This window comes from Rhodococcus ruber (genome assembly GCF_027270735.1).
GTDB classification, from domain to species: Bacteria; Actinomycetota; Actinomycetes; order Mycobacteriales; family Mycobacteriaceae; genus Rhodococcoides; species Rhodococcoides rubrum_A.
In genome coordinates, this window is sequence record NZ_JAPWIJ010000002.1 from 346,029 (window position 1) to 459,137 (window position 113,109).

Annotated in this window: 118 protein-coding genes and 1 pseudogene (2 of these 119 running past the window's edge); 61 read left to right on the forward strand and 58 right to left on the reverse strand. The window is 62.8% G+C overall.

Translation table 11 applies throughout. From position 1 onward, the window contains the following. Together O4220_RS05325 and O4220_RS05330 are read left to right on the forward strand one after the other, a co-directional pair. On the forward strand, positions 1-406 hold the 3' portion of the coding sequence (locus O4220_RS05325) for a universal stress protein (protein ID WP_269602601.1). It extends 473 nt beyond the left edge of the window; only the last 406 of its 879 coding nucleotides appear in the window; its start codon lies off the left edge, out of view; the stop codon is at positions 404-406. After that, positions 403-2,793, forward strand: a complete 2,391-nt coding sequence (locus tag O4220_RS05330; RefSeq protein WP_269602602.1) for a phosphoketolase — start codon at positions 403-405, stop codon at positions 2,791-2,793. The genes O4220_RS05325 and O4220_RS05330 overlap by 4 nt, the downstream gene beginning before the upstream one ends. 11 nt (positions 2,794-2,804) lie before the next feature. On the opposite strand, the gene O4220_RS05335 is transcribed toward O4220_RS05330, so the two are convergent. The 4 genes from O4220_RS05335 to O4220_RS05350 all read right to left on the reverse strand — a co-directional run bounded on the left by O4220_RS05335 (position 2,805) and on the right by O4220_RS05350 (position 7,016). After that, the gene (locus O4220_RS05335; protein ID WP_269602603.1) at positions 2,805-3,689 is read right to left on the reverse strand and encodes a universal stress protein; all 885 of its coding nucleotides are present in this window, start codon (positions 3,687-3,689) and stop codon (positions 2,805-2,807) included. Continuing rightward, positions 3,686-4,528 (reverse strand): universal stress protein, encoded by an 843-nt coding sequence (locus O4220_RS05340; protein WP_269602604.1) that lies wholly within the window; start codon positions 4,526-4,528, stop codon positions 3,686-3,688. The genes O4220_RS05335 and O4220_RS05340 overlap by 4 nt, the downstream gene beginning before the upstream one ends. A 120-nt stretch (positions 4,529-4,648) precedes the next feature. Further along, complete coding sequence (locus tag O4220_RS05345; RefSeq protein ID WP_269602605.1) at positions 4,649-6,355, reverse strand: GAF domain-containing protein; 1,707 nt, start codon at positions 6,353-6,355, stop codon at positions 4,649-4,651. Beyond that, on the reverse strand, positions 6,348-7,016 hold the full coding sequence (locus O4220_RS05350) for a response regulator (RefSeq protein WP_269602606.1): 669 nt from the start codon (positions 7,014-7,016) through the stop codon (positions 6,348-6,350). The genes O4220_RS05345 and O4220_RS05350 overlap by 8 nt, the downstream gene beginning before the upstream one ends. Before the next feature lie 196 nt (positions 7,017-7,212). Here O4220_RS05350 and O4220_RS05355 point away from each other — a divergent pair, with 196 nt between their 5' ends. Together O4220_RS05355 and O4220_RS05360 are read left to right on the forward strand one after the other, a co-directional pair. Continuing rightward, positions 7,213-8,181, forward strand: coding sequence for a universal stress protein (locus O4220_RS05355; RefSeq protein WP_269602607.1), 969 nt, complete (start codon positions 7,213-7,215; stop codon positions 8,179-8,181). Between the two features lie 83 nt (positions 8,182-8,264). After that, positions 8,265-8,792, forward strand: a complete 528-nt coding sequence (locus O4220_RS05360; RefSeq protein ID WP_269602608.1) for a flavodoxin domain-containing protein — start codon at positions 8,265-8,267, stop codon at positions 8,790-8,792. Between the two features lie 24 nt (positions 8,793-8,816). Here O4220_RS05360 and O4220_RS05365 read toward each other — a convergent pair whose 3' ends face one another. The 3 genes from O4220_RS05365 to adhP all read right to left on the reverse strand — a co-directional run bounded on the left by O4220_RS05365 (position 8,817) and on the right by adhP (position 10,961). Beyond that, complete coding sequence (locus O4220_RS05365) at positions 8,817-9,413, reverse strand: hypothetical protein (RefSeq protein WP_269602609.1); 597 nt, start codon at positions 9,411-9,413, stop codon at positions 8,817-8,819. A 150-nt stretch (positions 9,414-9,563) separates the two neighbouring features. Next, the gene (locus O4220_RS05370; protein ID WP_269602610.1) at positions 9,564-9,836 is read right to left on the reverse strand and encodes an ANTAR domain-containing protein; all 273 of its coding nucleotides are present in this window, start codon (positions 9,834-9,836) and stop codon (positions 9,564-9,566) included. Between the two features lie 114 nt (positions 9,837-9,950). Next, positions 9,951-10,961: an alcohol dehydrogenase AdhP gene (gene adhP, locus O4220_RS05375; RefSeq protein WP_269602611.1), complete on the reverse strand. Its 1,011-nt coding sequence runs from the start codon at positions 10,959-10,961 to the stop codon at positions 9,951-9,953. Positions 10,962-11,214: 253 nt separating this feature from the next. Between adhP and O4220_RS05380 the strand changes: the two genes are divergently transcribed. The 6 genes and pseudogenes from O4220_RS05380 to O4220_RS05405 form a co-directional block, all read left to right on the forward strand. Next, on the forward strand, positions 11,215-11,667 hold the full coding sequence (locus tag O4220_RS05380) for a DUF1003 domain-containing protein (RefSeq protein WP_269602612.1): 453 nt from the start codon (positions 11,215-11,217) through the stop codon (positions 11,665-11,667). Between the two features lie 302 nt (positions 11,668-11,969). Then, complete coding sequence (locus O4220_RS05385; RefSeq protein ID WP_269602613.1) at positions 11,970-12,566, forward strand: hypothetical protein; 597 nt, start codon at positions 11,970-11,972, stop codon at positions 12,564-12,566. A 64-nt stretch (positions 12,567-12,630) separates the two neighbouring features. After that, a complete protein-coding gene (locus O4220_RS05390; protein ID WP_269602614.1) occupies positions 12,631-12,831 on the forward strand; it encodes a hypothetical protein in 201 nt (66 codons plus the stop codon). A 15-nt stretch (positions 12,832-12,846) separates the two neighbouring features. After that, a complete protein-coding gene (locus tag O4220_RS05395; RefSeq protein WP_269602615.1) occupies positions 12,847-14,007 on the forward strand; it encodes a cation:proton antiporter in 1,161 nt (386 codons plus the stop codon). A 72-nt stretch (positions 14,008-14,079) separates the two neighbouring features. Next, positions 14,080-14,388: a WhiB family transcriptional regulator gene (locus O4220_RS05400; RefSeq protein ID WP_032405493.1), complete on the forward strand. Its 309-nt coding sequence runs from the start codon at positions 14,080-14,082 to the stop codon at positions 14,386-14,388. Positions 14,389-14,559: 171 nt separating this feature from the next. After that, positions 14,560-14,745, forward strand: a pseudogene (locus tag O4220_RS05405) (ANTAR domain-containing protein); the annotation flags it as partial. Positions 14,746-14,889: 144 nt separating this feature from the next. Here the strand turns inward: O4220_RS05405 and O4220_RS05410 are convergent. Further along, entirely contained in the window at positions 14,890-16,104 is a 1,215-nt protein-coding gene (locus tag O4220_RS05410; protein ID WP_269602616.1) for an EAL domain-containing protein, read from the reverse strand. Positions 16,105-16,553: 449 nt separating this feature from the next. Here O4220_RS05410 and praA point away from each other — a divergent pair, with 449 nt between their 5' ends. Beyond that, positions 16,554-17,063: an alkane oxidation protein activator PraA gene (praA, locus tag O4220_RS05415; RefSeq protein ID WP_269602617.1), complete on the forward strand. Its 510-nt coding sequence runs from the start codon at positions 16,554-16,556 to the stop codon at positions 17,061-17,063. A 47-nt stretch (positions 17,064-17,110) separates the two neighbouring features. Then, positions 17,111-17,830, forward strand: coding sequence for a hypothetical protein (locus O4220_RS05420; protein ID WP_269602618.1), 720 nt, complete (start codon positions 17,111-17,113; stop codon positions 17,828-17,830). A gap of 57 nt (positions 17,831-17,887) precedes the next feature. Here O4220_RS05420 and O4220_RS05425 read toward each other — a convergent pair whose 3' ends face one another. The 3 genes from O4220_RS05425 to O4220_RS05435 form a co-directional block, all read right to left on the reverse strand. Continuing rightward, positions 17,888-18,997 carry a GGDEF domain-containing protein gene (locus O4220_RS05425; protein ID WP_269602619.1) on the reverse strand — a complete coding sequence of 370 codons (1,110 nt, stop codon included), beginning with the start codon at positions 18,995-18,997 and terminating at the stop codon, positions 17,888-17,890. A 99-nt stretch (positions 18,998-19,096) separates the two neighbouring features. Next, positions 19,097-19,315, reverse strand: a complete 219-nt coding sequence (locus O4220_RS05430; RefSeq protein ID WP_269602620.1) for a hypothetical protein — start codon at positions 19,313-19,315, stop codon at positions 19,097-19,099. 386 nt (positions 19,316-19,701) lie between these two features. Further along, the gene (locus O4220_RS05435) at positions 19,702-20,565 is read right to left on the reverse strand and encodes a DUF559 domain-containing protein (protein WP_269602621.1); all 864 of its coding nucleotides are present in this window, start codon (positions 20,563-20,565) and stop codon (positions 19,702-19,704) included. A 563-nt stretch (positions 20,566-21,128) separates the two neighbouring features. Here O4220_RS05435 and O4220_RS05440 point away from each other — a divergent pair. Genes O4220_RS05440 through O4220_RS05460 form a run of 5 tightly spaced genes read left to right on the forward strand, consistent with a single transcriptional unit; the run spans position 21,129 to position 24,540 of the window. Next, positions 21,129-22,352, forward strand: coding sequence for an alkane 1-monooxygenase (locus tag O4220_RS05440; RefSeq protein ID WP_269602622.1), 1,224 nt, complete (start codon positions 21,129-21,131; stop codon positions 22,350-22,352). Continuing rightward, the gene (locus O4220_RS05445) at positions 22,352-22,516 is read left to right on the forward strand and encodes a rubredoxin (protein WP_269602624.1); all 165 of its coding nucleotides are present in this window, start codon (positions 22,352-22,354) and stop codon (positions 22,514-22,516) included. Before O4220_RS05440 ends, O4220_RS05445 begins: the two co-directional genes overlap by 1 nt. Next, a complete protein-coding gene (locus tag O4220_RS05450; RefSeq protein ID WP_027495558.1) occupies positions 22,513-22,686 on the forward strand; it encodes a rubredoxin in 174 nt (57 codons plus the stop codon). Before O4220_RS05445 ends, O4220_RS05450 begins: the two co-directional genes overlap by 4 nt. After that, positions 22,683-23,897 (forward strand): NAD(P)/FAD-dependent oxidoreductase, encoded by a 1,215-nt coding sequence (locus tag O4220_RS05455; RefSeq protein WP_269602625.1) that lies wholly within the window; start codon positions 22,683-22,685, stop codon positions 23,895-23,897. Before O4220_RS05450 ends, O4220_RS05455 begins: the two co-directional genes overlap by 4 nt. A 10-nt stretch (positions 23,898-23,907) precedes the next feature. Beyond that, the gene (locus O4220_RS05460; RefSeq protein ID WP_269602626.1) at positions 23,908-24,540 is read left to right on the forward strand and encodes a TetR/AcrR family transcriptional regulator; all 633 of its coding nucleotides are present in this window, start codon (positions 23,908-23,910) and stop codon (positions 24,538-24,540) included. A gap of 4 nt (positions 24,541-24,544) precedes the next feature. Here O4220_RS05460 and O4220_RS05465 read toward each other — a convergent pair whose 3' ends face one another. The 4 genes from O4220_RS05465 to O4220_RS05480 form a co-directional block, all read right to left on the reverse strand. Next, entirely contained in the window at positions 24,545-25,441 is an 897-nt protein-coding gene (locus O4220_RS05465; protein ID WP_269602627.1) for a dioxygenase, read from the reverse strand. Between the two features lie 8 nt (positions 25,442-25,449). Next, the gene (locus O4220_RS05470; RefSeq protein ID WP_269602628.1) at positions 25,450-26,526 is read right to left on the reverse strand and encodes a maleylacetate reductase; all 1,077 of its coding nucleotides are present in this window, start codon (positions 26,524-26,526) and stop codon (positions 25,450-25,452) included. Further along, positions 26,523-28,310 (reverse strand): FAD-dependent oxidoreductase, encoded by a 1,788-nt coding sequence (locus O4220_RS05475; protein ID WP_269602629.1) that lies wholly within the window; start codon positions 28,308-28,310, stop codon positions 26,523-26,525. The genes O4220_RS05470 and O4220_RS05475 overlap by 4 nt, the downstream gene beginning before the upstream one ends. Before the next feature lie 131 nt (positions 28,311-28,441). Beyond that, complete coding sequence (locus tag O4220_RS05480; protein WP_269602630.1) at positions 28,442-29,386, reverse strand: helix-turn-helix domain-containing protein; 945 nt, start codon at positions 29,384-29,386, stop codon at positions 28,442-28,444. Positions 29,387-29,697: 311 nt separating this feature from the next. Here O4220_RS05480 and O4220_RS05485 point away from each other — a divergent pair, with 311 nt between their 5' ends. Next, positions 29,698-31,161: a PLP-dependent aminotransferase family protein gene (locus tag O4220_RS05485; RefSeq protein WP_269602631.1), complete on the forward strand. Its 1,464-nt coding sequence runs from the start codon at positions 29,698-29,700 to the stop codon at positions 31,159-31,161. Positions 31,162-31,192: 31 nt separating this feature from the next. On the opposite strand, the gene O4220_RS05490 is transcribed toward O4220_RS05485, so the two are convergent. The 6 genes from O4220_RS05490 to O4220_RS05515 all read right to left on the reverse strand — a co-directional run bounded on the left by O4220_RS05490 (position 31,193) and on the right by O4220_RS05515 (position 35,410). After that, positions 31,193-31,993: an ABC transporter permease gene (locus O4220_RS05490; protein ID WP_269602632.1), complete on the reverse strand. Its 801-nt coding sequence runs from the start codon at positions 31,991-31,993 to the stop codon at positions 31,193-31,195. Continuing rightward, positions 31,990-32,931, reverse strand: coding sequence for an ATP-binding cassette domain-containing protein (locus tag O4220_RS05495; protein WP_269602633.1), 942 nt, complete (start codon positions 32,929-32,931; stop codon positions 31,990-31,992). Before O4220_RS05495 ends, O4220_RS05490 begins: the two co-directional genes overlap by 4 nt. Positions 32,932-32,947: 16 nt before the next feature. Further along, positions 32,948-33,790: a DUF4097 family beta strand repeat-containing protein gene (locus tag O4220_RS05500; protein ID WP_269602634.1), complete on the reverse strand. Its 843-nt coding sequence runs from the start codon at positions 33,788-33,790 to the stop codon at positions 32,948-32,950. Positions 33,791-33,868: 78 nt separating this feature from the next. Beyond that, positions 33,869-34,357 (reverse strand): histidine kinase, encoded by a 489-nt coding sequence (locus tag O4220_RS05505; protein ID WP_269602635.1) that lies wholly within the window; start codon positions 34,355-34,357, stop codon positions 33,869-33,871. A 108-nt stretch (positions 34,358-34,465) separates the two neighbouring features. Then, complete coding sequence (locus O4220_RS05510; protein ID WP_269602636.1) at positions 34,466-34,915, reverse strand: YdeI/OmpD-associated family protein; 450 nt, start codon at positions 34,913-34,915, stop codon at positions 34,466-34,468. A gap of 27 nt (positions 34,916-34,942) precedes the next feature. Further along, on the reverse strand, positions 34,943-35,410 hold the full coding sequence (locus O4220_RS05515) for an SRPBCC family protein (protein ID WP_269602637.1): 468 nt from the start codon (positions 35,408-35,410) through the stop codon (positions 34,943-34,945). Positions 35,411-35,509: 99 nt separating this feature from the next. Here O4220_RS05515 and O4220_RS05520 point away from each other — a divergent pair, with 99 nt between their 5' ends. Both O4220_RS05520 and O4220_RS05525 read left to right on the forward strand, forming a co-directional pair. Then, positions 35,510-36,118, forward strand: coding sequence for a ClpP family protease (locus O4220_RS05520; protein WP_269602638.1), 609 nt, complete (start codon positions 35,510-35,512; stop codon positions 36,116-36,118). Then, on the forward strand, positions 36,115-36,741 hold the full coding sequence (locus O4220_RS05525; protein WP_269602640.1) for a ClpP family protease: 627 nt from the start codon (positions 36,115-36,117) through the stop codon (positions 36,739-36,741). Before O4220_RS05520 ends, O4220_RS05525 begins: the two co-directional genes overlap by 4 nt. Here the strand turns inward: O4220_RS05525 and O4220_RS05530 are convergent. After that, positions 36,699-37,001 (reverse strand): helix-turn-helix domain-containing protein, encoded by a 303-nt coding sequence (locus O4220_RS05530; protein WP_269602642.1) that lies wholly within the window; start codon positions 36,999-37,001, stop codon positions 36,699-36,701. The genes O4220_RS05525 and O4220_RS05530 overlap by 43 nt on opposite strands. A gap of 45 nt (positions 37,002-37,046) precedes the next feature. Further along, entirely contained in the window at positions 37,047-37,484 is a 438-nt protein-coding gene (locus O4220_RS05535) for a protein-tyrosine phosphatase family protein (RefSeq protein WP_269602644.1), read from the reverse strand. A 65-nt stretch (positions 37,485-37,549) separates the two neighbouring features. On the opposite strand from O4220_RS05535, the gene O4220_RS05540 reads away from it, so the two are divergent. Then, entirely contained in the window at positions 37,550-37,825 is a 276-nt protein-coding gene (locus O4220_RS05540) for a hypothetical protein (RefSeq protein WP_269602646.1), read from the forward strand. 16 nt (positions 37,826-37,841) lie between these two features. Here O4220_RS05540 and O4220_RS05545 read toward each other — a convergent pair whose 3' ends face one another. Further along, positions 37,842-38,513, reverse strand: a complete 672-nt coding sequence (locus O4220_RS05545) for a class I SAM-dependent methyltransferase (protein WP_269602648.1) — start codon at positions 38,511-38,513, stop codon at positions 37,842-37,844. Between the two features lie 63 nt (positions 38,514-38,576). Further along, positions 38,577-39,425, reverse strand: a complete 849-nt coding sequence (locus O4220_RS05550; RefSeq protein WP_269602650.1) for an alpha/beta fold hydrolase — start codon at positions 39,423-39,425, stop codon at positions 38,577-38,579. 55 nt (positions 39,426-39,480) lie between these two features. Here O4220_RS05550 and O4220_RS05555 point away from each other — a divergent pair, with 55 nt between their 5' ends. Further along, positions 39,481-39,861 (forward strand): MerR family transcriptional regulator, encoded by a 381-nt coding sequence (locus tag O4220_RS05555; RefSeq protein ID WP_269602651.1) that lies wholly within the window; start codon positions 39,481-39,483, stop codon positions 39,859-39,861. A 12-nt stretch (positions 39,862-39,873) separates the two neighbouring features. Further along, positions 39,874-40,833, forward strand: a complete 960-nt coding sequence (locus O4220_RS05560) for a phosphotransferase family protein (protein WP_269602652.1) — start codon at positions 39,874-39,876, stop codon at positions 40,831-40,833. Here the strand turns inward: O4220_RS05560 and O4220_RS05565 are convergent. Together O4220_RS05565 and O4220_RS05570 are read right to left on the reverse strand one after the other, a co-directional pair. Further along, positions 40,827-41,237, reverse strand: coding sequence for an SRPBCC family protein (locus O4220_RS05565; protein ID WP_269602654.1), 411 nt, complete (start codon positions 41,235-41,237; stop codon positions 40,827-40,829). The genes O4220_RS05560 and O4220_RS05565 overlap by 7 nt on opposite strands. Before the next feature lie 104 nt (positions 41,238-41,341). Then, a complete protein-coding gene (locus tag O4220_RS05570) occupies positions 41,342-41,887 on the reverse strand; it encodes a PadR family transcriptional regulator (RefSeq protein WP_269602655.1) in 546 nt (181 codons plus the stop codon). A 75-nt stretch (positions 41,888-41,962) separates the two neighbouring features. Between O4220_RS05570 and O4220_RS05575 the strand changes: the two genes are divergently transcribed. Beyond that, on the forward strand, positions 41,963-42,901 hold the full coding sequence (locus O4220_RS05575; protein ID WP_269602656.1) for a hypothetical protein: 939 nt from the start codon (positions 41,963-41,965) through the stop codon (positions 42,899-42,901). 66 nt (positions 42,902-42,967) lie between these two features. Here O4220_RS05575 and O4220_RS05580 read toward each other — a convergent pair whose 3' ends face one another. Continuing rightward, entirely contained in the window at positions 42,968-43,912 is a 945-nt protein-coding gene (locus tag O4220_RS05580; protein WP_269602657.1) for an SMI1/KNR4 family protein, read from the reverse strand. 158 nt (positions 43,913-44,070) lie between these two features. Here O4220_RS05580 and O4220_RS05585 point away from each other — a divergent pair, with 158 nt between their 5' ends. Together O4220_RS05585 and O4220_RS05590 are read left to right on the forward strand one after the other, a co-directional pair. Then, on the forward strand, positions 44,071-44,742 hold the full coding sequence (locus O4220_RS05585) for a TetR/AcrR family transcriptional regulator (protein WP_269602659.1): 672 nt from the start codon (positions 44,071-44,073) through the stop codon (positions 44,740-44,742). Next, positions 44,739-45,671 carry a TIGR01777 family oxidoreductase gene (locus O4220_RS05590; RefSeq protein ID WP_269602661.1) on the forward strand — a complete coding sequence of 311 codons (933 nt, stop codon included), beginning with the start codon at positions 44,739-44,741 and terminating at the stop codon, positions 45,669-45,671. Before O4220_RS05585 ends, O4220_RS05590 begins: the two co-directional genes overlap by 4 nt. Positions 45,672-45,689: 18 nt before the next feature. Here O4220_RS05590 and O4220_RS05595 read toward each other — a convergent pair whose 3' ends face one another. The 3 genes from O4220_RS05595 to O4220_RS05605 are packed head-to-tail and all read right to left on the reverse strand — an operon-like array spanning position 45,690 to position 49,134. Next, complete coding sequence (locus O4220_RS05595; RefSeq protein ID WP_269602662.1) at positions 45,690-46,445, reverse strand: SDR family NAD(P)-dependent oxidoreductase; 756 nt, start codon at positions 46,443-46,445, stop codon at positions 45,690-45,692. Then, positions 46,442-47,998, reverse strand: a complete 1,557-nt coding sequence (locus O4220_RS05600) for an acyl-CoA synthetase (protein WP_269602663.1) — start codon at positions 47,996-47,998, stop codon at positions 46,442-46,444. Before O4220_RS05600 ends, O4220_RS05595 begins: the two co-directional genes overlap by 4 nt. Positions 47,999-48,009: 11 nt before the next feature. Next, positions 48,010-49,134, reverse strand: a complete 1,125-nt coding sequence (locus tag O4220_RS05605) for a DUF5938 domain-containing protein (RefSeq protein ID WP_037172954.1) — start codon at positions 49,132-49,134, stop codon at positions 48,010-48,012. Positions 49,135-49,376: 242 nt separating this feature from the next. Here O4220_RS05605 and O4220_RS05610 point away from each other — a divergent pair, with 242 nt between their 5' ends. Continuing rightward, entirely contained in the window at positions 49,377-50,015 is a 639-nt protein-coding gene (locus O4220_RS05610) for a TetR/AcrR family transcriptional regulator (protein ID WP_269602664.1), read from the forward strand. Here O4220_RS05610 and O4220_RS05615 read toward each other — a convergent pair. After that, positions 50,009-51,193: a citrate synthase gene (locus O4220_RS05615; protein ID WP_269602665.1), complete on the reverse strand. Its 1,185-nt coding sequence runs from the start codon at positions 51,191-51,193 to the stop codon at positions 50,009-50,011. The two genes, O4220_RS05610 and O4220_RS05615, sit on opposite strands and share 7 nt — an antisense overlap. A 113-nt stretch (positions 51,194-51,306) precedes the next feature. Here O4220_RS05615 and O4220_RS05620 point away from each other — a divergent pair, with 113 nt between their 5' ends. From O4220_RS05620 to crcB (O4220_RS05630), 3 genes are all read left to right on the forward strand, one after another. Continuing rightward, on the forward strand, positions 51,307-52,452 hold the full coding sequence (locus O4220_RS05620) for a citrate/2-methylcitrate synthase (protein WP_269602666.1): 1,146 nt from the start codon (positions 51,307-51,309) through the stop codon (positions 52,450-52,452). 158 nt (positions 52,453-52,610) lie between these two features. After that, positions 52,611-53,120, forward strand: coding sequence for a fluoride efflux transporter CrcB (gene crcB, locus O4220_RS05625; protein WP_269602668.1), 510 nt, complete (start codon positions 52,611-52,613; stop codon positions 53,118-53,120). After that, positions 53,117-53,485 carry a fluoride efflux transporter CrcB gene (crcB, locus tag O4220_RS05630; protein ID WP_269602669.1) on the forward strand — a complete coding sequence of 123 codons (369 nt, stop codon included), beginning with the start codon at positions 53,117-53,119 and terminating at the stop codon, positions 53,483-53,485. Before crcB (O4220_RS05625) ends, crcB (O4220_RS05630) begins: the two co-directional genes overlap by 4 nt. Positions 53,486-53,535: 50 nt before the next feature. On the opposite strand, the gene O4220_RS05635 is transcribed toward crcB (O4220_RS05630), so the two are convergent. Both O4220_RS05635 and O4220_RS05640 read right to left on the reverse strand, forming a co-directional pair. Further along, positions 53,536-54,309 (reverse strand): class I SAM-dependent methyltransferase, encoded by a 774-nt coding sequence (locus tag O4220_RS05635; RefSeq protein ID WP_269602671.1) that lies wholly within the window; start codon positions 54,307-54,309, stop codon positions 53,536-53,538. A 68-nt stretch (positions 54,310-54,377) separates the two neighbouring features. Beyond that, positions 54,378-54,713: a hypothetical protein gene (locus tag O4220_RS05640; protein ID WP_269602672.1), complete on the reverse strand. Its 336-nt coding sequence runs from the start codon at positions 54,711-54,713 to the stop codon at positions 54,378-54,380. Positions 54,714-55,057: 344 nt separating this feature from the next. On the opposite strand from O4220_RS05640, the gene O4220_RS05645 reads away from it, so the two are divergent. Then, positions 55,058-55,558, forward strand: a complete 501-nt coding sequence (locus O4220_RS05645; RefSeq protein WP_269602673.1) for a hypothetical protein — start codon at positions 55,058-55,060, stop codon at positions 55,556-55,558. 163 nt (positions 55,559-55,721) lie between these two features. Here the strand turns inward: O4220_RS05645 and O4220_RS05650 are convergent, their stop codons facing one another. The 4 genes from O4220_RS05650 to O4220_RS05665 all read right to left on the reverse strand — a co-directional run bounded on the left by O4220_RS05650 (position 55,722) and on the right by O4220_RS05665 (position 58,488). Beyond that, on the reverse strand, positions 55,722-56,042 hold the full coding sequence (locus tag O4220_RS05650; RefSeq protein WP_269602674.1) for a hypothetical protein: 321 nt from the start codon (positions 56,040-56,042) through the stop codon (positions 55,722-55,724). Positions 56,043-56,118: 76 nt separating this feature from the next. Beyond that, on the reverse strand, positions 56,119-56,688 hold the full coding sequence (locus tag O4220_RS05655) for a cysteine hydrolase family protein (RefSeq protein ID WP_269602676.1): 570 nt from the start codon (positions 56,686-56,688) through the stop codon (positions 56,119-56,121). 269 nt (positions 56,689-56,957) lie between these two features. Beyond that, complete coding sequence (locus tag O4220_RS05660; protein ID WP_269602677.1) at positions 56,958-57,968, reverse strand: methyltransferase; 1,011 nt, start codon at positions 57,966-57,968, stop codon at positions 56,958-56,960. A 22-nt stretch (positions 57,969-57,990) separates the two neighbouring features. Further along, complete coding sequence (locus O4220_RS05665) at positions 57,991-58,488, reverse strand: MarR family winged helix-turn-helix transcriptional regulator (protein ID WP_269602678.1); 498 nt, start codon at positions 58,486-58,488, stop codon at positions 57,991-57,993. 141 nt (positions 58,489-58,629) lie between these two features. Between O4220_RS05665 and O4220_RS05670 the strand changes: the two genes are divergently transcribed. From O4220_RS05670 to O4220_RS05685, 4 genes are all read left to right on the forward strand, one after another. Then, the gene (locus tag O4220_RS05670; RefSeq protein WP_269602679.1) at positions 58,630-59,619 is read left to right on the forward strand and encodes an EamA family transporter; all 990 of its coding nucleotides are present in this window, start codon (positions 58,630-58,632) and stop codon (positions 59,617-59,619) included. A gap of 125 nt (positions 59,620-59,744) precedes the next feature. After that, complete coding sequence (locus O4220_RS05675) at positions 59,745-61,079, forward strand: glycosyltransferase 87 family protein (RefSeq protein ID WP_269602680.1); 1,335 nt, start codon at positions 59,745-59,747, stop codon at positions 61,077-61,079. Next, positions 61,076-61,834, forward strand: a complete 759-nt coding sequence (locus O4220_RS05680) for a hypothetical protein (protein WP_269602681.1) — start codon at positions 61,076-61,078, stop codon at positions 61,832-61,834. Before O4220_RS05675 ends, O4220_RS05680 begins: the two co-directional genes overlap by 4 nt. A 200-nt stretch (positions 61,835-62,034) precedes the next feature. Continuing rightward, entirely contained in the window at positions 62,035-62,385 is a 351-nt protein-coding gene (locus O4220_RS05685) for a hypothetical protein (protein WP_269602682.1), read from the forward strand. A 19-nt stretch (positions 62,386-62,404) separates the two neighbouring features. On the opposite strand, the gene O4220_RS05690 is transcribed toward O4220_RS05685, so the two are convergent. Then, a complete protein-coding gene (locus tag O4220_RS05690; RefSeq protein WP_269602683.1) occupies positions 62,405-63,136 on the reverse strand; it encodes an alpha/beta hydrolase in 732 nt (243 codons plus the stop codon). A gap of 251 nt (positions 63,137-63,387) precedes the next feature. Between O4220_RS05690 and O4220_RS05695 the strand changes: the two genes are divergently transcribed. Beyond that, positions 63,388-63,765, forward strand: a complete 378-nt coding sequence (locus tag O4220_RS05695) for a PLD nuclease N-terminal domain-containing protein (RefSeq protein ID WP_269602684.1) — start codon at positions 63,388-63,390, stop codon at positions 63,763-63,765. An 11-nt stretch (positions 63,766-63,776) separates the two neighbouring features. Here O4220_RS05695 and lepB read toward each other — a convergent pair whose 3' ends face one another. After that, positions 63,777-64,526: a signal peptidase I gene (gene lepB / locus O4220_RS05700; protein WP_420030331.1), complete on the reverse strand. Its 750-nt coding sequence runs from the start codon at positions 64,524-64,526 to the stop codon at positions 63,777-63,779. Positions 64,527-64,570: 44 nt separating this feature from the next. Between lepB and O4220_RS05705 the strand changes: the two genes are divergently transcribed. Next, the gene (locus O4220_RS05705) at positions 64,571-64,912 is read left to right on the forward strand and encodes a hypothetical protein (protein ID WP_269602687.1); all 342 of its coding nucleotides are present in this window, start codon (positions 64,571-64,573) and stop codon (positions 64,910-64,912) included. Between the two features lie 14 nt (positions 64,913-64,926). Here O4220_RS05705 and O4220_RS05710 read toward each other — a convergent pair whose 3' ends face one another. Both O4220_RS05710 and O4220_RS05715 read right to left on the reverse strand, forming a co-directional pair. After that, positions 64,927-66,528, reverse strand: coding sequence for an ABC-F family ATP-binding cassette domain-containing protein (locus O4220_RS05710; RefSeq protein WP_269602689.1), 1,602 nt, complete (start codon positions 66,526-66,528; stop codon positions 64,927-64,929). A 289-nt stretch (positions 66,529-66,817) separates the two neighbouring features. Further along, the gene (locus O4220_RS05715) at positions 66,818-67,288 is read right to left on the reverse strand and encodes a nuclear transport factor 2 family protein (RefSeq protein ID WP_269602690.1); all 471 of its coding nucleotides are present in this window, start codon (positions 67,286-67,288) and stop codon (positions 66,818-66,820) included. 397 nt (positions 67,289-67,685) lie between these two features. On the opposite strand from O4220_RS05715, the gene O4220_RS05720 reads away from it, so the two are divergent. The 5 genes from O4220_RS05720 (at position 67,686) to O4220_RS05740 (ending at position 72,391) form a co-directional block, all read left to right on the forward strand. Continuing rightward, the gene (locus O4220_RS05720) at positions 67,686-67,934 is read left to right on the forward strand and encodes a hypothetical protein (protein WP_269602691.1); all 249 of its coding nucleotides are present in this window, start codon (positions 67,686-67,688) and stop codon (positions 67,932-67,934) included. 276 nt (positions 67,935-68,210) lie between these two features. Continuing rightward, a complete protein-coding gene (locus tag O4220_RS05725; RefSeq protein ID WP_269602692.1) occupies positions 68,211-68,810 on the forward strand; it encodes a GntR family transcriptional regulator in 600 nt (199 codons plus the stop codon). Positions 68,811-68,986: 176 nt separating this feature from the next. Then, positions 68,987-70,447, forward strand: a complete 1,461-nt coding sequence (locus O4220_RS05730) for an MFS transporter (protein WP_269602693.1) — start codon at positions 68,987-68,989, stop codon at positions 70,445-70,447. Positions 70,448-70,484: 37 nt separating this feature from the next. Beyond that, positions 70,485-71,405, forward strand: a complete 921-nt coding sequence (locus O4220_RS05735; protein ID WP_269602694.1) for an ABC transporter substrate-binding protein — start codon at positions 70,485-70,487, stop codon at positions 71,403-71,405. Between the two features lie 2 nt (positions 71,406-71,407). Beyond that, a complete protein-coding gene (locus O4220_RS05740) occupies positions 71,408-72,391 on the forward strand; it encodes an ornithine cyclodeaminase family protein (RefSeq protein WP_269602695.1) in 984 nt (327 codons plus the stop codon). Between the two features lie 179 nt (positions 72,392-72,570). On the opposite strand, the gene O4220_RS05745 is transcribed toward O4220_RS05740, so the two are convergent. Next, a complete protein-coding gene (locus tag O4220_RS05745; protein WP_269602696.1) occupies positions 72,571-73,797 on the reverse strand; it encodes a PAS domain S-box protein in 1,227 nt (408 codons plus the stop codon). A 111-nt stretch (positions 73,798-73,908) separates the two neighbouring features. Between O4220_RS05745 and O4220_RS05750 the strand changes: the two genes are divergently transcribed. From O4220_RS05750 to O4220_RS05765, 4 genes are read left to right on the forward strand one after another with little or no spacing between them, the layout of a single operon-like run. Continuing rightward, positions 73,909-75,114, forward strand: coding sequence for an MFS transporter (locus O4220_RS05750; RefSeq protein ID WP_269602697.1), 1,206 nt, complete (start codon positions 73,909-73,911; stop codon positions 75,112-75,114). A gap of 14 nt (positions 75,115-75,128) precedes the next feature. Beyond that, complete coding sequence (locus tag O4220_RS05755; RefSeq protein ID WP_269602699.1) at positions 75,129-75,485, forward strand: ArsR/SmtB family transcription factor; 357 nt, start codon at positions 75,129-75,131, stop codon at positions 75,483-75,485. A 20-nt stretch (positions 75,486-75,505) separates the two neighbouring features. Then, a complete protein-coding gene (locus O4220_RS05760; RefSeq protein ID WP_269602700.1) occupies positions 75,506-76,063 on the forward strand; it encodes a copper resistance CopC family protein in 558 nt (185 codons plus the stop codon). A gap of 35 nt (positions 76,064-76,098) precedes the next feature. After that, positions 76,099-76,842, forward strand: a complete 744-nt coding sequence (locus tag O4220_RS05765; RefSeq protein WP_269602701.1) for a TetR/AcrR family transcriptional regulator — start codon at positions 76,099-76,101, stop codon at positions 76,840-76,842. Here O4220_RS05765 and O4220_RS05770 read toward each other — a convergent pair. Together O4220_RS05770 and O4220_RS05775 are read right to left on the reverse strand one after the other, a co-directional pair. After that, positions 76,815-77,783: an AurF N-oxygenase family protein gene (locus O4220_RS05770; protein WP_269602702.1), complete on the reverse strand. Its 969-nt coding sequence runs from the start codon at positions 77,781-77,783 to the stop codon at positions 76,815-76,817. The two genes, O4220_RS05765 and O4220_RS05770, sit on opposite strands and share 28 nt — an antisense overlap. 194 nt (positions 77,784-77,977) lie before the next feature. Continuing rightward, positions 77,978-78,295, reverse strand: coding sequence for a hypothetical protein (locus O4220_RS05775; RefSeq protein ID WP_269602703.1), 318 nt, complete (start codon positions 78,293-78,295; stop codon positions 77,978-77,980). A 128-nt stretch (positions 78,296-78,423) separates the two neighbouring features. On the opposite strand from O4220_RS05775, the gene O4220_RS05780 reads away from it, so the two are divergent. Continuing rightward, the gene (locus tag O4220_RS05780) at positions 78,424-78,657 is read left to right on the forward strand and encodes a type II toxin-antitoxin system Phd/YefM family antitoxin (protein ID WP_269602704.1); all 234 of its coding nucleotides are present in this window, start codon (positions 78,424-78,426) and stop codon (positions 78,655-78,657) included. Further along, positions 78,654-79,052, forward strand: coding sequence for a type II toxin-antitoxin system VapC family toxin (locus O4220_RS05785; RefSeq protein WP_269602705.1), 399 nt, complete (start codon positions 78,654-78,656; stop codon positions 79,050-79,052). The genes O4220_RS05780 and O4220_RS05785 overlap by 4 nt, the downstream gene beginning before the upstream one ends. A gap of 15 nt (positions 79,053-79,067) precedes the next feature. On the opposite strand, the gene O4220_RS05790 is transcribed toward O4220_RS05785, so the two are convergent. Further along, positions 79,068-79,502, reverse strand: coding sequence for a hypothetical protein (locus tag O4220_RS05790; protein ID WP_269602706.1), 435 nt, complete (start codon positions 79,500-79,502; stop codon positions 79,068-79,070). A 164-nt stretch (positions 79,503-79,666) separates the two neighbouring features. Here O4220_RS05790 and O4220_RS05795 point away from each other — a divergent pair, with 164 nt between their 5' ends. Further along, positions 79,667-80,548, forward strand: coding sequence for a sensor domain-containing diguanylate cyclase (locus tag O4220_RS05795; RefSeq protein WP_269602707.1), 882 nt, complete (start codon positions 79,667-79,669; stop codon positions 80,546-80,548). Positions 80,549-80,650: 102 nt separating this feature from the next. Beyond that, positions 80,651-81,268 (forward strand): class I SAM-dependent methyltransferase, encoded by a 618-nt coding sequence (locus O4220_RS05800; RefSeq protein ID WP_269602708.1) that lies wholly within the window; start codon positions 80,651-80,653, stop codon positions 81,266-81,268. Between the two features lie 17 nt (positions 81,269-81,285). On the opposite strand, the gene O4220_RS05805 is transcribed toward O4220_RS05800, so the two are convergent. The 3 genes from O4220_RS05805 to O4220_RS05815 form a co-directional block, all read right to left on the reverse strand. Then, positions 81,286-81,795, reverse strand: a complete 510-nt coding sequence (locus O4220_RS05805) for a GNAT family N-acetyltransferase (protein ID WP_269602709.1) — start codon at positions 81,793-81,795, stop codon at positions 81,286-81,288. Between the two features lie 109 nt (positions 81,796-81,904). Then, the gene (locus tag O4220_RS05810) at positions 81,905-82,195 is read right to left on the reverse strand and encodes a hypothetical protein (RefSeq protein WP_269602710.1); all 291 of its coding nucleotides are present in this window, start codon (positions 82,193-82,195) and stop codon (positions 81,905-81,907) included. Positions 82,196-82,300: 105 nt separating this feature from the next. Beyond that, the gene (locus O4220_RS05815) at positions 82,301-83,329 is read right to left on the reverse strand and encodes an ABC transporter substrate-binding protein (RefSeq protein WP_269602711.1); all 1,029 of its coding nucleotides are present in this window, start codon (positions 83,327-83,329) and stop codon (positions 82,301-82,303) included. 178 nt (positions 83,330-83,507) lie between these two features. On the opposite strand from O4220_RS05815, the gene O4220_RS05820 reads away from it, so the two are divergent. From O4220_RS05820 to O4220_RS05845, 6 genes are all read left to right on the forward strand, one after another. Next, complete coding sequence (locus O4220_RS05820; RefSeq protein WP_269602713.1) at positions 83,508-84,539, forward strand: intradiol ring-cleavage dioxygenase; 1,032 nt, start codon at positions 83,508-83,510, stop codon at positions 84,537-84,539. Positions 84,540-84,564: 25 nt separating this feature from the next. After that, a complete protein-coding gene (locus tag O4220_RS05825) occupies positions 84,565-84,759 on the forward strand; it encodes a twin-arginine translocase TatA/TatE family subunit (RefSeq protein ID WP_269602715.1) in 195 nt (64 codons plus the stop codon). Further along, the gene (gene tatC / locus O4220_RS05830) at positions 84,756-85,553 is read left to right on the forward strand and encodes a twin-arginine translocase subunit TatC (protein WP_269602717.1); all 798 of its coding nucleotides are present in this window, start codon (positions 84,756-84,758) and stop codon (positions 85,551-85,553) included. Before O4220_RS05825 ends, tatC begins: the two co-directional genes overlap by 4 nt. Then, positions 85,541-85,954, forward strand: coding sequence for a twin-arginine translocase TatA/TatE family subunit (locus O4220_RS05835; protein WP_269602718.1), 414 nt, complete (start codon positions 85,541-85,543; stop codon positions 85,952-85,954). Before tatC ends, O4220_RS05835 begins: the two co-directional genes overlap by 13 nt. 11 nt (positions 85,955-85,965) lie before the next feature. Then, positions 85,966-87,351, forward strand: coding sequence for an SMI1/KNR4 family protein (locus O4220_RS05840; protein ID WP_269602719.1), 1,386 nt, complete (start codon positions 85,966-85,968; stop codon positions 87,349-87,351). 79 nt (positions 87,352-87,430) lie between these two features. Continuing rightward, positions 87,431-88,453, forward strand: coding sequence for a hypothetical protein (locus O4220_RS05845; RefSeq protein ID WP_269602721.1), 1,023 nt, complete (start codon positions 87,431-87,433; stop codon positions 88,451-88,453). A gap of 301 nt (positions 88,454-88,754) precedes the next feature. On the opposite strand, the gene O4220_RS05850 is transcribed toward O4220_RS05845, so the two are convergent. Continuing rightward, complete coding sequence (locus tag O4220_RS05850; protein ID WP_269602722.1) at positions 88,755-89,567, reverse strand: hypothetical protein; 813 nt, start codon at positions 89,565-89,567, stop codon at positions 88,755-88,757. Between the two features lie 65 nt (positions 89,568-89,632). Next, entirely contained in the window at positions 89,633-90,160 is a 528-nt protein-coding gene (locus O4220_RS05855) for a dTDP-4-dehydrorhamnose 3,5-epimerase family protein (RefSeq protein WP_269602723.1), read from the reverse strand. Between the two features lie 255 nt (positions 90,161-90,415). On the opposite strand from O4220_RS05855, the gene O4220_RS05860 reads away from it, so the two are divergent. After that, positions 90,416-90,637 (forward strand): hypothetical protein, encoded by a 222-nt coding sequence (locus O4220_RS05860; protein ID WP_269602724.1) that lies wholly within the window; start codon positions 90,416-90,418, stop codon positions 90,635-90,637. A gap of 7 nt (positions 90,638-90,644) precedes the next feature. On the opposite strand, the gene O4220_RS05865 is transcribed toward O4220_RS05860, so the two are convergent. Further along, positions 90,645-91,256: a YveK family protein gene (locus O4220_RS05865; RefSeq protein WP_269602726.1), complete on the reverse strand. Its 612-nt coding sequence runs from the start codon at positions 91,254-91,256 to the stop codon at positions 90,645-90,647. Between the two features lie 19 nt (positions 91,257-91,275). Further along, on the reverse strand, positions 91,276-91,959 hold the full coding sequence (locus O4220_RS05870) for a hypothetical protein (protein ID WP_269602727.1): 684 nt from the start codon (positions 91,957-91,959) through the stop codon (positions 91,276-91,278). 89 nt (positions 91,960-92,048) lie between these two features. Between O4220_RS05870 and O4220_RS05875 the strand changes: the two genes are divergently transcribed. Beyond that, on the forward strand, positions 92,049-92,210 hold the full coding sequence (locus O4220_RS05875; RefSeq protein ID WP_269602728.1) for a hypothetical protein: 162 nt from the start codon (positions 92,049-92,051) through the stop codon (positions 92,208-92,210). Positions 92,211-92,219: 9 nt separating this feature from the next. Here O4220_RS05875 and O4220_RS05880 read toward each other — a convergent pair whose 3' ends face one another. Together O4220_RS05880 and O4220_RS05885 are read right to left on the reverse strand one after the other, a co-directional pair. Further along, positions 92,220-93,098: a cyclopropane mycolic acid synthase family methyltransferase gene (locus O4220_RS05880; RefSeq protein ID WP_269602730.1), complete on the reverse strand. Its 879-nt coding sequence runs from the start codon at positions 93,096-93,098 to the stop codon at positions 92,220-92,222. Continuing rightward, the gene (locus tag O4220_RS05885) at positions 93,098-102,997 is read right to left on the reverse strand and encodes a non-ribosomal peptide synthetase (RefSeq protein ID WP_269602731.1); all 9,900 of its coding nucleotides are present in this window, start codon (positions 102,995-102,997) and stop codon (positions 93,098-93,100) included. The genes O4220_RS05880 and O4220_RS05885 overlap by 1 nt, the downstream gene beginning before the upstream one ends. A 270-nt stretch (positions 102,998-103,267) precedes the next feature. On the opposite strand from O4220_RS05885, the gene O4220_RS05890 reads away from it, so the two are divergent. After that, positions 103,268-104,977: a DUF4012 domain-containing protein gene (locus O4220_RS05890; protein ID WP_269602732.1), complete on the forward strand. Its 1,710-nt coding sequence runs from the start codon at positions 103,268-103,270 to the stop codon at positions 104,975-104,977. Positions 104,978-105,238: 261 nt separating this feature from the next. After that, positions 105,239-105,979, forward strand: coding sequence for an SGNH/GDSL hydrolase family protein (locus O4220_RS05895; protein WP_269602733.1), 741 nt, complete (start codon positions 105,239-105,241; stop codon positions 105,977-105,979). A gap of 612 nt (positions 105,980-106,591) precedes the next feature. Here the strand turns inward: O4220_RS05895 and O4220_RS05900 are convergent. The 3 genes from O4220_RS05900 to O4220_RS05910 all read right to left on the reverse strand — a co-directional run bounded on the left by O4220_RS05900 (position 106,592) and on the right by O4220_RS05910 (position 112,643). Further along, a complete protein-coding gene (locus O4220_RS05900) occupies positions 106,592-108,214 on the reverse strand; it encodes a polysaccharide biosynthesis tyrosine autokinase (RefSeq protein ID WP_269602734.1) in 1,623 nt (540 codons plus the stop codon). Positions 108,215-109,621: 1,407 nt separating this feature from the next. Next, positions 109,622-110,947 carry an O-antigen ligase family protein gene (locus O4220_RS05905; RefSeq protein WP_269602735.1) on the reverse strand — a complete coding sequence of 442 codons (1,326 nt, stop codon included), beginning with the start codon at positions 110,945-110,947 and terminating at the stop codon, positions 109,622-109,624. Between the two features lie 541 nt (positions 110,948-111,488). Further along, complete coding sequence (locus tag O4220_RS05910) at positions 111,489-112,643, reverse strand: acyltransferase family protein (RefSeq protein WP_269602736.1); 1,155 nt, start codon at positions 112,641-112,643, stop codon at positions 111,489-111,491. Positions 112,644-112,867: 224 nt separating this feature from the next. Between O4220_RS05910 and O4220_RS05915 the strand changes: the two genes are divergently transcribed. Beyond that, positions 112,868-113,109, forward strand: the 5' portion of a protein-coding gene (locus O4220_RS05915) for an acyltransferase family protein (protein ID WP_269602737.1). Its footprint extends 958 nt past the window's final position; only the first 242 of its 1,200 coding nucleotides appear in the window; it begins with the start codon at positions 112,868-112,870; its stop codon lies off the right edge, out of view.

The window sequence follows — 113,109 nt, forward strand, 5'->3', positions numbered from 1 at the left end:
GGATTGCACGTCCAACAGCCAGCCCGCCATCGGATTCGCCGTGCGGGAAGCGTCGATGCGAGGCGTCGACCTCGTTGCCGTGCACGCCTGGAGCGATCTCGAGCTCGGCAGTGTTCTGACGCGCGACGAGGAGGGGCCATGGGCCGATTCCGAACTCGCCGAGAAGACATCACTGGCCGAAAGCCTGGCCGGGTGGTCGGTGGACTACCCCGACGTCACCATCCACCGGGTGGTGGTTCGAGACAGACCGGTTCGCGAGCTGGTCCGGGCGTCCGAGAATGCGCAGCTGATCGTGGTCGGTAGCCGTGGCCGGGGCGGCTTCGCCTCGATGCTGCTCGGATCGACCTCGCGCGCGGTGCTGCATTCGGTCGATGTTCCCGTCGTCGTCGTTCCCACGAACCGATGACCGCGTCCACTACCGAAACCACCTACGCCTCAGATGAACTCGACGCAGATCTACGCTACTGGGCCGCTGCGAACTATCTGACGGTCGCCCAGATCTATCTGCAGGACAACGTATTGCTGCAACGCCCCCTCGAGATTGCAGATATCAAGCCGCGGCTGCTCGGGCATTGGGGCACCAGTCCCGGGCTGTCGATGATCTACACGCTGATCAATCGTCTGATTTGCCGAACCGGTTCGGATTGGCTCTACGTCACCGGTCCCGGCCACGGTGGCCCGGCATTGGTCGCGAACACGTACTTGGAAGGTACGTACACCGAGATCTATCCGGATATCTCACTCGACCACGACGGCCTGCGGCGTCTGTGTCGGCAATTCTCCACTCCTGGAGGCATTCCGAGCCATGTGAGCGTGCAGACCCCCGGCAGCATCCACGAGGGCGGCGAACTGGGCTATGCCCTGATCCACGCCGCGGGTGCGGCTTTCGACAACCCGGATCTGGTGGTCGCCTGCGTCGTCGGTGACGGCGAGGCCGAAACCGGTCCGCTGTCAGGCTCGTGGAAGATCCCGGCCTTTCTCAATCCGATTCGCGACGGCGCAGTGTTGCCGATCCTGCATCTCAACGACGCCAAGATCTCCGGCCCGACCGTGCTCGGGCGCAGCACCGACCAGTCGATTGCCGACTATCTCGGTGGTCAAGGCTGGGCACCGATCTTCGTCGAAGGCGACGACCCGCGAGAGGTGTTCCCGGCCTTGGGATTCGCTCTCACTCGCGCCCACGACGCGATCCGCAGAATTCAGCATGCGGCTCGCGGCGGCGAACCACACCACGGCATCGAATGGCCCGCGATCGTGCTGTGCACCCCGAAGGGTTGGACCGGGCCCCACGAGGTCGACGGCAAGCTGATCGAGGGAACCCACTGGGCTCACCAGGTGCCGCTGTCCGGTGTTCGTGAGAATCCGTCGCATCTGGCGCAGCTCGAGAAGTGGCTGCTCTCGTACGATCCCAGATCCCTCTTCGACGAGAACGGTGCACCGGCGGCGTCCATTCGCGAACTCACTCCCACGGGAGACGAACGCCTCGGAGCCACTCCCCATGCCAACGGCGGCCTCCTGTTGCAGCCCTTGGTCATTCGAGAGCTCGAGAACTACGCGCTCACCGTCGAGTCTCCGGGGCGCACGTCCCACGAGACGACCACTGTGCTCGGGGCAATGATGCGCGACATCTACCTCGACAACACACTCCCGCACGGCGGCGGAAACTTCCGCCTGTTCTGTCCCGACGAGACTGCGAGCAACCGCCTGCAGGCCGTGTTCGATGCCACCGACCGATGCTGGCAGCTGCCGACCACCGAGTTCGACGACAATCTCGGTCCGGACGGCCGAGTCATGGAGGTCCTGAGCGAGCATCTGTGCGAGGGCTGGCTGGAGGCTTACCTGTTGTCGGGACGGCACGGATTGTTCGCGAGCTACGAAGCGTTCGCCATGGTGAGTGTGTCGATGCTGATTCAGCAAACCAAGTGGCTGCAGCATGCGGCGACGCTCGCGTGGCGGGCGCCTGTCGCGTCGTTGAACGTTCTGCTCACCAGCACGTGTTGGCGCAACGATCACAACGGGTTCAGCCACCAGGGTCCGGGCCTGATCGACGCGGTGATCCCCTTGGCCTCCGAGGTGGTTCGCGTATGGCTTCCGCCGGACTCGAACACGCTGCTCGCGGTGGCCGACCACTGCTTCCGCAGCCGAGGTCACGTCAACGTGTTGGTGGTGGACAAGCAGAGCCATCCCCAGTATCTGACGCTTCCCGAGGCACGGGCCCATGCAGCGGCGGGCGCGTCACGGTGGGACTGGGCCGGTACCGAGAATGCCGATGCATCAGCCGATCCCGAGATAGTCCTGGCATGTGCCGGGGACGTGCCGACCGAGGAAACTCTCGCGGCCGCCGACCTGCTGCGTACGTGGACACCCGGGCTACGGGTTCGCGTGGTCAACGTCATCGACCTCATGGCACTGCTGCCCGTCGTCGATCATCCACACGGGTTCTCCGACGAGCAGTTCGCCGATCTGTTCACCGGTGCGGTCGATGTGGTTTTCGCGTTTCACGGCTACCCGCGGGCCGTGCACCAGTTGCTGCACGGACGTCCGAACGCGCAGCGATTCCACGTTCGGGGTTTCATCGAACAGGGCACCACGACAACGCCGTTCGACATGGTGGTACTCAACAAGATCAGTCGGTACCACCTGGCGCTCGAAGCTCTGGACCGCGCGACGAACCCACCCGAGGGCGCGCAGCAACTCCGGCAGTTCTGCGACAACCAACTGACCCGGCACGATGCCTACATTCGAGAACATTTCGAGGATCTCCCCGAGATTCGGCAGTGGCGGTGGTCGTGACGGATCGGCGGCTATCCGCGGGCGACGATCAACGGACAGTCGACGCGGTGGGCCAGTGATCGGACGGTGGAGCCGAGCAGTAGACCGCTGAATCCACCGCGTCCGCTCGAACCGACGACGACGGCCTGTGCGCGCGATGCCACCTCGAGTATCTTCTCGGCCACGTTGCCGCGCAACACTGTTCGTTCCACCGCCACGTCGGGATACTGCTCGCTCCAGCCGGACAGACTCTCGGCCAGCACGGTTCGGCCGTTGGAGACGATCGCGTCGGCCCTGTCCGCGGCGGACGCGTCGGGCGACGAGATCGGTTCGTCCGTCGACACGTGCACTGCAAGCAGTCCGGTACCTCGAAGCGAGGCTTCCTCGAAGGCCAACCGGACAGCCTTCTGATTGTGCGCCGACACGTCGACTCCGAGAACGACCGGTCCGCGCGACGAATGCACCTCCACGCTTCCCGGCACGATGACCACCGGGCAATGTGCTTGCACGGCCACTGCGGTGCTCACCGAGCCGAGCAGTTCGGCGAAGTACTCGCCGTTACCGCGCGAACCGACCACCATCATCGAGGCGGTCGAGGACTCATCGAGCATGGACTGGATCGTCGGTCCGACCAGCGTTTCGATCGTGATCTTCAGCCCCTCCGGATCCTCGACCGATCGCCGGGCAACCAGCGACGCCGACATCAGAATCGACTCGGCGGCTGCATGCTCCTCGGAGCCGATGTGGGACGGGAGTGCGACGAAACTCGTGTACAGCGCTGTGACCTGATACGCGGACACCAGCTTCAACGGTGCCCCGCGCAGCTCTGCCGCACGTGCAGCCCAGCCGACCGCATCGAGTGACGAACTCGAGCCGTCGACACCGACGACGATCGCTTTCGAGCCGACGGTGCTCATGCGTGCGGGACGACGAGGACGGGGCACTCGGCGTGCCGCAGGACGGTGGTCAACGTACTTCCTGGCACGCGATCGCGCTCGTGGCCGAGCACCAGCAGCTGTGCGGTGTCGGACACCGCGATCAACTCCGATCCCGAGTCTGCTTCGGCGTAGACCGACGCCACGCGCACCGACGGGTAGTCCGCACCGAACGGTTCCAACCGGACGTCCATTGCCGATTCAGGGTGTAGATGGTCGAGTGGACCGCTGATGGCGCTCACCAGAATCGATGTGATTGCCTCGGCGTGTACGGCGAGCACACTGGCCCCGCGCATCGCCGCCTCCTGAAATGCCTGTGCCACGACGACATCTGTCGCCGAGACTTCCACGTCTCCCAACGCGGCGACTACTGCGCCGGCCCGTTCGGAGTCGAAGGTACGGACGATCGCCACGGGACGGGCAGAGCATTCGACCACCGTATGCACCACGGATCCGAGAACCCATGCAGCAAGGTGGTTTTCGGTAGTCGTACCCAACACCGTCAGGCATGCCGATGCCGCTTCGGACAGCATCACCGTCTCCGGTCGGCCCTGCAGAACGATAGCCTCGACGATGACGGTCGGATCACTGGTCTTCGCCACGATCGCGGCACGGTCCAAAACGATGCGGGCGTAGTCACCGTCTACATCGGGTGCTCCGTACACCGTTTCGCGCTGCAGATGGGGTTGGATCACGTGCACCAAGCGCACTGATGTTCCGCGACCGCGAGCCTCGCGGACGGCGAAGCGCACTGCATCGAGTGCAGCCGTCGATCCGTCGATTCCGACCACAACGGGTCCGGTGGTGTGTGCGATGTTCATCGGGTTCCTCTCGGTGGTGCGACGACAAGTTCTGCACCTTCATCGAGAACGCTACGAGCGCATACCCACTCGATGCAGCGGTCGGAGGTCATCGAAAGAGGTGACGAACGGCTGCACCCGTCAGGGCAGCGGCACCGACCAGGTCACTTCGGTGCCGCTGCCCGAAGCCCCTGGGCCTATCGTCATCGATCCACCGCATTCGACGGCCCGCGCCGCGAGGTTGGACAGCCCACTCGAGGTGGTGTCCTCGGGCATTCCGATGCCGTTGTCCGACACGATGATCTGCATGTCGTCTCCCACCGACAGGGTGACGGTCACCGTGTCGCAGTGCGCATGATGGACCACGTTGCTCACCGTCTCACGGACGACGGCAACGGCATGATCAGCGAGCTTGGTGTCGACGACCGACAGTGGTCCGAACATCCGCACGACGGCACGGATATCGACGTTCTCGGTGAGTTCGAGTACCGCGCTGTTGACGCGTTGGCGCAATCGTGTTGCCGAGTGGGATGTGCTCTGCAGGTCGAAGATCGTCGTTCGGATGTCCTGCACAGTGTCCTGCAGATCGTCGATCGTTCGCGACAATCGCTGCCTGATGTCCTCGGATTCGGTGCGCTGCAAGGTGCTCTGCAACGCCAAGCCGGCAGCGAAGATTCGTTGAATCACGTGGTCGTGCAGGTCGCGGGCGATGCGATCCCGGTCGGACAGCACTTCGAGTTCGTGCATCCGACGGGTGGCGTCGGCCATCTGCATCACCAACGCGGCCTGGTTCGCGAAGTTCGAGACCATGTCGAGCTGGGTATCGTCGAACAGACCATTGCCTTCCTTGCGGAGCACCACCAGAACGCCGCTGACTCCGTCGGACACGCGAAACGGTGAAATCAGTGCGGGACCGAAGACGGCGTCCACACCGCTCACCTCGTATTCGAGGCGTCCCTTTCTCAATGCTGTTCTGCGTCGAAACGCCACTCCCGTGCTCGACCCCTCGATCGGAATGACAGCACCCACCATTCGATCCGCTCCGACTCCTTCGCTGACCGTCACGACGAGTTCGGTGACATCCTCGAACGGTTGGTCGGTGTCCTCGGGAACCGCAATGAACGCTGCATCGGAACCGGTCAGGTGCAAGGCCTTTCGAGACACCATCTGCAACACCTCGTCGAGATCGGTCCCGGCGAGGAGTTCGGTGCCGATGTCCCGAGTTGCTTCCATCCATGCCTGGCGTGTGCGTGAGTCCTCGTACAGCCGGGAATTCTCGATGGCGATGCCGGCGGCGGACGCCAACGCCTTGGTGACGACCTCGTCGTCCTCGGTGAACTGCTTGCCGTCCTTCTTCTCGGTGAGGTAGAGATTGCCGAATATCTCGTCACGAACCCGAATCGGCACGCCGAGAAAGGTTTTCATCGGAGGATGGTTCGGCGGGAATCCCACCGACTCCGGGTGCGCACTGAGATCTTCCAGGCGCAACACGTTCGGCCGGTCGACGAGCAGTCCCAGCACCCCACGGCCGGTGGGGAGCGGGCCGATCGCGACGCGGGTGTCCTCGTCCATACCGTGGTTGATGAACGCACTCAACCCGTGGCCTTCGCCCCGTACACCGAGTGCGCCGTATCGAGCGTCGACGAGTTCGACAGCCGATTCCACGATCGACCGCAAGGTCACTTCCAGATCGAGACCGGAGGTGATAACGAGCATGGCGTCGAGCAGACCGTCGGCTTGGACTCTGGCATCGGCGATTCGGCCGATGCGGTCTTGCACCTCGGCCAACAATTCACCGAGTCGCAGTTGGGGCAACGACGATCCGAAATTGCCATGACGATCATCCATCCCGCGACCCCGGCTGTCCGGCTGCCGGAGCGGTGTCGGCGAGCTTCGACGCGTACACCGCAGCTTGAGTACGACGCTCCATCCCGAGCTTGGCGAGCAACCGGGAGACGTAGTTCTTGACCGTCTTCTCCGCCAGGAACATTCGGGCGGCGATCTGCCTGTTGGTCAGGCCTTCTCCCAGTAGATCCAGCAGCGTGCGCTCCTGACTGGTCAGGTGGTCGATCGGTCCGGGGGTCGCCGTCCCGGACCGCAGTTTGTCCATCAACGCCGCAGCCGCACGATTGTCGAGCAGCGACCGACCGGAACCGACGTCCTTGATAGCTCGGGTCAGTTCCATGCCGGTGATGTCCTTGACGACATAGCCACTCGCGCCCGCAAGGATCGCGTCGAGCATGGCCTGATCCTCGGTGAACGAGGTGAGCATCATGGTCTTCAGGTTCGGCAGCCGATCGAGAAGTTCGCGGCACAGTTCGATGCCGTTGCCGTCGGGCAGTCGCACGTCGAGCACCGCGACATCGGGTTGCAGGGCCGGGATACGAGCCAGCGCCTGCGCACAGCTGCCTGCCTCGCCGATGACCTCGAGGTCGGGATCGGAGTCGATGAGGTCGATCAGACCGCGCCGCACGATCTCGTGATCGTCCACCAGGAACACCGTGACCACGTCGACACACCTCACCTGCGTCCACACTGGGCGCCTCGACTTCCGAGCCTACGGGTCACGGGTGCGTACAGCGTGACCTTTCGTCACCGAAACAGGTGACCGAAGTCCTTCGTGTCGGTGTTGTTGTCCTGCCGCGCCTGGGTCCGTGCGCGGCGTCTGATGAATGTTCCGACACCACGACCGAGGAGGTCACACGATGGGTTCACTACCGACCGTCGTCGGAGTCGACGGCTCAGCTGCGGCATTGGATGCGGTGCGCTGGGCAGTTCTCGACGCACACTTGCACCTGTCCGATCTGATTCTCGTCTCGGCGAGGTCGTTACCGAGAGCGCTGACGGGGATGGGCGTTCTTCCCGAACCCGTTGTGGAGCAATCGCGATCGGAGATCAGGACGATTCTCGACGAGGCCCGGGTACTCGTGGTGCGCGAGAGCGCGACGGCCGGTGCAATCGAAGTGAACACCGTCTCGTCCGAAAACCCCGCAGTTGCCACGCTTCTGGAACTGTCGGCTACCGCCCGCATGGTGGTCATCGCCACCCGGGGCATCGGCGGGGCCGAACAACGATCACTCGGGTCCATCGGTTTTGCCGTCACCACCCATGCTCGATGCGCCGTCACGGTCGTGCGTGGCTGGTCGGGCGACGGCGTGGACGCGACACACCCGGTGGTCGTCGGCGTGGACGGAACGAAGGCGAGCGCGGCCGCGGTGGCGCTGGCCTTCGAGGAGGCCTCAGCGCGGTCGGCTCCGCTCACGGCGGTGCACAGCTGGTCCGACGCGGATCTGTCGGTCGGGTTTCCGATTCGCGGATTGGAATGGCCGGAGAATCGCCCTGCTGCCGCCGGTCAGCTGGCCCAGATGCTCGAGCCGCACACACGTCGTCATCCGACGGTGTCGGTGCGAACCGTGGTGGTCAAGGACCGGCCGGTGCAGGCACTCCTCGATCATGCACAGGGCGCTCAACTTCTCGTCATCGGAAGTCACGGGCGCGGCGGTTACGGAGAGATGATGCTCGGCTCGACCAGCCGGTCGTTGCTGGCCCGCGCGCATTGCCCGGTCACCGTCGTCCCGTCGCCCGGTCGCCGACTCGCGCGAATCACCGGCTCCGAACTCCCCGACGGAAGCTTTCGCCATGTCGAGCAGTTCGGCGACCGGTCTGGGTCCTAAGTCCCTGTTGTCCGACGCTTCAGCACGGCAGGGTGGTGTCAGAACGTGACCGGTCCCTGGAAACTCGAGAAAGAAAGGCCACCATGCGCGTCCTGATCGCGACGGCGAGCCGTCATGGTTCCACCCGTGAACTCGGGCAATGGCTGGGCTCGTCGCTCACCGCGAAACTCGCGGACACAGACCTGTCGGCAACGGTCGATGTCCGTGACGCAGCAGATGTGGACAGCATCGCCGAGTACGACGCCGTCGTACTCGGAAGCGGTGTCTACATGGGCCGTTGGCTCGGCGATGCCCGATCACTGGTTGCCCGTGAGCAAGCCGAACTCGAGACCAGGCCTGTGTGGCTGTTCTCGAGTGGTCCGATCGGTGCCGGCCTGCAGCCCAAGACGAGATCGAAGTGGAGCGAGGCATCGTGGGCGATCGAGCACAAGATCTTCGGCGGCAAGTTGGACCGATCGACATTGTCGAGGTTCGAGCGCGTGGTGGTTCGGATGATCGAGGCCGGCGACGGAGACGACAGGTCACGCGCCGAGGTCGACGAATGGGCCGGCACCATCTGCGCAGCCTTGGCCGTCTCGCCGTCCGGCGCTGATTCGAAGCATCACCACTAGCGCGGCCGCCGTGCCGCGCGCCGGTCAGGATTCCCGCGGAGGAAACCATCCTCGCGCATCACGCAGGGTTCGCCGCGCCACTTCGGCTGTCGGCGTTCCGGATTGGACGGCCAAGCGCTGCAGTTCGGCACGGCCTTCCGCTGCGCTGCGCCCACCGGCGATGAGCACTCCGATCGCCTGGTTCACGTCACTCACGGCAGCGAGAGCATGAGTGCCCGGCTCGGTTGCCCCCGCTTTTCCACCGCCCAGGGGTCGGTCGAGCACGGCCGAGTCGACACCAAGCCCGAGTGAGCAGGTCACGTCGGCCGCGAACTCGACGAGAGCGCCTGCCGTGCCGGACACAATGAGCAGTTGCTTCTCGGCACCGGTGCTGCGCGGGTCGGTGAGCGTGAGTTTCAGCCACGAGGCGGGCGCGAGGTCGACGCTACCGCCCGTCGACGCCGAGACCTCGAAGTACTCGCCGTCGACGATCACGGTGAGAGTCAGCGAGAGAAAGCCCGATACGGCCGCGTCGATATCGGAGGTCAGTCGTTCCACCATTCGAGCGAGGTCGACGGTAGAGCTGTCGAGCGCTGCGGTCAATCGCGCCAGATCGGTGAGCAGTCGAGGCTGAAGTTTCATCGAGAATCCCATGCGGACCGGCCGCGTATTCGATTCTTCCGTAAACCTGCCACGATGGATTTCCATCGTCCGGTGCAGGTGCGAGGCCGAAAGTCGGAGTTCGTACCTCGAATGCACCCGCACAGTCGACGCTACGCGCTTTCGTCCCGCCTATGTGGTCCTGCGACGCAGGCGTGCTGCCTTCATCGCCTCGGCGACCATCGATCGTGCAACCACAGCGATCTTTTCGTGCTCGGTCCGACTGATCCCTCGAAGTTGGTCGTACCCCTCGGTACCGCTGCATCCGGTTCTACTGATCAAGATGCCGATGGCTTGATCGATCACCGCTCGACTGCCAAGTGCCTTCTCCAGCTGGTCCGTCACTTGCACTGCGCTGTCCAGCACGATCGCATTTCGAACCGAGATCGCCGCAGGAACATTCATCGCTACTCGATTCGTAGTGAGCACACGTGCTGATCGAGCACGTGTCTGCCCACTCGAACCCTACGGCCTATCGAACTACGCGGACGCGTCCCTCCGAGATCGGTCCAGTCATAGTCAGAACTCGAACACCTGACGAGCGGTGACGCGCCCACCCATGAGGTCGTCGAAGCACTCGTTCACCTCGTCCAACTTGCGCGATATTGCAGATACCGTGGTCCGTCCGGCCTCGTGCAGTGCGAACACTTCCCGTAGGTCCTTTCTCGTACCGACGATCGAACCGAGTACCGAGATTCCGCCGACCACAGTCTCGAAGATCGGGACCGGGAACACACCATGCGCGGGCATGGACACACATACCAGACGACCTCCGCGGCGCAGTGACCTGAAAGCTTGATCGAACACGCTGGGGATCACGGCCAGGACGATCGCTACGTCGACACCACCGAGAGCCTGGATGGCTTCCACCGGGTCGGTGGTCGCCGAGTTGACGGTGTGATCGGCACCGAGTTCACGAGCGAGTTCGAGCTTCTCGTCCTCGATGTCGACCGCGGTGACGAGTCCGCCGGCGATCTTGGCGTACTGCACTGCCATGTGCCCCAGTCCACCGACACCGAAGATGGCCACGCGCTGAGCCGGCGTGACGCCACCGACCTTGACCGCCTTGTACGTGGTCACTCCGGCACAGGTCAGTGGAGCAGCGTCGAAGGAGGAGACGCCGTCGGGTACGCGAACGACATACTTCGCATGTGCCACAGCGTATTCGGCGTATGCCCCGTCGACGGAGTAGCCGCTGTTCTGTTGCTTCTCGCACAGTGTCTCCCAACCGGACACACAGTGATCGCATTCGCCGCACGCCGAACCGAGCCACGCGATCGCGACCCGCTCACCGATTCGATCCGTCGACACCTGCGACCCGACCGCCTCGATCACTCCGACGCCTTCGTGTCCGGGAACGAACGGCAGGGTCGGCTTGGCCGGCCAATCCCCCTGCGCAGCATGGATATCGGTGTGACAGACCCCGCAGGTCTCCATCTTCACCAGCACCTGCTCGGGCGCGGGCTCCGGGATCGGGATGTCCTTGACGACCAGGGGTCCGCCGAACTCGGTGACAACAGCAGCTTTCATGGTGGATTTCCTCCAACTATCGGAACCAATGCCGTTCTCGACCATCGAGCAATGCACACTGTGATGGTCGGCGCTGCGGCATTCGGCATGTAGGGCCGGAAGTCACCACCGGTTCGGGACGTCTCCCAAACGTCCGAGTGGGAGCCGAAAGGACCGGGAAGCGGAGGCTTTCGACCCTGGCACTCGTCGACGACCCGGACCAGACTCGGCGCATGGCCGACGCTGCGCACTCCCGATCGAAGACCCGAAAGCAATGAACCTGTGGAGAAGACACCCGGGTGTCCGAACCGGTGACGCACTGACCACCGGTGAGCGAGCGGCGGACTACGTCCGAAACGGAATGGGCTCCTGGCCCTTCGTCTTCCTGTTTCTCGGTGTGATGGCACTGTGGGCCGCCTACAACCAGAACGACGGATTCGACCCGTACCCCTTCATCCTGCTCAACCTGTTCCTGTCGATGATCGCGGGTCTTCAGGGAGCGATTTTGCTGATTTCGGCCAAACGCGCCGACTCTGTGAGCAGTGAGGTTGCCGTACACACGCTTTCGAACACCGCCTTACTCCAGGACATGATCGAGGCCAATACCGTCTTGACCGAATCGGTGGCGCAGCTGGCGGCCGAAATACACGAACACGTCTGCCCGTCCGCTCAGCGTCTCGGTGCAGGCACGTCTCCAAAGGTCAGGAGCCCGGTGTCCCAGCCGTGAGACTGGCAAGAATTTCTCGCGCCCAGTTGCACGGGAGTACCCAGTCGCCCGAAGTATCCGGCGACGGCGCCGGAGTCGGCGTGAACCAGGGCACAAGGCCCGCTGCGCACAGGGTGGTCGAGCGAGGTCTGTCGAGCTCGAACGGTGTGGACACCGGGTGGCGCAGACGGCGTCACGGGGCCAGGCGAGTCGAAACGGTGCTACCCGAGTCGATCCGGGACCTTGTGCCCTTACGTTGCCACGGCTCGGCGTCGGAGACTCGTAGAACACAAAGACACTTCGGGCGGGAGTAGGTGGCGGCCATGTTCACGGATCTAGCTCGACGGTGGTGGCGAAGGAGTCCGTGGGTTCGCAATCCCCTGATGCGGCTGCCCGACAGGATCGAACGAACGGCGGTGGCCGTCGGTATCGCGGCACTCGTGTTGCTGATTCCCATTGCCGCGACAATCGGTTCGGTGACCTACAGTGACCTGTCGCTCCGGTCGCAACAGCAACGGGCAGAGTACGTCCGAGTCGATGCCCGTGTAGTCGACGCCGACAAATCCGCTCGGTCCGAAACCGACGGCGTCACGACGGTGGCCGGTACCGCGACCGTGCAGTGGACCGCACCGGACGGCTCCGTGCGCTCGGGAGCGACCGACGTGCCCTCGGCCCTACGAATGGGAGAGACGACTCCGATCTGGCGTGATGCAGCCGGAGACCTCGTGCGTGCCCCCGACACTGGGGCCGGTGCCGTGGTCAATGGGGTTGCCACGGCCGTGTTCGCCTGGTTTCTCGGTGCCGTTGTCATCGCTGGGCTTGTCTTGCTCATTGCGCTTGCCGGTGAACGCTCCCGAATGCAGCACTGGGACCGAGATTGGCAGCAGTTCCTCCAGGCGCGTGATCATCCCCCGCGGTAACGCCGTCGATCATTCGCTCCGACGACGACAACGCTCGAAAAGTGCCGACAGAGAAGACGATGACATGACCGATCTCGACACCGAGTTCCGCTCCGCTGGTATCGACTACGAGCGTGCGCTCATGCGTAGCCCGTTGGCTGCACAACTGCGTGTGGTCCATCGTCGAATCCAGGTGATGATGATCGAGCAGGGAGCTCTGCACCCTCGAGACCTCGTTGCGTCGGCACTGCCGTCGAGTCGATGCCCCACGCTGAACTCTGCCTGACGTCGTCGCGGTCGCATGACCTTCGAGACGCTTGCCCTGTGTGCCGCAGTGGGATTGTTCGGCCCACTGCTGGCGCTGCCGCGCGGGCTCCGGATACCCGTCGTCATCGGAGAACTCGTCGCCGGAATCGCTTTCGGCCACACCGGCTTCGGCGTCATCGATCCGAGTGAACAGACACTGAGCTTCCTGGCGCAGGTGGGGTTTGCACTGGTCATGTTCGTGGCCGGCAGCCAGGTTCCCATTCGTGACCCGCGACTGCGCATCGCTCTCGGAGTCGGTGCTGCGCGCGCGGTGACCGTCGGGCTGCTGGCAACCGCGCTCGGCTGGGTCGTCTCCGCTGCATTCGATGCACCTCACCTCGGTCTGTACGCGGTATTGATGGCGTCGTCCTCGGCCGCCGTCATCATGCCGATCGTCGAGTCCACCACTATGACCGCACCCGGCCTGATGGCCCTGCTGCCGCAGATCGCGCTCGCAGACGCGGTCTGTATCGTCGCGCTGCCCCTCGTGGTCGATCCACCGCGCGCCGTTCCCGCCGCGCTCGGATCGGCAGCGGTCATCGCCGCTGCCGCGCTGACATTCGTTGTCCTGCGACACTTCGACATCACGGGACTGCGCCGCCGAATCCACCACGTCTCTGCCCAGCGCAAGCTCGCGCTCGAATTGCGCCTCAACCTGGTTCTGCTGTTCGGCCTCGCAGCCCTCGCTGTCCACACTCATGCATCGGTGATGCTGGCCGGCTTCGGCTTCGGGCTCGCCGTCGGTGCCATCGGAGAACCGCGACGCCTCACGAAGCAACTGTTCGCCATCACCGAAGGTTTTCTGGGGCCACTGTATTTCGTCTGGCTCGGCGCGTCACTGGACTTACGCGCCCTGGGCGACCATCCGGACATGATCGTGCTGGGCCTCGCATTGGGGTTCGGTGCCATCGCGGTGCACGGTGCCATGCGCCTGACCGGCCAACCCGTCGGACTCGGGATACTCGCGGCAGCCCAACTCGGCGTTCCGGTTTCGGCCGTGACACTCGGCGCGCAGAGCGGCGTCCTGGCTCCCGGTGAGGGCCCTGCCATCGTGCTCGGAGCCCTGGTGACCATCGCGGCAGCGGCCGCCGCATCTCGGCTGGCGCTCGTCGTCCTGCGTGACCCTGCGGGCCCGAGGGCGGCGCAAGGCATTTGAGTGTTTCGAGTTACCCGAGGTGGGGAATGTGGGTCGTGGAACGATCGGCACGACGCGAAACGGATCACGACGATGACAGATGACCAGGTCTGGCGCCTCAAGGGTGCGTGCATCGACGACATGGATGCCTACGACTCGCAGCAGCTCCCCCGCCATGGACGCAAACGCGCAGAAAAGGCATGGCGCCTGTGCGCCGATTGCCCGGTGTTGCGTAATTGCGCTGAGCAAACGGCGCGCGATATCGAGTCGGGTCGCATTCCGGTCGGCGTTGTCGTCGCCGGTGCCGCGTACCACGACAATGCGAGCAACGGTCGCCGGACCGATGCGTACCGCACTCTCGAGTTCTTGATCGGTCGACCGCTCTCCAACCCTGCCGCCTGATCACGCAGTCGTTCGATAACGCTGCGGTCACGGAAAGCTGCGAATTCGGTAACGCCAACAGCTCTGTTCGACGCGAATTCGGTGTGTCTTCTCGCGCCTGACCTGCGTCGGAGCAGGGTGCGCAACAATGCTTCCATGACCGCAGCGCACGTAACCCACTTCGGGCTGCCGGACGATGTTCGGACGGCACTCTCGCAGAGGGCACCGATAGAACAGGCCAAAGGAATGCTGATGGCAATACATCGCATCACCGCCGACGCGGCGTTCGATCTGCTCGTCGACCGATCGCAAAGCACCAATCGAAAGCTTCGCGATATCGCGCAAGAATTGGTGGACAAGGCCTCGACCGAACGGTGAGTGTCAGGGCGACCCCGCACGCTGTTGTTTCAACGCACGGGGCCTGAGCAATGTGGCAGTCCGGACTACTTCATCACCTGCTGTGCCGTATGCCCTGCCATGGCCGCCCGAAACATCCCACCCGGTGACGCCATCACGTGTGTGTCAGAAACGCGCGAGAATCGCACGCGCACAACGGACTACAGTGGCTCGATCGTAGGACATGACGTAGTCGAATTCACGGTCTGCGTCGGCTTCGCCGCGGTGCAGGTCTATGGCGGCCAGCACTCCGCAGAAGTGCGGCCCGAGCACAACCACGTTCCACTCCTCGACGAGCGAATCCACCGGGTCGAGCGGTGCATGGACGATGCCGCCCTCTTGTACGTATCCCATGCCAACGCCGTACACGCCGGCGTACGAGATCTGCTCGGCCATCGACACCCAGCGCGCACGGCTGGTCGGAGTGAAGTGTTCGGCCCTCTGAAAGGTGCCGAGTACCAACGTTTCCGGTCCTGCAGATGCAGCCTGCATCTCGAGGGAGGTGCTCATCGCTACGAGAAGGCGCTTGGTACTTCGCGTGGCGATCTTGCCCGATGACGCGATGGCGTACGGCGATTCGAGAGCGACCGCGGGAGTACTCCAGGTGGGGAACGGAGGCATCACCTCGGCAGCGTCGGCCGGAAGTTCCTCGGTCGTCTGCGCGGCCGGGTACAGCTCGCCCACCCCGTACGTCGCACCGAGTCCCAGTGCGCGGCTCCGATGCAGCGGCGTGTCGACTCCGCTGGCGACGACAACCGCGCCCGTTCGTTCCACCTGAGCAGACACTGCATGGGCGGTTCGCGCGGTGGACAGATCGGGGCGGGTGGACACCATGGTTCCCGCGAGGATGATCACGTCCGGTTCGATGAGCGGGAGCAGCGTCATCGATTGAGGCCGACGACCGACATCGTCGACGGCGACCACTTTGCCGTCGCGCCGGGCCTTGTCGATCGCCGCGAGAGTGCGAGCCGGGCTGTCCACGAGCGCCGCTTCGGTGACGACGACGATATCGCGGCGGAGTTGCTCTTCGGTAGCGGAGTCGATGGCAGCGAGCGAGTCGACATCCATCGAGACGAGCATCGGCAGTCGCACCGACTGCTCCAGTCGAGCGACTCCCCATGCCAGCGCGTCGAGCTCACGCTTGGCGTCCATGGCCCTCGCCGCGCGCTTGAGTGCGTCGGCCGAGGCAAGGGGGCCGTTCTCGGGCCCGCGCAGCTGCACTTCGATCGCTGCGAGCGCGCCGTTGTCCAGCCGACAGACCGGGGCGAAATACGGCTGCACCGTCAACTCTCCCGTGTCCGTGTCGACTGCGGATCCTGCTTCGGCCAGCGCGAACGTCACACCACAGTTTGACACGAAAAATCGACCCCCGTCCGGCGGGGGTGGATCGGTATCTCAAACCTGACTTCGGTCAATTCTTTTCGCTCCTACGACAGTGGACGACGCAGGTGTCACGAACAGCGTCGCAAGTATCTCGTTTGGGTAACGTTGCATAACGTTTCAATAACAGCCACAGCGCCGGGCGTCGACGCGTCGTCGACCGCGACAACGACGAGAAACCGGGCTGAAAACCCATGACCGAGTGGACTTTCGATGCTCGCGCCCAGTTTCATTACTATGGCGTACAACAAACGTACCGACCGTATTGTGACTTGTCACAGAGTTGAAATGAAACAATTCCGACATACGTTTCGTCGCCCTAACGTCCCTCCTGGCTACCGGAGTTCCGGTGCCACCGGCCGCCCCGAGAGGGGGCTCCGGAGCCGTTTCTGGACTTGGAGGATCGATCGATGACGCTCAACCCGCCGACCCGCTCTCGTACACTCGCCGCCGTACTCGCCGCCGTTGCCATCACCGGAGCGACGGTCGGTGCCGCCAGCGCCAGTGCCGCCACCATCTCGCCTGCCGGCACCGCGTTCACTGCACCCGGAACAATCGTCGTGAGCACGCCGGCCTCGTTCGGAGTGCCGGTGAGTTGCTCCATCAACCTGATCGGTACCACCAGCGCCGACGGCTCCTCGGCTTCGATCACCGACGCCAAGATCAGCGGTTCCAATCGTCTGTGCAACCTGCCGCAGCTCAAGAACCTGCCCTGGACCCTCACCCCCACCAGCGCCACCACCGGCGAAGTGTCCAACGTGGGCTTTTCACTGGTCGGATACAACTGCGGACCGGCCACCTTGGCCGGTTCGTTCGACAACATGACCAACACTCTGACGTCGACCAACCAGCCGATGTCCGGTAATTGCACGGTCAACAGCCTGTCTGTCCAGCCGAATCCGGCTTTCACCCTGTCCTGACCGCTCGACCTCGTCCGAAAACCAACCCGTAATCCGAAGGAAACCACGTGAAGATCCGCAACAAGACTGTCGTCACCATGGCGGCACTGGCATCGTCTGTCGCTCTGGCAACGATGGTGGCCGCACCGGCCAACGCTGCCGACACACTGCCCATCACATTCCAGGCAGACACGACGACGCTCATCGCCAAAACCGGTCAGCCGGTGATATTCCCGACCACCGACCTGGTCACCGACGTCGACCTGGTCGGCGGAACCGTCACCGGTTCACTTGCCCTCCCGCAGGCATCCGCCAACCTGAAGCTCGGCCCTGCAACGCTGGCCAAGTTCACCATCTCGATCATCGACGCGACCCCGGTCTCCGGCACCCTCGTCCAGGGCGGACCCGCCGAGGCACCCACGTTGGACCTCGACGTTCAGCAGAGCTTCAAGATCCGAATCGACTCGGTGAAGCCCTTGGGCATCGACACCGGATCGGCAGGATCCTCCTCGCTCGATCTGATCCCCGCGGGTGCCAACTGCGTCACCGCCGAAACCACGGCCAACCTCACCGGTTCGCTCGATGCGATCGATCTGATCCAGAACAACCAGACCGACTCACATGTCAAGGGCACCTACACGATTCCGCAGTTCAAGAACTGTGGCGCGTTCACCTCGGTGCTCAACGCAATCATCGCCGGCCCGGGTAACACCCTCGACGTGCACCTGACCAACCCGGTCTTCGATGTCGGAACGCAGTCTGCGATCGCATCCAAGGTTGCCCGCTAGAGGTAGGCAGCACACCCACCAGACGTCGGCCGGTTCCGGGTTCGGAACCGGCCGACGTCACTGTCGTTCGTCGACGGGTCGAGTCTCCAGTGAATCGTCGACGTACAGCGCGACGCGATCGCCGCCCAGCCTTTTCGCCTGGTACATCGCCTTGTCGGCACAGCTCAGCAGATCGTTGACGTCGGCGTCGACGCCGCGCGTCCCGACAGCCGCCTCCGCGATACCCAACGAGGCGGTCAGCGGCGATCGATCCGTTGTGTCACACAGGCGAATTCGCAGCAATTCGGATCGTTGGATCACCGAGTCGAGGTCGTCCACGCAGACAACAGCGAACTCTTCGCCGCCGAGTCGAACCGTGATCGCCGGCGCTGGGAAGACCTCGAGAATTCGGGTCGCGGTCATTCGTATCACGGAGTCTCCGTGCTCGTGCCCGTACTTGTCGTTGACTGCTTTGAAGTTGTCGATGTCGATCACCACCGCGGTCACGGACGTGTAGCAACCGGATCGGAGTTCGAGGTTGCCGATTGCCGCGTCGAATCCCCGTCTGTTCTGCATTCCGGTGAGCGGGTCGTAGAACGCGCCGGTTGCGTCGCGACGAAGCAGCATGAGAAAGGTATGACAGATCAGCGGGGCCGAGAACATCACCAGAACCAGCATCACGAGGTAGAGGTTGGTCTGCAGACGCTGCCCCGGGCCGTCCGTCAGGGCCGAGACATAGAGGGCCATCGTGGTGACCAACGCGAACACGTGATGAGCGGTGAACAGTTTGGGGCCGTGAAATCCCACGACATAGCTGCCCACGACGGTGAACAGGGCCGCCATGGGCAACACCATGGACGGTTCGTCGGTGGTGAGCAGAACAGCGGCGAGCAGGATGTCGGCATACAGCACGAATGCAATCGACATCTGCCGGCTCGGCCAGCCGCCGATCACCCAGGCCAGGCCCAACGGCACCGTGGTGACAACGCTGACCCACAGGGGCCAGCGGCCGAGGCTACCCTCTGCGAGAGCCGGAATCGTCAGGGCGATCGCTGCGGCAGCGCCGTACAGCCAGCACCAGATTCCGATGAAAAACCTGGTGAGGTGCAACCCCCGCTGGGACCGCGCGTACGCGACGTTCCACCCGTAATCGACCGGAAGCGCCCACCACTGGCGAAGACTGTTCACTTGTAGAGCAGCTTTCCTCGTATCCCGACCTGGACCGACTAGTCAACCACAGACGAAACCACCTGGTCTGCGAAGTCGTGAACTTAACGACCAGCGGGGCTAGCCGCGCATACCGTCGGCCAACTCGAGCACCCGGCCCGCGTACCTGACCACGAACGCGTCGAGCGCTTGCTGGGACAGTTCGGGGCACCCGGCTCTCCGGAAGAAGTGCTCGAGATCCACCAGCCGATCCCCCAGTCCGACGCGCCGGTGATCCAGCGCCTCCAGCTCCGCGACCAGGGCCTCGAGCTCCTCGGCTTTGCGCATTACGTCGTCCATCGGATCACCGTCCACTTCGCGAGAGCTGTGCACAGATTGGTTGGCGGAGCCGGGCTTCCCTCCCAACCCCGCCGAGCGCAACACTACGCCCTATCGAACACGTGTGCGAATCGATTCGAGGTAGCTGTTTTGCACCACACATCCTGTGCACAATCCGAAGAGGTGGCCTACAGTCTGTGACGTGCTCCAGATGAGGGGTCCGAACGGGGTTCGACCGCCAGGCTCGACACATCCAATTCACTTGGCGCTCTTAGCAATCCTTACGATTGCCGTGGTCGCTCTGGTCATCCTTGCAATCCATGAGGGCCGCCTCTGATCGCGGACCTTGTTGTTCGCTATCGACGCCCTTCGGCGGGATCCCGCGTCCGACGGACGATCGTGAACCGTCAGGTCCTCGGCAACGTACGACCGGCAGCATCGATCGACCGTCGACGACGCCTGACCACCTCGATGATCTCGTCGACCACGCGTCGCGTATCCCCCAGCGCCTGCACTGCCGAGTAGCGCAACACCAACCAGCCCTGCAGCACGAGTACGTTCTGCCGTCTGCGATCGCTGTCGAACGCCTGGCTCGAGGTGTGGAATTCACGCCCGTCGATCTCCACGATCACCCGTGCCCTGAAGTCGACGAGGTCACCGAAATAGGGTCCCACCCGCGCATTTATCTCCATGAAGAAGTGCCGTGCAGACATCGCCCGTGCCACGACGCGCTCGGCCTCGGATCGCGTCTGAAGGCAGCACAGACGCAGTTGTCTGCGGACGGTCTTCATCCCGGCCATGCCGCGGGACTTCTCGCACGTCGACGCGATGCGGCGGCGCAACTCCGGTCGCGCGATGGCCGTGTCGAAGAACCGCTCCAACTCCGCACCGGTCACAGTCGCCGCGACGTCGACGAACACCTGGGCCAACGTCACCACCGGGAGTCCCTGGCACACATCCGATTCGGGGAGGCGTCGGCGATGGATCTTCACCCACTCCGGTGCACGCTGTCGGGTCGACGGCAGCACCGTCGCCGCGACCGTAGGCGGCTCCTCCTCCAGCAACCCCCACACCCAGGCCGCAGTCAGATGACTGAGAACTGCGCCCGGCTTCCACACAGTGACCGCACTGCACAGATCGAGATAGTCCGGCTTGTCCGTCGCGTAGATTCCGGGCAACACTCGAATCAGCTGCCCTGACGCAGTTCGACGAGTGATGGTGCCGCGACTCATCCCTCGGGCCATCAAGTCCCCCGCTGTACTTACACCCATCTGAATACGGTGGACGATCGACGAAGGCTGCGCCAGAGGCAGTTTCGAAACCTGTGCATAGAGCGGAGTTATCTACAGGCCGACCGCACCGGAGTGTTCACCATCGGCACCCTTCGGCGGGATCCCGCGTCCGGGGCACGATGCTGAACCTTCAGGTCCGTCGGTAACGAACCCATCGGGCAGGCTGCGCCGGTATCGCACCGGCGCAGCCCCTGTCGTCAGGAACCGAGGAAAGCGCTCACTGCGGTGGTTCCGCTCTCGGCGCTTCCGCTGCCGATGAGCCCGAGGATGACGTCGACGATGATCTTGGCGATGAATGCGTCCATAACTACTCCTGCTGTGAAGTACCCCCGACGGGATACAGACGGACCTACGAATGCCATGGCCGACTGTTACCGACCACAACGAATCGGAAGGTAGCAGCTGGATATGCCCAAAGAGTGACGCTGTGGGCGTGACCACACCACTTTGGCGTTTGTACAAATCTCGTAATTTGTCTAGCCGGCGGACAAAATCCGTGTATTGTCCAATCCATAGTGATCGGACTTACACGAGGAGTGACGATGACCGCATCGAACATCGACGATCAGGCACAGACGCCGGTCGACGAGTGGCACGACCGCAAGCGACATCTCTGGCTCATGGGGCTGATTCCGCCCACGGCAGTGTTCCTGGCCACCGGTCTGGTGTGGGCCTTCAACCAGCTCGGCTGGAATGCAGTGTCCCCGGTCTGGTGGTGGATCGGCGCGCTGCTCGTATACGGATTGCTCCCGATTCTCGACCGCTTCTTCGGTCCCGACGGCGACAACCCACCCGACGAGGTGATGAAGGCGCTCGAAGAAGACAAGTACTACCGCTACTGCACGTATGCCTACATTCCGTTCCAGCTCGCGAGCCTGGTGTTCGCCTGCTACCTCTGGTCCGCCGACAACCTCTCGTGGCTCGGCATCGACGGCGGGCTGGGGCTGGTCTCGAAGATCGGCCTGGCCATCAGCATCGGCGTCATGGGCGGCGTCGGCATCAACACCGCTCACGAACTGGGGCACAAGAAGGACGAACTCGAGCGCTGGCTGTCGAAAATCACTCTGGCACAGACGTTCTACGGCCACTTCTACATCGAGCACAATCGTGGCCACCACGTTCGCGTCGCCACTCCAGAGGATCCGGCGAGCTCGAAGTTCGGTGAGAGTTTCTGGGCCTTCCTCCCCCGTAGCGTGTGGGGAAGTCTGCAATCGTCCTGGGAGCTCGAGAAGGCTCGTATGGAGCGTCTGGGCAAGAGCACGTGGAGTATCCACAACGATGTGCTCAACGCATGGCTGATGTCCGTCGTCCTCTACGCAGTCCTCGTGGCTGTGTTCGGTCCGATCGTGCTGCCGTTCTTGGTCATTCAGGCGATCTACGGCTTCTCACTGCTGGAGACGGTCAATTACCTCGAGCACTACGGCTTGCAGCGTCAGAAGAAGGACAACGGCCGTTACGAACGGTGCACCCCCGAGCACAGCTGGAACTCCGATCACATCGTGACCAACATCTTTCTGTATCACCTTCAGCGACACAGTGATCACCATGCCAACCCCACTCGGCGCTACCAGACGCTGCGCAGCATGGACGGAGCACCGAACTTGCCGAGCGGTTACGCGAGCATGATCTCTCTGGCCTACTTCCCGCCGGTGTGGCGCAAGGTGATGGATCACCGCGTTCTCGACCACTACGACGGCGACATCACGAAGGTCAACATCCAGCCGTCCAAGCGGGAGAAGATCCTCGCCGCGTACGGAGCGAAGTGATGGCTGTCTACGAATGCCCGGTATGCGAGTTCGTCTACGACGAGTCCAAGGGCGCACCGCGCGAGGGTTTTCCGGCGGGAACCGCATGGTCCGACGTGCCGGACGACTGGCCCTGCCCCGACTGCGGCGTCCGCGAGAAAATCGACTTCAGGAGCAAGAAATGAAGCTTTACCGCTGCGTGCAATGTGGATTCGAGTACGACGAAGAGCTGGGCTGGCCCGAGGACGGCATCGAACCGGGCACTCGCTGGGACGATATTCCCGACGACTGGTCGTGCCCCGACTGTGGTGCGGCCAAGGCCGATTTCGAGATGGTCGAGGTCGAACGCGGGTGACTACTCGGCAACCCAGCAACGTCGTGATCGTCGGCACCGGTGCCACCGGATACACCGCCGCCAAAGTGCTACGCGCCGAGGGCTTCACCGGGTCCGTCACGCTGATCGGTAACGAGCAGGAAGCCACCTATCGTCGTCCGGCGGTCTCCAAGGAGCTGCTGCTGGGTACCAAATCGGTCGATCAGGTTCAACTGGGTGCGGCCATCGACGGTGTCGACGTTCGCACGGGCGTCACCGCTACCGCGGTCACCGATTCGGCCGTACAGCTGGACAACGGCGATCAGGTCCCGTACGACGCCCTGCTGCTGGCAACGGGTTCTCGTGCACGGCAACTCGATCGATTGGGTTCGGGTCACGTGTTCAGCCTCCGCACCGCTGCCGACGTCGCCCCGCTGCACGCCGACATTCTCCGAACGGGATCGCTGCTGGTGATCGGCGGCGGCCTGATCGGGTGCGAGGCGGCAGCAGCGGCCCGATCACTCGGTGCCGAGGTGACGGTGTTGGAGGCAGCATCGGCTCCGCTGAACCGGATCGCACCAGCCGCGATCTCGCAGATGTATCGAGACCTGCACGCCGACAACGGCATCACGATGCACACCGCCGTCTCCGTGACAGAACTGGAAAAGCTGCCCGACGGCACGCTGCGTGCCACCGCTCAGGACGAACGCTCATGGTCTGCCGGAACCGTGCTGGTGTCCGTCGGCTCGGTCGCCAACATCGAGCTCGGGGCGGACATGGGCCTCGAGACCGCGTCGGGAATCCTGGTGGACGCCGCGATGCGAACATCGGCGGCCGGCATCTACGCCGCGGGTGACGTCGCCGAGGTTCCCAACTCGGTCCTGGGCGGCACCTATCGAAGTGAGCACTGGAACGGGGCCGTCGATCAAGCCACCCGGGCCGCTCGGTCCATCCTCGGTCTCGACGTCGGCGATCTCGACGTTCCGTGGGGGTGGTCCACTCAGCACGGTGTCAACCTGCAATTTGCGGGGTGGACGAGCGCGGACGACGAATACGTCGTGGTCCGCGGCTCGATCGAAGACCGCCGATTCACCGCCTGTGCCCTGCGCGGCGATACGCTCGTCGGAGCTGTCGGGGTGGGGTACCCCAAGGACATCCGGCAGATCCGCTCCCTCATTGCGCGCGCAGACCCCATCGATCGGAATCTCCTCGGAGAAGATTGGCTGGATCAGCCGCATGCGGTCGTTCGATAGAGTCGTTCTCATGCCCGCAGCCGAACAGACGTCGACCCCCGGTCGATACCGTGAAGCGGCGTCCACTCTTGCGCGCGATACAGCGCTCGATGCGCTGCGCGAGTTGTTGCACGAGCGCAACTGGCGCAACGTGACGATGAGTCACATCGCCAAGGCTGCCGGCCTGAGCAGACAGAGCCTGTACAACGAGTTCGGGTCACGGCGCGGCGTCGCACAGGGGTACGCCATCAGATTGACGGACATATTCGTCGACCTGTGCGAAACCGCACTGTACGAGCATCCCGACGATGCCGGCGCTGCCCTGCGCCAGGGTTTCTCGTCGTTCTTCCAGCTCAGTGCGCTGGATCCCCTCGTGCGATCACTGCACGGTGGCGACGCCCCCGAGGATCTGCTCCGCCTGATCACCACCGACAGTGCCGTACTGATCGAGCGCGCGGGAGACCGACTCGCGAACACCTTCCAACGCGGCTGGGTAGGTGCGAGCCCACGGCAGGCAGACGTCGTCAGCAGGGCGATCGTGCGTCTGGCACTGAGCTACATCCCCGAGCCCCCGCACGATATAACCGCTGCTGCAGATGATTTCGCGCTTCTGCTGACTCCGTTCATCGACTCGATCACTGCCGGTCGGCCGGTCGAACACTGACACATCAGGATTCGCCGACAGGTGCGAGCACGATGTCGAAGTCGGCCCTGGCCCACGTTCTGTCTCCCACATCTCGACCGTCCGGGGTCGGGGTTCCCGCCGGCTGCTCCACGAAGTCCTTGATCAACGAATCCTTGACACCGAACACCGTGTCGCTGTTCAGCAGGTCGTCACCGCTGACGAAGATGTGCGTCACCAGCGTTCGCATCCCCGGTGCCGTCACCATGAAGTGCAGGTGCGATGCCCGCATCGGCGAGCGCCCGGTCGCAGTGAGCATCCGTCCGACCGGCCCGTCGTGCGGAATCGGATAGGGCGTCGGAGTCAGCGCCCAGAATCGATAGTGCCCGTTGTCGTCGCTGTAGAGATGCGCTCGACCGCCGACGCGCGCGTCGTCGTACTGAACGTCGTAGAACCCGTCCTCGTCGGCTTCCCACACCTCGAGCCGGGCACCGGGAATGGGCGTGCCGTCGGTGTCTCGCACGGTTCCCTCGACCCAGCACGGTTGTCCTGCAGCACCTCCCGATGCATCACCACCGTTCTCGATACGCGGTGCGTCGTCGACGAAGAACGGGCCGAACACGGTCGCTTCGGTCGCATCCTCGTATGCCGGATTGTTCACGTTGATCGTCTGCATCGATGCCCCGAGTACGTCGGAGAGCAAGATGAATTCCTGACGCCGGTCGTCGGTGATGTGACCGACCTCGGTGAGAAATCCGATGGCGGTGTTCCACTCCGCTTCGGTCAGTCGCACATCGCGAATGAATCCGTGCAGGTGTTGCACCAACGACGTCATCACCTGTTTCAGGCGCGGATCGGCGCACTCACCGAACGATGCGATGACGTTGTCCACCAGTCGTTCTTCTACGGCGGTTTGGGTGTCGGTGACGGTCTCGTCGGTCATACTCTCGCTCACTGTTCGCTCTCGCTCGGCCGGTCGCCGGCCCATGCTGCTCGAAGAATTGTGGTTACCGCCTCGCGGGTGACGGGGCGGGGGTTTCCGTAGGAGCGGCTCGTCGCTTCCTCGGCGATCCGGTCGATGTCGCTCTCCTGCATGCCCAGTTCGGCCAGGGATCGGGGCGCGTCGAGGGTCCGGCACAGGTCCCACAGCCGTCGGGCCGGGTCCGCGGTTCCGGGAAGCGCCCGTGACAGAGCTGCCACCGCCTCCGGTGCGTGCGACTGGTTGAATGCCAACACGTGCGGTAGCACCACCGTATGAGTCGGGGCGTGCGGCAGATTCAGCGTTCCGCCCAGCGCATGACAGAGCTTGTGATGCAAGGACATCGTCGTAGCACCGAGCGTCGCTCCGCACAGCCAGGCTCCGTACAAGGCGTCACTGCGCCCCTGCGAGTCGGACGGGTCGGCGACGATCACCGGGAGTGCCGACGCGAGTGCTCGCACCCCGTCCTCCGCCATCAGTGCGATGATCGGGCTGATGTCGGGTGCGTACAGCGCTTCCACCGCATGTGCGACGGCGTTGATGCCGCTGGTCACCGACAGCCCCACCGGAAGGCCCGTCGTCAGCTCGGGGTCGTAGAGGACGCTGCGCGGCAATACCGCTGTGTCGCGGCCGGTTTCCTTGCGTCCGTCGGTCGTCATGCCCCACACCGGCGTCATCTCCGACCCGGCATAGGTGGTGGGCACGGCCACGATGGGTAAGCGGTGCTTCAGTGCGATGGCCTTCCCCAGCCCGATTGCCGATCCTCCGCCGACGGTCACGCATCCGTCGGCCCCCAGCGAGACGGCCTCCGCGCTGGCTCGGGCGGCCAGGTCGGCGGGAACGTGCATCACGGCGTCCGAACGAATTCCCACACAACGATCCCCGAGGATGGATGCCACTCGGTCTGCGATGCTCTTCTGGCTCGGGGAGCACAGCACCAGTACCCGGCGGAGTCCGAGGTGATCGAGTTCGTCGGCCACGCTCTCCAGAGAACCGGTGCCGAATTTCACCCGCATCGGGTTGGCCTCGTAGGCGAAGGCACGGATCATCGCGACAGCACCGCGGTCAGAGCCTCGCGAAGCGCGCCTTCGAGATCGTCGATCAATTCATCGGCGCGCCAACAGATGTGCTTGTCGGGGCGCACGAGTAGCGCACCGCTCTCGGATACCTCGCGCAGCCTGGCCCAGTCGAAGTACAGATCGGTCACCTCGCGCCCCGGTCCGATGACAACGGTCTCGAGCGGCACACCGAGTTCCTCGGCGACCCTGTCCGCAGCCGACTCCCACGCCGAGCCGGCGACTCCGGTGATGAGCGTGAAGCGTTCGTAGGGCGCAAGATCGAGCATCGCCCGCTTGTGCAGATGATCACCCACCCATGCGTGCGGAAGGTGGGATCCGGGCAGGGTGGACACCTGGTAGTACAGATCGCTGTCTCGTGTCGGTTCCGGTAGCGCACCGTCCGGCACTATTGCCGAGGATGTGTAGAACTGACCCAATTCCACTCCGTGGGCATTGAATTCGTAGTTCTTGGTCTCCATGGCAGCAGCGAGTGCCGCGCGCTTGGCAGCGCCGGCAGGTGTGTTCGCCTTGCGTTCTTCTATTCGTTCGATCATCTCTGCTTCGGTCTTCGCATCCGTGACGCCGAGAGCCTCGAACAGGCCCGCGAATTCACGACTGGAGCGATTGGCACGCTCGACGATCCGCTTCGCCACCGGAGCCCGCTCCGCACTGTAGGTATCGAGCAAGGACTCACCGGCACTGCCTTTCAGCACCGCGGCGAGCTTCCACGCCAGATTGTAGGAGTCCTGGATCGAGGTATTGGAGCCGAGTCCGTTGCTCGGCGGATGACGGTGGACCGCGTCACCGGCACAGAACACGCGCCCCTTCTGCAGATGCGTGGCGTGGGCTTCGTTGTTGCCCCACAGTGAGGTTCCCGTGATCTCGACATGAAGATCCGGCATGCCCAACAGGTTCCGGACGATCTGGACGGCGGCGGCCTCGTCCACCACCGGCGGCGGCACGGCGATGTCGAACCCCCACACCACGAGCCACTCGTTCCAGGGCCGAACCATACGCACCAACCCGGCACCGATACCGCCGACATTCGATCCAGGCTGAATCACCCAGTACAGCACCGACGGTCGATGTCCGACGTATTCTGCGATGTCCGCCTTGAACGTGATGTTCATCGACCCGGCGATGTCCATCGCGCCCTCGAACGGAAGGTCGATGTCGGCCGCCACTTTCGAGCGAGCGCCGTCCGCGCCGATGAGGTACTTGGCACGGATCGTGTACCGGTGTCCGGTCAGTCGATCCATCACCGACACACTGACCCCGTCGTCGTCCTGCACGTGTGAGAGGTATTCGGTCGAGAACTGGGTCTGAGTTCCTCGCATCGTCGCATTCTTGACGAGGATCGGCTCGAGGTAGGTCTGCGGGATGTCGACGGTCAAGCACGGCGACGCGAGCTGGTAGTCCGCTTCACGGTCGGCACCGGTTCCCCACGTACGAATCCGGCCGATCTCCTCGCCCGCGATGGACGTGCAGAACACCGTGTCGCCGACGAGTTCGTGTGCGGTCGCGTCGGCGAGCACCTGCTCGGCAATTCCCACGTCCCGAAAGATCTCCATCGTCCGTTGGTTGGTGATGTGTGCGCGGGGAGTGTTGGCCGTCCAGCGGTACTTCGTGATCATGATGTTGGGGATGCCGAGGGTGGACAGCAGCAGGGCCGCCGATCCGCCCGCCGGCCCCGATCCGACGATGAGCACGTCGGTTTCCACCACCGAGGAATCGGGCAGTGCGGTTGCTTTCTGACCGTCGTCGAACACCGGCATGGGATCACCCTTCGTCGTGCCCGACTCTCGTCTCGGGACCTGAGATCGAGTGTCCTGCATCACTCCGCGGTGTTGTCGGCAATCGTGCCGAGCTCGGCGCAAACCGACACACATGGCCGATTTCGTGAGTGTCACCCTGCCGATCGCATGATCACCGCGTCGCGTCGGACATCGGTTGCACGGTGGCCGAATCGGGCCACGAACGAACTCGAGAAGTACGTGGCGGAGGAGAACCCGCACGATCGAGCGATGTCCGCAATGGTCACCGGCGCATCGGAGGGTGCGGTGAGCTGGGCGTGGGCACGTGCGAGCCGCCGCTCGAGGATGTACTTGGGCACGCTGATGCCGTCGTCGGCGAACACCCGCGACAGGTGCCGGGCACTGATCCCCACCGCGCGTGCCACCTGCGCGGCAGACAGCGATGCGTCGGGCAGGCGTTGCTCGATGAACGAACGCGCCGCCGCTCGATGCGCCGAGTTCACATTCGCGCGGGCACCGGTGGTCAGCACCGAGACTAGTTCGAGGATCGCGCGCTCGTCCGGCGGAGCCGCGTCGCGACCGGTTGCCCTTCCCACTTGCCGAGCGAGTGCCGCCGCGTACACATTGCCGCTCGGGGAGAAGTCGAACATCCTGGGGCCCACGAGAGGCGCCGCATCCGAAACGTCCGCGAACAGCGAGCGGGGCATCTTCACCACCAGCTCCTCGAGCCCGTGGGAGAAGCCCCGCATGAAGGCTGTGTCGGCGTCGAGCAACAACCCTTGACCCGGGCCGACGGCACGAATGCCGTCCTCCGAGTAGAAGAATGCATCGCCGACGAGGCTGAAGTACAGCATCACCGAGTCCGACGGGTGTTGCCGAATCAACTCCGCGTCTCGTTCCACCACGTGCGAAGTTCCGACGACGCGCGCCAGGTCCATCGATCCGAGTCGTAGATTCGTTCCGGTGGCTTCGAGCTGCTTCACCTCCAGCATGCGGCAGCGCAGCCCGATCAGAACGTCCGCATTGTGCCCCTCCCAGCGTTCGATCCGTTCCTCGTGTGGCAGATCGAGGGTGGAGAATTCGACGGGAGCAGGCATGGACTCGATTGTCCTCCGCCTCTCCCGATCGCGTCTGCGATTTGCGGTCGAGGGGATGTCAGCGCCCACAATTCGCGGGCAGAGGCGGAATCCCGTCGTTGGAGACGAATAGTGGGCGGTGAGGTCAGTCGACGTCGATACGACTGCGTGGTGGGCCAGTGGGGGCGCTTCTTCCTCCCTCGCGCAGTGCGACCAAAGTCCATCCCGCTCCCGCCAACGACAAGGCCAATACAGCTCCAATTGCGATCATGTGACAACAATGGACTGCAATCTGCGTGAATAGTGCAGTCCAGTGTGCAACAGTGGACTGCATGGACTCGTACGACGCCACCGCGATCTCGGCCCCGGAGTTGGCAGCACGAATCGGCCCGTCGACCCTGCGGAACGGATCCGGCGCTCCGCTCTACCTCGAGATCGCCGACGAGTTGCGGCGGTTGATCGAGAACGGCGAGGTATCTGCTCTGACGCGGTTGCCCGCCGAGCGGGCGCTGTCGATCAGCCTGGACGTCAGTCGGGTGACGATCGCATCGGCGTACCGGCATCTGCGCGAAGGCGGCTGGATCAGTGCCCAACGCGGCTCGGGCACATACGTTTCGCCGGCTGGATCCTTGCCGTCCTGGGGCTCCCTCGCCGGCGACCGTGATGCTGCGACACTGGAATTCGTCAACGCGTCACCCTCGGCCTCTCCCCTCTTGGGCGATGCGTACGGCGTTGCGGCCGAAAGGATTCGAGACCGTTTCGCCTCGGGTGGTTACGCCCCGTCGGGCCTGTTCGAGCTCCGCGAATCCGTTGCCGCGTATTACCGTGGGCGCGGAGTACCGACCACTGCCGACAACATTCTCGTCACCTCCGGTGCCACCGACGCCATCCATGCAGTGTTGGCAACATTCACCGAGCCGGGTGCCCGAGTGCTCGTCGAGCACCCGACATATCCGGGTGTCGTCGAACTCGTCCACTCCCTCGGTGGCCGATGCATACCAGTGCCCATCGACCCGGACGACACCGACGAGTTCGTGCCGGCCGCAGACCGCGCCGCACGGCAGAGCGCGCCGACGCTGGCGTATTTCATGCCCGACTTCTCCAATCCGTCGGGCGCTCGACTCCCCCTCGGCACTCGCCGGCAGTTGTCCGCGACCATGCACCGTCACGCAGTACTGACCATCGTCGACGAGGTGGCGGCCGATCTGTCCCTCGACGGAGTACCCGATATCGAACCCTTCGGCGCAGCCACCCCGGACGTCGCGACGGTGACGATCGGTTCCACGAGCAAGACAGTGTGGGGCGGTCTGCGAGTCGGCTGGGTTCGCGCCGAGGCAGATCTGCTGGCGAGAATCGCCGCAACCTATGCGCGACGCCAACTTTCGACGTCCATTCTCGATCAACTCGCTGCGGTCGAACTGATGGGCAGGTACGACGAGGTACGCCGGGTGCGCGCCGACACGTCGAGAGTTGCACGTGATCACACCGTAGCTTTGATGCGAGATCGATTGCCTGATTGGCACTTTCGCGTCCCGGATGGAGGCCTGGCCTTGTGGTGTTCCTTACCCGACGGCATCCGATCCACTGCACTGGTCGCCGAAGCCCACTCTCACGGATTGCTGCTGGCACCGGGATTGCGATTCGGCACGGGATACGCCTTCGACGATCATCAGCGTATTCCCTTCACCCGTTCACTGCCCGAAATCAGCGCAGCCGTGGAGATTCTTGCTCGCCTGTCCTCGGGGATCGGCCCGGCCCCGGCCATAGCGTCGAGCACACCCGCAGCAGTGGTGTGAGACGCCGGCCGACCTCCAATGCTCGACGGCCTCAGCGAGCCGACTTCTTCTCGTAGATCGCCATCGACCAGATGTAACCGGCCACAGTGATCACTGCGCACCAGGCAAGTGCAAGTGGCAGATTCGTACCCAGCGGCTCCCCCGCCAACAGTCCTCGCAGGGTTTCGACGAACGGCGTGAACGGTTGGTAGTCAGCGAACCATCGCAGTCCCGACGGCATCGTGTCGGTCGGGACGAACCCGCTGCCCAGGAACGGCAGCAGCAGCAACAGCATCGGCAGGTTGCTCGCTGTCTCGACCGATTTCGACGCCATCCCCATCGCCACCGCGAGCCAGCTGATCGCGAAGGCGATGAGCAGCACCATTCCCAGAATCGAGAACCATTGCAGAGTATTGGCATTCGGTCGAAAGCCGATAGCAATTCCCACTGCCAGCACAACCACCACTCCGAGAACGGCTTGCACCGTATTGCCGAGAACGTGGCCTGCCAGAACCGCTGCTCGCGAAATAGCCATCGTCCGGAATCGCGCGGTGATTCCTTCGGTCATGTCCATCGCCACGGTGGTCGCAGTCCCACCGGCAGTCCCTGCGATGGTCATCGCAAGGATGCCAGGCATCACGTACGGCAGGTATGCAGAACGTCCGGCGGCTGGGTCCACACCGGGCAAACCTGCGCCGAGTGTTCCTCCGAATACGAAGACGAACAACATCAGGAACACCACCGGCGCGCCTATGACGAACATCGTCAAGCCCGGATACCGGCGGATGTGCAGAAGACTGCGGCGGAGCATGGTGATCGAGTCACTCATCGCGTATGTCGTTGCGTTCGTCATGATTCCACCTTGCTGTCGGTCCGCCCCGTCAAAGCCATGAACACGTCATCGAGGTCCGGGGTGTGGATGCTCACATCGTCGGCTGTCACGCCGGCTGCGCTCAGTCGATCCAGTACGCCCTGCAGGGTGCGGACGCTGCCGTCGGTCGGTACCGACAGCACAAGACTGTCGACGTCGACAGGCGCATTGCCGAATGCACGGCGAGCATCGTCCAGCGTTCCGATATCGGCGAAGCGCAGTCGAATGTGGCCGCCGGGCATGCGGCGCTTCAGCTCGTCCGGGGTACCGTCGGCGACGATCCGGCCGCCGTCGAGTACTGCGACACGATCTGCGAGTTCGTCTGCCTCGTCGAGATATTGGGTGGTGAGCAGCACTGTGGTGCCGTCCGACACGAGGGATCGCACGATGTCCCACATGGTGCGTCGGCTGCGTGGGTCGAGGCCGGTGGTCGGCTCGTCGAGAAAGATCACGCGTGGTGGGGCGACGAGGGTCATGGCGAGATCGAGACGTCGCCTCATGCCACCCGAGTACGTGGACAGTGGTTTTCGACCCGCCTCGACGAGGTCGAACTGTTCGAGCAAGTCGGCGACGCGCGGCTTGGATCGCTTCGGTCCCAGATGCCGGAGTCTCGCCATCAGCATCAGATTTTCCTCTCCGGTCAAGAGGTTGTCGACCGCCGAGAACTGACCGGTGAGACCGATCGCAGCGCGGACGCCACCGGGGTCGGTGACGACGTCACAACCTGCGACGGTGGCCGAACCGCTCTCCGGCCGAACGAGAGTCGACAGGACGTGAACGGTGGTCGTCTTGCCTGCCCCGTTCGAGCCGAGGAGCGCGGTGACGGTACCGGTGCCGACAGAGAGGTCGACGCCATCGAGTACACGTTTGTCGCCGTACGACTTTCGCAGTCCGCGGACGTGAATGGCAGATGTAGTCATGGGATGCCTGTTCTTCTCAGCTGTGCCGGATAGCAATGTCGCCGTATCGTGTTCGAGCGCGGATCGTGACACTTTCTTCCGTCTCGTCGGGTGCGCCTTCGGGAGTGAGTTCGTTGCGAACGTGCCCGTCCTTCGATGACAAGTCGAGCCATGCCGGCACGCCTCGCTGCACACCGACGGCGATCTGGCCGTATCCGCTCTCGACTTGGACTGCACCACTGCATACTTCGTGGAGCGTGATGCTGCCGTACGCGGTCTTCGCACTCACTGCGCCGAGTGACTTCTCGATATCGAGATCGCCGTAGGAGAGCTTGGCGTCGAGGTCGGTGCCGGATTCCCGCACCATGATCGAGCCGTGCGACGCCTTGAGCGTCGCATCGCCGACGACCGTTCCGACTCGAATCTGTCCATGATCGGCAGTGATGTCGATGTTGCCCAGCGCCGTAGTGACTGTCGCGTTACCGTGCCCGGCACGCACCCACAGATCCTCTGCCGAATCCAATTCGACCGGGCCCATCGAACTCTTGATGCGCACGGCACCGAGATCGCCCAGGGTCCGCAGACTTCCGGCCGCGAGTTCCGTGGTGAGTCGAGATCCCTGCGGCAGTTCGACTTTCACCTCTATGGACTCGGTCGGCCCAAAGAAGCTGATGCGCGCCTTGGGGCCGATCACGGTGAGCCGTTCACCGTCGAACTCGACCTTGGTGTTCTCGGCCCCTCTGCGGTCCACGGCTTTGGACGGGTTGGTGGGCCGCACGGTGACGATGGTGTCGACACGTTCTGCCGCAACGACTTCGATGCTTCCGACCTGCAGATCGATGGCCAGGTCTATCGGCGTCGGGGTAGCGAATTCGGGCATGGCGATGCCTCCCTATGGGCATGGTTGTGAAACCCTGCTCGGTGCAGAGTTACTGAAAAGCTGTGGTGGTTCGGAGGTTCAGCGGGCCCAGCCGGCGAAATTGTCGCCGGTACGCACCGTTCGCTGCGCAGCGCGGCGTTGTTTGGGTTGAAGAGCAGCAGCAACGGCTCGCACCAACCAGGTGTTCACGGACATGCCGTCCGACGCCGCGGCCTCGTCCACCCGCGACTTGAGCGCATCCGGCAGTCGAAGAGTGGTGCGGGATGTGCTCGTATCGTCTAGTTCGATGGTCGGAGATGCGTGCCCGTCATCTTCTGGTTCCGCCACAGGTGCCGCCACGACGAATTCGATCTCACGTCCACGGAGCCTGATGTCCACGGAACCAGGGGCTAGGTCGCGGTTGATCTCGCCTACCGCGGCCGACAGCACGTCGAGCATCACCAGGCGCGTCGCCGCATCCATCCCGTCGACGAGTCGTTCAGCGGCGACACGAGTGTTCTCGTCTCCGGTCGCTGCCGATTCGACCAACCGACGTTGGAGATCGTTGACGTACTGCCCAAGTTCCATGGATCAACAATGACACCACCGTGGTGTCACGTCAAGCCCTGATGGTGTCACTGTCGCAGGCAGCGCTCATTGTCGCAGCCAGGAGCCACGTCGTACGTCCCGCGGCACTCAGGGTCGAAGAGCCTGCACGATGGCCGTGACACGCCGCTCGCGGGTGTCGTCGCGCTTGGCGTCGGCCACCGAGCGGGCATGCTCCTTACGCGTCGACGGTGCCAGCGCATCGAACGCCGCTCGGACGGCGGGATCCGCGTCCAGGGCTGCCGCCAACGCCGGCGGCACTTCCACCACCTGCGGTTGGTCGTCCAACTCGATGGTCACGTCGACGGTGTCGCCGGCCTCGACGCCCAATGTTGCGCGAACGCTCTTGTTGAGGCCGAGCAGATTCTCGCCGCCCATCCGGCCGATGCGACCACGCACCGTTTGTCCACCGATCGTGAACCGGACCGGCGGCGTCTTGGTGGAACCGAGGGACGCAACCTGCTCGTCACTGAGCACAATTGCTGCTGCTGGGCCTCGTGATTCGAGGACCGTGGACATGCGCAGAACGGTTGCTGCCATGCGAACAGGCTATCCGTCGAAGGTCGGTCAGGCCCCGGCTTCGACGATTCGCTTGATTGCCGCCAGCGTCCGAGGGATACCGTCGAGTGCCGCCTGGCTACGAGTCTCGATTTCCTGCTGCGCGTCGTCGCCGAACTTGCGGTGGAAGTGGGCAATTCCGTCGGGTAGAAAGTTCCAGTTCTCGGTCAGGCGGGTGCCACCGTCCACCGGCTCGAGGGTGTAGCCCCAGCGGACGAAATTGTCGCCCACCACCCAGGCGAACTCACGTCCGGGTTCGGCTGCAGCCACTGTCGACACCGTTTCCCACGTGCGGCCCGGCACCACGTTGCGCCCGGTGAACGTAGATCCGACACCACCGCCACCGGGCTCGTTCCACCAGCACTTCTGGCAGATCGGGCTCCATTCACCCGTACGGGTGACGTCGGAGACGACGGCGTACACATCGTCGACCGACGCAGCGACGGCAATGGATTCGGAGAACTCGAGTGCAGTCATCTCACCATTGTCCCTCGGCGGCCGACGCAGCTGTGAGCAGAGTCGCTGCCCACAGCAGAACAACTGGTGTGCAATCGAATTCGGATTCACACTCGACTCATGAGCGAAGCGCCTCGAATGTTCCCGCCCGAACTCCGCAACCAACTCCTCCGTCATCGAGTTCTCGTGCTCGACGGCGCACTCGACGACGACAACGGCACCGTCCTCACCACTCACCTGCTGACGTTGGCAGCCGAGAATTCCTCCGCCGACATTGCACTGTGGATTCACTCTCCGGGAGGTTCGGTTCCCGCAATGCTCGCCATCCGGGACGTGATGCACCTCGTGCCCTGCGACGTCTCGACCCTCGCGCTCGGATTGGCCTGCAGCGCTGGTCAATTCCTACTGTCGTCAGGAACGCGAGGAAAACGGTACGCCCTGCCTCATTCCCGGATCCTGATGCATCAAGGCTCCGCCGGCATAGGAGGGTCGGCCGTCGAAGTAGAAGTACAGGCCAACGATCTGAGGCACACCCGCGATACCGTTCTCGGTCTCATCGCCGACGACACGGGGCAAACACGTGAGCAGATCTTCGACGACTCTCTGCACGATCGCTGGTTCACCGCAGAGGCTGCCCGCGAGTACGGGTTCGTGGACGCGATCGTCGACTCGTTCGATCAGGTCATGCCTGCTCGACGGGTGTCCTTCGGAATGGAGATGGCCCGATGAGCACGTACACGATTCCCAATGTGATCACACGAGATTCCCGTGGAGAACGCGTCGTCGACGTCTATTCGCACCTGCTCAGTGAGCGCATCGTCTACCTCGGCACCGGGATCGATGCAGGTGTTGCGAACGCGATGATCGCGCAACTTCTGCACTTGGAGGCCGATTCCCCCGATCAGGAGATTTCGATGTACATCAACTGCGAGGGCGGTGACACGGCCGCCATGCTGGCCGTCTACGACACCATGCAGTTCATCGGATCACCGGTTGCCACAACATGTGTGGGCCAAGCCGTCGCAGCAGGTGCTGTGCTGCTCGCTGCCGGCGCACCAGGGCGACGCTCTGCGCTGACCCACAGCCGGGTGGTGTTGCATCAACCAGCTGCGCAGGGACGCGGCACCATTCCCGACCTGATTCTGGCTGCAGACGAGGTGGTCCGAGTCCGGGCCGAGATGGAATCGATCCTTGCAAGACACACGGGCCGCGACGCGGCGACACTGCGCCACGACACCGACCGGGATCTGGTGTTGACGGCCTACGCTGCCCGTGAATACGGCGTCGTCGACCAGGTTCTCGAGGGGCGTCAGGCAGCCATCAACGTCGCATCTCCTCGCGACAGGTCATGATGCGCAAGGCGTGAGATATCTGCCATCGACGTGCCCAATGCACCGACGACGGCCGCAAGGATCTCACTCGACGGGTCCTTGCGGCCACGCTCGACCTCCGACAAGTACTGCGGCGCAATGCCTGCGCGGGCAGCGGTCTCGGCCAGAGTGTCACCGCGAGCGTGTCTGCGCTCGCGTAGCCTTCGACCGACCACCTCGCGCCACAACGGTTCCACTACGCGCGCTGCTCGGCGCTCATCGATTCGTATGACCTCGCCCATGATCGGAGCCTAGGCCTCGATTCCATGAGGTGTCGGCGATTCTGCTCAGAGCAGAGAGTCCGGTTTGACGAACGTCTTCGCAAAACGCTTCTGCCAGGGCGTTTCCATGGCCCGTTGCGAGTAGTGTCGCCGGACGTAGTCGATCGCCGCATTGCCGGGCACACCGTCGAGCGCGACGAGGCACGCCAGTGCTGTGCCAGTTCTCCCCACCCCACCGGTGCACGCAATCTCGACCTTCTCGGTTGTAGAGCGGCGCAATGCTTCTCGTAGTACCACCGCGAGCTCCTTCGAGTCGGACGGGAGCCAGAAGTCGGGCCAACGAACCCATCGGCTGTCCCAGTCGAATCCACCAGGATCTCTGCCCTGCAGGTAGACCCCGAGAGCAGGCCGTGGGCCGCCCGGCATCGGATCGCGCAAGGCGCGGCCACGAACGAGACTGCCCGACGGCAACCGCAGCACGCCCCGGCTGTGTTGATCCCACATTCGGCGCGTCCTTCCCATGCCGTTCGCGACACCTGTTTCTGCCCAGCACCGATTATTGTGCCCCCATGCGCTCAGTTGTTCTTGCCTTCGCCGCACTAGGGCTCACGGTGGGTCTGCTTGCGTCCGTGTCCGGATGGGCCGGAACCCTGTACGTGGAACCCGGACAAATGAGCCGGGCCTACGCGACCACTGCTGATATCGCCGTGCAGGTTCGAGTCGGCCTGTTCCTCGACTGGTGGACAAAAGCGCAACCCATCGTCGGTGCCGTTGTCGGTGCCGCGTTCGGCTTCACTCTTTTCCGGTGCGGCTTCCGACTGACACGCGACGGAAGGCCTGGCTGAGCTGCGCGACCGATAGTCACTTACTCGCTTCAGGCTTCGTCCACTCGATCGTGTGCCGAAACCCTATGCGGTGTCGCATTACCGCGCCCGGGAGCCGCTTCTCCACCAAGTGACCGATCTCGTCGAAGCTCAGCACCGGCTCTTTGACCGGAAACGGTGGTGGCGGTGCTAAGACCGGACTCGGCCACGGGCGGTGCAGAAATCCGACCAATGGATTGGTGACGATCGAGACCGCATCCCACAGCAGATCTTCCGCGCTTCGTGGCGGCGCGAGCCCGACGATGAGTGCGCGTCCGCCCGGCGCGAGAATTCGTTCGACATGGCGTAATGCGTCGTCCATGTCGAGGTGATGCAGGACGGCGACCATGGTCACGAGATCGATCGAATCGTCTGCCCAGGAGTCGAGTTGGCTGTCTGTGATCGACACATTGTTCACGTCGGCAGAGGTGATCTCTGCGATTCGGCGCATCTCCCAATTGCGGTCCGCCCCCGCGACCTGATCGAAGTGTGGAGCCAATGCACGCACCAGACCGCCTCGGCCACAGCCCATGTCGAGTGCTCTACCGCGCCTGTCGGGCAGGTTCGCCAGAATCCAACTGTGAAAGTAGTCGTTGTGACTCCATGGGTGTCGCTCGTTCAGCTCGCGAAGCCACTGGGCTCCTCTGCCTCCGATAAGGGACGTTCCCATTCGTCTCAGCACCACGGAACCCAGTATCCACGAGGCGCGGCGACGCCGACTCGACCACACAGGTCAACCCAACCAAGCATCCAAGGCCTGTTTGACGAGCGATGGAGCTTCCAGCGGTGCCAGATGCCCCACGCCCGGAAGTGCGATCACCTTCGATCGACCCGGCAACAACTGCCGCAGTCGATATGCCTGGTCGACGGGAATCCACGGGTCCTGCTCGCCCCATCCGATGGACGTGTCGCAGCGGACTCGGGGAAGCGCGTCGACGATCGGTCGCGTGTCCTCGGGCCGCAGTTCGGCGATCTGTCGGTAGAAGGCTGGCTGACCCTCGTCGGAGTTCCAGGGTTCGGTCAACATCGCCACGGTGTCTCGGTGTAGTCGCTGATGTGATGCTCCTGCAATGTATTCGGAGACGAGTGCTGCGTGCAGGGGAGCCGGCAGCGCGGCGAAAACGTCGCTGTGGTCCGCGACGAGCTGGAAGAACGGAGATCCCCACGGGTCCAGGGTCACCACGTCCCACACGAACAAACTGCCGTAGTCGCGTCCGTGTGTCAGGTGGGTTCCCAGGGCGACTGCACCGCCGATATCGTGCGCGACGACGAAGGGTCGCTCCAACTTCCAATGGTCGAGCAACATCGCAAATCGCGACATCTGGGTGGCCAGGTCGGTCCGCACGTGAGATCCCCGTGCGGAGCGGCCGTATCCCGGCATGTCCCACAGGTAGACCCGATGTCCAGCGCCGAGGTGTCGAGCGGCCTCGATCCAGACCTGTGCCGACCAGGGGGTTCCATGGCAGAACACGACGTCGGCGGATGGCACGTCCACATCGGGAGTCAGCTCGTAGGTCGCTACCGAAGCGCCGCCCACGGACACGAAGATGGGCTCCGGTAGATCGAATCTGTCGATCGTCATGGCGATGAACGTAATACTTCAGGTCGACCTGAAGTCAACGTGAGAGCATCGGCAGGTGAAGATCGGAGAGGTTGCGCGGGAGCTCGACGTTCCGACCCATGTCTTGAGACATTGGGACGACGCCGGTGTCGTTGTGCCACAGCGCCTACCGTCGGGCCACCGCGACTACAGCGAGGAACATGTGCGACGACTGCGAGTGCTGCGTGCCTGTCAGGGCGTCGGGATCAGCTTGGCCGATATTCGCCTGATACTTCATCGAGACGAGCCCGAACGTACCGCAGTGATCGAAGAACAACTGGCTCGAATACGACGGCAACAAGCTCAACTCGACTACGCCGAGCGCTTCCTCGCGCACGTTGTCTCGTGCACACATGACCTGCTCACCCGATGTGCGCAGTGCAGCGAGTACTCGGCTACGCAGGTTCGATCGACGTGAGACGGTGACACAGTGACCGGCGCCGAATCTCTCTCGACAATGGGTCCGTCCATTCGAGCATGGGTGAGTCGACACCTGAACGCCGGTGAACGAATCATCGAATCCGAAACACTATCCGGCGGTATCACCGCAGACATCCGGAAGCTGACCATCGGGACGACAGATGGATTCAGTCGGAACCTGGTGTTGCGCACCTACACAGATCCAGCCAGCGTGCTACACGCCGAGGATTCATTGCGCCGGGAAAGCGCAGCCCTGACATTTCTTTCGGGCTCGGGCGTGCCGGTTCCCCAACTGGTGGCATTCGATCCCACCGCTGCCCATTGTGAGTACCCCTCACTCCTCATGACCCATCTGCCGGGTTCGACGGTTCTCACCGACGATGGCGTGCGCGAGCGGGTCGCCCTTCTTGCCCGGCAACTCGTCGAGATTCATGCGGTGAAGGCCGAACCCAGACCCCGTGAGTATCAGGCGATGACGACTGCAGATTCCGTCGTGGTGCCCGCCCGAGCAGGCGCGAAAGTGTGGGCCGCCGCGATAGACGTATTACGCAGGCCTGTGCCGACATACGACGGACGAGTTCTGCATCGAGACTTCCAACCTGGGAACGTCCTGTTCGACGTATCGCAGAACGCCACGCCTCGAATCACCGGAGTTGTCGACTGGGCGGGGGCATCGTGGGGTCCGACGGATCTCGACGTAGCGCATTGCTCGACCAATCTTGCTCTGCTGCACGGGCCACAGTGGGGACCGCAGTTCGCCTCTGCCTACGAAGATGCCGGCGGCGTTCTCTCCGAGAGCACACGATCGCGGCAGTACTGGCGCGTGCGCGACGCGCTGGCCTGTTCCGAGGAGGTGCAGTTGTGGGCTGCCCCGTGGCGCGAAGCGGGGCGCACCGACTTGACGCCAGGCGTCGTCGAGGATCGATTGGACGCGTACATCTCCATGTTGATGGACGCGCGTGGTCAGTGAGCTTCCAACACCTCCGCGAGTCTCTTCAGGTCTTCGGCGACCATGCCGAGATCGCGCTCGAATTCTTCGTCACTCAGTTCGATCTGGCGGACCGTGAACAGAATTTCCGCACCATTTGGATGGCTGAGTACCCGTACTGGGTTGTTCACTGTGGTGCCGGACGGCAACGTCACGTCATGGTCGAGGACGCCGAGGTCGTTGTGTGGCACAAAGCGGACTGTCACCCGCCCCATCGGCGATTCAGCGATCAGTCGATCACCGTCGATGGTCACGGGACTGTTCGCCAATCCTGCTGCCCATCTGGGTAAGTTCGCGGGATTCGCGGCGAACTCGTACACATCCTCGGGTGTGCGCCTTATGACTCGACTGACGTGTCGACTTGCGACTGCGGGTTCGTGGTTCATGCCAGTGACGCTACGTACGAGGAGCTTTCGCCGCGCGGGAATCGCGCCACCAGCATCTTCACCTGAGGAAGACCGGATCAGATCGGCGCATACGTCGGGAACGATCAACGACCGGTCACCCAGACGAGATTCCCGCTATCGACATCGGCGATGATCTGTTCGAGCCATTCAGCGTCGTGGGCGAGCTTCGAGCGCATGTAGTGGGCTTCGATCATGTGCAGCGGGGGAATGTCGGTCTTGCTCAGGGCGTCTTCCAGTCGGGCAACTGCGTCGCGGACCGCCGCGGCTCGCACCGACAACAACTCTCGGGCCTCCTGTTTGTCGAGTATGCCGACATACGCCAATGCAGTAGTGAAGGCGCGTCCTTCGATCAAATCCGAGTCCATAACCTGTCGAATCACGTTCTGCCTGAGCGCTTCTACGCCGTCGGGAGTTATTTCGACGATTGGAGGCGTTCGGGAGTCGTCGTTTCGAATCCAGCCTTCTGCTCGAAGCCGCTCGATCAGCGTGTACACGGTGCCGTTGCGCACGGTCATGTGCGCGTGACGAGACCTGAGCTCGGTAAAGATCGCATAGGAGTGCCGGGGTTCTTCGACAAGCAACCCAAGGATCGGAAGGACCAGTGGGTTCAGTAGAGCGTTGGTCGGCACAGATCAAGAATAGACACCATGACCGTATACGGCTACCGTTCCCGAAGAGTGACCGTATACGGCTAAGGGGAATCGATGATCTTCGGCATATGGCCCGGCGTGGCGAACGCAGATTTGGTGACGTTTCAGTCAGTCGACGCCCCGCCCGAGCGGGTGGACGAAACCCTGGTTGCGTTGACCGAATTGCAGGGACGTGCCGAGCAGTTCTACGTCAGATGCTTCCGCCATTTCGGCTCCGGCGTAGGAAATTTCGCGAATATCGAAGCGACCCCCGCGAACCCCGCCCAGTACGCAGGCAGTGGGCGACGAATCGACCTCGTCTGTAGCTACCAGTCCTCTGAACCGAACACCGAAGGGTTCGCGCGGTTCGTGCGGAAGGCGGTGAACGACGTGCACGGCTGGGGCGGTGGCAAGGTTCAGATCGGCGAGGAGCTGAATATGCCTGCACCCCTCGATGGCGGTAGCCCAGGCTGCTTCGAGGCCGTCTCCGCAGCAGTGGCAGCCGCTGTCGACGAGCGCGCGAGGACAGGCGCCGATGTGCTCATCGGCGTGAACGCAGCCGGGCTTGCCGATGAGGAGTTCTGGCATCGCCTTGCCGGCTCGCTGACTCCAGCCCTGGTCGCTCAGCTCGACTACCTGGGACTCGACTTCTTCCCCGATGTCTTCCATCCGGTTCCTCTGCACGAGATTTCGGACGCGACAACCTATCTCGTGCGCACAGCACGACACCGCGCTACTGTCGCCGGCTTCTCCCCTGTCCTCCCGTTTCATGTCACCGAAACCGGGTGGCCGACCGGAGCGGGCCGGGACGAAGCCACCCAAGCGCAGATTCTCGAACTGGTCGCCGAGGCAGTCGTCAACGCGAACTGCGATGTGACGGCCTACGAACTCTTCGGCCTGAGGGACATCGTCACCGACGACCGATGGCAGAACGAGTGGGGCGTACTTCGCGACGACTACACCAGAAAACCCGGGTTCGACGCACTCTGCCGCCTGTTCGCACGCCACCTTTGACGTGCGCCCCGGTCAAGGCCGGACCGCCGACAGAGACGTCGTCGAAACCTGTGCAGGCTGACTACATCAGGACCTGGCAACGCCACCCTCGATGGCACGCCTGATATCCCGCGCAACAGAATTCGCGCGGCTCCAATCCCATTGAAGGGCCCCGCCCTCGGTGGACCATTGCCAACCGTCGTCGAACTCTCTGTTCTCCGTGAGACTGTCTGCCAAATCTGTCAGCATGGCGCTGATGGACAGCCAACGCGGACCGCGTTCGTCCGATCCCGACTTGTCGAATTCGGAGACACATCCATACAGCTCGCCGGGACGGGTGTCGACGAACAAGAAGTTGCCGTCCATGCCTGCAAACGGGACGAATGCAGGAGCGAAGGTGAAGGCATTTTCCCCCGCAGAGGGCGGCACCGACAACCCACGTGCGCTCCACACGTCGGCCCAGATCTGAATCATCTCTGCTCGCTCCTCGACCATCGCGTCGAGACTCAGGAATTGGTAGCGCGGCAAGATCGCGACGAATGCGGGCCCCGAGGTATCGCCGTCGACCAGCTCGAAGAACTCGACCAGCTCCGCAGGCCACTTCTGCCCAGTCGCGGATATCGCCTGTTCGATCGATTCGGATTCGGCCCCCGAGATCGAGTTCTCCGGAAAACGCTCGTGCAGCCAGTCCGTGATGCGAGCCCACTGCTCCCGAACCGATCCCGGTCGCGTCGGATGCAGACTGCTCGACGGCATCGATCCACTGGCCCGCCGTCGGTTTTCCTCGTCGCGGATTCGTCGCTCTACGTCAGCTATGAGGTCCCCGCGAGTCTTCGAGGACTCACCGAATTCGGGTACTGGGACATGCGTCGCGCTCAATGTCGCCCAGACGGCGGCCTCCGGCCGCTCCGTGAGCGATGACAACGCGCTATCGACAACCTCTCCGAACGCGGCATCGTCGCCGTCGACATAACCGTCTCGAACCACGACCCTTGCCGCCGAATCGACCTGTGACATTGCCCAATAGACCATCAGCACAGCCTAAGTCCTGCCGAGTTCGCTGCTGGACCGGAGTTCGGACCGGGTCGACGGATGGACACCTCCGGAGGGATCCTGTCGACTGATCCTTGAACATGTTCAAAATAGGGGCTACCGTCCATTTTGAACACGTTCAGAATTGAGGCGAATCGATGGCTCGCACATCCGGCACCCGCGACAAGGTGGTCGAGGTAGCTCTACGCCTCTTTCGCGACGAAGGGTTTCACGCAACCACGATGCGTCGCATTGCCGACGAAGCGGGCGTCTCTCTCGGGAATGCCTACTACTACTTCGCAGGCAAGGATGAGCTTGTCAACGAGCTGTACATGGTGATTCAGCGCGATCATCGCGAGCGGGCGCTCAGCGTCCTCGTCGACGGCGGATCGCTGTCCGAAAATCTTGCCGCCGTACTGCATTCCGGCCTGGACGTGATGGAGCCCTATCACGCGTTCGGTGGATCCTTCCTGCATTTGGCGTTGCCGACGAGCACGAGTTCCAGTCCGTTCTCGGAAGAATCGTCCGACGCCCGATCCATGGCCATCGATCTCATGCGAACCACCCTGAGCGCGTCGAAACAGAAGGTTCCGGCGTCACTGAAAGACGCTCTCCCGACACTGCTCTGGATGATCTACATGGGAGTCACTCTGCACTGGGTGACCGACTCCTCGGACAACCAGCGGCGCACGCGCGTACTGGTCGACGGGCTCGTTCCCGTCGTATCCAAGGCCGTGCGCCTTGCTCGTCTCCCCGTGGCACGGGGGTTGGTCACCGACGTGGCCGGTCTCTTGAAACGAATGACCTCGTCGGAAGGGTTGGACCAGTGAACGATTCACCATCGAGTGTCGTCATCTGCGGTGCCTCCGGCTATATCGGCGGCTACCTGCGTCGCTACTACGAAGAACGCGATATCCAAGTCGAGACCATCGGCCGCGGAACATCCAACGACGCAACGTGGTCCGACCATCGCAGCATTGTCGAGGTTCTCGACGGTGCCGATCTGGTCGTCAATCTCGCAGGCCGCTCGGTGAGCTGTCGCTACAACACGAAAAACGCAGACGAGATCATGTCGTCGCGAATCCAGACGACCGCCCAACTCGGGCGTGCCCTGGCTCAGGCACAGAACCCACCCGAGTTGTGGGTCAACGCCAGCACCGGAACCATCTATCGAGATTCGCGTGATCGGCCGATGGACGAGCTGTCGGGTGAGCTGGGGTCGGGCTTCTCGGTCGAGGTAGCTCGCGCCTGGGAACGTGAATTGTTCGACGCTGATGTGGCAACTCGCAAAGTGGCGCTCCGAATGTCGATCGTATTGGGCGCAGGTGGCGGGGCCATCAATCCGATCATCGACCTGGCACGAGTCGGACTCGGCGGCACGATGGGCGACGGCGGCCAGATGTTCAGTTGGGTGCACGTCGCGGACGTTGCCCGTGTGCTCGATCATCTCTACGACAACCGAGGCATTTCCGGCCCTGTCAACGTCGCCACTCCGTTTCCGGTGACCAACGACGAGCTGATGCATCGGGTCAGGAACGCCATGGGCCGAAGCCGCGGACTGCCGACTCCGGCATGGCTGCTGCAATTCGGCGCTCGAGTGATTCGCACCGAGGCAGAGCTGGTCTTGAAGAGCCGATGGGTGGATCCATATGTGCTGACAGACAGCGGTTTCGAGTTTCGATATCCGACGCTGGACGACGCGCTGGCCGACATCGCATCCGAGACGCCCCGAGGGTTGCTCCCCGTCGCCCTGGGATGACGGGGAGCTCCTCGATCTCTACACCAGCGACGCAGACAACCCGCCATCGAGGATGTAGTGGCTACCGGTGATCCACGACGCCCGGTCCGAGGCGAGGAACAATGTCACCTCGGCGATGTCCTCGGGTGTTCCCAGTCGTCCCTGCTTCGCGGCGACCAGGTCACCGAATGGAATCTGTGTCGCGGCCTCGAAGTCCGGGACCAAGCGATCGACCATTGCGGTATCGGCGAATCCAGGGCACACCGCGTTCACTCGCACTCCCGATGCCCGCATCTCGATGGCCGCCACACGGGTGAGCTGAATGACCGCAGCCTTTGTGGCGCAATAGGAGCCGAGCAACGCTGTTCCGCCAACGCCGGCCAGCGACGCGATGTTGACGATGTTCCCCTTCGATTCGATCAGTGCGCCGATCGCGGCTTTCATCACCAGGAACGTGCCTTTGACGTTGACGGCGTAGATCTTGTCGAAGCTTTCTGTCGACTGCTGGAGCAGCGGTGACGATACTTCGATTCCCGCGTTGTTGACGACGATGTCGAGTCCACCCAAGATCTCGATGGCCTGGGCGACCGCGCTCTGAACTTGCCCCTCGTCGGACACATCACAGTTCGCTATGCCCGCAGCACCGATCTCCTGTGCCGTCTTTGCCGCTGCACCTTCGTCGATGTCGCTGACGACGACGCGTGCACCGCGCTCGATGAACATCGTGGAGATGGCTTTTCCGATGCCGGCTCCGGACCCGGTGACGAATACTCGCTTGCCCTCGAACTCGGTCATGGTGTGCTTCCCTTCGATAGTGAGTGAGACATGGTGCTGCGCACTTCGGTCTTGAGGATCTTTCCCACTTTCGAGCGGGGAAGGTCGGTCCATATCTGAATCTGTTTGGGTGTCTTGATGCTTCCGATCATTGCTTTCACGTGGGCGATCAGGTCCGTGTCGGTTGCATCCCGGCCAGGACGCAACAGCACTGCGGCGGTGACGCGTTCGCCCCACTTGTCGTCGGGCAGCCCAACGACGGCGCATTCCTTCACCGCCGGATGCGACAACAGAGCTTGCTCCACTTCGGCGGAGTAGACGTTGAACCCGCCGGTGATGATCATGTCCTTGGCACGATCGACGACGTACAGATAGCCGTCGTCGTCGAGATACCCGATGTCGCCGGTGTGGTGCCAGCCGTGTGCACCGACTTCGGCTGTCGCGTCCGGATTCTCGTGATAGCCCTCCATCACCAGAGGCCCGCGAACCACGATCTCGCCGCGCTCGCCGCGCTCGACCAGTCCACCGTCGTCGTTCATGATCGCCACCGTTGTCAGTGGAGTCGGCTTTCCTGCCGAACTCAGTCGCTCGGTGGCGACCGATCCGTCGCTACGGAAGTGGTCGGCCGGAGCGAGCGTGGCGATCATGTTCGGTGCCTCGGTCTGCCCGAACAGCTGTCCGAGAACCGGCCCGATTCGGGTCAGCGCCTCTTCCAGTCGTGTCGGAGACATCGGCGCGGCCCCGTACCAGAGGCACCGCAGCGACGACAGGTCCGTGATGTCCAGATCCGGATGATCGAGCACACCGTAGATCACGGTCGGCGGAAGAAACGCGTGGGTGATGCCGTGTTGCTCGATGAGGGAGAGGAACTTCCCGACGTCCGGCGCGCCCATGACAACCACATGTCCACCCAGACTGAGGATGGGGAACGTCAGCACTCCAGCAGAGTGAGTCAGTGGGGCGAGAGCCAGGTACCGAGGCCGATCGCCGAAGGGATAGCTCATGAGTGCGGTTGCCGTGGAGGTCATCATGTTCTCCTCGGTCAATCTCACTCCCTTGGGCTTTCCTGTTGTGCCACCTGTGCCGGCGATCATGCACACGCCGTCCGCCGGCCGCCTGTCGATCACGGAATCGGAACCGTGTTCGACGAGCCATCGCTCGTAAGAGAGCGCTCCTGGCACGTCGCCGTCCAGACAGACGAGCCATTCCAGCCGAGGGAGTTTTTCGCGAATGCGACCGACCAGGTCCGCAAAGGCTTTCTGGAAGAACAGGAATCGACAACCGAACAGGTCGAACAGTTGCCGATTCTCGTCCGCTTCGTTGCGTGGATTGATCGGGCACCACACTGCCCCTGCTCGCGAGATCGCGAATACACAGGTCAGCGCCAGCGGGTCGTTGGCGGAGAGCACGGCAACCCGATCGCCTGCCTCGATTCCGTTGTGCTGCAACGCAGCGGCGATGGACACCGTGTCGTCGTACACCTGGCCGTAGTTTCGAGTGGAGTCACCGATCGTGAGACAGGGCGCATCTCGGCCCAGCGACACCCCTTTGTCGAGGTAGTCCGACAACCGCATCGGCCCATTCCTCAGCTGTGCGCGGTGACGATGGGCTCGAGCACCAGTCCGAAGGCGCGAAGGACGCCGAGCAGTTCCCGATGCCCGAATGCCTGGCAGCTGGACGCGAATCCGACCTTCTTCGGCGGCCCCTGCAGCAGATGCGCCGCGGCGAAGGCGTTGAGCAGCGCGGTCTGCTTGTAGTTGCAGTTGCCGTGAATCACCGTGTGCACGCGCCCGAGGGGTCCCGACGCGTACACCGAGTCCAGCGAGGTATTGATCCGCGGATTCTCCCGGGGTGGCGTCTCGCTTCGTACGGAGGCAGATACCGTGTCGATGATCTGGTACTTCTCCGCATCGGACTTGCCCTCCATCTGAGCCATTGCGGCAGAGATGATTTGGGGTACCGCCAGCATGAGGGGTTTGTTGATGACGCCGCCGAGGGCCCGGGCGTTCGCTACTCGCGGATCGTTCTTGAACCACACCGGATGGGATGTTCCGCCCCAGGGAAGCGCCAGGCCCAGGTCGTGCTGGCCGGGCACCACCACCTGCATGACTCCGTCGTCCGGCCATTCGACGTACTCGTTCTGCTCGAGATAGTAGGCCTTGGAGAACGCGGCGTTCGTGAGAATCGTATTGGTCGAGGCGACTGTCGGATGCCCCTTCCAGAAGACCTCGATGTCGAGGGTGTCCAGGCCCGGTGTCTCGAGGCAGATGTTCGCGGCAATCTCACCGATGCTGTACATCTGTGCCAAACCTGGTGTGAGCACCAGGTTTCGGGAGGCGAACTCGGCACCGTATTTGGTTTCGGCGTCGATCATCCAGTCCTGTTCACCGGTGGTGTCGGTGTAGTGCGCGCCGATCTCGAGGCAGGCCTGCGCCACCTCGTGCCCGAATCGAGAGAACGGCCCGACCGTGTTGAGGACGATCTCGGCACCACGAAACGCCTCGGCCAGGGCCGCAGCGGTGTGCTCGACCTCGACGACGTCGTGTTCGACGGTCTCGATGCCGGGCACCGCGTCGAGAATGCCTTTGACGCGGCCTTCGTCGCGCCCGGCGGCCAGGAAGGGAATGTTGTACTCACGCAGGTACTCACAGATGAGTCTGCCGGTATAACCCGATGCACCGTAGACGACGACGCGCTTGTCCGTTGGCATGGAAAGTCCTCTCGTGGACGGCCCGTCCGCAGGGCGGACCGAGTTGGGTTGCGAGTTGGAGCACCGGAGGGGACGAATGTTCATCCACCGCTCCGGCATGTGCTGTGGGTCACAGTAGGCTAGAATTTGAACAGACGTCAAGCTTTTTCTTGACAACTGTCCAGGCAGCGCGAAATGCGGTGGTTCGCAACTTCGCCGTCGGGCATACACTGGGACATCTACGCGCGGAAAGGACCCGGACCATGACACAAACGGTCGATCCGCGCGCGCGTATCGAAGAGCGCGCTCGCAACAAGTTCGAGTCCAAGCGAACCGAACTGGCGCAGGCGACGCTGCACACGCTGGCCGAGCTGGGTTATGCGCGCACCTCGCTACGAGAGATTGCGCAAAATTCCGAGTTCTCGCACGGCGTCCTGCACTACTACTTCACCGACAAACTCGACCTCATCACGCACGCAGTTCGCCAGTACGAGGCCATCTGCGTCACCCGCTACGACGAGGTGGTGGCCAACGCAGTCGACGCGACGGGCCTCTACGCGGACTTCGAGGCCAAGTACTTCGCCACTCTCGCTGCGGACGCCGGCATCCATCGACTCTGGTACGACCTGCGGAATCAAGCTCTGTTCGACGACTCGTTCCGTACCGAGGTGCTCGAGATAGAAGAGCGTCGGGTGGACATGATCTGGCGCGTCGTTGCTCGTTACTGCGAGCTTCGCGGAACCACACTTTCTCTCGATCGGGCGTCGGCGTACGTGCTTCTCGACGGCATCTTTCAGCGAGCCCTTCTGCACCACCTCGCAGGAAAGCCGGCCGAGATCGACGCCGCGCGAGCACAATTGCGCTCCGCTTTCACGATGGTGGATTGCTCGACGCCTCAGTAGGCCCCCGGCCGGGTTCCTGTATAGATGCCCGGCACTCGAAAGCGCAGGGGCGCTTCGGCGTATTCCTCGAGTGCGTGTGCCGTCCACCCGACGATCCGGGCGAATGCGAACAGCATCTCCGGCGTGTCGGCCCTGAGCCCGAAGGCGAGGGTAAACGTGGCGAGAGCGAGATCCGAGTTGGGAAAGGTATCGAACCTGTTGCTCACCTCATCGATGATGACGTCCGCAGCAGCGATGACCGAGGGGTCCGCACCGTGCGCGGGATCGCGAAGCAATCGAAGCAGTTCCTCGGCACGAGGGTCTCGATCTGTGTAAACGACATGCCCGAACCCGGGCACTCGCGCACCGGATCTGAATTGTGTTGCCAGAGCAGCTATCGGATCGTCGATGGCCGTCGTCAAGAATCGATACACGGGGTCGGCGGCGGAACCGTGCAAAGGGCCATCGATGCACCCCAGTCCGGCGGCGAGGACGGAATGCAGATTGGCGCGGGTACTCGCGGCCACCCGCACTCCGAGAGTCGAGGCAGCCAGACCGTGATCGGCCATCAGCACCAGCGCAGCCTGTAGCGGCACGAGTCCGCCCGGGTCGGATCGGTCGGACTTCACTGCTGTCCAGACAGATTCGGCCACAGTTGTTTCCGGCGATCCGTCGCCGAGGGCCGCCGCCACAATTGCCAGCAGTTGCCCCGCCTCGCGCACCACCGCGGCGGACCCGATGTCGAATCGCAGCGGACGGTAGGTGGACGCGACATCGACGGCGATCCGTATGCAATCGAGCGACCGGCCATCCGGTGCCACCAGTGCTATCGCTTCTCGACATCGTTGCACCACAACAGGATCAGCGATGAACTGCACCTCCTCCAGCATTTCCCCGGTCCAGACGAAGTGTGCAATCGACTCGAACGAGCGCGAGCTGAGCTCGACGGCATCGAGGCCCCGGTAGTACAGATGCCCGTCGTCGATCAATGTGATCTGTGTCCGAATCCGCTCCACTGCACCGATATCCGTGCGGCGGGCAGTGTCGCGGCCGGCGAGCGCTTCCACCTCGTCGACGTCGAACACACTTCCTCGCACTCCCGCCAGCCGAGTGCTCGTCAGCAGACCGCGGCTCACATAGGCGTACACCGTTTCGGGCTTGACGCCCAGACGTGCTGCAGCCTGGACGGTGGTGAGCATATTTCGACCGTCGGAATGCCTCATAGCCGTCTTTCACATTGATTGGATCAACATTGACAACAATCAACGTTAGCGCGGATTGTGGTGGTTGACCAGCGCAAAGGAGATCAGTCATGACCGTTCTCGAAGCCCCACGGGGGCTGCACAATGTCGTTGTCACCACCACATCGATCGGAGATGTACGAGGCGACGAGGGCTTCTATCACTATCGCCAATACTCGGCGATCGAACTGGCCCTGACGGGCACGTTCGAGGATGCCTGGTTTCTGATGGTCGAAGGCCGACTGCCGAGCGATACCGAGCGCGCCGAGTTCCTGCGCGCAGTGGCTCCGCTGCGAGTGCTGCCAGGCGACGTCGCAGCCGCCGTGAAGACCGTGGCGCAATCAGGACCCGTGCAGCCTCTCTTGGCGTTGCGGACAGTGCTGTCCGGTCTTGCGGACGCGGTACCGCTGTACGAGTCATCGGAGGCGGACAAACAAACGACGGCGTTGCACCTGTGCGCGATGACTCCGACCATTTTGGCTGCCGTACACAGGATTCGGTCCGGCGAGCAACCCGTCGAGCCGCGCGAAGATCTGACGACGGCGCAGAACTGGCTGTTCATGATCACCGGAGAAGTGCCCGACGCCACCAGCGCCAGAGCCGTCGACCGCTACCTCACTGCCACGATCGATCACGGATTCAACGCCTCGACGTTCACCGCACGAGTTGTCGCGTCGACGGGGTCGGACATCGCGTCCGCGGTGTGCGCCGCGATCGGTGCCTTCGCGGGCCCGTTACACGGAGGTGCGCCGGATCGCGCCCTCGACGGGCTGGACGAAATTGCCGACATCGAATCCGCCGACGCATGGGCACGCTCCAAAATCACTGCAGGCGAGCGCATCATGGGCTTCGGTCATCCGGTGTATCGGACCGATGACCCTCGGTCGGTGATGCTGCGCGAGACTGCGCAGGAGATCGGCGGAGAGCTCATCGACAAGGCTGTGCAGGTCGAGAAGATCATCGCCGCTGCGCTCGTAGACCTGAAGCCGGATCGAAAGCTGTACGCCAATGTCGAGTACTACGCCGGCGTCGTGATGGAACTGTGCGGAATTCCGCGATCCATGTTCACCCCCACGTTCGCGTGCAGTCGGATGGTGGGGTGGTGCGCCAACATCGTCGAACAGTCCCACGACAGCAAGATCATCCGGCCGATTGCCCGCTACGACGGTCCAGTGCCTTCGGCAGTGGTGCGAATAGGTGCCGCCCAGGGCACATAACCGCGCCACTGCGGCGAAGCCGCACAGAGGTGTGCCATGATGGAAAACGCGCCTCGGTGCGCAGCGGCGGTGGGGCTCGCCGCAACCGAACCTCGGTCTTCGGACCGACAACAGTCCCTGTCTCGGCAGTAGCATGTCCGCAGATAGGGAGAAGTTCGATGACAGATTTCGACGAGACGCACGGCGGTACCTCCGCCGACCGATCCATGCCGGTGGACCTGGACGCTCCAGAACCGAACCGTCCACTACACCTCCAACCAGCGGCAATTGCGGCGGTAGCTCTCGGTGGACTCGTGGGCACCGGTATTCGCTACGGCGCGGAGTCCGCGAACCCGGCCGTCACCGGCTCGTTCCCGTTCACCACTCTCGTCATCAACCTCACCGGTGCGTTCATCCTCGGAATGTTGCTGGAGCGCCTCGCACTGTCCGGCCCCGACCACGGATGGCGACGCCGGATCCGGCTGTGCATCGGCACCGGGGTACTCGGCTCGTACACCACGTACAGCTCGTTCGCCCTCGAGACCGTGGAGCTGCTACGGGATAATCGTGTGGTCGCTGCCGCGGTGTACATGATCGTCAGCGTGGTGATCGGTACGTTCGCCGCCGGAGCGGGCATCGTTCTCGCGCAACGGTTCGGTACCCACGCGCACGCGGAGGAGAAGCGATGATCGCATTGTGGGTCGTTCTCGCCGGAAGTGCCGGGGCGGTCAGCAGATTCGCGCTCGACGGCTTCATCCGATCGCGGCTGAAGACCGAATTTCCCTACGCCACGGTGCTGATCAACATCACCGGATCGGCCGTTCTCGGTGTCGTGGCGGGATTGGTCGCGTTCAGGTCGGCTCCGGAACAGATGCAGGCAATAGTCGGCGTCGGATTCTGCGGTGGCTACACCACTTTCAGCACCGCGAGTGTGGAGACCGTTCGCCTACTCGAACGGCGGCGCTACGGACTGGCGGCCTACAACGCCATCGGCACGGCACTCGGTACAACCGCGGTCGTCGGTGTCGCGATGGTCGCGACGGCGTACATCTGATGAGGGTGGTCCCTCACTCTTCTCGTCACCCTGAAAGCCCCAGTGGATGCTCAGGGGACCATTCGGTTGGGCTTTCTGGCCTCGATCAGAAAGCGACTGGAGTGAGCAACGAATGGTCCCTCCCTCAGCATTTGTTCGTGCAGTTCGCGCAACCGGTCGCGGTACTGCTCGACGGTGAAGCCCGGAACCATCCAGATGACCTTGCGTAAAAAGTAGACGACAGCGCCGATGTCGTTGAACTCGATTCGTAGTGACTCGAACCGAGTGTCCACCACATCGAAACCAGCGGCACGCGCGGCTGTGCTCTCGTCCTCGTAGTGACGAGCGCGCCGAATCTCATCGGTCTGGCGGCCGAGAAAATACTCGACCAGTTCGAATACGCTCGAATGCCCAACATGCTGAGCGAAATAGGTTCCGCCCGAACGCAGGACACGGGCGATTTCGTCCCACCACACGGTGCTGGGGTGTCTGCTCGTCACCAAATCGAACGCGTGGTCGGCAAAGGGCAACGGTGGCTCATCGGAATCGACTACCACCACCGCTCCTCTCGGATGCAGCAGAGCAGTCGCTTGTGCGACATTCGGTGGCCATGACTCGGTCGCAACCATTGTCGGCGGGAGCGTCGACGCTCCTGCCAACACCTCTCCCCCACCTGTCTGGATATCGAGTGCGGCCTCGGCCCTCGCCAGTCGTTCTCCCATGAGCCGCTGATATCCCCACGTCGGTCGCTCTTCGGTTGCGCGACCATGAAGCCAGGAGAAATCCCAGCCGTCAACCGAAACGGAGTCCGCTTCGGCCACCATCTCCTCGAACGACCGGGTCATGGTTCCAGCCTGTCAGACCGCAACCGGTGTCTTGCACGCATTTATGCAACGGTCACCGATCGAAATGGTCACAAGGTCTTGATCTTGGCGAACGGGTAGCAACCGATAACCACGGCGACGAAGACATAGGCTGCCAGCGCGGCCAACTCCCACGTCGTTCTTTCGCGCGGGAGGTCGAGGAACAACCACACCAGCGGAGCCAGCAGCAGAATGGCAGCGACGATGCCGCACACCACGAAGACCCTGTTCGCCTGTGCGCGTAGGTGCGGCGTGGTCTTCACCCGGTCCGGTACTTCGTGGCCGTAGTACTCCGGATAGAGAACTTTGCCTCGTATCCCGACCGACGAGCCGTAGCCGAACGCGACTATTCCCACGATCAGCCCAAGTGCGAGTGCGGTGTTCACGACTACCCCGATGCCAGGTCTCTACCGACCATCTTCGACGGCCGATATGTCAAATTTCGTTGGCCCCTGCATATACTGCGCCACAGCATCTTTCGCTCTGTCGCCGTGCAACCGAGCTCCAGTTCATACAGTACTCGAAAGCCATCCGAAGAACGAATTCTTTTGCCGCCGTACCCACCCGGTAGCGAGCATCGACTGCAGGATCCCGCCTTTCTGGTGTCATCGGCGAGCGCCTCGATTCGGTTCGTCGCGAGAGTGGGTTTATGGCAAAGACACGCTTGGACACCAATCCCGTGACAGCATCAAACCGATCAGTCTTGATCGCCCATAGCAAGGAGCCCCTGATGAATTTCCCCGCCCGCCGCCTGGCTGCCGCCGCTGCCGTATCCGGCGCGACCGCCCTTGCTCTGATTGCCAACCCCGCCCTGGCTGGAGCCGCCGTTTTCGCAGGCAACGCCGAGGTGACAGCCGACGGCAATGTCATCACCGTCCAGTTCGACAACGTCAAGTCCGACGGAGTCCTCTTCGGCTGCGAAGTCTGGGTAACCGACAACCCCGCGACCACGGTGATCGTCGACCAACAATTCGTGCCGGTTGTGGGCGGATCCTTTGCCCCGGCCGTGGGCGGGACGGCTACCTACACCACGACACTGCCCGACGGTGACTACCTTGTCGCCGCTCTCTGCAGAGACTCCTTTACCGGTCTTATTTTGACCCCCGATATCGCGCCTATCGCTTCGTTCAACCTCGGTGACGGCGTACCGGTCACCCTGGTCACGCCCCCGCCTCCCGGCGGGGGTTTCCTCGGCAGCGTGGAGATTGGGAACCTCTTCGGCAGCTCGTAGCCGCCCACACCCTCATCACCCCACCCCACCCGAAGACCGACACGGACATGGGTGTCGGGTGGGGCAGGTGGCTGATTGCAGTCCGCCCCAACAAGGTGTGGTGATCGCTGGCGAGTATGCCGACTGATGTTCCATGGGTACGCACCGCCCGACGTGAACGCGTTCAGTGTGTACTGTTCCGCCGCAGAAGAATCCACAATCCGGCGACGAGCAAGAATCCACATGCCGCTCCGACTCCGGAATTATCCCAGCTGAAGGCCGTTGTTCCGACGACGAGGTCGCTGTCGAGATAGTGCTCGCACAATGCCACCGGCACGGGCAACCATGCCCAGTGCGCGTCGTACAGCGTGCCGGGGATCCGCGCGCACAATTCCTCCGCACCGCCGATGAATCCCCACTCCGCGAAGGCTCCGAACGATGCGATCAAGCCGATCAACGACAGCGCTGCGATGCCAGCGATGACCGGCGATGCAATTCTTCCCATCTCAGCCTCCGTTCCTGCTTCTCCCGGAGAACTCGCCCGAAGACATTCGACCTGTCACTTGCATTGTGCTTCTTCGTCAGTGCGAGAGCAGGTCGGCAGTCCTGATAACTGTCGCGAATTCACCGTGCAGATTTGTCGCCGTCATGGCCGACAGCGTCGCGGCTGGAACAGTGGTCCCGTCGAGTGCCACGCGATCGAAGGTGTGAGTGGCGTCGATGACGAAATAGGTGTCGTAGCCCAGGTTGCCCGCCATGCGCGCGGTGGTCTCGCAGCAGTGGTTTGTGGTGATCCCGCAGATCACCACTTGGTCGATAGCTTCACCCCGAAGCCAGGCATCGAGATCCGGCGTTCCGTAGAAGCTGGAGTTGACTCTCTTGCTGACCAAAAGATCTGGCGTCCCGTCGATCATCCTCTTGAACGCATGCCCCGCACCAGTCGGCGACAATGGAGACTGCGGGTTATCGGAGTCATGTCGAACGAACACGACCGGCCATGCCTTCGACCTCCACACCCGCAGGAGCGCAGCAATATTGCTCTCGCACGACGGGTTGTCCCGTGGACCCCAGAACTCGGAGTCGTCGAACCCGGCCTGCACGTCGACGACGATGAGGGCAGGCCGCTCGAGGCATATCGATGGAGAGTTCACACTGTCCAGGCTAACCTCCGTCAGCCGTCGAGACCATAGTGCCGGGTGGCCCCTTACCCACCCTCGTCAGCGTTCGATCAGCACACGGTAGTGCGCTGCGTGATGACCGCCGTACTGCGTAAATTGTACTGAGCTGCACTGTAACTCGGCGCACTGGAACCGCAAATGACATGACTACGGGCGCTCATGCGCCTTTCGACGTGTCGAATGTCTTCATACGACAGCAATTGCCACAGTTTTCCGGGCGGGAAGGCCGACTCGACGATCCATCACACGAGAACTGTCGATCTGAACTCCAACGCAGTTCGTCCGTCCGATATCGGAGCTACCCCTTCCAGCCTCAAATTGCATTGCGCTGCAAGCTCGGTCAGCTGCACGATAGTTCTCTCGCGTCCCCCGAAGCACATCAACATGAACAGATCGAAGGCCGTGCTGGTCCCCCGCCCCGCTGCTGCTTCGATCACCACTACGGCAGCGTCGGCACCAGCGGCACGTGCACAATTCTCGAGGATGGCACGGGCGTGGTCGTCGTCCCAGTCGTGCAGTACGTCGGAGAGGATGTAGGCGGCCGCGCCCGTAGGGATCGGATCGAAGAAGTTCCCCGCTACCGATGTAGCGCGATCCGACAACCCTGCTGCCGAAAGCCTCTTCGTAGCGGCAGCGGCCGTGGGCGGCAGGTCCAGAACCCGACCTCGAACGGTGGGGTGCGCCTCGAGAATGGTCGCAAGCAACTGGCCGTCGCCGCCCCCGACGTCGAAGATGTCGGTAAACCGGCCCCAGTCGTAACGCTCGGCGATCTGGATGGCCTGAATCCTGTAGCGCCAGTTCATCTGCGCGTCGAACGATTCTCTCAGTTGCGGTTCGGTGTCGAGATCGGCCCAGAAGTCGCGGCCGTACCGGAGCGGATACGCCGGCGATCCGCTGACGATCGTATCGAGCAGGTCGACGAAGGCTAGTTCTGCTCTGCCCCCGGCACAACGAATGTCGAGTAAAGGCTTGATTCCCTCTGGGGCATCGGCTTTCAGCTGCTGACCGAGCCGGCTGGGGCGATACCTTTCGGATTCTGGATCCAACTCGAAGACCCCCACGGTCACCAGGTGAGCGAGCAGCCGATCGAGGGCGGGTGCGAACGCTCCGGTCGCGGCCACCAGGTCCCCGAGTGTGGCTCCGTCGCCGTCGGTATGTTCCGCAAGATCGAGTGACGCTGCCACCCTGATCGACATCGGTGTGGCCAAGTCGGCCATGGACATGATCGATTGTCCAGCTATGCCATCCCCCATGCGTGCCAACGATATCCCACCTCTACCGAAGATCCACGAGAAGCTTTTTCAACAATTCTGCAAGTTGGCTTCGCTCATCCGGATTCAGTGACCTGAGCAGAGCTTCCTCGTTGGCCACATGCGCGGGCAGCGCGGCGTCCACTGCCGCAACTCCCGCCGGCGTCAGTTGCACGATGACCACCCGACGGTTGGTGGGGTCGATTTCTCGTTCGATCAGCCCTTTGTCGGTCAGCCGGTTCAAACGGTGCGTGACAGCGCCCGACGTCACCATCGCGTTGTCCAACAGCTGTCCGACGGTGAGGCGATATGGAGACCCAGCGCGCCGGAGCGTCGCGATCAGATCGAATTCACCTGATTGCAAACCGAATTCGATCAACACTGCCTGCGTACGCTTGTCCAGAACGGACGCTGCTCGGCCGATGCGGCCGATAACGGCCATAGGACTGACATCCACATCGGGCCGCTCGGCCTGCCACTGCTGAACGATCCGGTCCACTGCGTCGAGTGCCTCGTTTGCCATCGACCCACCACCCTTCAAAACTTCAGCACTCAATTGTTTGACATTCTGCCACGCCGGTTCTACCGTTTAACGCTAGATAGTTCAGCGTTAAGATTTTGCCCAGAACGTCCCGGAGATGAGCCCACAATGCGGACACCTCGCATGCACACACAACCAACCGATGCTCGACGCCTCCCGCGAAACGTCGCGCCCTCGACTCTCGGATTGACGGCCGCTGCCGCACTTGCGCCCATCCTCTGGGGCACGACATACCTGGTGACCACCGAACTTCTTCCTCCGGATCGGCCGATGACGGCCAGCGTCCTGCGTGCAGTGCCCGCCGGGTTACTTCTGCTGCTCGTCGCACCGGGCATCCCCAGCAAGGGGTGGCGACTGAAGACTGCAGCCCTCGGCGTTCTCGACATCGGCTTGTTCTTCCCCATGTTGTTCGTGGCCGCCTACCGGCTACCCGGTGGAATCGCCGCCGTCGTCGGGTCCGCGCAGCCGCTTGTCATCGTCGCGATATCGGCGATCTTCGGTTGGGGACGGACGCGCCCGATCCAGGTTGGATGGGCTGCGATGGCCGTCGTCGGGGTTGCGCTGACAGCAGGGTCCGGCGCAATCCGACTCGACGTCATCGGCCTCGCCGCCGCCGTGGTCGGGGCCGTCAGCATGGCAACCGGCGTCGCCCTTACCAAGCGCTGGGGCGTGCCACCCGACACCAGTCCGCTCAATTCCACTGCGTGGCAATTACTTGTCGGCGGCATTGTCATCTCTCCGCTGATTCCGATCGTCGACGACGGTCCATGGGCAATCGATACCGAGGCTGTAGTCGGCTATACCTGGCTCGCGGTGATAGGCGGCGCGTTGGCCTACTCGCTGTGGTTTCGCGGTGCTCGCGCTCTTCCCACCGCCAAGGTCACACTCCTCGGCGTGTTGAGTCCACTGACTGCGGCGATCATCGGTTGGGTTGCGCTGGGACAGAACATGACCGGGATTCAGTGCATCGGTTTCGGCATCGCGCTCATAGGCTCTATAGCCGGGCAGTTCGTGCGACGTGGGCCCGACGCCGATTCGGCCGGCACCAAACACGGCTCGTCGAACCGATCTCGATTCCAACGGAATTCCTTGTTCACGTCCAGAAACAAGTAGTGCATCCGGCTCGTGGCGTCGATTCAGGGACTGCACCCGGCGCGTCGTGAGGACCGCTCCATAAAACGACCGGTCAGTCCGTGTCGCGCCCCTGGTCACAGCGATCGCAAACTATTGTGGCCTCCATGACGTCGTCCAGCTTCATGTCACAACGCGCCGAATCTGGACCGCGTATGCATGCCGCGCGCGAGACGCACACCACAGGCGCACGCGCACAGGTTGTTCCGAGTACCCGGGTCGAGTCCGTCCCATCCCCGCAGATGCATCGGTTCGGTACGCGGTGGCTGGCGGGGTCGGTGCTTGCAGCGTGCATCGCGATCGCAGCACATGCGTACTTCCTGGGGTGGAAAATTCCGTTCGGCATTTTCGGCAACGGAATCGACACCATCGTTTACCGGCACGGCGGCGAAGTCGTCGTGCACGGTCAGCCGCTCTACGAGTTTGCACTGTTCGACATCGGACTACCGTTCACCTACCCGCCGTTCGCAGCATTGCTCTTCACCCCGCTGGCGCTGCTCACCGTGACGAGTGCTGTGACACTGCTGCAGGTCATCAATGTGCTTCTGGTCTACACAACGGTAGTCCTGAGCTGGCGCACTCTCGGATACCGCAGCGGCGGAATGTATCTCGTCAGCGCGCCGATGGCGATCGCGTTCACCTGGCTCGAGCCCGTGCGCATGACCATCTGGCTCGGGCAGATCAACCTGCTGTTGCTCGTATTGGTTCTGTTCGATCTCAGCCGACGCGAGGGCAGTCGCCTGCGCGGTGTCGGTGTCGGAATTGCCGCGGGGCTCAAGCTGACCCCCGCGTTCTTCGTCCTCTACCTGCTGTCCATCAGGCAGTGGCGTGCGGCGGTTACCGCGAGTGCCACCTTCATGGTCACCGTTGCAGCAGGTTTCCTGATCATTCCCTCCGATTCCTGGAAGTTCTGGACAGCGACCATGGTCGACTCCGAGCGGATCGGTGCACTCGCATCACCGGCGAACCAGTCGATCCACGGCGCGCTGGCGCGGTTGTGGCCGGGCCATACGCCACCGTTCCTGGTGTGGTTTCTCGGTGCCGCCGTGATCGCCACCCTTGCATTGTGGACCGCTGCACGCACTCACAAAGCGGGTAAGACGTTGCTGGCGTTGGTGATCTGTGGACTCGCAACGCCCATGGTCTCACCCTTTGCATGGGGACATCATTGGGTCTGGTGCATACCGTTGACCATCGTCGCCCTCGATTACGCGAGGCGACACCGCACGTGGTGGAGCTGGCTGGCACCGGTAGCGGTTGCCTTGCCCATGATCGCCTGGTACTTCACCGACTACCGCGGCATCAAGGCAATCGGAATTTTCATGTTCGAGGGGTCCCCCGCATTCGAGGCGGCCGTTCAGTTCACCTACCCAGCAGTGTTTTTCGCAACCATTGCCGTCACCCTGCTGTCATCGTTCCACCGCGGCACAGTGAACAGGTGACCGTCACCGTTTCAGTTCTCGCCGATCGTCCTGATCTCGTAGAACCACTGTGGAACATGCAGTCGTCCTGGCCGACGTTCATGACCAAAGATCCGATCGGTTCGATGTATTTCGATCCCGCCGTCTTCGCGCTGTTCGCCGACCACGTCCTCGTGTGTCAGGACGAGGCAGGTGCAGTGGTCGGCAAGGCCGTGTCCATACCGTTTCATTTGCCCGACGCCACCGCGCTTCCCGCCGACGGCTGGGACGGCGCGATCAGACGCGGCATCTCCACTCGGCTCACTGGCGAGACCGCCAATGTTGTGTCGGCGCTCGAGATTTCCTTGATTTCGAGCTCCCAGGGACGAAGCCTGTCGATGACCCTGCTGGCCGCCCTTCGGGACAACGCCGGACGACTGGGGTTCAGCGAACTCGTGGCTCCGCTCCGCCCCAACGGCAGAACCGATCTCGAGGAACCGATCGCGTCGTATATCCACCGAACTCGGCCGGACGGCTTGCCGGTCGACCCGTGGCTGCGCGTCCACGTCCGTGCAGGCGGTCGCATCGACAGTGTCGCGCCGCGGTCGATGGTTGTGCCGGGAACACTCGACGAGTGGCGGGAGTGGACGGGTCTGCCGTTCGACCGATCCGGGCCGGTGCACGTGCCGGGGGCACTGGTACCGGTGATAGCCGACGTGGAGCAGGGGACGGCCGTGTACACCGAACCGAATGTGTGGGTGCGGCATCCGACCGCTGCGCGACGCGAGGCTGGGTAACCTGAGGTGCTCGACTTCCGCTACACGGTTTGCCCGGACCGACCTGCGTCGCCCCGACGGTTCCGGAACTGCCAGGATCGCAATCGAATTGGACGGGTGTCGACGAGTCGCAGGATTGGGACCCCTCCGTGAACTACCGATTTCCGCATACGACATCCTGACCCGAGATCGGCAAGCCCATGCCCATGGACGGAGACGATGTGTCGCACGAGCTGGAGAAGATCTCCTTCACGGTGCCGGATGGCTTCGAGTTCACTCAGGGCATCAAGTATGCGGAGTTCGTGGGCCAACCCGCGTGGTCCGCTCGATTCGACGCACCGAAGGAATTGGACGGGCCGGCTATCACCGCGGCCAACCCGTCCTATCCCCCGCTCCAATCGGCCGCGTGCGGTACCGCAACGAAGACGAGCTGGACCACGCTGGGCTTCACCTGCGAATCGGAAATGCTGTCCACGTCACGGCCGCCGCACGGAGGGGCGGACCCCGTCTCCGTGATGTTCACCAGAGGCGCGCGCGGGTCCTCCCTGTTCATCTACTGCGAGGGTCACTGATAGACCCGACCTCGTGCGACTACTTCAGATGCCGGTCGAAGAATCTGTTTCCATCATCGCCTTCGAAGTGCGGGACGCCGGTATGCCCACCCATGTTGGCGTGCAACGTTTTCTCGGTCGAGCCGAAGGCGTCGAACAGATTCAACGCCATGTTCCTGTCGTTTCCTTCGTCGTCCCATTGCAGAAGAACTTGCAGCGGAATTCTCACCTGTTCGGCCTCGTCGAACATGGTTCGGGGCACGTAGCTACCGGCGAACAGCAGCGCCGCCGCGACGCGTGGCTCGACGGCAGCGAGTCTGACGCCGATGGCCGCCACACCTCCCGAATAGCCGACAGGTCCAATAACTTCCGGGAGAGCGAGCAGGGAATCCAGAGCGGCCTGCAACTCCGGTACCGCCTTCTCGACCAACGGAAGGACGAGTCGGTCGATGATGTCGTCGGTGACCGGCTCGCCGGCTCCGATCGCGTTTCGCAAATCTGCTCGAGCTTCCTCGGCGACGTCGGATCGCGGACGGTCCCCGCTGCCCGGTAGTTCGATGGTGGCCGCGACGTAACCCGCAGCCACCGCATGGCGTGCCCGAGCCGCAAGACGCGAATACATCATGTCCAGACCACCGGGATGGCCGATGAGAATCAAAGGTGTCGGAGCGGTGTGAAAGACCGGAGTCCACAGGATTCCGGGAATGTCGCCGAGGGTGAACTTGCGTTCGAGAACGTGATCATCGAGACGTTGTTCGGACGTGAAATGCATGGTCGCGCCTTTCGGGAATGCTGATCAACGGCGCTCCCGGACCGACCTGCTGTCAGATCGTGCCACTTCGGAGGAGCACCCATGTCGGTACTGCGTTCACGGGTATCACCTCCTCGTTCGTGTACGGCTCATAGACGCTAACAAGCGGCACGGGCTCTTAGCCAACGATTATTCTGCCTGTCCAAAATCCGACGACCCCGCTACGATGCTCGATACAACAGACCGGATGGTCTCGAGCGTGGAGGATCCCAATGCCGTACGTCGGTTTGCTGGTGATGCTGCTGTGGGTGTTCTGCCTGATCGACGTGATCACTGCCGATGACGGCGGGGTGCGATATCTCCCCAAGATCGTCTGGCTGCTGCTGGTGGTGTTTCTACCGTTTGCAGGATCATTGGCCTGGCTGTTCGCGGGACGCCCGATCGGCCACGGAATCTGGGGAGGCCCCGGGGGTGGCTCCGGTTACCGGCGGGCCAGCAACTCCGCGTTTCCGGAGTACGAAACGCGACCGGGTCGACAAGCTGCACAGAATCCTGAAGCCGACGCCGAGTTTCTGCGTCGCTGCCGGGAACGGGCCGAAGAACAGCGTCACATCGAGCGTGAACGTCGCAAACGCGATCTCGGGTTCTGATCCTCTCTCGCTCAGCGTGGCTGGATCGACGGCGAATCGATGCTGCCCCACCGCGAGGGCGGCAACACGATCAGACGCGCCTTGCCGATGACATCGTCGACCGGAACAGTGCCGCCCAGTTCATCCCTGGCATGAGCTCTGGAATCTGCTGAGCCGCTCCGGTTGTCGCCCATCACCCAGAGATTGCCTGACGGCACGGTCACCGGGCCGAAACAGCGACCGGATTGCGGCGTTGTCTCGCACGTGAGCGCGTTCTCGACGAACGGGAAGTCCATGACGACGTACGGCTCGTCCAGAGGCTGCCCGTCGACTTCGACGCGACCTCGGGAGTCGCAGCACTGCACGGTCTGCCCGCCGGTGGCGATGACTCGCTTCACGAGATCGTTCTCGTCGGGCGCAACCAGTCCGGCCCATGAACCTGCGTCCTGCAAGGCCTTGGCGATCGGGTTGGTCGATCGCGTCGAGCTGTAGCCGAGGTTCCACGACGAGGTCGGTGCCTCGAAGACCACCACATCACCGGGCTGCGGCTCTCCGAAGCGAAAGGTCATCTTGTCCACGATGATTCGATCGCCGGTGCATCCAGTGCACCCATGCAGCGTCGGCTCCATGGACTCGGACGGAATGAAGTACACCCGGCCGACGAACGTCTGCAGCAGCACGCTCAGAACAAGCGCGACGACGACGAGGACGGCCGTCTCACGAAGCCAGGGCGGGATGCGGCGCCGTGGGGCATCGTCGATGTTGTTCTCGTTCGACATCATCATCCTGGCAGCCTAGAGCTCGACTGTTGCGTATCGTACTGGGCATGTTGTTTTTGGGCATCGTATTGACTGCCGCGGGGGCGGCCATGATGACCGTCGCGACCAGACAACTGTCGCGCGTGAACGAAGGGCACTACTTGCCCATGCTCATCGGAACGTTCGCGGTCGCGTCCCCTCCGAAGGTCACAGCGGTCCGGGTCGCGGCCCAGGCCGTCACCGTGATCGGTGCATGGACAGTTTTGATTTCCCTCTGGGACGATGGAAACGCCATGCCGTCCATGGTCGCTGGATTGGTTGCTCTTGTTGCCGCAGTAGCGGTCCCGGTCACCGTCATCACCGCTGCACACAACAGACAATTGCCGAACTCTGATCCGCGAGATCGATGATGCCGACCCCGCGTCTACCGTTCACCCCCGAGGTCAACGGCATTCCAGTCGCTCAGGTCCCGAAGCATCTGTCGATCGTGTGTAGAGACCACCACCCCCGCGTCGGTTGCGTGCAGCGCCTCGGTCAATTCGTCCACCAAAGCAATGGACAGGTGATTCGTCGGCTCATCCAGCAACAGGACGTGTGGGCGGCGGGCCAGTGCGAGCGCGAGTTCGAGTCGACGTTGTTGACCCATGGAGAGCTCCCCGATTCGCTTGCTCGTCTCCCTCGATCGCAACAGACCGAGTGAGGACAACGACACCGTCGTACCACTGCAGGACCGAAAGTACTGCCCTGCCGAACATTCCGGCGGTAGCGCGGACTCTTGCCGCAGCAGTACCACTCGTGCAGCGTCAGAAATGTGAACATGCCCCGCCGTCGGATCCAACTCACCCGCCAACACCGCCAGCAGTGTGGACTTTCCCGTCCCGTTGGGACCGGTCACCACCTGCTTGCCACCCGCCTCCAGGTTCAGCGACACCGGCCCGTTCAGCCGACCCTCTACTTCGACACGGTCCGCAATCAACAGGGCGGCTCCGGATCTTGCATCGATACTCGGAAACCTCAGCCGCTGAGGGGGTTCGGGGACAGGAAGCAGCTGCGATTCCAAGTCTTCCTGCCGACGGTGCACGTTCCGGACGAGACCACCGGCGCGAGTGGCACGTTGATGCTTGTTCGTGCCCTTGTCGGGTCTCCAACTGCCGACGAGTCTGTTCTGCGCCTTGCTCAGATCCTCGCGTAGTCGGGCTGTCTCCGCCAACTGCAGTCGATGCTCCTGCTCCCACCTGACCAGCTCTGCGGCGCGCCCGGCCCGATAGCTGTCGTATCCGTCCCCGTAGACGCGCGGCCGGCCGTCCGGCGTCGGGTCGAGGTCCAGAATCTGTTGCGCGACATCGGAAATCAGCGCTCGGTCGTGGCTGACCACTACTACGCCGCCTGCACGGGCTCGAAGACGGGCTGTCAGATAGTCGAGTCCTGCTCGGTCGAGGTGATTGGTCGGCTCGTCGAGCAGCAAGAAATCGTGATTCCCGCCGAGCAGGCATGCCAGTCTCACCCGATACCGTTGTCCGACCGAAAGTTCGGTCAGTAGCCGAGATCTGTCGCTCACTGCGCCGAGGCCATCGAGAGCGATGTCCACCCTTCGCTCGGCGTCCCACGCATCGAGAGACTCGACTCGCTCGAATGCGATGGAGTAACTCTGCTCGGCTCCCTTGACGCCAGTTGCAAGATCCTCCGCGGCGGCGTCGAGATTCGCCAAAGCCAGAATCGAATCGGCAACGGATTCTCGAAGCACCTCACCCACTGTCCGTTCGTCTGTGGTGACCATCTCCTGCTCGGCTACTCCGACAGTTCCGACGCATGACATGCAGCCGGAATCCGGCGTCAGCCTGTCGGCCAAGACTTTCAGGAGAGTTGACTTGCCCTGCCCGTTCTCGCCCACGATCGCCCACCGGGACGCGGCAGTCACAGCGATGTCGACACCGCTCAATACAGTTGAGGCACCGAAGGTGACAGTGATGTTCGAGGCGATGAGTTGCGCGTCGGAGCGCGCAGAAACAACTGCTGAATGTGGCATTGGATCTCCAAATAGCAAGCGCACCAGAACAAGTGCGCGCGAGTTGACGGGACTGGACCACGACGGTCCGAGAAAGACAGCACCACACGACGCCGGTATTCCCGACGCTCGGCGGTGCTGACGTAGTCCGTCACTCGAAGATCAAATGCATGCTGCGACGGTAGCAAGCAGCATCGCTGGCCTGCCACCCATTTTCTGGAAGCGAGTCGATGAAGCTGTCGAATCGAGTTGAGGTTTCAGGCTTGCGATTCGAACGCCCGGTTGCCGTTGGACGCCCGGAGGTTACGCGTCAATGCGATGGCCTCATGTCGCCGAAGTGACCGGTTCGCCAGACGACACCGAGGTGCAGCGTCGATATCCGCCAACCATTGGACGTCCGGTCGAGGGCCGCGGTCACCACACCTCCCGCGGTGAATGCGCGATCGTCGAGGTTGCCCTTCGGTCGATCCTTCCAGATATGTATCGCCACGAGGTTCGCTCGAAACTGGGCCCGATCTTCGTCGATCGTGATGGTGTGACCGGTGACGAGGTGCTGGGTGGCCTCGAACCGTGAGAAGTTGTGGGTGTGCGTCCGCCCGATCGCTTCGGGACCGACGGTGGTGGTGTCGTCCGGCCGAATGATCCGGCCATCGTCACCGAAAATACGACGGAGATGCTCGGTGTCGAGTTCACGATCGTCGAGGCTACGAAAGTACTCGTTGACAACAGCCAGCACTTCTTGACTGTCCGACCACCGATTCGGTTCAGCCTCACCCTGCATTCCAAAAGTGTGCCTCGCGGAGATCCCGCTCGCAACGGGTACTGGCGATCGAGTTGGGTGCATCTGACCGCGCTCAGCGCGGTCGGATGCACCCGATTTCACTCGAGGACTTCAGAATCCGAGCGATAGGACCCATCGAGTCGGCTTCTGATGCGGCGGATGGCCCTCCAGCCCGCGGGTGTCGCGACCGTACTCACGATCGCCCCGAAGGCGACGCCCTGCGACAGCGCCGACCATTCGCCAGGACTGTCACCGAACAGCGGCCACTTGTACACAACACCCAGCACTACCAAGAAGATCACCGCACGCAACGTGTTCCCGCCTCATCACTCGAATCGGACAAATTCGACCGCTCGGTATATTGTTACCGTACCGACTGCACCACAGAAGGATCCACGTGTCGAACCAGCGAACGTTTCGCCAGTACGTGATGACCGGCCCGATGAGCAAGAAGAGCGGCGCTACTCGCAGCGACTACATCAACGCTCTCGCATTGGCCCCCGCGGTGGCGATCGGATTCCTCCTGGCTCAACTGGTGGTCGATTTCGGTTCGATTCCCCTCGACATCGCCGTCGGATGCCTGGGCGGCGCGATCACCGGAATTCTGTACCTCTATCTCGCGTACAAGCACGACCAGCGAACCTAGGTCGACCGTTCGGCACGATTCATCCGAGCTGATGAGATTCGAGGAAGCCGAGACTCGTTACCGCTATCCCCGGGCTCGATGTATCGGAAGCAGTCGTCACCCTCGACGGCGATCACATCGCGACAGTGTCCGAGAACGTCGAGCGACTGTGGACCGGTACGCGAACTGCCAACGGGCTGGGTGGCGCAGGACTCCGCGGCGGGGGATGGTTCAACCGTCTGGACTGACGGCGTCGACCGGAGCGGTGTCACCGTCGATCGATCTAGACTCCACCTCGTGTATCCAGATGGCGAATCTCCCGGCGGCACGATTGCCCAAACCTTGCGTGACGAGATTCTGTCCGGTCGTCGCGTAGGCGGTGAGCGGCTGGTCGAGGAGTCGATTGCCAAGGCGTTCGGCGTTTCTCGGGTCCCCGTGCGGGAAGCGCTTGCTCAACTGCAAGCCGAGGGCTTCGTCACCATCGTTCGCTATCGAGGTGCGACGGTCTCCACAACGCTGCACAAGGAGAACAAAGAACTCCTCGAAGTTCGGCACGGGCTCGAGGTGCTTGCTGCCCAGCTTGCCGCCAAGAACAGGGGTGGCTCCGTCGCGGCCGAGCTTGCTGCAGTCGTCGAGGGTGCCCGGTCGAAGTCGGCCGCCCCGGACGTGACAAGTCCGTTTCACGACCTGGTAGCCATAGCGGCGGGTAACGACCAACTGCGCGAGATGCTGGCCGGGGTCAATCGCCGGGTGGCGTGGGGTCTCGGCCACGATCCGGGCGCGTCCGTCCACGATCACGCAGCCCTGGCCGCGGCGATCCTGAACGGTTCGCCCGTACAAGCCGGTTTTTTGATGGACGAGCATCTTCGGCGCGACGAGACCCCCAGCGAGAACTGACGGTGTAGTCGTATACAATTTTGAGGATATATCCAGTTCTTAACGTGTTCGTAGCGGGAGATAACTGAGATGACACACTTTTTGTATACAAATTAGGCAGTCGTTTCGGAGAGTTACGAGAGGCGACTCACCGGAAACATCCGTTGCCGGTGCCTGCCAGCCCGCTGGAGCACACCATGTCTGCCTCTACCTCGGAATCCGTCCCACCTACTCCCATCCCACCGAACGAGCCCACGCCGCCGGCACCCGCATCAGGACTGACCAATGCGCTCGATCGCATCGGTTTCACCCGAGTGCAGGGTGCCGTGATCCTGCTACTGATGGCAGGGCTGTTCTTCGACAGCCTGGAGCAGAACTCGACCGGCGCGATGGGTCCGCTCATCAAGGAATCACTCGGAATCGGTAACGCTCAATTGACTCTCATCAACACGGCCACCGTGATCGGCGGTCTCGTGGGACGCCTCGTCGGCGGATACATCGCAGACCGCTGGGGTCGCCGAACTGCGTTGAGCCTCAACCTTCTCGTCTACACCCTCGGCGGTCTGATCAGCGCCGCAGCCGTGAGCTACGAGATGTTGCTCGCCAGCCGCTTCATCGTCGGCATAGGCCTCGGTGGCGAATTCACTGTCGGCTTGGCCATTCTCGCCGAACTCGTTGCAACCCGGCACCGCGGCTCACTGCTTGCGACGCTCAACATCTCGTCCGGCGGCATCGGCAATATCGCCTCGTTCGGCTTCTTCATGCTGGTACTCGGCCCGCTCGGTGGCATCCTCGGCGGCGACGACACCTCGTGGCGCTGGACCTACGTAATTCTCGCGCTGCCGGCCGTATTGGTTGTCTTCTTCCGTCGCTATCTACCCGAGTCTCCTCGGTTCCTGATGTCCAAAGGCCGGGTCGACGACGCCAACCGCAGCCTCACCCGGCTGGCCAGCGGATCGATCGCTGGACTCCGAAACCCAGGTCCCACAAAGCAATTCGTCACAGCCGACGACATTCTTCCCAGCACCGAGAAGACGTCCTACGCCGAGGTGTTCAAGGGACAGAACCTGCGCCGCACCGCCGCCGTCGGAGCCGCGTCGTGGATGTCCTTCGGTGCTCAGGTCACGCTGCTGTTCCTGATGCCCATTCTGCTGGTCTCCCGCGGCTATTCCCTCACCGACTCACTGCTGTTCACGATGATCATGAATATCGGCAGCCTGTTCGGGGCCTGCGCAGCATGCTATTTGGCCGGACGAGTCCGTCGGCGTCCCACAGTCATGACCGCTGCGGCTCTCGGTTGCATCTCCGCCATTGCCTTCGCAACCCTGGCGAACAGCGTCGCGACCATCTTGATCCTCGGCGCAATCTTCCAGTTCTTCACCATGATGCTCAACACGATGCTCTCGGTATGGACACCCGAGCTGTTCCCCACCTCCATCCGCGGAATGGGCACATCGGTGGTCAACGGAATCGGCAATGTCGCCGGAGCCGTCATGCCGTTCGCCGCACTGTTCTTCTTCGATATCGCCGGTGTCGCTGGTGTCTTCATGATGATCGCCGGCATGTACGTCCTCCTCGTCGTCGCCGCGAAGTTCGGCCCGGAGACCTTCGGCCGATCACTGGAGGCGGTGAACGAAAAGGAGCTCGTCGCAGCGTAATTCAGTCCGTCACACATCGAAGAAAGAAGTGCCAACCATGACCGATTCCTTGTCCATCTCCGCTACCGCGCACGGACTGAACTACCTCCCCGAGTACTACGCCGATCACGCCGGGCTTTTCGCAGACAACGGCCTGTCCGTCCACGCCAAGGCCTGCGATCCATGGACCGGCGTGCTCGACGACCTCGCCAGCGGCGAAGCCGATATCGCTCTCGGTGGCCTATGGGTCCCCGGAATGTATTGGGGCACATCACGACAGCTCACCGTCTTTGCACAGCTCAATCACCAGTTTCCCAAAGCCCTCGTCATGCGGGAACCGACACCGGATGGATTCGACTGGTCGTTGCTGACCGGAAAGACCGTGCTGGCTCCGGGAATCGGAGGTAGTGCACCGTACGCGATCACCGCGGGCATGATGCGTGAGAGTGGAGTCGACTCGTCTCGCACCACCTTCTTGCGGGACTTGTCGACGCCGATGTTCGTCGAACTGTTCGAGGACGGCCTGGGCGATGCGATCATTCTCGACATCACTACCGCTCAGATCATGTCCGATCGCGGCACCGGGCACATCGTCGTCGAATACGCCGAGGTCGGCGGACTCGGACCGAACAGCGTGTACTACTGCCGCACAGATCGTTTCGAGGAACTCGAAGAGCGTCTGGTGAAGTTCGCGACAGGTCTCGACGCCGCCATGGCGACCCTCAAGGCCACCCCGGTGACCGAGCTTCAGCCGCTGCTCGCTGAGCACTGGCCCAACATCGCGATGTCGACGCTCTCTGCGGCCTGCACCAGAATTCAGCAGTCGCAGACCTGGGACACCGTTCGTATCGACGGCGACGCCAGCGATCGTTGGATGCGAATCTTGCAGGAAGAAGGCATGGTTCGCTCTGCACCGGCGTTCGCAGACCTGGTTACCTCGCGCGTCGTCGACGCAGCCGAGCTCACGGCGGTCGGCTGACCATGACACTCGTGCTGCGCCATTCGGAGATATCGGCGCTCCTCGACCGCAGTGAAGTGTTCACCGCAGTCGAGCGCGCCTTGGCCGACCTGTCCACGGGTGCCGCTCAGAATCCGGCCCCGCCGTCGATGAATGGCACCGAGGACGGTCGGATCATCCCCATGGTGGCGCAGTCCGGCACCTCCGAGCTCGCGGTGGTGAAGGTGTTGTCGGACCTGCCGGGGAACCGCGCTCGCGGCCTTCCCCGGCAGCGCTCGACCATGCTGGTGACGTCCACTCGTACCGGCGAGTGCGTCGCGATGCTCGACGGCCGGGCGATCACGGCGATTCGCACGGCCGCCGCCAGTGCCGTGGCCACTGCGCACCTCGCACGTAACGACAGCTCGGTCGTGGGCGTCGTCGGCGCCGGTAACTTGGCCGTCGAACACGTCCGTGCGCTACACGGCGTACGCGATATCGAGAGCGTCGTGGTCTGGTCGCGATCTGCGGATACCGTGGAACGGTTTCGCGAAAGCCTCGCGGACTTGGACCTGAAGATCGACCACGCCCTATCGGTCGAAGACGTTGTACGACAGTCCCATATCGTCTGCACGCTCACTCCGTCGGTCGAGCCGATCCTGTTCGGGCAGTGGTTGATCGCCGGCACTCACCTCAACGTCGTCGGCGCCGCGCCCCGTCCGAACGAACGCGAGGTCGACGGTGACGCCATGGCACAGTCGAGGGTGGTGGTGGACAGCACCGCCACAGCCCTGTCGAAGTCGGGCGACGCACTACTGGCGATCGCCGAGGGGGCCGTCGACGAGAGCCACTTCGATACCGAACTCGGCGACGTCATTACCGGTCGGAAGTCCGGACGCTCTACCGACGCGGAGATCACACTCTTCGACTCCACCGGGATCGGACTCGAGGATCTCGCTGTTGCGGAGTTGGTCGTCCAGCGCGCCCGCGCCGCCGGAGTGGGACTCGAGCTCGATCTGACGTCGTAACCACGTCCGCACACGCGCGCGCGTGTGCAAAAGACCCGACCCACCCCGCACCCCACCGGCCACGCACCCCACCACCCCGCACCCCACCGGCCACGCACCCCACCGGCCACGCACACCACCGGCGGATGAATGCGACTCTGTTGCACTCTGACCGACTGAAACCCACATTGATCCGGATCTCAGGCGCGCTTCGACGAGTACATTCGCTCGTCTGCGATACGCAGCAGGTGGTCCGGGTCGGTGGTCGGTTCCCAACTCCATCCGACGCTCACCGATACCGGGATGTCGGTGCCGTCGATGTCGTAGGGGCCGGCGAGGAGGCTGCGAACTCGGTCGGCGAGGCGTTCGACTCCCTCGGCCGATTTGGCGGAGTGCAGCAGGGCGACAAATTCGTCGCCACCGATTCGGCAGGCGGTGTCCTGCGCGCGGACATTGTCGAGGATCCGGCGTCCGATGGCGGCGAGTACGCGATCGCCCACTGCATGACCGAATCTGTCGTTGATGGATTTGAAGGCGTCGACGTCCACGAAGAGCATTCCGACCGGGCGATCGCTGGACAAGTCCCGGAGACTGTTCAGCTCGGACATCAGTCGTCGGCGATTTCCCAGTGAGGTGAGGTCGTCGATGAGCAGTTGGCGTTCGAGTGTCGCCTCAGCAACTTTGCGTGCGGTGATGTCCTGAATCTGGGCAATGATCACGTCGCCGGCCTCGGCGTCGCGCACCACGGTCGCGTTGCGCTGCACCCAGATGGTGGCACCGTCCTTGCGGATGTACCGCTTCTCGGACGCCACGTTCGTCAGTGTCCCGTCGGCCAGCCCCTTGAGATGTTCGTCGGCGAGGGGAATGTCGTCGGGATGCGTGATGTCGCGAAACGTTTTCTGCTGCAATTCTTCTGCGGTGTATCCGAGCAGTTCGCACAGGGCTTTGTTCACCTGGAGCCATCGTCCGTCGTCTGTCATCACAGCTTTGCCGATCGGGGCGTTCTCCATCGTGATTCGAAACAGTCGCATCGCGCGATCTCGCTCACGCTCGATCTCGGCGCGAGCGCTGACGTCGACGACCAACGCGGTGAATCCGACGACAACACCGTCGACGACATCGGGCACATAGGTGGCCTGAGTGACGCGCACGGCACCGTTGACGTCGATGAGTGTCCGGTCGAACTGCTGCTGTTCACCAGCGAGCGCACCGGTGATGTAGGGCAAATTCAGTTGATACAGCGTCTCGCCGAGCAGTTCGCTGATGTGCTTACCGACCAAGTCCGCCGGTTCGATACCGAAGTAGGCGGCATAGATGCGGTTTGCGAAGACATTTCGGAGCGAGCTGTCCCAGTACCCGATCATCGACGGCAATTGATCGACGGCTCGGCGCATCACCTCGTTCGATGAATTACGCGTGACAGTCATGAACCACCCCATTTGTGACGCCGACTGCGCAACGGTACCGAAAGTTTCGACTCTCGGCCTGCAACAACCCCCATGAGTGCGCAAGTGCGCACATATGTGTACGTTGAGTACATGCTCTTCGACAACCTCGCATTCCGACGCCTCTTCACGGCGCAGGTCGTCGCGCTGATCGGCACCGGACTGCTGACGGTGGCCCTGGGCCTACTCGCCTACGACATCGCCGGCAGCTCCGCCGGAGCGGTCCTCGGCACCGCGCTGGCGATCAAGATGATCGCGTATGTATTTGTCGCCCCCATCGTTTCGTCTCTGACGAACTCGTTCCCCCGCAAGCTCGTACTCGTCACCGCGGATGTCGTGCGGGCACTCACCGCACTGACGTTGCCCTTCGTCGATCAGGTCTGGCAGATCTACGTCCTGATCTTCGTTCTGCAGGCAGCGTCGGCAACCTTCACACCCACCTTCCAGGCCGTCATCCCGGCGGTCGTTCCGGACACACAGCAGTACACCCGGGCACTGACGCTGTCCCGGCTCGCCTACGACCTCGAATCGCTGGTGAGCCCGTTGATCGCAGCTGCGCTGTTGACGGTGATCAGCTTTCACACCCTGTTCGTCGGGACGGCACTGGGTTTCGTCGTCTCCGCAATGATGGTGATCGGGACTCGTCTGCCGAAACACGTTGCGGCCAAACGCAACAGGCCGACCGACGGAATCACGACATTTGTGAAAAACAATGAACTGCAGGGCTTACTGGCACTGAACACGGTCGTTGCCGCAGCCACCGCGCTGGTGACCGTCAACTCCGTGGTCTACGTTCGCGATCTGTTCGGCGGCTCGAACAGTCAACTTGCCATCGCGCTCGGTTTCTACGGTGCCGGGTCGATGGTCGCAGCACTGTTCATCCCGCGAGCCCTCAGATCTATCGACGACCACCGCCTCATGCTCACCGGCGCCGCAGTAGCCGTCGCGGGAACTGCCGCAGCAACGGCGGTCTCGACCCTGGGTGGAGGACTACCGGCCTGGATTGCTCTCGCCACGACGTGGTCGGTACTGGGCATCGGAACTTCGATGATCAACACGCCGTCGGCGAGAATTCTGCGTCGCGAATCCGACGAGACCACTCGAACGTCGATCTTCACCGCGCAGTTCTCGCTGTCTCATGCGGCGTTTCTGATCACGTATCCGGTCGCGGGCTGGGTGGGCGCGCAATTCGGACAGTTCACCGCAGCTGCGGTGCTCACCGGCTTGGCTACACTAGCGGGACTGTCCGCAGCACGCCTGTGGAGTCGCTCCCGTGATCCGGTCGTCGTCTCCGCGTAGGGAGAAGACGTTCGATGCCACCGAAGAAGGAACCGCGCATCAGTCTCGATCATGCCGTCCTACCGGACTCGGCGCGCCTCGCGACGGCAAGCGACACGTTTCGGATGCTGTCCGATCCCACCCGACTCCACATTCTCTGGCTGCTCGATCGCGGCCCCGCCGACGTCAGCGCACTCACGACAGCGACCGGAACGTCGCGTACCGCCGTCAGCCAGCATCTGGCGAAACTCCGATTCACCGGACTCGTCGAGACGCGACGCGAGGGCCGGAACGTCATCTACCGCTTGGCCGACGGCCACCTCGCCCGTCTCGTGCGGGAGGGCCTCAATTTCGCCGACCACAAGGTAACCGGCGAACCTCCACACGAATAGCCACAACAAGAAAGCAACCGATGAAACGCCTGGCAGTGATTGCCGTTCTCACCCTTGTCGCAACGGCACTGTCGATCGCTCCGGCGTCGGCGCACGCGGCTCTGCAGTCGAGCAACCCGGCCGAGAATGCCGTGTTCGACACCGCGCCGGACGAGGTGACCCTGACGTTCAACCAGGCTGTGGAGTCGAACTTCGCCACCGTCACCGTCATCGCACCCGATGGGATCGATTGGGCAGCATCGGATCCCGTCGTCGACGGCAGCACGGTGACGGTCGATCTCGACGGCCTCGGCGCGGCGGGCGAATACACCATCGGCTACCGAGTGGTCTCTGCCGACGGGCATCCGATCACCGGCAGCATCCCGTTCCAACTCACCCAGGCAGCTGCCGCACCGCCGGTCGCAGACCTCGACTTCACCAACGAGGCCGCAACACCCACTTCTCAGGACACAGAGGCCCGAACCGCAGCGAACACCGAAGACACCGACAGCGGCTTCCCACTCTGGACGATCGGAGCGGTGGTGGCCGTGGTCGGTGCGGCAGGTGTTCTGTTCGCGCTGCGTAAACGCACCCACTGAGAGCCTCGACCAGTGCGGACGTGAGAACATGCAGCATGAGCGACGGTGGGTCACGCCCCAAGTCCGACGGCCGTAAGCGGCGTTGGGAACAGCACAACACCGATCGTCGACGTCATATCATCGCCGCCGCCATGACGGTGCTGGCCCGCGATATCGCACCCGGTGAACGGCTCACCACCGCTCAGATTTCCGCGGAGGCCGGGGTACATCGCACCGGGCTCTACCGTCATTTCCGGGATCGCACCGATTTGGACACCGCCATTCAGCGGGCCATCTGCGACCAGTTGACGGCCGCCCTGGTCACCTCGTTCGAGTTGACCGGTACTCCCCGCGATGTGGTGCACCGTGTGGTGAGTACCTACGTGCGATGGGTTGCCGAACATCCCGCGTGGACGCGTTTCGTCGAGCAGGATGTCAGCGCCGAATCGCCCACGCCCCTCGAAGAAACCAACGCGATGCTGGCCGAGCAGTTGGAGGTGAGCGTTGCCGCGTTCCTCTCGATCGTGAACGCGGATCTGTCACCCGAGGACTGGTCGTTGGTGCGGCCGTGGGTGGCCGGACTGGTCTCCGGATGCATGGGCGCGGTGCGTAGTTGGAGTGGGCAAACCGAATCGCGTACCGGCCTGGACCACTTCGCGACGTTCCTGGCCGACACCATCTGGCTTCAGGTCAAGGGACTCGGGGCGTCCCGCGGAATCGCGATCCCCCAAGTCCCTCTCGAAACAGTCCCTCTCGACACCGCCGGAGAAACTCAGCCGAACGACGGCTCACTGCGGTAGCGCGACGGCCGTCCGTCGATACCGAGAGCGCGCCATACTCGCTTCGAGACTCGGTTCATCAGTCCCAGCTCGCCGGCGAGCATCCGGACGTCACCGAAGGTGTCACGCAAGACTTTTCGTGACGAGTCGCTGTTCCACCACACTGCGTCCACTACCTCGGCGGGGATGTCGAGTTCGCGTCGCATCTGCTTGCTCGGTTTCATGATGACGTCGCACAGCAGTCGCATGATGATCGGCGTGAGGATCGAGATCGACGCCTTCTCGAAGGGGCCGAGACGAGGAGCCTTGTACTGCAGAAACTGATGTGCGAAGCCGATGTGGCGGGCTTCCTCGGCGATGTGAATCTGCATCACGCGCTGGACCAGTGGGTGCCCGACGCTACCGGCACGCAGAACGCCCTTCTGCATGTGGTCGATCGGCTCTTCTCCCGCGAGGACGCCGACGAAGAATCCGAACGGAGCCGATCGGCTGGCGAACAGCGCGAGCACAGGCACGATCTTGCGGAACCATGCGGGTCCGCCCGGCACGTCGATGCCGATGCGGTTCACCAGTTCCTGGAACATCTGAGTGTGGTGGCACTCTTCGGTGGCCTCGTGCGTCGAGTACCGGAATTCGGGTGAGTCGTTGGGCAACGTCAGGGCGTAGTGCATGAGGCCGCTGATCAGGATCTGCTCGAACTGCAATCCCACCTTGACCATGCTGGCCTGGCGATACATGCCGATGTGGATCTGCCGGTCCAGGGGAAGTGACTTGTACCAGTCGGTGTGTCCCAGCGGGTCCGCGTCGGGCAGCACCCAGCGCGGGTCGTTGGGCACGATCGCGTACTCGGGCTCGTCCCACGGGATGTCGAGGAAGGCGTCGAAGTGCTGGTGCACCGATGCCGTCGACAGCGCATGCAAGGTGTCGCGGTAGTGCGTTCGTGAGTCGTCGACTGCAGTCATGGTGGTCCTTCCGCCTGCGTCCGAACAATGAGTACGAAGAATATGTACGCAACACAGCGTCACACATAAATCGAGTTAGTGCAACGGACCGTCGCAGATACTCGCAGAATTCTCACCGCGAGAGAGGCTTCGCCGCACGTGCATAGAACCTCGTAGCGGGTTACGAGTTTCCGTGCACGTGCGACGACGTCGCTCTACAGCACCATCGCAAGGAAGCCCACGCCGACGACGATGCCGAGAATTCCGGTGCCGATAGCCAACGCCGTATCGGTGCGTTCGGCGCGCTCGCCAGTGAGATCGGGGGTGCGATCGGCCCACAGCGCAGTAGCAACGGCAATGACGCCGGCGGCGATGCCCAGCCCGGCGGCCCAGAACGAGACGATCGACATCGCGCCGAACATGACGGCAATTTCAGTCACCTGAGCGCGTGAACGGATGCGCCGAGTCCACCACTTCGGCGGCGTATTTTCGTCCAACTCACGTGCATCGAGGTTGGAAGAGGTGACGGTCACTGTCGAACTCCTTTCAGACAAGAATGTGCCTCTATTTTGGCACTCAGCGGTCTAGGGTGCTAATCCCCTGGACGAGCCAACACGGAAAAGCACTATTCGGACCAGTTGTACTGGTCTAGGCTCGCCAGATGAGGACGATCACCAGTACAGAGGCCAAGACGCGGCTCAATGCGATCTTGGCCGAGGTGGAGCGAACCGGCATCTCGGTCACGATCACCAACCACGGTCGGCCAGTTGCCGTCTTGACGCCCGCCCAACCGACACCGCGTGTTTTCGGTCAGCTGCGCGGCCTGGTTGTCCCGGAGTCGTTCGATGAACCCCTGCCCCCGTCCGAACTGACCGCGTGGGGATCATCGGAGTGACCTCGTTCCTGCTCGATACCAATGCATTGCTGTGGCTCGTCACCGATCCGGACAGGATGTCCGACGCCGTGCGGACCACCCTCGCCGATCAGGGGAACGAGTTGGTGGTCTCGGCAGCCTCGGCGTGGGAGATCGCCATCAAGACTCGAATCGGCCGACTCGACGGCGAAACGCTCTTGTCGACATGGGCGGAGACTTTGGCAGCAATGAACGCGACCGATCTTGCGATCGACTCCGCGGATGCATCGGCGGCCGGGCGGCTCGACTGGAATCACAACGATCCGTTCGACCGAATGATCGTGGCTCAAGCCCTTCGTCGTCGCCTCACCATCGTCACGAGCGACCGTACCGTCATCGACGGAGCGTTGACACCGACGCTCGACACCCGCGCTTGACGCCTTCGCCCACACTCAACCCCACAACAATCTCTGTCCCACAGCAGCTTTCATCGGTCCCAACTCGAATGCTCTCACGTCGGAGATCATGTACGGGACGCGTATCTGCATCGCGTACTCGCGGTGTTCGAGCAGAACCTCGAGATGTGTGTCCGACGCCCCCTCGGCGGTTGCGTCGGACACGATGGCGTACGACCGCACGTCCACGGCGGCGGCTCGCAACAGATCGACGAGAGGGTTACGCACCACGACGCTCGTCTCCGTCGCACCTTCCGAACGAGGGGACGCGAGTACGCGCTGCCCGAGGGAGATGTGATTGACGACAGCCACCGGGTCGAGTCCCCAGTTTTCGCCGATTCGTTCTGCGGCGATCTCGACACACACGTCGAGTAGATCGTCGAAATCTTCTTGGCACTCGGCGCTCGTCACTTCTCGCCACTTCGTCATCATCGAAAACCCCCATCGTCGGTCTGCTGCCCCCACTACTTCGACGGCGGCCGACGGCACACGGTTCCCAAAAGTCGTACATTCGTGCCAGTTTTACTGCCCGCTGGCGACAGTTCCCGCAAGACGGAAGTGCCGGTGGGCTCGAACGGGCCTCGACTAGACTCGCGATGCAGGAAGGGGAGAAAGCAGGTCGTTGCGTCGTGGAGGATCACTGGTACCGGCGCATATTCGCCTCCAGCCCCGTGGCCCAGGCTCTCTCCGACGCCGACGGATTGTTCGTCGACGTCAATACCGCCTACTGCGAACTCGTCGGCTTGTCCTCCTCGGAACTGCTGGGTCGATCCGCGACGGTGCACACTCACCCGGACGACCTCGCACTCCACAGCAGCGTCGAGGATCTGATGGCCGCCGGGACGGCCGCGGACAAATCAGTGAAGCTCGAAGTGAGGTTCGTCCGGCCGAACGACGAGATTCGCTGGGTCCTCCTGACTCTGGTTCCTTTCACCGGCCCGTCCGATGCCGAATGGACGCTCGCTGCCGCTCTCGATATCACCGAACGAAAGGAAGTCGAGGACGGCATCCTGCGTGCGTCCCGAACAGATCAGCTGACCGGGGCACTCAACCGTCGCGGGTGGTCGGACTACGCGGTGTCCGTCGTCGACGGCGATTCGGTCGACACAGCCGTCGCGGTTCTCGATCTGGACCACTTCAAACAGTTCAACGACAACTTCGGCCACGCAGCCGGCGATGCATTGCTCCGAGACTTCGCGTCGACTGCCCGTCACTGCATCGGCGACGATGGGCTGCTAGCACGATGGGGCGGAGAGGAATTCGTGATCACTCTCCGCAACTGCGATCGTCGTGGCGCTCTTCAATCACTCGAGGCTCTTGCCGCCGCCACCGCGACTTCAGGGGTGACGTTCTCCGCCGGGTACACGGTCCAGCGACCCAACGAAGGTCTTCGCAACACACTCGACAGAGCCGACGCACTGATGTTTCAGGCGAAACGCGCCGGCCGCAACCGAATGGTCACCGACGCACCTCGCTGACACCCAGAGTGCAGCAGAACTTGCCGATTCAGCAATATTACTTGCCAGATGCATGTCCGGGCTGCCACTCTGACGTCACACACGACCACGAAAGGCCATGGAATGACGCACGCCTTCGACGAGAACTACTGGGAGCACCATTGGGATGACAGAACATCCCACACCGTCGCAGCGAATCCGTACCTCGTGGAGGAAACAGCCGGATCGAGGCCCGGCACCGCGCTGGACGCAGGTTGTGGCGCCGGAGCCGAAGCGATCTGGCTTGCCGGACAGGGCTGGCGAGTCACCGGTGCGGACATCTCCGGTGCGGCCCTGACCACTGCGGCTGAGCAAGCGACGAGGGCAGGAGTCGATGTCACCTGGATCGAAGCCGATCTGACGAACTGGAACCCGACCGAGCGGTGGGATCTGGTGATGACCCACTACGCGCATCCGTCGATTCCGCAATTGGACTTCTATCGACACATTTCGCAGTGGGTGGCACCGGGCGGTTCGTTGCTCATCGTCGGGCACCTCCACGACGGCGGGCATCACCACTCACACGGGAGCGACGAGCAGCCGCCGCACGAGGCCACCGTCACCGCGAAAGACATCACCGCCCTGTTCGACGCCTCCTGGCGCGTCGACACCGCAGCTGAACGTTCCAGGACGGTAGCCGGCACCGGTGTGCACTCGAAGACGTTGCGCGACGCGGTGGTTCGGGTCACGCGTCGGATCTGATCCGGCGTCGCAGCGTCTCACTGGATCGCATCGAGTCGGTAGTGGCGCGAGTGCGCACCGTCGTAGAACTCCTCCGTGTACTCGGTGAAACCGACGCGTTCGGCTACTCGGCCCGAGCGTTCGTTCGCCACATTCACGCTCGCCACCAACGGAACCCACGGGAGCGTGCGGGCGCGCCAGTCCACAATTGCTTGTGCCGCCTCCGCTGCGTAGCCGCGGCCCCACACCTCGGGGCTGAAGCGGTACGCGAGGTTCAGCACACGTTCGTCGTGAAAATCACGAACCCGAACCCCTGCCAGCCCAATCACGTCCGGGCTGGCACGGGTGCTCACCGCGCAGTACCCGTACCCGTGTTCTGTCCAGTGTGCGAGCCACGAGTCGACCAGGAGGTCGACCTGCGCGACGTCGGGCGGGTCCGACTGGAACCGGGTCGTGCGGGGATCGGTGTGCAATTCCACCATCGCCAGTCGATCCTCGTCACGCAGGGGACGCAGGATCAGCCGGGTAGTTTCGATGTCGGTGAACACAACCGCAAAGTTAGCGTTCCTCCGCGAGATTGCCCACGTGGGACGCCAGCTCACCGAGTGCCCGAGTCGACGCCGCGAGCTGGGCGGGCTCCGTCAGGCGTGACCGACCTCAACGATCGATGGTGACGTTCGGCCACGGCGGCCGCCTCAGGACCGCCGCACATCCCAACGTCGCAGCGATGAGGCCGGTGAGCGCACCGATCAGGTGGATGCGGCCCATATCCACAGCTGGAGTCCACGTCGCCGTGCCGTCGGTGATGGTGAACAACCCTACGGCGGTCTCTGCTCCCCGAGTCGATCGACGCGATACCGGCAGAACGGTCGTGCGGTCGTCCACCCTGACGGTCTCGCCGTACTGCATGGCCGACGGGCTGAACACGTCGGGCAAGCGTGAGGTCATGTGCACTCCCGGAGTCGACGGACGGACATCGCGGTCAGACTACTCGTGCACAGACGCATCCGGACGTTTCCGAATGTCGCCGCCCCTTCCGCTTCTCGGCAGTACTCAGCCGACGTTGTTGACGGCGGCTGCGAGACCGTCGACGAGAGTCGGAAGGAAGTAGGGGATCGACAACGCCGTCGGGCCTACTGCAGCTCCGGCTTCCTGGCCGACGAATCCGGCGACTGCACCTGCGGCGACCGCCGGAATCTGGCGCGAGACAGGCGAATCGACGAATTGTTGCAGGGCGTCGTCGGTGTCGACCTGAGTGAACACCACGTCAGCGTCGATTTTCGAGATGTTCTCCGCCGAGACGGTGGTCGAGTACGTGGCGTCGTCGGTCGCGAGGTCGGTCACCGATGCAGGCGAGACGAAGCCGAGGTTCTCGAGCAGCTCCACCCGAGGATCGGAAGGCAACAGTAGGTAGTACACGTCGGCGGCCTCGGACACGTATGCGATCGATCGGCCGTCGAATTCGGGATGCCGTGCACCGGCCTCGCTCACCTGCCGGTCAAGATCGGACACCAGATCGCGGGCTCGATCCGGAACGCCGAGAACAACGCCCGTGGTGGTGATGACATCGCGCCACGGCGTCGACCACAGCTCTTCGGGCGGGGCGACGACGGGAATCCCGGCGTCGGTCACCGCGTCGTATTCGGCTTGGGTCAGACCGGAGTGCGGGGCCAGCAGCACATCGGGATCGGCGGCGAGCACCTTCTCGACCGTCAAGGCGTTGGTGACGTTGTCGAGCAGAATCGGTGCCGGCTCGCCGCTCGCGTCGATCGCGTCGGATATCCACGGGTAGATCAGATCGTCTCCGCCGCCGTATTCGGCAGAGGGCATGGCCACGGGTACGACGCCGAGGGCGAGTACCGCGTCGGTGGTGCCGAAGCCCCAGGTCGCGACCCGTTGAGGCACATCGTCGAGGGTGGTCTCGCCGTACATGTGTTGCACGGTCAGCGGGAACGAGCCGGTGGAAGATTCCGCGGTCGGAGCCTCGGCGGTATCGGAGGAACTGCAGCCTGCGAGTGCGATGGATGCGGCCACCGCTGCGGTGAGCACGGCAGCGAATCGAGTAGTTGCGCGGTGAGTCATGAATGTCCTGTATGTCGGCGATCGGACTTATAGGTTAGCCTTAGCTTCCCTGGCGATCGCCACCACCCCGTTCGGCTCACAGGAACCTTCCAGCGAGGGTTCAGCGTCCTCACCGGAACGTCCCAGAGTATTGGCATTACCGAAAAGAACCGATGCCATCTCTCGAGGAGATCCGACGATGACCCCAATTCCAGAGCCCACCAACACTTCTGCCGGACCGACCTACGAGGGACGACTGCTCGATCGCCCCAACGAGGAAGTGGTCGATCAGGGTGCCGGGTTCGATATCACCACCCTGATCACTCGCCGTCGCATGCTCAGCATCGTCGGTGCCGGGGCAGGAGCGTTTGCACTCGCCGCCTGCTCCAGCACCTCCAGCGCCGGAAGCAGCACCACCACAGCAGCTTCCACGACGTCGAGCGGCGGAAGTGTTACCAGCACAACCGCTTCCACGACGACGGCTACGGCGAGCGCAACGAGCGAAATCCCCCAGGAAACCAACGGCCCCTACCCGGCCGACGGCTCCAACGGCGTCAATGTTCTCGAAGAATCGGGGATCGTGCGCAACGACATCACCTCGAGCCTCGACGGGGGCACCACAGTCGAGGGAACGCCACTCTCGTTCACCTTCACACTCACCGACATGGCGAACGACAATCGACCGTTCGAGGGTGCGGCCGTGTACGTGTGGCAATGCGATGCCGAAGGCCAGTATTCGATGTACTCCGAGGGCGTCGAGGACGAGACGTACCTGCGCGGTATTCAAGCTGCCGGTGCCGACGGTGCGGTCACGTTCGAGACCATCGTTCCCGGCTGCTATTCCGGTCGCTGGACCCATATGCACTTCGAGGTCTATCCCGATGCTGCGTCGGCAACCAACGCGGACAACGCCATTGCCACCTCGCAGGTCGCGTTCCCTCAGGACATGCTCGACGCGATCTACCAGCTCGACACCTACCCGAGCTCCGCGAAGAACCTGGCCCAGCTCGGCAGCCTCGACAACGACAACGTGTTCGGCGACGGCTACGACCTCGAGATGGGGACGTTCTCGGGCGACCCCACCTCCGGTTACGTCGGATCGTTGGCCGTGGCCATCGACACCGCCACCGAACCCGCCGCAGGTGGCGGAGCAGCACCTGGCGGAGGTGGTGGTCAGCCTCCGATGGGCGGCGGCACTCCCCCCGCAGGCGGACCGGCACCCACCAACTGACCAACCCACCACCGAAGGAAACACCATGTTGCACAACCTCACCGGATGGCACGCCCTGATCGTTCTCGCCATCCTGCTGCTCGTGTTCGGCTCCACCAAACTCCCGTCACTCGCCAAGGGCGTCGGCCAGTCGATGCGCATCCTCAAAGACGAAGTGCGCGAGGAGAAGACAGTATCGACGCCGGACGACGCTGCGGTTCCTTACCGACACGCGTCATGACCGCGGCCACCGCCGCGCGAGCTCTGCGGGGCACCATGCCCCTTGCGGGGCACATGCGCGAGGCACGACGCCGCGCGATCCGCGCGGCGGTGTCCCTGCTCGTCGGTATAGCCATCGGGTTCGCCCTCTCCGATCGAATTCTCGACATCCTGCGCGCACCCGTCGAGAAGCTCGCACTCACCCGGGCAGCCAGCCTGAACTTCGACACTGTCACGGGCGCTTTCGATCTCGAACTGAGGATCGCATTGTTCACCGGCGTGATCGTGTCGTCTCCGGTCTGGTTGCGGGAGCTGTTCGCTTACCTCACACCCGGCTTGACGCGTCGCGAGAAGAAGTACGTGTACGCATTCTCCGCCGCCGCAGCTCCACTGTTCTTGGCCGGGTGCATGTTCGGGTTCACCATCTTCCCGCGCATGGTCAGCGTCCTTGCCGGCTTCTCCTCCGACGAGGACAGCACCATCCTCAACGCCTCGTACTACGTGGACTTCGTCATGAAGATCGTGTTGGCGACCGGAATCGCCTTCGTCCTTCCGGCATTGTTGGTGATGCTCAACTGCCTCGGCATCCTCTCCGCACACAGACTGCGCAGCAGCTGGCGGCTCAGCGTCGTCGCCATTGCGCTGTTCAGCGCGCTGGTCACACCCGCCGCCGACGTCCTGTCCATGTTCCTCGTCGCGCTACCGATGGCCACCCTGTTCGGTGCGGCTGTTGCGATCACCGAGGTACACGACAGGCGAGCTGGCAGGCGCGCCCTGACACCCCCGAAACCGGAGCTCACATCATGTTCGGCTTGACCTTCGAAAAACTGTTCCTCGTCGCGATCATCGCCGGGTTCGTCCTCGGCCCCTCGCGCCTACCCGGATATGCACAGCAACTCGGACGGGCCGTCCGCTCTATTCGACATTTCATCGACACCACCCGCAGCGCAGCGGAGGACGAGATGGGCGTTCCGCTACGGCGCTCCGAATGGGAGACGATCGACCTACGCCAATACGACCCGCGTCGAATAGTCGCCGACGCACTACGTGAGACGGATGCCGCCCCGAAGACCGAGTGGCCGGACGAGGTACTCGCCGAGGCCACCCGAGTACGGCCCGGTCAGAAGTATCTGATCACCGGGCCGGCGTCGCATCCGCGCCGGATTCTCCTCGACTCACTTTCCGAGGACGACCCCCGCCGCGTCGCCGCGCAGTAGATTCGGAGATTGTGAACACGGCGAACATTGCGGTCCCCGATGGTTGGTACACGTTGGTGTCGACCGGGTACGAAGCACACGGGGTTCCGAGTCCGACATCGGTTGTGGCAGCATCGGATTTCGGCGTAAACGTCAGTGCTGCCCGACCCGGCCAGGTCTCGGTGACCATCGAAGTCGCGTATCGCCCTCCGACCGATCACGTTCCGAAGGGGTGGACCCTCGAAGCGTCCGGGACGTTCGTTGCCGCAACGCTGTTGCGCGTCGAGACCCCTGACGGCATCGTTCACGATGAGTTCCCCGACTTTGCGCAGATCATCCTGCCCTCCGAGATGACGTATCGAATGTTTCGACGGTTTCGGGACGACACCGGCCTCGAACAGCATCTCTTCGAACTCACGCCGGCGATGATTCTCGACGCGAAAGGACGACCCGCGCGCTTCGAGACAACCCAGCACGCCCAACCGGACCCCGACGACGTCACAAGGTGGGAAGTCGCGTGCCCCACGTCGACACCCGGCGCGTCCGTCATGATCAACGGGGTCGGGACCGATCGAGCTGAGGCGTTGCGCGCGGTCGTCGACAACGGCGTGAGCCTGTTGCACAGGGAATCACCCGACGCGGGGCCGTTGTCGCCGGTTTTCGTGGCCTTGGGTGGGGAGTTCGCTTGGGTCAGGGGTTTCGGCGATTCGACGTTGTCGAAATCGGACCTCGCGCAGCTGGTACTTGACGGTATCGCGGGTGAACGGCGCTCTGCCGTGGAGCGCGCGGCTGCTTTTTCCACCCGTGCGTCACGCCCGCCTGTCAAATATTCGACGCAACCATCGAGTGTGACGGAGCAATGGAATCGGGTTGCTGATTGGTTCGACGCGAATCTTCCGAACTACGTCATCTCGGGTGCCGACGAGACGCGTATTGCCGATGCCCAGAGGCGAACCGGCGTGGAGTGGCCGAGCGAGCTCATCGAACTGTTCCGGTGCGTCGACGGCCTCCCGCGTACGCCATGGATGGCAATGTTCCCCAAGTACGAGCTGTTCGGTCTCGACGCGATGCTCGACGATCGAGAAATGATGACCGACATCTGGCAGACCGGCGATGCCGAGAACGATCCCGACCGGGTGATCTCCACGACCGCGGGTGAAGCCGCGTGGACCTTCGTCGACGAGTTCATCCCGATCGCAGGAATGGACGGCTACTTCCTGTTCGTCGACACCCGCCCGGGCGAGTTGAACGGCTGCGTGACCGTCTTCGACAAAGTGAACTCCGACGATGCTGGGCCACAATGGCTTTCCATCAGCGCTCTGCTCGACGATCTTGCAACCAGCCTCGAAACAGGAACGCCGTTCGACGGAGGGTGGAATCACGCAGTTGTCGACGGGCGTCTGGAGTGGGACATCTGAGGACTTACCGCCCGGGATTGCCTGCAGGTAGAACGGCGAAAGAGGGACGTTGGGTAACACAGTCCGGCATGATGTAGCGATGACCACCAGCGTCTTGGCTGCTTCGGAGTCGGGTGTGTCCGCAATTGCGTTGTGGACCTTGATCGTTGTGCTCATCGCTGCCGTCGGCGCTGCGTGGGCGGCGCTGAGTGTGCGTCGGGTCGGCGCGAACGAGGACGTCATTTCCCGCGAGGTGGCGGCGCTGCACAATGCTGTCGATCGTCAGGTTCGCCAGTCGAGCGACAACGACTCGTGGAACCGCGACCAGGTGACGGCGCGATACCAAGAGCTGCTCTTCGCACTGTCGAATGTCGATCGTGTTGTGGCCGAACAGATTTCCGCAGCAGTGATCTCGACACCGGTAGGCGATCTCGCCTCTGCGACACAGGCATTGAACAAGGCCTACGACCAACTGAACCTGGCACTCACCGCGACCCTGGTGGTTGCTCGCAGACGCGTCCACCCACTGGCTTTGGAGCTGTCGACGGGCATCGATCGCCGGGTGTTGGCCCCGCTGGCACCCGAGGCCGGTATTCCCGCTCCCGCACACGAACGCCTGCAGAGCGAGCATGCGTACATCACCAGAATGCACTCGTTGTTGCTCACTGCGATGCGCGCCGATCTGGGTCTACTCGATCCCAGCGCCGAGGCCACACTGATCTTCACCACGAAGGAAGTGGAATCGGGTGTGCTGGCGGATCGGTCCACGGCAGCCGGGTGCAGCGGAGTGCAGCTGATCGATCTGCTCAAGGATTTCGGTGTGACTCCGCTGCTCGGTGCGGCGGACGACTACGTGATGTTCGACGCCCTGGTGGCCCAATGCGAGGAGCTCTACAGCGCCGTGAGCCCGAACTTCCAGGCGGTGCTGCGGCACATCGGCGACGAGATCCATCTCGCCATCAGGCCTGACCTCACCGATGCACGACTCGACGAAATCTACGACATCGCCGTCCGTCTGGTCGAGGCAGGACTACGTGGAAGCATCCACCGCAGAGACGGATTGGACGGCAGCAGCCTGTTCCTCATCGACCCGACGCATAGAGCAGGCGTGGATCGGGTGTAGCGAGCGCGAAACGCTCCCCTCATGCGCGAGGTCGGGGTGCTATCGTGCCATTCGCTCTAGCTATAGGACGTGCTTTGCGGTACGAAGCTGGATTGGGTGGCTGCGTCGCTCGATGCCGCCGTCCCCTGGCAACTGTGACCATCATCCAGCTGCTGGTGCGGGCGTTCGTCAGGACGCGCGAGCACGCGGCCCTGCGCGCAACGACAGCAGCAGAGGCTTTCGGCAGCGGTGACCGCTTTAGATAAGCCGATATTGCAACTCACCGTCCATAGGTATCCGGGGGACACGGCGCTTAGTTGACTCACACTGCCAAGTAACTGGTTACAAAATCGGTGGTCTCGGATTCCAGCAGGGCGGAAGGGAGGTCGGGATGATGAATCGTCTGCGGAGTGGGAACCACCCGCAACCGCGACCCAAATCGCGATTCAAGCTCATCCGTATCGATCGCCCGCCGAGTCACTTCATCATCGAGCAGCACTACGCAGAGAACTGCACTGTCGGGGACGGTCACACTGAGCGAAGACCGGACCTCGAAAGTCAGCGCGCCGGAGAACGGCCGTACACGCCCGAACCATCTTTCGGTACACGCCTTGTGAATAGCCGAAGTCAGATCGTCAAGTTCCAGGGAGGGGCGCGGACGTTTTCCAGGACGGAAATAATCCATTGGATCCTCGTAACACTCATCTAGCACCTGACTGAAGTCATGCTCAAGACTTGAGATAGGCCGCAGGGCAGCGCGAAGTTGCTCGCGGGTGAAGCCAGGAAGGTACTCGCGTGGCAGGCTGCCCTCATTCCAATGGTAAAGAACTTCGCCAATGTCGAAAGGCGCAAAAGACCATTGTCCGGCATCAACGCCAGATGACGTTTCCAGTATATTTCGATCAAGAATCAACGCAACTCGACCCCGACCACGAAGAAGTGGATCATCTGGATTTCCGAAATTTCGCCTCCCGGGTCCAAGATAAAAGGAAACGCTTCGGCCTGTTGCACTTTCAATTGAGATCTGTTTGCCACTCGAAACCCAGGCCGACAACGCACGAGTTCCAGCAACAAATGAAAGTGGCGACCGCTTTGCAAGCCTACTTATTTGATTGCGTCTATTTTCAAGGGTCACTCAAATCCACGCCTCCCCGTTAAAGATGAATAATCTTTCAAGCAAAGTACCGTTCCATCAATCTATCAATAAATAGAGCTGAACGAATACGGAATATCTTTGGCGTCGAGGGAGGCTTTGAACTGATCTGGGTTATCCGGAGTGTATAGCTCCGTAGGGAAGTTCACAATAACTGCGTCAACGAGTCCGATATTTCGAATTGCATGATACACACCCTCAGGTATGTTAATTATCATGCGATTCCGCTCATGCAAGAATACCTCGAAAACTTTCTGCGCAGTTGGCGAATCTTCACGACAATCAAACATCACGAGCTGAACTTCGCCTGACAGCAGAAACAATCGGTCCTCATGGCTGTAGTGGACTCCCCAGCCCTTGACCATTCTCGGACGAATCGTAAAAAAGTAAGAGTACGTAAGGGGTTTTGCAGACCACTCCCAATCAGGGTTGAACATCTCACACAGCGAACCCCGCTCATCAACGATGCTTCCACACGAACGCATTTTAACTAGATGCGGCAGAGTTAGAATCAAATTTCCATCGTCGTCAACAGTCTGCTCGTCTTGTTTAGCGTTGATCACCTTTGCCCCCATCAGATGCACGTTAGTACGGCTACGGTACCGGCTTGCCAGGCAAACTGCGACTTGTCTGTAACGGTAAAGGGTTCTCGCCCCCAGGCACCGTTGGTGCGGTCGCCGTTGACGCCGGCTTGCAGCCATGGGCCGAATCAATGCGGAAATATCGATCTTTTCGTAGTGGCTGATGTGCCGGACTGAATGGTTCGAGATTGTGGTCTCAAGGCCGGGCTTTGCCCCGGGCATGATGGCTTCGCCAATGTCGGTCAGGCGGTGAGCCCGAACTTCCAGGCGGTGCTGCGGCACATCGGCGACGAGATCCATCTCGCCATCAGGCCTGGCCTCACCGATGATCGTCTCTACGAAATCTACGACATCGCCGTCCGTCTGGTCGAGGCCGGATTACGTGGAAGCATCCACCGCAGAGACGGATTGGACGGGAGCAGCCTGTTTCTCATCGACCCGACGCATCATGCAGGGATGGATCGGCTGTAGTTTCGTCCTACTGCGCGGGCCTGTTCGACCGACGCCGGATGAGCACCAACGCAACACCGAGCAACAATCCCACTGCAGCACCGATCACCAGGTAGTGCGCAGTGTTCGGCCGGATCGGAGCAGACGCCGTCTCGGGCTGGTGACGTATCCCGACGGCCGCCGAGGGAATCTCACCGTCCTCTGGAGCCTCCAGCTCTGCAACCACTGCACTCAGTTCGATAGCCATGGTGTTGGCGATGTCGCGTGCGAGCTCCGGAGAGTTGTCGGTGGCGACGACGTCGAACACGGCACTGTCCGCGGAATACGACATCGAAACCTTCTGAGCCAGCTCCGCCGGACTGAGATCGAGTGCGAGCTCGTCGACAACTGTCGATGCGAGCAGATTGCCTTTCACCAGTTCCGCATACGCCGCGATCCGTTGCTGCGAAAACAGGTCCGTCCTGTATTCATCTTGTCTGAAGGTCTGATTCGGCGTGGAGACGAACATCTGAGCCCGCGATTCGTATACCGGGGTCACCAACAAGGTGATACCAAATGCCACGGACACCGATACGACGACGGACACGGCAACGATTCGCCAGCCCGCCCTGATGATGTCTCCGAAGCGTTGCTCGCTCACCTCGCGCCGTCTACCTGCATCAGCTTCCTACCGGCCGGAAACCCGCACCCGGAGCCCCCGATGCGCTCAGCAAACGCATCGATTCCGGCGCGGATGCGTAGGCGGTGGGACTGAGCAACGGAGCGCCCGAGGCATGGCTGGCGATTCCGACGAGCGTGGTTCCGGCCACCAGTGGGGCGCCGGAGTCGGCCCAGACGGTGACGACATCGGACATCAGATCGCTACCCCGAGTGTCGACGATGGTGCCGCACGTCAGTCCGCTGCCGAGCCCGCTCTTGCAGACCGGTTGCCCCACCGATCCGATGCCGATGTCCGTCACGGTGATTCCGCCGAGACTCGACACCGGAGTGACCTTGGTGGGATCGAGGACGATGACGCCGTAATCGGGTCCCCAATGCCCGACGGCCGTAGTGCCGACCGGGGCCGCGGGCGATCCGACGAGGGTGACGGGCAGACCCGTGCGGAGAATGCAGTGCCCTGCGGTGAGTGCGACGAGTCGTCCGGCGTCGTCGTATCCGACGGCCGCGATGGAGCAGGCGGTGAGGTCGTCGATGCCTCCGGTGGTGACGAACCCACTGCCGGGGCCAACGACCGGAAGAGGTGCCGCAGCGGCGTTACCTGGGGTTATTACGCCGACGGCCATCACCGCGGCCGCGAACAGTCCACTGACGAAACCGAGTCGGGCGTTCTTCATGGTGGGCATTGCTCCTCGACGAAAGTTCGGGGCGGTATCAGCGAAAAATGCTCGCAATTCGCCACCATCCAAACAGTTGCGGGCTACGAATGCGAGTCATGATGTGGATACTCGGCATCGTCGCCGTCTGGTTGTTGATCGGGGCTGTCACCGCCGTGTGTATCGCGCTCGGCATTCGCCGTGTCGATGCCGAGCAAGCTGCAGCCGAGTTGGCGTGCAGAATCACTGACGAGATACCACTGCACAAGCACGCCGCGTAGTCGAGGGTGTCACGGCGCAGGCGTATCTCCGGCTTCCAGCGTGAATTGCACCACGTCGATGCGTGAACTCTTGAATCGCGCCGACGAGCCGGTGAGGTACTGGACGTACTTGTCGTACGTCGTCTCCGAGGACACGGCGATGGCCTCGTCGCGAGATGCGATGAGTTTCTCGGCCCACGTGTCGAGTGTCCTCGCGTAGTGCAGCCTCAGCGGATGCTCCCGAAGCAACTCGAAGCCTGCCTCGGCCGCCTTGGACTTCACCACCTTCACGAGCGTCAACTGTCCGCCGGGAAAGATGTCCCGCAGGATGAAGCGTGAGAAGTGTGCGTCCTCGCGCGTGAGTCCACCTGCCCCGGACGCCGCATCGGGCGGCGTGATGACGATGGTGTGCAACAACATTCGCCCACCCGTCCGCAACACCGATCGGCACTTCGCGAAGAACGCGGAGTATCGGTTACGCCGAAAATGCTCGAACGCACCGATACTGACGATCCGGTCGACGGGCTCGTCGAACTCTTCCCACCCCTGCAACCGGATGTCGACGGTACGGTCCGTCGACAGGCCCGCAACAACAGTGCGTCCGTGCTCGTACTGATTTCGGCTCAACGTCAGACCGATGACGTTGACGTCGTACTTCTCGACCGCTCGCTTGGCGAGAGCTCCCCAACCGCAGCCGATGTCGAGCAGAGTCATCCCTGGCTTCAGGTCGAGCTTGCCGAGCGCAAGGTCGATCTTGGCCGTCTGCGCCTCCTCCAGCGTCATGTCCTCACGCTCGAAGTAGGCGCAGCTGTACGTCATACTCGGATCGAGGAACAGCGCGAAGAACTCGTCCGACAGGTCGTAGTGTGCTCGCACGTCATCGACGTAGGGCTCCAATTGTTCGCTCATCACGCCACACCTTTCCCCACCGCATCGGTGCCGATCACTCGGCCTAGTGCACGGGCACCGAGCTCGCCCAGCATGTCTTCGTGTTCCACATCCACCCGGTGAACCGACATCCGGCCGTCCACGACGTCCGTCCACTGCTCCGCACCGTGCGAGCCACGAGCGGCGAAGTAGTGCACCGGACCCGCGAACACCGCCGGCGCGTACGACGCCACCCAGGTGGGAGCCATCGAGACGGGGCGATACATTCGCTGCAGGTGATCCTCGGTGAGGAACGCCAGTTCACTTCTGTTCTCGCGCAATCGATCCACGATGTCCTCGAACGAGTCTCCCTCGACCCCGAGCTGACGAGCGAGATCGTCGATGCCGAACTCTGCCGCATCTTTCGGCGCCGAGAGCTGTGCGTCGACGAGCGCGAGCAGTGCGACGTCTTCACCTTCCGACTGCAGTTGCGTGGCAACAGCATGCGCGATCACGCCGCCGAGAGACCACCCGAGCAGGTGATAGGGACCGTGCGCCTGAACACCTCGGATCTCGCGCACATACCTCTCGGCGAACTCCTCGATCGAGGTCGGTTCAGCGCCGCCGTCGGCGATGCCGGGCACCTGCAGCCCGTACACCGGCCGGTCGGTCTCCCTCAGCAGCGAGAAGTAACTCCACGCGATTCCGATGGCCGGGTGCACACAGAACAGCGGCGCACCCACGCCCTCGGTTCGGAGCAGAAGCACCACATCGAAGGCACTGTCGACACCATGCTCGCCCGCGTCGAGTTGCGTGGCCAGGGCCGAGGTCGTCGGATGTACCAGCAGCAGGCTGATGGGAATCCGACGGCCCAGCCGGTCCCCCAGCGCATCCATCACCTGCACAGCGGAGAGGGAGTGTCCGCCGAGATCGAAGAAGTTGTCATCTACACCGATGTCCTCGCCGGCCACCTGCAGTACGTGTGAGAACACGTCATGCACCAACACTTCGTTCGCGGAAACCGGGACACGCCGTTCGGTCGACATGACCGACGGCTCGGGCAGCGCGCTCACATCGACCTTGCCGGACAACGTCGTCGGCAATGCGTCGACGACGGTCACGGTACCGGGCACCATGTACGCCGGGAGGGTCCTGGCCAGGAACTCGCGAGCTTCCCGCGGTTCGACGTCGCCCACCACGTAGGCAGCAAGTGAGTGCGCATGACCGATCACGCTGGCCTGGAGCACATTCCAGTGACGCAGCAGCGCCGCTTCCACCTCTGACAGCTCGATGCGATGGCCGCGAACCTTGACCTGTGAATCCACTCGGCCGAGATATTCGAGTTCGCGATCGCTACCCCGAACCACGCGGCTCCGAACCACCCAGCGCACGAGATCGCCTGTTCGGTAGAGCCGACCGTCGCCGAAGGGATTGGCAACGAAGCTACTTGCCGTCGTTCCACTCTGCCCCAGATATCCTTCGGCAAGACCGGCCCCGCTCAGGTAGAGCTCCCCGACGACGTTGTTTCCCACCGGGCGTAGACGGGCATCGAGAACCACAGCGTCGAAGCCGCGAACCGGTCCGCCTATGGTCACCGGCACCGCCGGGCCCCACTCACGCTGGTCGGTGGTGCAGGTGCTCATGACGGTCCCCTCCGTGGGGCCGTAGGCGTTGAACACCGAGCGGTGACGCGACCATCGCTGCAGCAGAGCAGAATTGGCGGCCTCACCCGCCATGACGATCACCCGAAGCGACGGCACGGCCTCTGCGTCGGTCACCTGCAGCACGGTCGGCGTGAGGCAGGCATGGGTCACCTGCTGTCGATCGATGAGCGCTTCGAGCTCACGCCCTCCGTGTACCTCGGACGGAACGATCACCACGCTGGCTCCCGCACCGACGGCCATCAGTGTCTCGAAGATCGACGCATCGAAACTCGGCGACGCGAACTGGAGCACTCGGGATTCCGGCTTCACTCCGAAGAGATCTTGTTGGCTCTCCACCAGATTGGCGATGCCGCGGTGCGTCACCCGCACACCTTTGGGTGCCCCGGTCGAACCGGAGGTGTAGACGACGTAGGCCACGCTGTCCAGCGGGGCTTCAGGCCCATCGACACGGTCGAGTTCGTCACCGGTGACGCTCACCCAGTCGCTACCGGCCGAATGGAAGTCGGCAGCCGAGATTCCAGTGACCGGGCCTGAGCTCTCGAGGATCTCCTGCACCCGGGCCACAGGTTGAGACGGGTCGATGGACAGGAAACCTGCTCCGGTCTTGGCCACGGCCCAGATCGCGACGAGGTAATCGACGGAGCGAGGGTAGGCGATGGCCACCAGAGCGCCGGGACGAGCTCCTGCACGTATCAGGCTGTCTGCCAGCGCATTCGACTGTCGATCCACGTCGCGGTAGGTCAACGATCGCGACTCGTCGATCACCGCGGTGTTGTCCGGCCAGCTCGTCACTGCCTGCTCGAACACTGCCGCCAACGTGCATTCGGATGCGCTGTCGCGGTGGGAGGCGACGACCGACGGGGCGTGCCCGAACTCCGCACTGCCGAGCCGAGTGGTGGGATGCGCCCCGACCATGGTCAGCACCTCGGTCAGGCGCTCGGCGAGTCCGAGAATCACCGATCGCGAGAACCGTGCGGGCGAGTACCCGAGATGGCCGATCAGTCCGGACTCGGACTCGTCGACCAAGACCTCGAGGTCGAACTGCGTGGCCGTGATGTCGACGCGACGCGGGGTGATCGCCGACGCCCCCAGTTCGATTGATGGAGTTGCCGTATCGCCGAAGGCGAGGAGAACTTGGAACAGCGGATGGGTATCGACAGCGCGGGTGGGTTGCACTGCGTCCACCACCCACTCGAACGGTACATCCGAGTTCGCGAATGCATCGAGATCCCGGTCCCGCACAGCGGTCACGAAGTCCTCGAACGTCGTCGACGGGTCGACCTCCGTCCTGAGTACGACGGTACCGACGAACATGCCGACGAGGTGGTCGAGCGCTGGGTCGGATCGGCCCGCCACCGGGGTACCGATGGCGATGTCCTGGGTACCACTGGCTTCGGCGAGCACGGCAGCCAGCGCTGCGTGGACCACGACGAAGACCGTCGCGCCCAACCGATGCGCGAGCGAACGCAGACGAGTGAGGCTTTCCGGGCCGACGGAGAACTCCACGGCAATCGCGTCGGCCGAGGGATCAGGGGTTCCGGTCGGCAGGTCGAGAAACTCCGGCACGCCGGCCAAGGTGCGGCGCCAGAACTCGAGTTGCTCCGACGCCACGGCGTCGAGCACATCCCGCTGCCACAGTCGGTAGTCCGAGTAGTCGACTGCGAGAGGGCCGAATTCCGGCACAGATCCCGACATTCGGGCCAGCAGAGCGATCTCCACGTCTCGGGCCAGTGGACGGAGCGAGAGGCCGTCGATCGCGATGTGGTGTGCGACGACAGACAGCACACGCTCGCCGCCGCGCTCCAGCATGGCCATTCGCAGCGGCGCTTCGAGGGTCAGGTCGAAGCCGTGCAGGGCCAGAGCATCGTGCCCCGCATGAGCGTCGTCCAACGTCGACAGCACAACCTGCGGGTCGAGAACAACGGTGACGGGACCGTCCGCGGTCGACGGGTACACCGTGCGCAGCGGTGTATGCCGTTCCAGCACATCCGCTATCGCGTTGCGCAGAACATCGACGTCCAGATCTGCCGGAAGCGGCACCTCGAAGGCGATGTTGTACGCGGCCGATGTCGGGTCGTATCGATTCTGCAGCCATATTCGTCGCTCGGCCGGGGCCAGACCGGGGTACGACCGCGCGTCGGGATCGTGGACCAGAGCCGGTAGCGGAGTGTAGTTCTCGGACAGCAACTCGATCGCAGACGCGAGCTGCTGCGCGGTGGGCGACTCGAAGATGGTCCGCACCGGCACATGGGTACCGAGCGCCGCACTGATACGGGTTGCAGCACGCGTCGCGACGAGAGAGTCGCCGCCGAGGACGAAGAAGTTACCGTCGACGGCTGGATCGTCGATTCCCAGCAGGTCGGCGAAGATTCCGAGCACCACCTCCTGCGCCAACGTGCGTACCGCCGCCGGATCGCCCCCTTGCAGCGTGTCCGAGTGCAGCGTCTCCGAGTACAGGGCGGCGAGATCCACTTTGCCGTTGCCCGTCAGCGGAATACCGTCGATCTGGGTGATGGCGGCGGGCTGCATCGACAGCGGGAGCCTGTCCAGCAGCCACTGAGCAGCGACGTGGGCATCGAGGCCCACGACCCAAACGTGAATTCTGTTCTCACGCAGAGCTGTTACTGCTGCATTCACGTCGGGGTGCGCCGTCAGCGCACTGTCTATCTCCCCCAGTTCGATGCGCACACCGTTGATCTGGACCTGGTTGTCTCGGCGCCCGCGGTAGTCGAACGTGCCCGATAGTTGCTGTCGGACGAGGTCACCGGTCCGGTACATCCGCGTGCCTCCGGCTGCCGCAACGAAGCGCGCGGCGGTCGACGCCGGGTCCGCGTGGTAGCCGCGTGCCACGCCCGAGCCTGCGAGGTACAGCTCCCCGACGCCCCCGAGCGGCACCGAGTGCAACCGGTCGTCGAGCACGAGAGCTCCCACATGCGACAACGGCCGACCGATGGTGACCGGCTCGCCGGCGCGCAGCGACTCGGCCAGCGTGGCCACCACCGTCGCCTCACTGGGGCCGTAGGCGTTCAGCATCGACCGCCCTGCCGACCAGTTGTCCACAACACCGGTGCCCAGCACATCTCCGCCGACGGCGACGGTCTCGATCCCCGGGGTCGGCGGCACGGTGGCCAGCACCGCGGGCGTCGACAGGTAATGCGTGACGCGATGCGCAGCGAGGAAGGCCGACATCTCGTCCCCGCCGAGTAGGTCGGGCGGCGCGATCACCATGGTCGCCCCGGCCCCGACGGCAAGGACGAGCTCGAGTACAGCGGCGTCGAAGTTGACCGAGTATCCGTGCAGCACTCGTGAATTCGATGTAACGCCGTAACGCGGAACGACCTGCTGCGCGAGTGCATACACACCCTGATGCGTCACCGTCACGGGCTTGGGCGTTCCCGTCGAACCCGACGTGTAGATCACGTAGGCGGGGTGCGCAGGTTTCAGCGCTGCCAGGTGGTCCGCGTCGGTCAATGGCAGGTCGCTGAAGTTCTGGGCCTGAGTCTCGTCGAGCCAGTTCACTGTCGGCTCGATGCCGCCGACACCGATCTCGATGTGCGCCAGCATCTGTTCCCGGCGAACCGCCGGGTAGCGCGGGTCCACGGGCACAAACGCGCCGCCTGCCTTCACCACGGCCAACAAGGCAACGATGTACTCGGCCGAGCGTTCGAGGGACAGAGCAACAAGAGTTTCCGGTCCGACGCCGTGCGCGATGAGCATCCGCGCGATCCGATTCGAGCGACGATCGAGCTCGGCGTACGTCATCGATTCCAGGCCGTCGATTGCGACATTGCCTCCGGAAACTGCGGTGTCACAGGTCAACACGTCGAGTAGCGTTCCGTCGGGCGTCGAGGAGGGCAACACCTGCACGCCGGCAAGGGCAAGGTCGCCGATGACGACGGCGGGATTCGCCACCGCCGCGTTCAGGATGGACAGAATCACCGAGGCGAACTGTTCGACGGTGGCCCGCTGGTACAGGTCCAGCGCGTATTCGATCTGGCCCGTCAACGCCGCCGAATCATTATGCTCCTCCGCCAGCACGAGATTGAGATCGAACTCGGACGTTCGGGTCGGTACCTCCAGCACCGAGACGGGCAAGTCCTCGACCGATCGGTGCGGCGCATTGTCGAATGCCAGCATCACCTGGAACAGCGGATGCCGGTCGAGGGATCGATCGGTCGCCAGGGCGTCGACGATGCGCTCGAACGGGACGTCGGAATGCGAGAAGGCATCGAGGTCTGCGGTGCGGACGGCATCGAGCAACGACGCGAAACTACCCGACGGGTCCACAGTGACTGCGAGAGGAAGGGTTCCGACGAACATGCCCACCATCTCGTCGAGTGCTTCGTGACCTCGCCCTGCCGTCGGAGACCCGACCACCACCCGGTTCGAGGTACCGAATCGACTGAGGGCCGCAGCCACGGCGGCATGGACGACCATGAACGTGGTCGAGTTCGTCGAACGGGCCAGCTCACGAATGCCCGTGTGCAGCTGAGACCCGATCTCGAAGGGAACCGCGCCCGTGCTCATCGATTGCACCGAAGGCCTGGGGAAGTCCGCCGGTAGCTCCGCCGTTGCAGTGTCGCTGTTGTGCAAAACTGAAGTACCCAGCACTGAATCCCAGAACGAGAGCTGTTCGTCGACAACCGAATCCACCAGTGCCCGGTTCCACACCGCGTACTGGCTGTACTGCGCGCGCAGGCGCGGCCACGTGGGCGCGTGACCCGCGCCCCGGGAGGCGTGGGCGAAGGCGAAGTCGCGCACGAGTGGGTCGACCGACCACCCGTCCATCGCGATGTGGTGCACCACCACCACGACTACGGTGTCGCCGGAGTCCCGTACGCCCAGAAGCGTTGCGCGGATGGGCACTTCGGCCGACACATCGAACCCCTCGGTAGCTGCCGCTGCCACAGCGGAATCGAGATCCCGCTCGGAAACAACGCGCTCGGGTACCTCGACGAGGACGGTATCGGTGGGCCGCACCACCTGCCGCGGACCGTCGTCGTCGGCCGGGTAGTACGTGCGCAGGGCTTCGTGTCGCTCGATGACGTCTCGCAGAGCCGTCAGAACCATCGAGGCATCACCACCGGCTCCGACCCGGATTGCCACGGGCATGTTGTAGGCGGGAGATGCGAGATCGAACTGGTTGAGGAACCACAGCCGCTGCTGCGCGTACGACAGCGGGATACGCTCGGGCAGAACGGTATCGAGTAGCTCGAGCGACACCTCGCGCATCGCCGACGAGTCGATGGCCGCCGCCACTGCGCGGACGGTGGGATCGGCGAACAACACGGTCAACGAGATCGAGGAACCGAGGCGTGCGAGAACTCGGGTAGCGCTGAGCGAATCACCGCCGAGCTCGAAGAAGGAGTGCTCGCGTCCCACACCCTCGACACCGAGGACGTCGGCGAAGGCTTTCGCCACAGCATGTTCCGTGTCGGTCTGCGGCGCAGCATATTCGGTTGTGACAACTGCGATGGGTGCCGGCAACGCACGACGGTCGACCTTGCCGCTCGCTGTGATCGGCAGTGCGTCCAGAACAACGACGGTGTTGGGAACCATCCAGTTGGGCAGGTGGTTCCGCAGATGACTGTCGAGGTCCGCTGAGACTCCGGTGACGTACAGGACGAGTCGGTTGTCGCGGACGACGGCCACGGCGGCAGTCACTCCCGCACACGTCGTGGCCGCGGCCTCCACTTCGCCGAGTTCGAGACGGCGCCCGTGCAATTGGATCTGCTGATCGCTGCGGCCGAGGTACTCCATCGTGGAACCGTCGTACGAACGCCGCACGATGTCTCCCGTGCGATACAACCGAGCTCCGGGTACACCCGGGTCTGCGACGAACCGCGTCGACGTCACGCCCGGCTGCCCGCTGTACCCGCGAGCGAGCCCGTCGCCGCCGAGATAGAGCTCGCCGACGCCACCGCAGGGCGTCGGCCGCAGGTGCGCGTCGAGCACCAGCCCGCGGACACCCGGCAGCGGTGCGCCGATGGTCACCCGTTCGGCCGCGCGCATCGGGTCGGACAGCGTGGCCAACACTGTCGTCTCAGTCGGCCCATAGGCGTTGTGCATCGACGCATCGGCAGTAACGAATCTGTCGCGCAACGCAGGAGGGCATTCCTCGCCGCCGACGTCGAAGACCTCGACGGAGCCGAGGTCGCGAGGGTCGAGAGTGGCCAGCACCGTCGGCGAGGTGATCAGATGCGTGATCTTCTCGCGGTCCAGCACGTGGGCGAGGGCGGGACCGGCGTAGACGTCGGCCGGGGCGATCACCAGGGTGGCACCCGCAGCGAACGCAGCCAGGATTTCCTGGATGGACGCGTCGAAGACCGGCGAGGCCGCGTGCAGCACGCGCGAGTCGGGAGTGACGGCATACCGTTCGACGACGTTGGCCGCAAGTTGCGCGAGTCCGCGGTGAGTGATGCTGACGGCCTTGGGTTTCCCTGTCGACCCCGAGGTGTGGATGACATAGGCCTCGTTGTCGACGTGCAGGGTCGGCAGCGTGAACGCAATCGAGTCGGCGTCGAGCAAGTCTTCGATGTCCAACCATTGGATCGTGTCCGGAAGGTGTTGCGCTCCAACAGCAGTGGTGATGCCGAACTCGACGTGTGCATCGGCGAGCACCGTAGCCAGCCGCTCGGCGGGTTCGGCGGGGTCGACCGGAACGAACGATCCGCCCGAGATCGAGACTGCCCACGACGCCAGCACCGATTCATAGGATCGTTCGATTGCGACGGCAATGCGCTTCTCGGGGCCTACGCCGATCGAGACGAGTTGCGCAGCAATATGTTCGGTGACCCTGCTGAAGTCTTCACTGGATTCATCGACTCCGGTGGCACGCACCACAGCACCGGTCGTCAACAGTGAGGACAGCAGCGCGGGGGTTGCGGTTGCCGTTGCAGATGCGCCGATCACCGCCGGCTTGTCCTCGGCGTCGAGCACCTCGAGCTCGGACACTGCGAGCCCCTCGGGTGCATCGACCACGTCGCGGAGCAGAGCCAGGAAGCGGCGATGGTGGGCTGCGAGCTCATCGGTGCTGTAGAGCGCCGGGTTACCGAGGAAGTCGACGCGGGTACTGGTGCCGGCAACACCGGGGTAGACGTTGACCATCATGTCGTCGATTGGACCACTGGAGAGCACACGGTACTCGCCGATGACGTCGCCGAGCCGAATTGTGCTGTTGTACATCATGATGTTGACCGTGGGCCCGAACACTCCGCGTCCCGCGGCGGCACTGCCGGTGCCGTCGCCGGTTGCCCGTTGCATGTCCTCGACGCGGAACCGCTGATGGCGAAGTGCGCCGGTGAGTTCCACCTGAATCCGTCGAAGGAGTTCTTCGACGGTGACCCCTGGTTCGACACCGATGCGCAGCGGCACGACGTTGGACATCATGCCGGACGATTCGCGGAGCTTGGTGGTCGCGCGGCCCGATACCGGCAAGCTGAGCATGACGTCTTCGGTGTCGGTCATGCGCGCGAGATAGAGCGCGAACGTGGCGAGCACGACGGGCACGTCGGAGGAATTGTACCGATGTGCCACTGCGGCAACGGCTTCGGTGAGGTCTGCGTCCAGCACAGCACCGACACTCACCGTCACTCCACTGGGAGCGGCAGGTTCGCTCGGGCTACCGGCCAGCCGGGGTGCCTCGAGGTGGCCGTCGAGTCGGCCGAGCCAATACTGGCGATCGGTCTCGTAGCGGGAGGAGTTGGGGTACGCGGCCTCGTAGTCGTAGATCTCCCGCACTCCGATGGCCCGGGTTTTCGGGATCTCGGTGCCCGAGACCAACGCGGTGTACACCGCAGCGGTGCGCTCCTGCACGGAGATTGCGCCCAGGCCGTCCATCACGATGTGGTGAGCCCGGCTGTACCAGTAGAAGTGGCACGCTCCTACCTGGATGATCTCGGAGGCGATCAGTTGGTCGCGAACCAGATCCACGGGCTGCCGGTACTGCTCGTCCATGTAGCGCTGAGCATCCTCGATGGGATGGTCGCGATCGGTGAAGTCGCGATAGATCATTGCGTACGGCACCCGCAGGTCCGACCACTGGTACGGGTGACCGTCGTCCACACCGATCCGTACTGCAGGCGATTCGAGCCGTCGGCAGGCGATGTCCGTTGCACGAATCAACACGGAGGGGTCGATATCGCCGCGGATCTCGACGTATTGAGCGATGGTGAACGGCACATCCGGTGCCAACTGCTGAGCGAGGTAGATATTCATCTGAGCAGCCGACAGGGGGAAGCGGCCATCCTCGAACCGCTCACCCGACTCTGGCGACACTCCCCGACCTCCTCAACGCACGCGCCCTGACTACTTCGATTCGGCCGGCGCGCCGCTCATAGCGTTGATGTTTCATCGCCCGTTACAAACTAGTCGACACGGTGTGAATGCTCTACCTGGATCGAACGGCAGGTACGCCAGATCGTCGACTCCCCTTTAGGCTGTGCACTCGAATACATTTCCTCGACCGAGAGGCCACCGACGATGGCAACCAGTTCCACTGATACCCGCGGTCGGAAATCGGGCAGAAAGCGGCCGATTCTCATCACGGTGGGGGTATTTCTGGTCATTGTCATCGCTTTTGTGGTGTGGCTTGGTTACGAGTCCTATTCCGCGCAGTCGAGTCTCACTGCTACTCGCGACTCGGCCACACAGGCCAAGGACGCATTGCTCGACGGCGATTCGGCCGGGGCCGAGGCAGCAGCGGCTCGTGCCTCCGAATCCGCGAACGATGCGGTCTCGGCGACGACGTCCATCCCGTTTTCCATCGCCAAAGCCGTTCCTTATCTCGGTAGTCCCTTGAAATCGGTGGCGCAGATCAGCGATGTGGTGCAGGGATTGGCCGTGGACGTGCTTGCCCCTGCGTCAGCAGCGGGTGCCAGCCTGAACCCGAGCAGCCTCGTCGAGGGCGGCGGCAAGGTGGACACCGCGGCCCTGCGGGACGCGCAACCAGTACTTCAGCAGACGTCCGCAGCGGCCGACGAGCTCAGCGAGCGGGCCCAGCAGGTGGACGAGCCTGCCTTCCTCGGCGCGGTGGACGAGGCTCGCACGTCGCTGATCGATCAGACTCACGAACTCGCGAATCTGCTCACCAACACCCGTATCGCCAGTGAACTGTTGCCGTCGATGCTCGGCGACAACGGCCCGCGCAGTTACTTCCTCGCGTTCCAGACCAACGCGGAGGCTCGGGGCACCGGCGGGTTGCTCGGCGGTTACGGCATCATTCGCGCCGAGAACGGTACAGCCCGCGTCGATACGCTCGGCAGCAACAACGAGCTCGAATTCGCGCAACAGCCCATCGATCTGGGGCCTGAATACAACGCACTGTGGGCTCCGCGAAACACCACCACCGACTTCCGTAACTCGAATGCGAGCCCGCACTTTCCGTATGCCGGCCAGATCTGGTCGTCCATGTGGACGGAGCAGACGGGTGAGGTGCTCAACGGTGCCATCGCCACCGACCCGATTGCGTTGAGCTACATCCTCGGTGCCACCGGCCCGGTCACATTGGCCGACGGCGAGCAGATCACAGCAGACAATGTCGTCGAAATCACACTCAGCACAGCATATTCCAGGTTCGGCGACGACCAGTTGGCCCGCAAGGCCTACCTGCAGGAGATCGCCGCATCAGTGGTGCAGAAGATGACCACGGGCGCAGCACCCACCAGATCTTTGCTCGACGCTGTGGGCCGCGCCGGCAGCGAGGGCCGCATCGCGGTGTGGAGCGCCGACCCGGCCGAGCAGGCAATTCTGGCCGGCACCAAGGTGGGTCACGTGTTGCCGGACAGCCTGGCCCCGTATGCCAACGTGGTGGTCAACAACGCCGGCGGCAACAAGCTCGATTACTACCTGACGCGCGACATCACGTATTCGGCAGAATCCTGCACAGCAGGCACCCGCAAGTCGACGGTCACGGCCACGCTCACCAACAAGGTGGATCCGAATGGCCTCACTCCCTACGTGGCGAGCACCTTCCAGCCGACGGTCGAGTACGGAACGAACGAATCGATTGTCTATCTGTACGGCACGCAGGGCGCGAAGATCACGTCGATGAAGGTGAACGGCATCACGGGATTCTCCATCCAGGCGGGCACCGAGCTCGGCCGGCCGGTGCAGGCTGCGTACCTCACCATCCCGCCGGGCAAATCGCAGACGGTGACGTGGGAGCTCGAGGAGCCCTCCGCTCCGGGCGAGGCGAAGGTGCCCGTGCAGCCTCTGGTGGATCAGCCCACGGTCTCCATCGACGTTCCGCAGTGCTGATCGCATAATAATTCGCCCAGGTAGTCTCGGCGGCCGATCAAACAGTCCGTCGAGAGTGGCCCTTCGAGTCATTCAATCGAATGACCATTCCGGCGTCTACGAGCCGCTTAATGGTCGCCGAGGGTACTTATTATCGGTGTTATGAGCGGGCTGGGGCCGGGACTTCCCGCATGGTAGGCCGCTTTGCACCGTAATCCGAACGAATGAATTGCTATTCATTGGAATAGCAACCGCGGTGCCCGTTACGGCATGATGCAGCGCATGACACAGCGCAGCGGTCTCCGTGGGTCAAGCAATGGATGGCGAATTGCTGGCGTCGCCGCCATCACCCTTGCCGTCCTTCTTGTCGGCTACGGAGCGGTGGTCGCCTCGACCCGCGAAAACCCGTCAGTTTCCGATGCCACGTTCACTGCCGCCCCTAACGTCGAGCGCAAGTCTGCCGCATTTCTCGGAGACTCATACACCTCTGGATCGGGCGCATCGACGGGTAAGGGATACGCCTGGCAAGCCTCGCAGCGCATGTGCTGGAACCGCGGGAACTTCGGCGAGGGAAGCACCGGCTACACCAACGCCGGACCCGAGGGCTCGGGTAAGCGCATCTACTTCGACCGTGTCGCAGACGTTGTCGCCAGCTCACCGGACGTGGTCATCGTGCAAGGCAGCACAAATGACTACGACGAAGCCCAGGTCTACACCGAGTCCACTAGAACCTTCGAGGCATTAAAAGCGGCCCTGCCCGGTACACCCATCTACGTCGTCGGGCCGCTGATGCCACCCGAGTCCGTTCCCACTCTGGTGGGAGCCGCCCGAGCCGCACTGATCCGCTCGACGGCCGAGCAAGGCCTACCCTTCATCGACCCACTTGCCGAGAACTGGGTGCCGACCGACAGCGACAATTGGGCTGACGGGTTCCACCCCAACGACACCGGTCACACGATCATCGCCGACAGCCTCTCGCGTGACATTTCCGCGATAGACGGCGCCAGCAGCAGTTGCTCCTAGACGCCGTGGAGCTTCGTTTTTGTCAGTGCCCTGTCGCCATTCGTCTGCGCCCGAACCCGGTGCAGTGGATACCGTCGTCGCAGCGCGCCACGCGTTGAAGATCCGCTAGGCAACAGTGGTCGACGGCTTCACACTCCACGGAGTATCCGAGGCGAACTGCGTTGCCGAGTTGCCCGCGATGTTCCGGGCCTGACCGACAGCGCTCGGAGTGTGGGAGTCAGCGACAATACCCATCTTATGGCCGACCCACCGGTTCACCGCCCACGCCACCGTCGTTCGGGTCGAGGGGTTCCCGTGGCATCGTAGGCAAGAGTCCAGACCTGGCCGCTCGGGTCCGTCCCGGGCATCGGATCGTCTGCTGAGACGACGCCAAAAACAGTTGCCGTGCCAACAGTTACACATGAATAAGCAGCGAAAGCGCGAACCCAGCATCAACGACATGCTCTCCGTCGGCGTTCAGTTACTGGCCGCGATCGCAGTCACCTCGCAAATTCCGAACTCATCGACGCCGGTCGTTCTTGGTTCGATGACCCTCGCGGGCATTGTCATCGGCACGGGCGGATGGCCTAAGCCCAACCCTTCGCGATCGAGCTGGGTCCGGCCGTCTGCTGGCTACTTCCGCAGTCTCGGGTTTTCAGTGCCGTTTCTGGGCAGAGTCTCAGGCCGCTGGGATCTGGGGTAGGTCTCGGAATCCCTTGTTGACTCCGCTGTACGCGGAGCGGCGGCAGGCGATGCGGAGGCGGACCGTGGGGAAGACTGACGATTCGGCTGAACCTGCACCGGTGCGGGAGCGGGTGGGGACACCGGCGTCAATGAGGCAACGGGTGCCTGAGGTGCAGGCGCGGGGATCGGCGGCGTCACCTGCTTGGGCAGATTGGTATCGGCGGTGTAGTTGTACGAGTAGCTGTACATGTCGCCCTTCTTCGAGGGCGTCAATGCCAGCACCACGCCGAGGACGTGCGCGCCGATTGTCTCCAGATTGCCGATGGACCTAGCAAGTTCGTTGCTCTTGGTGTGACCGTAGCGGGTGACCAAGAGAGCACCGTCGGCATGGGTGGTCAGCACAGCCGAGTCGGTCACCGGCAACAGTGGTGCGCCGTCCACAATGACGTAGTCGAACTTAGAGCGCAGTTCCACCAACAGGGCGCGAGATGCTTCCGAACCCAGCAGCTCGGACGGGTTCGGCGGTATCGGGCCGGAGGCCATGGCTTGCAGGCCCTCGTACTTGGTCGGCTGAAGCACCTCGTCCACTTTGGCCTGCCCGGCAAGCACGGTGCTCAGACCGACCGATCCGATGAGGCCCATGTACTTCGAGATGCGAGGACGACGTAGGTCGCCCTCGACGAGAGCGACGTGGTGGCCGGCTTCGGCGAGCGAGATCGCCAAATTGAGTGCAGTGGTCGTCTTACCCTCGCTCGGAATCGCACTGGTGACGACGATGACGCGCGGCGGATGATCGACTTCGAGGAACTGCAGGTTGGTGCGGAGCTCACGAAATGCCTCGGCGCTGGCCGATTGGGTGAGGTCCTGAAAGTCGACGGCCGGATGCGCCTTGCGTTCCTTGTCGAATGGAATCGTGCCGACGAGTGCCTTGCCGGAGATAGCTTCGATTTCGCGGCGGCCCTTGATGGTGTTGTCCAGGCGGTCTCGCAGGACGGCTAATGCGATTCCGAGTAGGAGGCCGACGGCCGCACCCAGAGCGAGATTTCTCTTGGTCTTCGGGCTGACTGGAGTGGACGACGCCTCAGCCTGTTGGAAGGTCTTGACCCCGGCTGCGGGGTCGCCGCCATTTGCCGGTGTCTCCAGTTCTCGGACCTGCTCGATCAGTTCGGTCGCCATTGCATTGGCGATGTCACGAGCCCGTTCAGGCGATGAGTCGGTCACCGTCAGATTGAACAGAACGGTGTCGGGGTTCGACGATGCCTTCACCTTCGACGCAAGCTGAGACGCGCTCATTCCCCCGAGTGGAAGCACATTCAAGACCCGAGCCGCCAGAGCCTCGCTGGTTGCCAACTCCGAGTACGAAGCCACTAGCTGCTGCGAGGCCAGGTTGCCCTGGTAAGTCTCGCTCACCGATGCACCACCAGAGGTGGAGACGAACATCCTGGCGCTCGACTCGTACGACGGCGTCGTCAGCAGCGATGCACCCAAAGCCCCAAGGATCGCGACGACCACGGTGACGGCGATGATGATCCACCTCGCCTTCAGGATTCTCAAATAATCCTGTATCTCCATGCTCCGCGCTCCTCGTTCGTTTCGTACAATTCGCAACGTCTCACTGCGTGGCTCAATCGTTACATAGCTGGTTGCTTTCCGTGCACCGGACGACCCCCGGTGTAGCACGTATCAATTCATTCGATCGAATTGCAATCACAAATAAGTCATTTCCCCGTTGTGATGTGTCACCGGGGGAACCGAGACCGATTCCTCAGCACGAACTTCACCGGTGGGCAATCTCCCACCAGTACTGCTGTGCAGCGACGATAGACAAAGACACACCTGCAACGTCACCCGTGGTGATCTCTGACACTCGCCAATCTCGATCTGCTAGTCGACCAAGTATCAGCCGATCTCGCCGAGCCGATGCCGCAGACCTGCCCATGCGTCGCGCACGAGCGACCCACTGCGGCAACGCGCGCCTATTAGTGCCGGAAAGTTGAACTGATCGGCGATGCCGACGCCTCGATACAGCACAACACTCTTAGCGACCCCCTCGTTCTTTGCACAAGCCCCGCGTCGGCCGGGAATTCCGTCGTGGCAGCACACGGTTCACACAATGCGTGGCGGATGGCTGATCCGAAGAACGTACCTAGTCGGCGGTCGAGTTCGTGGTCATGTGGCGGGCGGTGCCCGTCTACATCGTGGTCCCGGTGCTGTCGGTGGCGTTCAGCGAGATCGTGGAGTGGCAGTTCGGCTCGAAATCAAGAACTCCGCAGGCAGCAGCGCCCGCTGCACGATCCATCCCGAGTTCAATGCCAGTCGTCGTGCGACTAGGTGACTCGTACAGCAAGGGCACAGGCGCATCCACCTTGGGAAACGATGGACCACCCTGGTCTCGGCGGTGATGGGTTGGTACGGACTCTGGCTCACCGAAGCCGGCTCTGGCTACAACACCAGCTATCTCGGTCAGGATGTCACGTCCCCGATAGTCGGACCATCCCGTTCTACAGCCACGGGCTGTTGATCTCAGTCGATCTTGCAACCCTCGACCGGTTGGTGGTTGTGGTGATTGGGCAGCGAACTCAGCCGGCGTAAGGTAGCCGATAGAAAAGTGCCGGTGCCGATGGTCGTGGTCGTCTTTGAAGTCCGCGAGCACCACCCTCGCCTCCTAGCAGACCCGTCCAGAGATAGCGGTTGAGGCGCTCCTTCGAAGTCGGTTGTTGAACACCTCAGTGCGTTCGTTGTTCCACGACGTCCCCGGCGGAATGTAGGAGATTCCGACACAGTCGCGGCAGAACTGTTGCACCATATGCGGAATGCACTCCGGACCGTTCTCCATTCGCAGCAACGGAGCTGGACCACCCCACACCGCGAACGTCTCGTCGAGCTCGTCGGTCAGTCGTTGCGCGGTGACCGACGCCGCCCGAGGAACGCATCGGGATCTGCGAGCGTATGAGGCACCCGGAGTTCATGCTTGACCGGTCAGCGGTTCTCGGATGGCACGTGCGCTGCTGCCCTAGTCTCGTCGTAATCATCCCTCTCGACTGAAACGCGATCTGTAGACACGACTAGGGCCGCGACTGTGAATACGAAAAGTGTCGTGTTGATATCCGCACCAGTAGGGCGGAGTGGAGTCTCTGTGCTCATACGAGCGACGAGAAGTACGGTTGCGGCCATCCCCAAGCCGCCACCCTCCCGCCAAAACCGCAGGCCTATTCCGACCATCACCACGAGCATTGCAACCAATGCAACCAATCCGAGAACACCCTGTCCTGCGAGTGTTTGCACGATCTGGTTATGAGCTTGCCCTCCGACCGTGAAGCTTGGTGCCCACACAGCACGAAAAGCATCATCGAGAAGCTGCGGCCCATAGCCGAACACTTCGTTACCGCGATAACCGCCGACGATTGCTGCCTCCCAAATCTCCGTGCGGCCGTTGAGTGTTTGGTAATTTGGCGGCAGGAGGGCTTTGACACGATCAGCAAAGATCAACGGCACGGCCATGTATAGCAATGCGGCGGACGAGGCAATGACCAAAAGTGAAATTCTAAACGCCTTGCCGAGACGACCCAGGAGAAATGGCACCGCAAGCACCAGACCAACCCAGCCAGTAGATGACTGAGCGAGGGCCAAAGCGATGAGCGAAGGCGCGAGCCACCATGAGGCGCGACGATGGGCAAGCTCCGCGACAATAGACATCCCGGCCACCGCTGCCATCGCGTTCGGGTGGGGAAGAATTCCTTCGAGCCTTGAGAAACCGAGCAAAGTTCTAGACTCATCAGTGTTGAAAGCATTAGGCAGCATCGCAATCGCCACGAGGCTGAGCGCCACGATGATCCGCAGCGTCCATCGAATCTGCTGGGTGAGCCACTCGAAGGTGTACGTCCCGTGCGAAACGAACGAGATTACGATTAGCGGAGTTGCCCAATAGGCGTCGGGGATTTCGGTGACGCCGGCGGGGAATGCGCCAAAGTATGCTGATGTCAACAAAGTGCCGTAGAACGCAACCAGCGTTGCTGTTAGGAGTTTGGTGTGGCGGCGCGAGTCCTTCAACCCATAGAACGCGGAAATCACGCCCAGCGCCACAGCGAAACGAAACACTGTGCTACCGCCTGTGTAGAAGAGGATACTCAGCGGCCCGAGCACACCACAGACGAAAATCTGCGCTTCCAGATACCACGCGCCGCCACGACGTCGGGCAGCCCTAGCCCATGCCTCTCCGAACGCCGCAGCTAGTGCAAGGGCAAGCACCAGGGCAACCAGAGTCATCAGGTTGGCCTCAGTGAAGATCCCCGCAAGAGTTCCCATCGCCACATCATGCCGGTATCGAGCACCTCCATGCATCTCCGCGGGCGATCTAGTACTAAACCCCATGGTGCGGCCGCCAACCCACTGCTGAAGGTCAGGTGAACTAACTGGCACGTCAGAACAAAATTGACACTCACTACGGCGGCAGCGAGGCCACTGCCGACAAGAAACCAACGTCCGCACTATCGCTCGGATACCCGCACCGTCCCGAACTGCATACTCCAGACTCGTCTAGCAACACCAGGTTCAACCTCGCTGTGCTACGACCCGATTCTCACCGGGTGGCGGTGATTGGCATCAGCACGATGCGGTGAATCGTTACTGGGCCATTCCTGACGTGACGCAGCGTTACGGGCGAAGACTGCGCCTCGGAAAAAGATAGTGGTCGAATCGTAAATATGCGGCACGGTCTCGGCACCAACGGCGCGCACCTTGTGAAGGCCTCGCTCCGGACATCTGATCGCCATCCCACCGATCTGCCCCTGTCCGGCCACCACAGAACGGACGGCGATTGCCTGGGGTCCAAATGATCCGGTGCACTTTATCGTCGATTACCCCGAATACGCGCTTCGAGAGGACGCTCGAAGAAGGTGTAGAGCAACGCGGACACCCCAATACAAGCTGCTACCACGGGGAAGGAAAGCAGGACACCGACATACCCAGTGGATAAACCTGGAAGAAAATGCCGGACCGTGCTGATGATTAACAAATGGCTGAGGTAAAGCGCAAACGACCATTCTCCGAGACGGACAATCAGAGGGTTGGACAAGTGCGCACCCACCCCACCGCCGTGTAGCTCGGCGTTTACAACTGTGGCTATGATGGCCATGAAGCATGGCAATAGCACCATTGACGCTAGATCAGTGGGCAAAGCCTGCATTGGTAGCATTGCGAACACCGACCAGTTTTTCATTATCGCCAGATTCAACGCTGACATCAAGACGAACAACACACCGGTTGTCGACACCGCCACTAGGAAGGAAAACGGAACGTGGACCCCACGTCGCAACAGGGCGCCGAGTGCGATACCCAGCACGAACTCCCAAACCCGATAACCTGGGTTGACGTAGAGCACGCCGATGACCGGTCCGTCTCGTAAGAGGAGATGGGCAACGAGGGTAAGCACTGCGACGGTCGCGTAAAAATAGACCATAAACCGAACCAGCGTTTGTGTACGTCTCTCAAGTATGCGAGGCGCAAGGAATGGGAATAACGCATAGAAGAAGGCCTCGCATGAAAGTGACCAGCTAGGCCCATTCAGCCCGAAATAAAAATGCTCGAACGGCACCCATGCCTGCACGAGCAGGACGCAGGCAATGGCAACGGGCCAGGTCAAACTGTCGTGCCCCACTGCTATTAACACAGCCGCCGACGTCAATCCGAGAAAATGCAACGGATAAACCCGTGCAAACCTGTTGCGGTAAAAGTCTGACTTTCGTTGCAGAGGTTGACGCGACCAGGTCAGGACGAACCCAGACAGCACAAAGAAGAAACTAACGCCAACCGACCCTACCGAAAAGATCTGAGCCCCCGTTGTGCCCCAGAAATTCTTGCTGAGATGGCTGACCACCACCAACATCGCGGCGTAGAAGCGCAGGCCAGTGAGCGATGGTAGTCGCTGTGCGGGGCCCCCCGCGGGGATGCACAGATGCCCTGATGTCAACTTTGGGTGCGCGCTGCTTCGGTCTGCGTCCATCGACGCATCATGCCGCATATTTAGATGGATCGCCGAACCAAGTCATTCGCCTGAACGAGATTGCCGGACGTCTATAGTTCCACGCGCAGCTGCCGCCTCGGAGGCTAAGCCACAGATTCAGCCGGGTAAGCGATCACCATTCAGGCCGCTTCTGGCTGCCGAGACCCGACCTGAGGCGATGCGTCAGGCGCGCAAGAATCCGACTACTACGGCATGATTCGCGCATGACCGACCGACGCTCACGCATACGCCACCTGAAGCCAGTGCGTTTCATAAGCAGTCGACCACCCGGGCCGCCACGCCAACTTGAGCTCGATGCCATCCGCGGTGTTGCCATCCTTCTTGCAATGGGGTGGCACCTTAATTCGCTTCCCTCGGAAAATTCTGTTTACAACTTTTTCATGGCTCCTGGTCGCGTGATCGGCTGGGCCGGCGTTGACCTATTCTTCGTCCTGAGCGGTTTTCT

Bases quoted from the DNA above. Each gene is read 5' to 3' on its own strand.
- O4220_RS05330 (WP_269602602.1), top strand. From the start codon at position 403: ATGACCGCGTCCACTACCGAAACCACCTACGCCTCAGATGAACTCGAC.
- O4220_RS05335 (WP_269602603.1), bottom strand. From the start codon at position 3,689: ATGAGCACCGTCGGCTCGAAAGCGATCGTCGTCGGTGTCGACGGCTCG.
- O4220_RS05340 (WP_269602604.1), bottom strand. From the start codon at position 4,528: ATGAACATCGCACACACCACCGGACCCGTTGTGGTCGGAATCGACGGA.
- O4220_RS05345 (WP_269602605.1), bottom strand. From the start codon at position 6,355: ATGGATGATCGTCATGGCAATTTCGGATCGTCGTTGCCCCAACTGCGA.
- O4220_RS05355 (WP_269602607.1), top strand. From the start codon at position 7,213: ATGGGTTCACTACCGACCGTCGTCGGAGTCGACGGCTCAGCTGCGGCA.
- O4220_RS05360 (WP_269602608.1), top strand. From the start codon at position 8,265: ATGCGCGTCCTGATCGCGACGGCGAGCCGTCATGGTTCCACCCGTGAA.
- O4220_RS05365 (WP_269602609.1), bottom strand. From the start codon at position 9,413: ATGAAACTTCAGCCTCGACTGCTCACCGATCTGGCGCGATTGACCGCA.
- O4220_RS05370 (WP_269602610.1), bottom strand. From the start codon at position 9,836: ATGAATGTTCCTGCGGCGATCTCGGTTCGAAATGCGATCGTGCTGGAC.
- adhP (WP_269602611.1), bottom strand. From the start codon at position 10,961: ATGAAAGCTGCTGTTGTCACCGAGTTCGGCGGACCCCTGGTCGTCAAG.
- O4220_RS05380 (WP_269602612.1), top strand. From the start codon at position 11,215: ATGAACCTGTGGAGAAGACACCCGGGTGTCCGAACCGGTGACGCACTG.
- O4220_RS05385 (WP_269602613.1), top strand. From the start codon at position 11,970: ATGTTCACGGATCTAGCTCGACGGTGGTGGCGAAGGAGTCCGTGGGTT.
- O4220_RS05390 (WP_269602614.1), top strand. From the start codon at position 12,631: ATGACCGATCTCGACACCGAGTTCCGCTCCGCTGGTATCGACTACGAG.
- O4220_RS05395 (WP_269602615.1), top strand. From the start codon at position 12,847: ATGACCTTCGAGACGCTTGCCCTGTGTGCCGCAGTGGGATTGTTCGGC.
- O4220_RS05400 (WP_032405493.1), top strand. From the start codon at position 14,080: ATGACAGATGACCAGGTCTGGCGCCTCAAGGGTGCGTGCATCGACGAC.
- praA (WP_269602617.1), top strand. From the start codon at position 16,554: ATGACGCTCAACCCGCCGACCCGCTCTCGTACACTCGCCGCCGTACTC.
- O4220_RS05430 (WP_269602620.1), bottom strand. From the start codon at position 19,315: ATGGACGACGTAATGCGCAAAGCCGAGGAGCTCGAGGCCCTGGTCGCG.
- O4220_RS05435 (WP_269602621.1), bottom strand. From the start codon at position 20,565: ATGGGTGTAAGTACAGCGGGGGACTTGATGGCCCGAGGGATGAGTCGC.
- O4220_RS05440 (WP_269602622.1), top strand. From the start codon at position 21,129: ATGACCGCATCGAACATCGACGATCAGGCACAGACGCCGGTCGACGAG.
- O4220_RS05445 (WP_269602624.1), top strand. From the start codon at position 22,352: ATGGCTGTCTACGAATGCCCGGTATGCGAGTTCGTCTACGACGAGTCC.
- O4220_RS05450 (WP_027495558.1), top strand. From the start codon at position 22,513: ATGAAGCTTTACCGCTGCGTGCAATGTGGATTCGAGTACGACGAAGAG.
- O4220_RS05460 (WP_269602626.1), top strand. From the start codon at position 23,908: ATGCCCGCAGCCGAACAGACGTCGACCCCCGGTCGATACCGTGAAGCG.
- O4220_RS05465 (WP_269602627.1), bottom strand. From the start codon at position 25,441: ATGACCGACGAGACCGTCACCGACACCCAAACCGCCGTAGAAGAACGA.
- O4220_RS05470 (WP_269602628.1), bottom strand. From the start codon at position 26,526: ATGATCCGTGCCTTCGCCTACGAGGCCAACCCGATGCGGGTGAAATTC.
- O4220_RS05475 (WP_269602629.1), bottom strand. From the start codon at position 28,310: ATGCCGGTGTTCGACGACGGTCAGAAAGCAACCGCACTGCCCGATTCC.
- O4220_RS05480 (WP_269602630.1), bottom strand. From the start codon at position 29,386: ATGCCTGCTCCCGTCGAATTCTCCACCCTCGATCTGCCACACGAGGAA.
- O4220_RS05485 (WP_269602631.1), top strand. From the start codon at position 29,698: ATGGACTCGTACGACGCCACCGCGATCTCGGCCCCGGAGTTGGCAGCA.
- O4220_RS05490 (WP_269602632.1), bottom strand. From the start codon at position 31,993: ATGACGAACGCAACGACATACGCGATGAGTGACTCGATCACCATGCTC.
- O4220_RS05495 (WP_269602633.1), bottom strand. From the start codon at position 32,931: ATGACTACATCTGCCATTCACGTCCGCGGACTGCGAAAGTCGTACGGC.
- O4220_RS05500 (WP_269602634.1), bottom strand. From the start codon at position 33,790: ATGCCCGAATTCGCTACCCCGACGCCGATAGACCTGGCCATCGATCTG.
- O4220_RS05505 (WP_269602635.1), bottom strand. From the start codon at position 34,357: ATGGAACTTGGGCAGTACGTCAACGATCTCCAACGTCGGTTGGTCGAA.
- O4220_RS05510 (WP_269602636.1), bottom strand. From the start codon at position 34,915: ATGGCAGCAACCGTTCTGCGCATGTCCACGGTCCTCGAATCACGAGGC.
- O4220_RS05515 (WP_269602637.1), bottom strand. From the start codon at position 35,410: ATGACTGCACTCGAGTTCTCCGAATCCATTGCCGTCGCTGCGTCGGTC.
- O4220_RS05520 (WP_269602638.1), top strand. From the start codon at position 35,510: ATGAGCGAAGCGCCTCGAATGTTCCCGCCCGAACTCCGCAACCAACTC.
- O4220_RS05525 (WP_269602640.1), top strand. From the start codon at position 36,115: ATGAGCACGTACACGATTCCCAATGTGATCACACGAGATTCCCGTGGA.
- O4220_RS05530 (WP_269602642.1), bottom strand. From the start codon at position 37,001: ATGGGCGAGGTCATACGAATCGATGAGCGCCGAGCAGCGCGCGTAGTG.
- O4220_RS05535 (WP_269602644.1), bottom strand. From the start codon at position 37,484: ATGTGGGATCAACACAGCCGGGGCGTGCTGCGGTTGCCGTCGGGCAGT.
- O4220_RS05540 (WP_269602646.1), top strand. From the start codon at position 37,550: ATGCGCTCAGTTGTTCTTGCCTTCGCCGCACTAGGGCTCACGGTGGGT.
- O4220_RS05545 (WP_269602648.1), bottom strand. From the start codon at position 38,513: ATGGGAACGTCCCTTATCGGAGGCAGAGGAGCCCAGTGGCTTCGCGAG.
- O4220_RS05550 (WP_269602650.1), bottom strand. From the start codon at position 39,425: ATGACGATCGACAGATTCGATCTACCGGAGCCCATCTTCGTGTCCGTG.
- O4220_RS05565 (WP_269602654.1), bottom strand. From the start codon at position 41,237: ATGAACCACGAACCCGCAGTCGCAAGTCGACACGTCAGTCGAGTCATA.
- O4220_RS05575 (WP_269602656.1), top strand. From the start codon at position 41,963: ATGATCTTCGGCATATGGCCCGGCGTGGCGAACGCAGATTTGGTGACG.
- O4220_RS05580 (WP_269602657.1), bottom strand. From the start codon at position 43,912: ATGGTCTATTGGGCAATGTCACAGGTCGATTCGGCGGCAAGGGTCGTG.
- O4220_RS05585 (WP_269602659.1), top strand. From the start codon at position 44,071: ATGGCTCGCACATCCGGCACCCGCGACAAGGTGGTCGAGGTAGCTCTA.
- O4220_RS05595 (WP_269602662.1), bottom strand. From the start codon at position 46,445: ATGACCGAGTTCGAGGGCAAGCGAGTATTCGTCACCGGGTCCGGAGCC.
- O4220_RS05600 (WP_269602663.1), bottom strand. From the start codon at position 47,998: ATGCGGTTGTCGGACTACCTCGACAAAGGGGTGTCGCTGGGCCGAGAT.
- O4220_RS05605 (WP_037172954.1), bottom strand. From the start codon at position 49,134: ATGCCAACGGACAAGCGCGTCGTCGTCTACGGTGCATCGGGTTATACC.
- O4220_RS05610 (WP_269602664.1), top strand. From the start codon at position 49,377: ATGACACAAACGGTCGATCCGCGCGCGCGTATCGAAGAGCGCGCTCGC.
- O4220_RS05615 (WP_269602665.1), bottom strand. From the start codon at position 51,193: ATGCTCACCACCGTCCAGGCTGCAGCACGTCTGGGCGTCAAGCCCGAA.
- O4220_RS05620 (WP_269602666.1), top strand. From the start codon at position 51,307: ATGACCGTTCTCGAAGCCCCACGGGGGCTGCACAATGTCGTTGTCACC.
- crcB (WP_269602668.1), top strand. From the start codon at position 52,611: ATGACAGATTTCGACGAGACGCACGGCGGTACCTCCGCCGACCGATCC.
- crcB (WP_269602669.1), top strand. From the start codon at position 53,117: ATGATCGCATTGTGGGTCGTTCTCGCCGGAAGTGCCGGGGCGGTCAGC.
- O4220_RS05635 (WP_269602671.1), bottom strand. From the start codon at position 54,309: ATGACCCGGTCGTTCGAGGAGATGGTGGCCGAAGCGGACTCCGTTTCG.
- O4220_RS05645 (WP_269602673.1), top strand. From the start codon at position 55,058: ATGAATTTCCCCGCCCGCCGCCTGGCTGCCGCCGCTGCCGTATCCGGC.
- O4220_RS05650 (WP_269602674.1), bottom strand. From the start codon at position 56,042: ATGGGAAGAATTGCATCGCCGGTCATCGCTGGCATCGCAGCGCTGTCG.
- O4220_RS05660 (WP_269602677.1), bottom strand. From the start codon at position 57,968: ATGGGGGATGGCATAGCTGGACAATCGATCATGTCCATGGCCGACTTG.
- O4220_RS05665 (WP_269602678.1), bottom strand. From the start codon at position 58,488: ATGGCAAACGAGGCACTCGACGCAGTGGACCGGATCGTTCAGCAGTGG.
- O4220_RS05670 (WP_269602679.1), top strand. From the start codon at position 58,630: ATGCACACACAACCAACCGATGCTCGACGCCTCCCGCGAAACGTCGCG.
- O4220_RS05675 (WP_269602680.1), top strand. From the start codon at position 59,745: ATGACGTCGTCCAGCTTCATGTCACAACGCGCCGAATCTGGACCGCGT.
- O4220_RS05690 (WP_269602683.1), bottom strand. From the start codon at position 63,136: ATGCATTTCACGTCCGAACAACGTCTCGATGATCACGTTCTCGAACGC.
- O4220_RS05695 (WP_269602684.1), top strand. From the start codon at position 63,388: ATGCCGTACGTCGGTTTGCTGGTGATGCTGCTGTGGGTGTTCTGCCTG.
- lepB (WP_420030331.1), bottom strand. From the start codon at position 64,526: ATGATGTCGAACGAGAACAACATCGACGATGCCCCACGGCGCCGCATC.
- O4220_RS05705 (WP_269602687.1), top strand. From the start codon at position 64,571: ATGTTGTTTTTGGGCATCGTATTGACTGCCGCGGGGGCGGCCATGATG.
- O4220_RS05710 (WP_269602689.1), bottom strand. From the start codon at position 66,528: ATGCCACATTCAGCAGTTGTTTCTGCGCGCTCCGACGCGCAACTCATC.
- O4220_RS05715 (WP_269602690.1), bottom strand. From the start codon at position 67,288: ATGCAGGGTGAGGCTGAACCGAATCGGTGGTCGGACAGTCAAGAAGTG.
- O4220_RS05730 (WP_269602693.1), top strand. From the start codon at position 68,987: ATGTCTGCCTCTACCTCGGAATCCGTCCCACCTACTCCCATCCCACCG.
- O4220_RS05735 (WP_269602694.1), top strand. From the start codon at position 70,485: ATGACCGATTCCTTGTCCATCTCCGCTACCGCGCACGGACTGAACTAC.
- O4220_RS05740 (WP_269602695.1), top strand. From the start codon at position 71,408: ATGACACTCGTGCTGCGCCATTCGGAGATATCGGCGCTCCTCGACCGC.
- O4220_RS05745 (WP_269602696.1), bottom strand. From the start codon at position 73,797: ATGACTGTCACGCGTAATTCATCGAACGAGGTGATGCGCCGAGCCGTC.
- O4220_RS05750 (WP_269602697.1), top strand. From the start codon at position 73,909: ATGCTCTTCGACAACCTCGCATTCCGACGCCTCTTCACGGCGCAGGTC.
- O4220_RS05755 (WP_269602699.1), top strand. From the start codon at position 75,129: ATGCCACCGAAGAAGGAACCGCGCATCAGTCTCGATCATGCCGTCCTA.
- O4220_RS05760 (WP_269602700.1), top strand. From the start codon at position 75,506: ATGAAACGCCTGGCAGTGATTGCCGTTCTCACCCTTGTCGCAACGGCA.
- O4220_RS05765 (WP_269602701.1), top strand. From the start codon at position 76,099: ATGAGCGACGGTGGGTCACGCCCCAAGTCCGACGGCCGTAAGCGGCGT.
- O4220_RS05770 (WP_269602702.1), bottom strand. From the start codon at position 77,783: ATGACTGCAGTCGACGACTCACGAACGCACTACCGCGACACCTTGCAT.
- O4220_RS05780 (WP_269602704.1), top strand. From the start codon at position 78,424: ATGAGGACGATCACCAGTACAGAGGCCAAGACGCGGCTCAATGCGATC.
- O4220_RS05790 (WP_269602706.1), bottom strand. From the start codon at position 79,502: ATGATGACGAAGTGGCGAGAAGTGACGAGCGCCGAGTGCCAAGAAGAT.
- O4220_RS05795 (WP_269602707.1), top strand. From the start codon at position 79,667: ATGCAGGAAGGGGAGAAAGCAGGTCGTTGCGTCGTGGAGGATCACTGG.
- O4220_RS05800 (WP_269602708.1), top strand. From the start codon at position 80,651: ATGACGCACGCCTTCGACGAGAACTACTGGGAGCACCATTGGGATGAC.
- O4220_RS05810 (WP_269602710.1), bottom strand. From the start codon at position 82,195: ATGACCTCACGCTTGCCCGACGTGTTCAGCCCGTCGGCCATGCAGTAC.
- O4220_RS05815 (WP_269602711.1), bottom strand. From the start codon at position 83,329: ATGACTCACCGCGCAACTACTCGATTCGCTGCCGTGCTCACCGCAGCG.
- O4220_RS05820 (WP_269602713.1), top strand. From the start codon at position 83,508: ATGACCCCAATTCCAGAGCCCACCAACACTTCTGCCGGACCGACCTAC.
- O4220_RS05825 (WP_269602715.1), top strand. From the start codon at position 84,565: ATGTTGCACAACCTCACCGGATGGCACGCCCTGATCGTTCTCGCCATC.
- tatC (WP_269602717.1), top strand. From the start codon at position 84,756: ATGACCGCGGCCACCGCCGCGCGAGCTCTGCGGGGCACCATGCCCCTT.
- O4220_RS05835 (WP_269602718.1), top strand. From the start codon at position 85,541: ATGTTCGGCTTGACCTTCGAAAAACTGTTCCTCGTCGCGATCATCGCC.
- O4220_RS05845 (WP_269602721.1), top strand. From the start codon at position 87,431: ATGACCACCAGCGTCTTGGCTGCTTCGGAGTCGGGTGTGTCCGCAATT.
- O4220_RS05855 (WP_269602723.1), bottom strand. From the start codon at position 90,160: ATGGGGGCAAAGGTGATCAACGCTAAACAAGACGAGCAGACTGTTGAC.
- O4220_RS05870 (WP_269602727.1), bottom strand. From the start codon at position 91,959: ATGCCCACCATGAAGAACGCCCGACTCGGTTTCGTCAGTGGACTGTTC.
- O4220_RS05875 (WP_269602728.1), top strand. From the start codon at position 92,049: ATGATGTGGATACTCGGCATCGTCGCCGTCTGGTTGTTGATCGGGGCT.
- O4220_RS05880 (WP_269602730.1), bottom strand. From the start codon at position 93,098: ATGAGCGAACAATTGGAGCCCTACGTCGATGACGTGCGAGCACACTAC.
- O4220_RS05895 (WP_269602733.1), top strand. From the start codon at position 105,239: ATGACACAGCGCAGCGGTCTCCGTGGGTCAAGCAATGGATGGCGAATT.
- O4220_RS05900 (WP_269602734.1), bottom strand. From the start codon at position 108,214: ATGGAGATACAGGATTATTTGAGAATCCTGAAGGCGAGGTGGATCATC.
- O4220_RS05905 (WP_269602735.1), bottom strand. From the start codon at position 110,947: ATGGGAACTCTTGCGGGGATCTTCACTGAGGCCAACCTGATGACTCTG.
- O4220_RS05910 (WP_269602736.1), bottom strand. From the start codon at position 112,643: ATGGACGCAGACCGAAGCAGCGCGCACCCAAAGTTGACATCAGGGCAT.